Annotated in this window: 100 protein-coding genes; 46 read left to right on the forward strand and 54 right to left on the reverse strand. The window is 42.4% G+C overall.

Translation table 11 applies throughout. The features are described 5' to 3' along the window. Nucleotides 1-232: 232 nt before the first annotated feature. On the forward strand, nt 233-745 hold the full coding sequence (locus tag ACFQZS_RS09615) for a hypothetical protein (RefSeq protein ID WP_377099635.1): 513 nt from the start codon (nt 233-235) through the stop codon (nt 743-745). A 54-nt stretch (nt 746-799) separates the two neighbouring features. Here the strand turns inward: ACFQZS_RS09615 and ACFQZS_RS09620 are convergent, their stop codons facing one another. Together ACFQZS_RS09620 and ACFQZS_RS09625 are read right to left on the reverse strand one after the other, a co-directional pair. Next, nucleotides 800-1,588, reverse strand: a complete 789-nt coding sequence (locus ACFQZS_RS09620; protein ID WP_377099637.1) for a hypothetical protein — start codon at nt 1,586-1,588, stop codon at nt 800-802. 34 nt (nt 1,589-1,622) lie between these two features. After that, nucleotides 1,623-2,309: a MarC family protein gene (locus tag ACFQZS_RS09625; RefSeq protein ID WP_377099639.1), complete on the reverse strand. Its 687-nt coding sequence runs from the start codon at nt 2,307-2,309 to the stop codon at nt 1,623-1,625. 319 nt (nt 2,310-2,628) lie between these two features. Here ACFQZS_RS09625 and ACFQZS_RS09630 point away from each other — a divergent pair, with 319 nt between their 5' ends. From ACFQZS_RS09630 to ACFQZS_RS09645, 4 genes are read left to right on the forward strand one after another with little or no spacing between them, the layout of a single operon-like run. Then, nucleotides 2,629-3,909: a replication-associated recombination protein A gene (locus ACFQZS_RS09630; protein WP_377099642.1), complete on the forward strand. Its 1,281-nt coding sequence runs from the start codon at nt 2,629-2,631 to the stop codon at nt 3,907-3,909. Between the two features lie 29 nt (nt 3,910-3,938). Then, nucleotides 3,939-5,417, forward strand: coding sequence for a DUF5687 family protein (locus ACFQZS_RS09635; protein ID WP_377099644.1), 1,479 nt, complete (start codon nt 3,939-3,941; stop codon nt 5,415-5,417). 1 nt (nt 5,418) lies between these two features. Further along, the gene (locus tag ACFQZS_RS09640; RefSeq protein WP_377099646.1) at nt 5,419-6,165 is read left to right on the forward strand and encodes an ABC transporter ATP-binding protein; all 747 of its coding nucleotides are present in this window, start codon (nt 5,419-5,421) and stop codon (nt 6,163-6,165) included. 29 nt (nt 6,166-6,194) lie between these two features. After that, complete coding sequence (locus ACFQZS_RS09645) at nt 6,195-6,689, forward strand: GNAT family N-acetyltransferase (protein WP_377099647.1); 495 nt, start codon at nt 6,195-6,197, stop codon at nt 6,687-6,689. A 174-nt stretch (nt 6,690-6,863) separates the two neighbouring features. On the opposite strand, the gene ACFQZS_RS09650 is transcribed toward ACFQZS_RS09645, so the two are convergent. Next, a complete protein-coding gene (locus tag ACFQZS_RS09650) occupies nt 6,864-7,739 on the reverse strand; it encodes an AraC family transcriptional regulator (RefSeq protein ID WP_377099648.1) in 876 nt (291 codons plus the stop codon). Between the two features lie 143 nt (nt 7,740-7,882). Between ACFQZS_RS09650 and ACFQZS_RS09655 the strand changes: the two genes are divergently transcribed. From ACFQZS_RS09655 to ACFQZS_RS09690, 8 genes are all read left to right on the forward strand, one after another. Further along, the gene (locus ACFQZS_RS09655; RefSeq protein WP_377099649.1) at nt 7,883-10,852 is read left to right on the forward strand and encodes a PVC-type heme-binding CxxCH protein; all 2,970 of its coding nucleotides are present in this window, start codon (nt 7,883-7,885) and stop codon (nt 10,850-10,852) included. Nucleotides 10,853-10,928: 76 nt separating this feature from the next. After that, complete coding sequence (locus ACFQZS_RS09660) at nt 10,929-12,485, forward strand: MFS transporter (RefSeq protein ID WP_377099651.1); 1,557 nt, start codon at nt 10,929-10,931, stop codon at nt 12,483-12,485. Nucleotides 12,486-12,490: 5 nt separating this feature from the next. Beyond that, nucleotides 12,491-13,381 (forward strand): sugar phosphate isomerase/epimerase family protein, encoded by an 891-nt coding sequence (locus tag ACFQZS_RS09665; protein ID WP_377099653.1) that lies wholly within the window; start codon nt 12,491-12,493, stop codon nt 13,379-13,381. Nucleotides 13,382-13,386: 5 nt separating this feature from the next. Continuing rightward, entirely contained in the window at nt 13,387-14,502 is a 1,116-nt protein-coding gene (locus ACFQZS_RS09670; protein WP_377099655.1) for a Gfo/Idh/MocA family protein, read from the forward strand. Nucleotides 14,503-14,840: 338 nt separating this feature from the next. Further along, nucleotides 14,841-15,431, forward strand: coding sequence for an RNA polymerase sigma-70 factor (locus tag ACFQZS_RS09675; protein ID WP_377099657.1), 591 nt, complete (start codon nt 14,841-14,843; stop codon nt 15,429-15,431). Nucleotides 15,432-15,547: 116 nt separating this feature from the next. Then, a complete protein-coding gene (locus tag ACFQZS_RS09680; protein WP_377099658.1) occupies nt 15,548-16,630 on the forward strand; it encodes a FecR family protein in 1,083 nt (360 codons plus the stop codon). A gap of 252 nt (nt 16,631-16,882) precedes the next feature. Further along, nucleotides 16,883-20,260 carry a TonB-dependent receptor gene (locus tag ACFQZS_RS09685; protein WP_377099660.1) on the forward strand — a complete coding sequence of 1,126 codons (3,378 nt, stop codon included), beginning with the start codon at nt 16,883-16,885 and terminating at the stop codon, nt 20,258-20,260. Nucleotides 20,261-20,286: 26 nt separating this feature from the next. Then, on the forward strand, nt 20,287-22,113 hold the full coding sequence (locus tag ACFQZS_RS09690) for a RagB/SusD family nutrient uptake outer membrane protein (RefSeq protein ID WP_377099662.1): 1,827 nt from the start codon (nt 20,287-20,289) through the stop codon (nt 22,111-22,113). A 292-nt stretch (nt 22,114-22,405) separates the two neighbouring features. On the opposite strand, the gene ACFQZS_RS09695 is transcribed toward ACFQZS_RS09690, so the two are convergent. The 3 genes from ACFQZS_RS09695 to ACFQZS_RS09705 form a co-directional block, all read right to left on the reverse strand. Next, a complete protein-coding gene (locus tag ACFQZS_RS09695; protein ID WP_377099664.1) occupies nt 22,406-23,101 on the reverse strand; it encodes a GNAT family N-acetyltransferase in 696 nt (231 codons plus the stop codon). Beyond that, a complete protein-coding gene (locus tag ACFQZS_RS09700; RefSeq protein ID WP_377099665.1) occupies nt 23,085-23,807 on the reverse strand; it encodes a DUF2490 domain-containing protein in 723 nt (240 codons plus the stop codon). The genes ACFQZS_RS09695 and ACFQZS_RS09700 overlap by 17 nt, the downstream gene beginning before the upstream one ends. An 84-nt stretch (nt 23,808-23,891) precedes the next feature. Next, a complete protein-coding gene (locus ACFQZS_RS09705; protein WP_377099667.1) occupies nt 23,892-24,989 on the reverse strand; it encodes an AI-2E family transporter in 1,098 nt (365 codons plus the stop codon). 119 nt (nt 24,990-25,108) lie between these two features. Here ACFQZS_RS09705 and ACFQZS_RS09710 point away from each other — a divergent pair, with 119 nt between their 5' ends. Continuing rightward, complete coding sequence (locus tag ACFQZS_RS09710) at nt 25,109-25,594, forward strand: hypothetical protein (protein WP_377099669.1); 486 nt, start codon at nt 25,109-25,111, stop codon at nt 25,592-25,594. A 216-nt stretch (nt 25,595-25,810) separates the two neighbouring features. On the opposite strand, the gene ACFQZS_RS09715 is transcribed toward ACFQZS_RS09710, so the two are convergent. Further along, complete coding sequence (locus ACFQZS_RS09715; RefSeq protein ID WP_377099671.1) at nt 25,811-25,984, reverse strand: hypothetical protein; 174 nt, start codon at nt 25,982-25,984, stop codon at nt 25,811-25,813. A 198-nt stretch (nt 25,985-26,182) separates the two neighbouring features. Between ACFQZS_RS09715 and ACFQZS_RS09720 the strand changes: the two genes are divergently transcribed. Then, entirely contained in the window at nt 26,183-26,602 is a 420-nt protein-coding gene (locus tag ACFQZS_RS09720; protein WP_377099673.1) for a PH domain-containing protein, read from the forward strand. Between the two features lie 95 nt (nt 26,603-26,697). Continuing rightward, the gene (locus ACFQZS_RS09725; protein WP_377099675.1) at nt 26,698-30,072 is read left to right on the forward strand and encodes a carboxypeptidase-like regulatory domain-containing protein; all 3,375 of its coding nucleotides are present in this window, start codon (nt 26,698-26,700) and stop codon (nt 30,070-30,072) included. An 85-nt stretch (nt 30,073-30,157) separates the two neighbouring features. Here ACFQZS_RS09725 and ACFQZS_RS09730 read toward each other — a convergent pair whose 3' ends face one another. Continuing rightward, nucleotides 30,158-30,577 carry a helix-turn-helix domain-containing protein gene (locus ACFQZS_RS09730; protein WP_377099677.1) on the reverse strand — a complete coding sequence of 140 codons (420 nt, stop codon included), beginning with the start codon at nt 30,575-30,577 and terminating at the stop codon, nt 30,158-30,160. A 96-nt stretch (nt 30,578-30,673) separates the two neighbouring features. Here ACFQZS_RS09730 and ACFQZS_RS09735 point away from each other — a divergent pair, with 96 nt between their 5' ends. Next, nucleotides 30,674-31,381 (forward strand): CPBP family intramembrane glutamic endopeptidase, encoded by a 708-nt coding sequence (locus ACFQZS_RS09735; RefSeq protein ID WP_377099679.1) that lies wholly within the window; start codon nt 30,674-30,676, stop codon nt 31,379-31,381. A gap of 52 nt (nt 31,382-31,433) precedes the next feature. Here ACFQZS_RS09735 and ACFQZS_RS09740 read toward each other — a convergent pair whose 3' ends face one another. The 8 genes from ACFQZS_RS09740 to ACFQZS_RS09775 all read right to left on the reverse strand — a co-directional run bounded on the left by ACFQZS_RS09740 (nt 31,434) and on the right by ACFQZS_RS09775 (nt 39,586). Further along, nucleotides 31,434-32,690 carry a pyridoxal phosphate-dependent aminotransferase gene (locus ACFQZS_RS09740; protein WP_377099681.1) on the reverse strand — a complete coding sequence of 419 codons (1,257 nt, stop codon included), beginning with the start codon at nt 32,688-32,690 and terminating at the stop codon, nt 31,434-31,436. Nucleotides 32,691-33,063: 373 nt separating this feature from the next. Continuing rightward, nucleotides 33,064-33,801, reverse strand: coding sequence for an acyl-CoA desaturase (locus ACFQZS_RS09745; protein ID WP_377099682.1), 738 nt, complete (start codon nt 33,799-33,801; stop codon nt 33,064-33,066). Between the two features lie 89 nt (nt 33,802-33,890). After that, a complete protein-coding gene (locus ACFQZS_RS09750) occupies nt 33,891-34,913 on the reverse strand; it encodes an LLM class flavin-dependent oxidoreductase (protein ID WP_377099684.1) in 1,023 nt (340 codons plus the stop codon). A gap of 83 nt (nt 34,914-34,996) precedes the next feature. Further along, a complete protein-coding gene (locus ACFQZS_RS09755; protein ID WP_377099685.1) occupies nt 34,997-35,638 on the reverse strand; it encodes a hypothetical protein in 642 nt (213 codons plus the stop codon). A gap of 30 nt (nt 35,639-35,668) precedes the next feature. Further along, nucleotides 35,669-36,130 carry a MaoC family dehydratase gene (locus ACFQZS_RS09760; RefSeq protein ID WP_377099686.1) on the reverse strand — a complete coding sequence of 154 codons (462 nt, stop codon included), beginning with the start codon at nt 36,128-36,130 and terminating at the stop codon, nt 35,669-35,671. A gap of 29 nt (nt 36,131-36,159) precedes the next feature. Then, a complete protein-coding gene (locus ACFQZS_RS09765; protein ID WP_377100561.1) occupies nt 36,160-37,908 on the reverse strand; it encodes an ABC transporter ATP-binding protein in 1,749 nt (582 codons plus the stop codon). A gap of 175 nt (nt 37,909-38,083) precedes the next feature. Then, on the reverse strand, nt 38,084-38,836 hold the full coding sequence (gene truA, locus ACFQZS_RS09770) for a tRNA pseudouridine(38-40) synthase TruA (protein WP_377099688.1): 753 nt from the start codon (nt 38,834-38,836) through the stop codon (nt 38,084-38,086). A gap of 231 nt (nt 38,837-39,067) precedes the next feature. Continuing rightward, nucleotides 39,068-39,586 (reverse strand): DUF892 family protein, encoded by a 519-nt coding sequence (locus ACFQZS_RS09775; RefSeq protein WP_377099689.1) that lies wholly within the window; start codon nt 39,584-39,586, stop codon nt 39,068-39,070. A gap of 123 nt (nt 39,587-39,709) precedes the next feature. On the opposite strand from ACFQZS_RS09775, the gene ACFQZS_RS09780 reads away from it, so the two are divergent. Both ACFQZS_RS09780 and lspA read left to right on the forward strand, forming a co-directional pair. Next, nucleotides 39,710-40,177, forward strand: a complete 468-nt coding sequence (locus tag ACFQZS_RS09780; protein ID WP_377099691.1) for a DUF4293 domain-containing protein — start codon at nt 39,710-39,712, stop codon at nt 40,175-40,177. 61 nt (nt 40,178-40,238) lie between these two features. Then, nucleotides 40,239-40,766: a signal peptidase II gene (gene lspA / locus ACFQZS_RS09785; protein WP_377099693.1), complete on the forward strand. Its 528-nt coding sequence runs from the start codon at nt 40,239-40,241 to the stop codon at nt 40,764-40,766. Here the strand turns inward: lspA and ACFQZS_RS09790 are convergent. The 3 genes from ACFQZS_RS09790 to ACFQZS_RS09800 are packed head-to-tail and all read right to left on the reverse strand — an operon-like array spanning nt 40,758 to nt 42,166. Continuing rightward, nucleotides 40,758-41,048 (reverse strand): type II toxin-antitoxin system RelE/ParE family toxin, encoded by a 291-nt coding sequence (locus ACFQZS_RS09790; protein WP_377099695.1) that lies wholly within the window; start codon nt 41,046-41,048, stop codon nt 40,758-40,760. The two genes, lspA and ACFQZS_RS09790, sit on opposite strands and share 9 nt — an antisense overlap. Further along, nucleotides 41,033-41,266, reverse strand: coding sequence for a hypothetical protein (locus ACFQZS_RS09795; RefSeq protein ID WP_377099696.1), 234 nt, complete (start codon nt 41,264-41,266; stop codon nt 41,033-41,035). Before ACFQZS_RS09795 ends, ACFQZS_RS09790 begins: the two co-directional genes overlap by 16 nt. A gap of 45 nt (nt 41,267-41,311) precedes the next feature. Next, complete coding sequence (locus tag ACFQZS_RS09800; protein WP_377099697.1) at nt 41,312-42,166, reverse strand: alpha/beta fold hydrolase; 855 nt, start codon at nt 42,164-42,166, stop codon at nt 41,312-41,314. Between the two features lie 129 nt (nt 42,167-42,295). Between ACFQZS_RS09800 and ACFQZS_RS09805 the strand changes: the two genes are divergently transcribed. Continuing rightward, nucleotides 42,296-44,173 (forward strand): DEAD/DEAH box helicase, encoded by a 1,878-nt coding sequence (locus tag ACFQZS_RS09805; RefSeq protein WP_377099699.1) that lies wholly within the window; start codon nt 42,296-42,298, stop codon nt 44,171-44,173. A 155-nt stretch (nt 44,174-44,328) separates the two neighbouring features. On the opposite strand, the gene ACFQZS_RS09810 is transcribed toward ACFQZS_RS09805, so the two are convergent. The 6 genes from ACFQZS_RS09810 to ACFQZS_RS09835 form a co-directional block, all read right to left on the reverse strand. Continuing rightward, nucleotides 44,329-44,703 carry a hypothetical protein gene (locus ACFQZS_RS09810; RefSeq protein WP_377099701.1) on the reverse strand — a complete coding sequence of 125 codons (375 nt, stop codon included), beginning with the start codon at nt 44,701-44,703 and terminating at the stop codon, nt 44,329-44,331. Nucleotides 44,704-44,724: 21 nt separating this feature from the next. Beyond that, nucleotides 44,725-45,729: an NAD(P)H-dependent glycerol-3-phosphate dehydrogenase gene (locus ACFQZS_RS09815; protein ID WP_377099703.1), complete on the reverse strand. Its 1,005-nt coding sequence runs from the start codon at nt 45,727-45,729 to the stop codon at nt 44,725-44,727. Between the two features lie 85 nt (nt 45,730-45,814). Continuing rightward, entirely contained in the window at nt 45,815-47,059 is a 1,245-nt protein-coding gene (locus ACFQZS_RS09820; protein ID WP_377099704.1) for an RNA polymerase sigma factor, read from the reverse strand. Between the two features lie 14 nt (nt 47,060-47,073). Continuing rightward, on the reverse strand, nt 47,074-47,421 hold the full coding sequence (locus ACFQZS_RS09825) for a YciI family protein (RefSeq protein WP_377099706.1): 348 nt from the start codon (nt 47,419-47,421) through the stop codon (nt 47,074-47,076). Nucleotides 47,422-47,539: 118 nt separating this feature from the next. After that, complete coding sequence (locus tag ACFQZS_RS09830) at nt 47,540-47,968, reverse strand: SRPBCC family protein (protein WP_377099708.1); 429 nt, start codon at nt 47,966-47,968, stop codon at nt 47,540-47,542. Between the two features lie 27 nt (nt 47,969-47,995). Next, a complete protein-coding gene (locus ACFQZS_RS09835) occupies nt 47,996-48,319 on the reverse strand; it encodes an ArsR/SmtB family transcription factor (RefSeq protein WP_377099710.1) in 324 nt (107 codons plus the stop codon). A 341-nt stretch (nt 48,320-48,660) separates the two neighbouring features. On the opposite strand from ACFQZS_RS09835, the gene ACFQZS_RS09840 reads away from it, so the two are divergent. After that, the gene (locus tag ACFQZS_RS09840) at nt 48,661-49,785 is read left to right on the forward strand and encodes a bile acid:sodium symporter family protein (protein ID WP_377099712.1); all 1,125 of its coding nucleotides are present in this window, start codon (nt 48,661-48,663) and stop codon (nt 49,783-49,785) included. 46 nt (nt 49,786-49,831) lie between these two features. Here the strand turns inward: ACFQZS_RS09840 and ACFQZS_RS09845 are convergent, their stop codons facing one another. After that, nucleotides 49,832-50,185: a winged helix-turn-helix transcriptional regulator gene (locus tag ACFQZS_RS09845; protein WP_377099714.1), complete on the reverse strand. Its 354-nt coding sequence runs from the start codon at nt 50,183-50,185 to the stop codon at nt 49,832-49,834. Nucleotides 50,186-50,412: 227 nt separating this feature from the next. On the opposite strand from ACFQZS_RS09845, the gene ACFQZS_RS09850 reads away from it, so the two are divergent. Beyond that, nucleotides 50,413-51,663: a PQQ-dependent sugar dehydrogenase gene (locus ACFQZS_RS09850; protein WP_377099716.1), complete on the forward strand. Its 1,251-nt coding sequence runs from the start codon at nt 50,413-50,415 to the stop codon at nt 51,661-51,663. 3 nt (nt 51,664-51,666) lie between these two features. Next, complete coding sequence (locus ACFQZS_RS09855) at nt 51,667-52,107, forward strand: c-type cytochrome (protein WP_377099718.1); 441 nt, start codon at nt 51,667-51,669, stop codon at nt 52,105-52,107. A gap of 42 nt (nt 52,108-52,149) precedes the next feature. Here ACFQZS_RS09855 and nth read toward each other — a convergent pair whose 3' ends face one another. Continuing rightward, complete coding sequence (gene nth / locus ACFQZS_RS09860; RefSeq protein WP_377099720.1) at nt 52,150-52,902, reverse strand: endonuclease III; 753 nt, start codon at nt 52,900-52,902, stop codon at nt 52,150-52,152. A gap of 87 nt (nt 52,903-52,989) precedes the next feature. Further along, nucleotides 52,990-53,184, reverse strand: coding sequence for a hypothetical protein (locus ACFQZS_RS09865; protein WP_377099722.1), 195 nt, complete (start codon nt 53,182-53,184; stop codon nt 52,990-52,992). Between the two features lie 304 nt (nt 53,185-53,488). Between ACFQZS_RS09865 and ACFQZS_RS09870 the strand changes: the two genes are divergently transcribed. Both ACFQZS_RS09870 and ACFQZS_RS09875 read left to right on the forward strand, forming a co-directional pair. After that, the gene (locus tag ACFQZS_RS09870; protein WP_377099724.1) at nt 53,489-53,815 is read left to right on the forward strand and encodes a hypothetical protein; all 327 of its coding nucleotides are present in this window, start codon (nt 53,489-53,491) and stop codon (nt 53,813-53,815) included. A gap of 76 nt (nt 53,816-53,891) precedes the next feature. Then, nucleotides 53,892-54,329 carry a tail fiber domain-containing protein gene (locus ACFQZS_RS09875; protein WP_377099726.1) on the forward strand — a complete coding sequence of 146 codons (438 nt, stop codon included), beginning with the start codon at nt 53,892-53,894 and terminating at the stop codon, nt 54,327-54,329. Nucleotides 54,330-54,472: 143 nt separating this feature from the next. Here ACFQZS_RS09875 and ACFQZS_RS09880 read toward each other — a convergent pair whose 3' ends face one another. After that, a complete protein-coding gene (locus ACFQZS_RS09880; RefSeq protein WP_377099728.1) occupies nt 54,473-55,057 on the reverse strand; it encodes an RNA polymerase sigma factor in 585 nt (194 codons plus the stop codon). A gap of 301 nt (nt 55,058-55,358) precedes the next feature. Here ACFQZS_RS09880 and uvrA point away from each other — a divergent pair, with 301 nt between their 5' ends. Together uvrA and rlmF are read left to right on the forward strand one after the other, a co-directional pair. Continuing rightward, nucleotides 55,359-58,181 (forward strand): excinuclease ABC subunit UvrA, encoded by a 2,823-nt coding sequence (gene uvrA, locus ACFQZS_RS09885; protein ID WP_377099730.1) that lies wholly within the window; start codon nt 55,359-55,361, stop codon nt 58,179-58,181. Nucleotides 58,182-58,227: 46 nt separating this feature from the next. After that, nucleotides 58,228-59,190, forward strand: a complete 963-nt coding sequence (rlmF, locus tag ACFQZS_RS09890; protein ID WP_377099732.1) for a 23S rRNA (adenine(1618)-N(6))-methyltransferase RlmF — start codon at nt 58,228-58,230, stop codon at nt 59,188-59,190. A gap of 57 nt (nt 59,191-59,247) precedes the next feature. On the opposite strand, the gene ACFQZS_RS09895 is transcribed toward rlmF, so the two are convergent. Beyond that, a complete protein-coding gene (locus tag ACFQZS_RS09895) occupies nt 59,248-60,372 on the reverse strand; it encodes a toxin-antitoxin system YwqK family antitoxin (RefSeq protein ID WP_377099733.1) in 1,125 nt (374 codons plus the stop codon). A 190-nt stretch (nt 60,373-60,562) separates the two neighbouring features. Between ACFQZS_RS09895 and ACFQZS_RS09900 the strand changes: the two genes are divergently transcribed. Next, nucleotides 60,563-62,200, forward strand: coding sequence for an ABC transporter substrate-binding protein (locus ACFQZS_RS09900; protein WP_377099735.1), 1,638 nt, complete (start codon nt 60,563-60,565; stop codon nt 62,198-62,200). 5 nt (nt 62,201-62,205) lie between these two features. On the opposite strand, the gene ACFQZS_RS09905 is transcribed toward ACFQZS_RS09900, so the two are convergent. Then, on the reverse strand, nt 62,206-63,558 hold the full coding sequence (locus ACFQZS_RS09905; RefSeq protein ID WP_377099736.1) for a sensor histidine kinase: 1,353 nt from the start codon (nt 63,556-63,558) through the stop codon (nt 62,206-62,208). A 361-nt stretch (nt 63,559-63,919) separates the two neighbouring features. On the opposite strand from ACFQZS_RS09905, the gene ACFQZS_RS09910 reads away from it, so the two are divergent. Next, nucleotides 63,920-65,344: a Gfo/Idh/MocA family protein gene (locus tag ACFQZS_RS09910; protein ID WP_377099738.1), complete on the forward strand. Its 1,425-nt coding sequence runs from the start codon at nt 63,920-63,922 to the stop codon at nt 65,342-65,344. A 173-nt stretch (nt 65,345-65,517) separates the two neighbouring features. Here the strand turns inward: ACFQZS_RS09910 and ACFQZS_RS09915 are convergent, their stop codons facing one another. The 7 genes from ACFQZS_RS09915 to ACFQZS_RS09945 form a co-directional block, all read right to left on the reverse strand. Then, complete coding sequence (locus ACFQZS_RS09915) at nt 65,518-66,885, reverse strand: putative oxidoreductase C-terminal domain-containing protein (protein WP_377099740.1); 1,368 nt, start codon at nt 66,883-66,885, stop codon at nt 65,518-65,520. Nucleotides 66,886-67,029: 144 nt separating this feature from the next. Further along, nucleotides 67,030-69,513, reverse strand: a complete 2,484-nt coding sequence (locus ACFQZS_RS09920) for a YfhO family protein (RefSeq protein WP_377099742.1) — start codon at nt 69,511-69,513, stop codon at nt 67,030-67,032. 89 nt (nt 69,514-69,602) lie between these two features. After that, complete coding sequence (locus tag ACFQZS_RS09925) at nt 69,603-69,878, reverse strand: hypothetical protein (RefSeq protein ID WP_377099744.1); 276 nt, start codon at nt 69,876-69,878, stop codon at nt 69,603-69,605. Then, entirely contained in the window at nt 69,875-70,135 is a 261-nt protein-coding gene (locus ACFQZS_RS09930; protein ID WP_377099746.1) for a DUF4834 family protein, read from the reverse strand. The genes ACFQZS_RS09925 and ACFQZS_RS09930 overlap by 4 nt, the downstream gene beginning before the upstream one ends. A 186-nt stretch (nt 70,136-70,321) precedes the next feature. Next, complete coding sequence (gene uvrB / locus ACFQZS_RS09935; protein ID WP_377099748.1) at nt 70,322-72,349, reverse strand: excinuclease ABC subunit UvrB; 2,028 nt, start codon at nt 72,347-72,349, stop codon at nt 70,322-70,324. Nucleotides 72,350-72,996: 647 nt separating this feature from the next. Then, nucleotides 72,997-74,931, reverse strand: a complete 1,935-nt coding sequence (locus ACFQZS_RS09940) for an NACHT domain-containing protein (RefSeq protein ID WP_377099750.1) — start codon at nt 74,929-74,931, stop codon at nt 72,997-72,999. Nucleotides 74,932-75,194: 263 nt separating this feature from the next. Further along, on the reverse strand, nt 75,195-76,094 hold the full coding sequence (locus tag ACFQZS_RS09945) for an EamA family transporter (protein ID WP_377099751.1): 900 nt from the start codon (nt 76,092-76,094) through the stop codon (nt 75,195-75,197). A 122-nt stretch (nt 76,095-76,216) separates the two neighbouring features. Between ACFQZS_RS09945 and ACFQZS_RS09950 the strand changes: the two genes are divergently transcribed. Next, nucleotides 76,217-76,693 (forward strand): hypothetical protein, encoded by a 477-nt coding sequence (locus ACFQZS_RS09950; RefSeq protein WP_377099753.1) that lies wholly within the window; start codon nt 76,217-76,219, stop codon nt 76,691-76,693. Nucleotides 76,694-76,927: 234 nt separating this feature from the next. On the opposite strand, the gene ACFQZS_RS09955 is transcribed toward ACFQZS_RS09950, so the two are convergent. Then, complete coding sequence (locus ACFQZS_RS09955; RefSeq protein WP_377099755.1) at nt 76,928-78,337, reverse strand: DUF1593 domain-containing protein; 1,410 nt, start codon at nt 78,335-78,337, stop codon at nt 76,928-76,930. Between the two features lie 77 nt (nt 78,338-78,414). On the opposite strand from ACFQZS_RS09955, the gene ACFQZS_RS09960 reads away from it, so the two are divergent. Together ACFQZS_RS09960 and ACFQZS_RS09965 are read left to right on the forward strand one after the other, a co-directional pair. Continuing rightward, a complete protein-coding gene (locus ACFQZS_RS09960) occupies nt 78,415-78,669 on the forward strand; it encodes a 4a-hydroxytetrahydrobiopterin dehydratase (RefSeq protein ID WP_377099757.1) in 255 nt (84 codons plus the stop codon). 163 nt (nt 78,670-78,832) lie between these two features. Continuing rightward, nucleotides 78,833-80,305 (forward strand): gliding motility-associated C-terminal domain-containing protein, encoded by a 1,473-nt coding sequence (locus tag ACFQZS_RS09965; RefSeq protein WP_377099758.1) that lies wholly within the window; start codon nt 78,833-78,835, stop codon nt 80,303-80,305. On the opposite strand, the gene ACFQZS_RS09970 is transcribed toward ACFQZS_RS09965, so the two are convergent. Together ACFQZS_RS09970 and ACFQZS_RS09975 are read right to left on the reverse strand one after the other, a co-directional pair. After that, nucleotides 80,306-81,907, reverse strand: coding sequence for an FAD-dependent monooxygenase (locus tag ACFQZS_RS09970; protein WP_377099760.1), 1,602 nt, complete (start codon nt 81,905-81,907; stop codon nt 80,306-80,308). Next, nucleotides 81,908-82,618, reverse strand: coding sequence for an SAM-dependent methyltransferase (locus tag ACFQZS_RS09975; RefSeq protein ID WP_377099762.1), 711 nt, complete (start codon nt 82,616-82,618; stop codon nt 81,908-81,910). It abuts the gene before it with no gap. A gap of 438 nt (nt 82,619-83,056) precedes the next feature. Between ACFQZS_RS09975 and ACFQZS_RS09980 the strand changes: the two genes are divergently transcribed. From ACFQZS_RS09980 to ACFQZS_RS09990, 3 genes are all read left to right on the forward strand, one after another. Next, the gene (locus tag ACFQZS_RS09980; RefSeq protein WP_377099764.1) at nt 83,057-85,864 is read left to right on the forward strand and encodes a TonB-dependent receptor; all 2,808 of its coding nucleotides are present in this window, start codon (nt 83,057-83,059) and stop codon (nt 85,862-85,864) included. A 4-nt stretch (nt 85,865-85,868) separates the two neighbouring features. Beyond that, nucleotides 85,869-86,645 carry a GLPGLI family protein gene (locus ACFQZS_RS09985; protein ID WP_377099766.1) on the forward strand — a complete coding sequence of 259 codons (777 nt, stop codon included), beginning with the start codon at nt 85,869-85,871 and terminating at the stop codon, nt 86,643-86,645. A 192-nt stretch (nt 86,646-86,837) separates the two neighbouring features. After that, nucleotides 86,838-87,245: a hypothetical protein gene (locus ACFQZS_RS09990; protein ID WP_377099768.1), complete on the forward strand. Its 408-nt coding sequence runs from the start codon at nt 86,838-86,840 to the stop codon at nt 87,243-87,245. A gap of 37 nt (nt 87,246-87,282) precedes the next feature. Here ACFQZS_RS09990 and ACFQZS_RS09995 read toward each other — a convergent pair whose 3' ends face one another. Together ACFQZS_RS09995 and ACFQZS_RS10000 are read right to left on the reverse strand one after the other, a co-directional pair. Beyond that, entirely contained in the window at nt 87,283-88,353 is a 1,071-nt protein-coding gene (locus tag ACFQZS_RS09995; RefSeq protein ID WP_377099770.1) for an alpha/beta hydrolase family protein, read from the reverse strand. A 269-nt stretch (nt 88,354-88,622) separates the two neighbouring features. Beyond that, complete coding sequence (locus ACFQZS_RS10000) at nt 88,623-91,919, reverse strand: leucine--tRNA ligase (RefSeq protein WP_377099772.1); 3,297 nt, start codon at nt 91,917-91,919, stop codon at nt 88,623-88,625. 163 nt (nt 91,920-92,082) lie between these two features. Here ACFQZS_RS10000 and ACFQZS_RS10005 point away from each other — a divergent pair, with 163 nt between their 5' ends. Both ACFQZS_RS10005 and ACFQZS_RS10010 read left to right on the forward strand, forming a co-directional pair. Beyond that, nucleotides 92,083-92,706 carry a porin family protein gene (locus ACFQZS_RS10005; RefSeq protein WP_377099774.1) on the forward strand — a complete coding sequence of 208 codons (624 nt, stop codon included), beginning with the start codon at nt 92,083-92,085 and terminating at the stop codon, nt 92,704-92,706. A 184-nt stretch (nt 92,707-92,890) separates the two neighbouring features. After that, nucleotides 92,891-94,072 (forward strand): asparagine synthetase B, encoded by a 1,182-nt coding sequence (locus ACFQZS_RS10010; protein ID WP_377100563.1) that lies wholly within the window; start codon nt 92,891-92,893, stop codon nt 94,070-94,072. A 12-nt stretch (nt 94,073-94,084) separates the two neighbouring features. Here the strand turns inward: ACFQZS_RS10010 and ACFQZS_RS10015 are convergent, their stop codons facing one another. From ACFQZS_RS10015 to ACFQZS_RS10025, 3 genes are all read right to left on the reverse strand, one after another. After that, nucleotides 94,085-94,777 (reverse strand): LytR/AlgR family response regulator transcription factor, encoded by a 693-nt coding sequence (locus tag ACFQZS_RS10015; protein WP_377099776.1) that lies wholly within the window; start codon nt 94,775-94,777, stop codon nt 94,085-94,087. A gap of 221 nt (nt 94,778-94,998) precedes the next feature. After that, a complete protein-coding gene (locus tag ACFQZS_RS10020) occupies nt 94,999-96,501 on the reverse strand; it encodes a sensor histidine kinase (protein ID WP_377099777.1) in 1,503 nt (500 codons plus the stop codon). A 258-nt stretch (nt 96,502-96,759) separates the two neighbouring features. Further along, complete coding sequence (locus ACFQZS_RS10025) at nt 96,760-98,553, reverse strand: hypothetical protein (RefSeq protein WP_377099780.1); 1,794 nt, start codon at nt 98,551-98,553, stop codon at nt 96,760-96,762. A gap of 175 nt (nt 98,554-98,728) precedes the next feature. On the opposite strand from ACFQZS_RS10025, the gene miaB reads away from it, so the two are divergent. The 8 genes from miaB (at nt 98,729) to ACFQZS_RS10065 (ending at nt 107,606) form a co-directional block, all read left to right on the forward strand. Continuing rightward, entirely contained in the window at nt 98,729-100,195 is a 1,467-nt protein-coding gene (miaB, locus tag ACFQZS_RS10030; protein WP_377099782.1) for a tRNA (N6-isopentenyl adenosine(37)-C2)-methylthiotransferase MiaB, read from the forward strand. Between the two features lie 81 nt (nt 100,196-100,276). Continuing rightward, nucleotides 100,277-101,524, forward strand: coding sequence for a sigma-54 interaction domain-containing protein (locus ACFQZS_RS10035; protein WP_377099784.1), 1,248 nt, complete (start codon nt 100,277-100,279; stop codon nt 101,522-101,524). Between the two features lie 4 nt (nt 101,525-101,528). Continuing rightward, nucleotides 101,529-102,044 (forward strand): LPS assembly lipoprotein LptE, encoded by a 516-nt coding sequence (gene lptE, locus ACFQZS_RS10040; protein ID WP_377099786.1) that lies wholly within the window; start codon nt 101,529-101,531, stop codon nt 102,042-102,044. Nucleotides 102,045-102,065: 21 nt separating this feature from the next. Then, complete coding sequence (locus tag ACFQZS_RS10045) at nt 102,066-103,817, forward strand: hypothetical protein (protein WP_377099788.1); 1,752 nt, start codon at nt 102,066-102,068, stop codon at nt 103,815-103,817. A 7-nt stretch (nt 103,818-103,824) separates the two neighbouring features. Then, nucleotides 103,825-104,190, forward strand: a complete 366-nt coding sequence (gene secG, locus ACFQZS_RS10050) for a preprotein translocase subunit SecG (protein ID WP_377099790.1) — start codon at nt 103,825-103,827, stop codon at nt 104,188-104,190. A gap of 239 nt (nt 104,191-104,429) precedes the next feature. Then, the gene (locus tag ACFQZS_RS10055; RefSeq protein WP_377099792.1) at nt 104,430-104,723 is read left to right on the forward strand and encodes a co-chaperone GroES; all 294 of its coding nucleotides are present in this window, start codon (nt 104,430-104,432) and stop codon (nt 104,721-104,723) included. Between the two features lie 93 nt (nt 104,724-104,816). Then, complete coding sequence (gene groL, locus ACFQZS_RS10060; RefSeq protein WP_377099794.1) at nt 104,817-106,454, forward strand: chaperonin GroEL; 1,638 nt, start codon at nt 104,817-104,819, stop codon at nt 106,452-106,454. 351 nt (nt 106,455-106,805) lie between these two features. Then, the gene (locus ACFQZS_RS10065) at nt 106,806-107,606 is read left to right on the forward strand and encodes a mechanosensitive ion channel family protein (RefSeq protein ID WP_377099796.1); all 801 of its coding nucleotides are present in this window, start codon (nt 106,806-106,808) and stop codon (nt 107,604-107,606) included. On the opposite strand, the gene ACFQZS_RS10070 is transcribed toward ACFQZS_RS10065, so the two are convergent. From ACFQZS_RS10070 to ACFQZS_RS10095, 6 genes are read right to left on the reverse strand one after another with little or no spacing between them, the layout of a single operon-like run. After that, nucleotides 107,607-108,953 (reverse strand): DUF58 domain-containing protein, encoded by a 1,347-nt coding sequence (locus tag ACFQZS_RS10070; protein WP_377099797.1) that lies wholly within the window; start codon nt 108,951-108,953, stop codon nt 107,607-107,609. 8 nt (nt 108,954-108,961) lie between these two features. Beyond that, on the reverse strand, nt 108,962-109,939 hold the full coding sequence (locus ACFQZS_RS10075) for an AAA family ATPase (RefSeq protein ID WP_377100565.1): 978 nt from the start codon (nt 109,937-109,939) through the stop codon (nt 108,962-108,964). Between the two features lie 5 nt (nt 109,940-109,944). Continuing rightward, nucleotides 109,945-111,111, reverse strand: a complete 1,167-nt coding sequence (locus tag ACFQZS_RS10080; RefSeq protein WP_377099799.1) for a DUF4350 domain-containing protein — start codon at nt 111,109-111,111, stop codon at nt 109,945-109,947. Continuing rightward, on the reverse strand, nt 111,111-111,833 hold the full coding sequence (locus tag ACFQZS_RS10085) for a DUF4129 domain-containing protein (protein WP_377099801.1): 723 nt from the start codon (nt 111,831-111,833) through the stop codon (nt 111,111-111,113). Before ACFQZS_RS10085 ends, ACFQZS_RS10080 begins: the two co-directional genes overlap by 1 nt. Continuing rightward, on the reverse strand, nt 111,833-112,723 hold the full coding sequence (locus ACFQZS_RS10090) for a hypothetical protein (RefSeq protein ID WP_377099803.1): 891 nt from the start codon (nt 112,721-112,723) through the stop codon (nt 111,833-111,835). The genes ACFQZS_RS10085 and ACFQZS_RS10090 overlap by 1 nt, the downstream gene beginning before the upstream one ends. Further along, a complete protein-coding gene (locus ACFQZS_RS10095) occupies nt 112,710-113,672 on the reverse strand; it encodes a stage II sporulation protein M (protein ID WP_377099805.1) in 963 nt (320 codons plus the stop codon). The genes ACFQZS_RS10090 and ACFQZS_RS10095 overlap by 14 nt, the downstream gene beginning before the upstream one ends. 86 nt (nt 113,673-113,758) lie before the next feature. On the opposite strand from ACFQZS_RS10095, the gene ACFQZS_RS10100 reads away from it, so the two are divergent. Continuing rightward, nucleotides 113,759-114,496 carry an RDD family protein gene (locus ACFQZS_RS10100; RefSeq protein WP_377099806.1) on the forward strand — a complete coding sequence of 246 codons (738 nt, stop codon included), beginning with the start codon at nt 113,759-113,761 and terminating at the stop codon, nt 114,494-114,496. Here ACFQZS_RS10100 and ACFQZS_RS10105 read toward each other — a convergent pair. Both ACFQZS_RS10105 and ACFQZS_RS10110 read right to left on the reverse strand, forming a co-directional pair. Next, nucleotides 114,457-114,837, reverse strand: a complete 381-nt coding sequence (locus tag ACFQZS_RS10105; protein WP_377099808.1) for a DUF2752 domain-containing protein — start codon at nt 114,835-114,837, stop codon at nt 114,457-114,459. The two genes, ACFQZS_RS10100 and ACFQZS_RS10105, sit on opposite strands and share 40 nt — an antisense overlap. Continuing rightward, a complete protein-coding gene (locus tag ACFQZS_RS10110) occupies nt 114,837-115,292 on the reverse strand; it encodes a DUF5684 domain-containing protein (RefSeq protein WP_377099810.1) in 456 nt (151 codons plus the stop codon). The genes ACFQZS_RS10105 and ACFQZS_RS10110 overlap by 1 nt, the downstream gene beginning before the upstream one ends. Between the last annotated feature and the right edge of the window lie 51 nt (nt 115,293-115,343).

Genomic DNA, 115,343 nt, shown 5'->3' on the forward strand with positions numbered 1-115,343 from the left:
GCATAACTCTTAGCTTTGGTTTGTAAAGCTAATCTGTTACCGAATTATCTGACCTTTACAATTGCGAGGTACGAAGCAATCGCAAGTAGAAAAGCCCGCATGCAAATTTCGCGATTGCTTCGTACCTCGCAATGACAACTATTTACAGTCTCTTTCTTAACATAAACATAACATTGCCCCCTGTAGCGATAGCAATCACCTTCCTCGTTTCATCAGCAAAACTAAAACGCAAATGAAAACTTTTATCTATCGCATTACGCTATTATTTGCAGGCATGGCCTTGTTTACCGCCTGTAACGACAAGAACAACAACCCCCAGCCCGAGCTGACCAACTGCACCGGCTGCCAGTTTCTGTTTACAGAAAGCGCAGACCTGGTGATTCCCGGTTATAATTTTACAAGCGGCGCTTATCGCATTTTTTGGAGCGAAGTTAAAAAAGGGCCTGTTACACAGAAAATGTTTTTAAAAGCGCCAATGCAAGGCAATAGTTTTGAACTGAACACCGCCGATATAGAGGCAGGTAAAATAAAAGTGCTTGACTTATGCGCCAATTGCAATTTGATTGAAATGATGCCCATTGGTGGTAAAGTAACGGGCGTAAATACCACCCCCGGTGTAGCAGCAGACAAAGCAAAATGGCTGATTGAAGCTAAGATTATCCGCCTGCCTGCCTTTGCATTTTCCAATATAAGGGATACGGTGTATGTTAAGCAGTACTTTACGGCAAACTTTGTGCTTAATTAGCATTTGATACAGCAATTAATTTCACTATCAAGCTAGCAGACAAAGGCTAACAAGTTAGTCGCCGCCACCACCACAGCCGCTGCAACCTGATCCGGAACAACCGCTGCAACCGCTATTGCAGCCGCTACTGTCACCATCGCCATGGTGGCCGTCTGAGTGGTGTGAACTATCGTTATAATTGTTGCTGCAGCCCGATCCGGTGCCGCAGCCGCTGTTACCATTGTTGTCCTTTAATTGGGAAAAAATAAAAAAAGCTGCTATTCCCGTTATAATATATATTATATAATCTGTTGACGACGCTTGAATAAACAATGCTGACGAAAACACAACTAATGCAAGCACCGCGATCTTAAGCGAAAATTTTGGTTTAGGGAGCAGCCAGTACCTACTTAAGTTAACACGCTTAAAATTAATATCGCTAAAACGCGTGTGGTTATCCTGCCAAATATCCGAAGGAGGGTTGTTACCGAATTTTTCTGTATAAAACTGATGTGAGAAAGTGTAGTATCCGTCAAATTTTTTCGCCTCGGTTTCACCTCCTTTAGTTGGATTGTGATGAATATCTTTTTGCAGCGTATTTTTGCAAAGATCTATCCAATACGATCGGGTAAAAGTAAGGTGCAGGTGCCAGGCCTGGTCAACAGGGTCAGAAGGTGTAACGCCACGGTCGCTAACACAACATAAAAAAATGAACCGTTTATACTCCTCAATAACCCGTTTGGCATAAACCAAACTCCAGCCGTTTTCGCGCGCTAAACGGTCTGAAAATTTAAATGCGGTGCCAGGTTCATCCAGTTGAAAGTGTTGTATGCGCTGCCACAGCATTTCTTCTTGTCCGGTCATTATATAGGATTAATAAGGTTTACTAAATGTAAAACTAGTTAAAATGCGCTTTTACCAAATTTATAATCCCTCCTGAAGCTATCTGCAAGCCCACACAAAATATTAAAAAGGCCATTAAACGGTTAATGATCTTCTCGTTGCTGGAGCCTATGTAGTTGATGAGCCGTTTGGTGTTAGCGAAAAATATAAATATCAGTATGCAGATCCCAATTACAGATATCAGCAATGCGCCAATATTAAGCATGTAATTATTGAATGATTTGTCGGCACCGTTAGCACTTAAGGTAAACAGCACGGCAATAGTACCCGCGCCGGTGGTCATGGGGAAGGTTATTGGGAAAAATAACTTTCCCTCTATGGCGCTAAAGTGTTCAACGTTAACATCGTTGGTTTGTGTTGTGGGTGTTTTCTTTACATCGTCACCATCAGATGCCAGCGACTCCCAGCCTATTTTACACATCATAATACCGCCCGCAAGTTGAATAATGGGGATAGAGATGCCAAACATTTCCAGTATCCAATGCCCGATCAGTAAAGTAATGGTGCAAATTAAAAAGGCGTAAAAGGTTATCATTTTTACCGCGTTAAGGCGCTCTTTGCGCGAAAGCGAGGTGAAATAAGGATTAACAATAAACGCCGTACCAACCGGGTTAACCACCGGGAACAGCGCCACAAAGCCAATAAATACCAGGTGAATAAAGGAGTTTAGATATTCAGGCATACAGGAGTGTTTAATAGAACTAACCTACAAAATAAATTCGGTTATGTTTAAAAAGTGTTGCAGGCACTACGTCAAAATTGGCAATTTATAAATTATTGTATATCAATTATTTAATGAATTTCTATAGCTAAATTCCCATACGAATATGTCTGTTGCAAAGTGTTGCATGTTTAAACTTACAATAGTTGTAAAACATTACATTTCAAATACTTGCAAAAAATGCTGTTGCAAGTGTTGCAAAGTGTTGCCTGTTTTTCTGCAACACGTTATCTGCTAACTTTTTTAGGATTTGGTAATAACATCTGCTAATTTTACCAATATGAACAATCTGCCGCCATTAGCCGAACGCATGCGCCCCAAAACCCTTGATGACTATGTTGGTCAGCAACATTTGGTGGGGCAGGGCGCGGTTTTACGTAAAGCCATTGAGAGTGGTGTGCTGCCTTCCATGCTGTTTTGGGGGCCGCCGGGCGTGGGTAAAACCACGCTGGCTTACATTATTTCTCAAACGCAGGACCGGCCATTCTTCTCGCTTAGTGCTATCAACTCGGGCGTTAAAGACATCCGCGAGGTGATTGAAACGGCCACGCGGCTACGAGATGAGGGCCATACGTTACCCGTGCTGTTCATTGATGAGATCCACCGCTTCTCCAAATCGCAGCAAGACTCGTTGCTGGGCGCGGTTGAGCGGGGTATAGTTACGCTGATAGGCGCTACTACAGAGAACCCTTCGTTTGAAGTGATCTCCGCTTTGCTGTCGCGATGCCAGGTTTACATTTTACAGCATCTGGAGGAGGATGACCTGATGGGCCTGCTGGACAAAGCCATGCGCGAAGACGAGGTGTTGAAAAAGAAGAAGATCAGCATAAAAGAGAATGAGGCCCTGCTGCGCCTCTCCGGCGGCGATGCCCGCAAGCTGCTCAATATATTTGAACTGCTGGTAAATGCCATATCCGGCAAAAGCATAGAGATAAATAATAAAGTGGTGCTAGACCATGTGCAGCAAAACATGGCGCTGTATGATAAGGCCGGCGAGCAGCATTATGATATCATTTCGGCCTTCATAAAATCAATGCGGGGCAGCGACCCCAACGGTGCTGTTTACTGGCTGGCCCGTATGATAGCTGGAGGCGAAGACCCGCTGTTTATAGCCCGCCGCATGCTGATATTGTCATCCGAGGATATTGGCAATGCTAACCCCAACGCCTTGCTGCTGGCACAGGCCTGCTTTAATTCGGTGAATGTAATTGGCATGCCCGAGTCGCAATTGATATTGTCGCAAACGGCTATTTACCTGGCTACATCGGCAAAAAGCAATTCGGCCACTACCGCTATAGGCACCGCGCTTAGTTTGGTAAAACAAACCGGCGATCTGCCCGTGCCGCTGCACCTGCGTAATGCGCCAACCAAATTGATGAAGAACATTGGCTACGGCAAGGATTACAAATACGCCCATAGCTATGAGGGTAATTTTGTGAACCTTGACTTTCTGCCTGATGCCATTAAGGGAACAAAAATTTACGAACCCGGTAACAATTCGCGCGAAATGGAATCGAAAGAAAAGTTAAAGAAACTGTGGGGAGACAGGTATAAATATTAGTACCTTAAGCCCATATAAACTGATCCCTCATGATATCAATTTTCCTCAGGCATGAACTAAAGGCCTTCTGGCGGTCAAAAAATACAGGTAAAAGTATAGGTGTGCGCATATTTATGGGCGTAATTATATTTTTGCTTCTTGGTGAAATATCCGCTATAGGTATATTCATGGATAAGTTTTTAGCTTGGAAATTTCCTAACAGCGATATCATTGTCAGCTTTTGCGGAATAATCCTGCTTTACCTCATTTTTGACCTCATATCACGTATGCAATTGCAAGAACTGCCTACGTTGCGGGTGCAGCCCTATCTCCACCTGCCGGTAAGGAAAAATGTTATAGTAGGATATCTGGCTTTTACTGCATTATTTTCGTTTTTTAACTTTTGGCCCTTTATACTTTTCTTTCCATTTATAATTAAGATCATTGGACCCAATGCTGGGTGGGGCGCTGCTTCGGCATTTATGATAGCTGTTGTAAGCATTGCCATTTTTAATAATTACCTGGCTTTGTATATTAAACGAAAGGCCAATTTGAACGGCTGGGTATTTCTCATTTCAACCGCTGTTTTAGCCTTATTGACTGCCGGCGATTTTGCTTGGCACCTATATGATATCCGCGGAATTTCCTATTCATTTTTTGGTAACCTGTTAAAATATCCGGTATTGGCTGTGGTGCCGGTAGCGATGGCTGCAGCCATGTATACGCTCAACTTTATTTACCTGAAGCAAAACCTTTACCTTGAAGAGCTGTCGCGCAAAAAGGCATCCTACAAAACCAGTACTGAGTATCCAATACTCAATCGTTTCGGGGCCCTTGGCGATCAGGTAGCTAACGAGATAAAACTCATTCTGCGTAACAAGAGGCCACGATCAGCCTTTATTATGTCGTCGGTGTTTTTGTTTTACGGCTTGATATTTTATAAAAACCCTGCTTTTACACATTTTGAATGGCCTAAAGTATTTGTAGGTATGTTTATGACGGGTTTTTTCATCATTAGCTATGGGCAGTTTCTATACAGCTGGCAGGCAGCTCATTTTGATGGGTTGATGGTAAGCAAAGTGAGCTTTAAAGATTTTTTAAAGGCTAAGTTCCTGCTTTTTACCGCGGTGGCTACATGTGCCTTGCTGCTTACAACTCCGTATGCCTATTTTGGATGGCGTACGGTACTTGTCCACTTTATAATGTACCTGTGGAACCTGGGGGTAAACATTTACATAGTACTATACTTTGCCAACCGCAACGCACGACGTATTGATCTGAGCAAAGGCGCGTCTTTTAACTGGGAAGGGGTGGGAGCCACGCAGATGTTACTTTCTTTCCCACTGATGTTTGCGCCGTATTTAATTTATATTCCATTTAGCCTGTTGCATCTAGCAAACGTAGGGCTGGCTGTTATGGCCCTTATAGGCATCGCGGGTATTTTATCCAGGAATTTCTGGATCGAAAAGCTGGTGCAGGACTTTTATAACAGAAAATATACCATAACCGAGGGTTTTAGAAATAAATAATATGATACAGGTAAAAGATATTAAGAAAGTTTATAATGGCGTTATTGTGGTTAACGTGCCGCAGTTGCAGATAAATAAAGGCGAAAGTATTGGCCTGGTAGGTAACAACGGCGCGGGTAAAACCACCTTGTTCCGCATGATGCTTGATTTAATAAGGCCCGAAGCAGGCGAGGTATTATCAGAAGGGAAACCCGTTGCCGGCAATGAGCATTGGAAGGAATACACCGCATCTTACCTGGATGAAGGGTTTTTGATTGATTACCTTACACCCGAAGAGTATTTTTACTTTATTGGTGGATTGCATGATCAAAGCCGTCCACAGGTAGATGAGTATATCGCCAGGTTCGGCGAGTTTTTTAACGGCGAAATACTTAACAAAGGCAAGTACATCCGCGATCTTTCAAAAGGTAATCAAACCAAAGTTGGTATTATATCATGCCTGTTGCAAAAGCCGCAGTTTTTAATGCTGGATGAGCCTTTTGCTAATATTGATCCTACCACCCAGTACAGGTTAAAGGAATTGCTTAAAGACATTAACAAAAGCCAGGGCGTAACTACCCTTGTATCCAGCCATGACCTTAACCACGTTACTGATGTGTGCGACCGTATACTGCTGATGGAAAAAGGCCGCATTATAAAAGATATGGCCACCAATGCATCAACTTTGGCCGAACTGGAAGAGTATTTTGCTATTGGCCAGTCTGCTCATCATACTACATTACCGGTTGACGAGGAAGAGAATCATTAATATTTAGTTGATTAGAGATTAGTTTATTTATGCCTGATATCCGCGCAGCAACTGTTGATGATGTAGAAACTATTCGCCAATTGGCTGATGCTATCTGGCGGCCAACCTACTCACCAATTTTGTCGCCGGAGCAACTTGATTATATGCTGGCGGAGATCTACTCGACAGAAAAAATTACAACGCAAATAACACAAGGCCAACAAACTTATTTATTGCTGATAGAAGATGGTGTTCCCGTTGCGTTTGCAGGCTATTCGCCCCGCGAAGAAGATGCTGATATTTATAAATTGCATAAACTGTATTGCCTGCCATCAACACAGGGTAAAGGTTACGGAAAGTTGTTAATAGACAAAGTTTGCGCCGATGTAATAGCTGCCGGCAAAAACATTCTTGATTTGAACGTTAACCGTTACAACCGGGCAAAGTCTTTTTATGAAAAGCTGGGCTTTGTAGTAGTTTACGGAGAGGACATACCCATTGGCCCGTATTGGATGAACGATTATGTAATGCGCAAGCAGTTATAATGTCTCCTGCAAGGGGATAGATTAAGATACGAAACAACTAATGTCATCTCGAACGCAGTGAGAGATCTATACACAAGCCAGTCCTGTGGCTCAACGCGTGTATAGATTTCTCGCTATTGCTCGAAATGACAAACTCTTTTAACTTGCTGATATTGGTGGAGATATAGGGATTTCTTAACTCAATATCTGCAAAAACTCCTTTTTATAATCTGTCGGCTTCTTCTTCATTTCATCCCTAAAATGTTTGTTAAAGTTAGATAACGTTTTAAAGCCTGTTCGTTCGGCTATTGCGGCCACACTCAATTCTGTTTCGGTTAACAGCTTACAGGCATGTTTAACCCGCAGCTCAGTAATAAATTTTGAAAAACCCTTATTATTTGCAGCTGCAAAGTACCGGCTAAATGAGGTCGGCGTCATACATACCAGATCTGCCAACTCATTAAGGTGTATTTTTTTGCGATAGTTCTTCAATATATACTCATAAACACTGCTCATTCTATCCGCTTCATCCTTTTTAAAAGGATCAATATATTCGTTATGCGATATAAAGCTATGTTCTTTGGTAGTGGCAAGCGTATTCAATATTTTTAATAAATGTATAAAGGCGGGTAAGCCGCTAAGGGTTAAAAGTTCCTTCATCATTTCAATTACCATGGTGCGCACCTTACCATGAAACTCTAATCCCCGCGATGATTTTTTGAAGAAGCTCCTCAGCTGCACCATTTCGTCCTTATCCATTAAATGTTCACCCAAAAAGCTCTCCTGCAGGTAAATTACAATACCGCTTACTTTTAAAGGCGTGTTTTTTTCAAAGTAAGTTTCGTCGCTTCGCCACAAATGCGGAAGGTTTGATCCGATGAGAATCAACTCGTTGGGTGTAAAATTTTTGATACTATCCCCTATAAACCGGGTTCCGGTGCCTTCAAGGGGTACAAATAACTGATATTCTGAATGCGAATGCCAAACCGGGTCAAAGTAATGCTCCTCCAGATATTTCACCGTAAATATCTGTGAATCAGGTATTGAGTGCTTATGTATGGCGGTCCTCATGTGCTATTATTGCATTTATGTGCACTAAAATAGTATATCAATGACAAAATACAGTCGGTTTTGGATAAAAAAAGAACGGATTAGATGTCCATATTTGTTCTATAGCTATATAATTATTAGCATAAGCCAATTTTAACCATTTCATGAAAAAATACATTGCAATCGCTGTGATCTGCCTGGTGGCAGTTGTCAGCTTTAAAGGTACATTCATTAAAAGCGAGGGGCCGCACAGGTTGGAGCTTTTGTTTTTAGGCCACACCCCTAAAAATCACGACTCAGAAAAACTTGCGGAGATCCTTTCTAAAGAGTATTTTAAAAGTGGTATTAACATCACCTATACAACTGATGTTAACGACCTGAACAATAACACGCTGTCTAAATATGACGGACTTATTGTGTACGCTAATTACGATAGGATCACAGATTCGCAAGCCGAAGCACTGCTATCCTTTGTAAAAAGTGGTAAAGGCTTTATTCCATTGCACTCAGCGTCGTTCTGCTTCCGCAATAATGATGAAGTGGTTAAATTAATTGGTGGTCAGTTCCAAACACACAAAACGGGCGAATTCCCGATGACCGTTGTTGATGCTAAGCACGAAATTATGAAAGGCTTAACGCCTTTTACTACCTGGGATGAAACCTATGTGCATACCAAGATCAACCCGGCTATACATGTAATAACAGAACGTGTTGAAGGCGATCATCACGAGCCTTACACCTGGACAAATACTTATGGCAAGGGCCGTGTTTTTTACACAGCTTATGGTCATGATGAGAGAACTTTTAATAATCCTGGCTTTAAGCAATTGGTTTACAATGGTATTTTATGGGCAGTAGGTAAAGACGCGGCTAAGCAATTGGCCAAGTTGAAAAAACCACAACCAGCCTATAGCGATGCAGCTATCCCTAACTATGAGAAACGTGACCCTGCCCCAAAACTGCAGGCCATCATGTCTCCTGAAGAATCTCAATTGTTGACACAATTGCCCGTAGGGTTTAAAATGCAGCTATTTGCACAGGAGCCTCAAATTGAAAAACCTATCGCTATGGCGTGGGATGAAAGAGGGCGCTTATGGATAGTTGAAACAGTTGATTATCCTAACACCGTATTAGAGAATAAAGATCAGGGTGCCGACCGCATTAAAATTTGTGAGGATACCAACGGCGACGGCAAGGCTGATAAGTTTACCATTTTTGCTGATCATTTTAACTTACCTACAAGTATAGTGTTTGCCAATGGCGGTGTAATAGTGGCCCAGGCACCTCATACCATATTCTTAAAAGATACCAACGGTGATGATAAGGCTGATATAAGACAAACCATTATAACCGGATGGGGCTTTAATGATACCCACGCTGTTGCTTCAAGCTTACATTATGGTTTTGACAACAACATTTGGGGTACTGTAGGTTACTCTGGCTTTAACGGCACTGTAGGGGGTAAACAAATGAGGATCAGCAATGCTGCTTACCGCTTTGCACCTGATGGTAAATGGATGGAGCATATGGGTAACCTGAGCAACAACACCTGGGGCGTTGGCTTCTCAGAAAATAATGATGTGTTTTATTCAACTGCTAACAACTCACACAGTGATTACCTGGGCATACCGCAGCGCTATTTAGCCACCACAGGGCTGCCTGCTGCTACCTCTATATTAAAAATTGATGGGCACTATGGCGTACACGCAGTTACTAAAAACCTGCGCCAGGTTGACGTGTTTGACGGATTTACCGCCGGTGCCGGGCATAACTTGTACACCGCACGTAACTTCCCTAAAGAGTACTGGAACCGTATAGCGTTTGTTAACGAGCCTACTGCACGGGTTATTCACCGTTCAATACTTGAAAAAGATGGATCGGGCTTTAAAGAGAAAGACGGCTGGAGCCTGCTGGCAAGTGCCGATGAATGGATGGCACCTGTACACTCAGAAGTTGGCCCAGATGGCGCTGTTTGGGTGGCCGACTGGTATAACTACATCATACAGCATAATCCGGTGCCTAAAGGTTTTGAGAACGGTAAGGGTAACGCCTACGTAAACCCACTGCGCGACCGTACCCACGGCCGTATCTACCGTATAGTTTGGGAGGGCGCAAAACCATCAGACATTAAAAAATTAGACAAGAACAATCCTGCCGACCTGATAAAAGGTTTGCAAAGCGATAACATGTTTTGGCGTATGACTGCTCAGCGTTTAATTGTTGAGTCGGGCAACAAAGCTATCGCACCTCAGCTTTACGGATTGATACGTGATACTAAAACTGACGAGATAGGCCTAAACCCAACTGCTATACACGCGCTTTGGACCCTGCATGGCCTAGGTTTGTTAGATGGTTCAAATGCTGAAGCGTTAGGGGTAGCCGAAGCCGCTTTGAAACACCCTGTAGCCGGTGTGCGTAAAGCTGCTGCAGCAGTATTACCTTCAACAGAAAGAACATCAAAAGCCTTATTAGGCGCAAACGTAATAACAGACAGTGATTTGAACGCACGCAGAGATATGATATTAGCTTTAGTTGATGTGCCGCAGTCTGACCAGATAGGCGCGTTGCTGCTGGCCGCTCAAAAAGATCCTGTAAATGCTAAAGACAAATGGATAAGCCTGGCAATAGAAGCCGGAATTGTAAAACATGTAAAAGGTGCAGCAGAGGGTATTCTTGCCAAAAACAAGGAAAATACAGAGATGGAAGCACTTGCCCGTATCCCTGCAAATAGGGTTCAGGCTGTGAAAATTGGTGTTATACAGAACGAAATGAAGTTTGACACCAAGGCAATTACTGCAAGGGCGGGTGCTATTATAGAAATAGAATTCACCAATCCGGATTTTATGCAGCATAATTTGTTGATACTGCAAAAAGGCACGCTTGAAAAGGTAGGTGCAGCAGCTGATAAACTGGCGCAGGATCCGAAAGGAATTGAACAAAATTACATTCCAAAAATGCCTGAGGTATTGTTCTCTACCAAGCTGATCAACCCTAACGAGACTGTGAAAGTAAGATTCAGAGTTCCGACGGAACCTGGTGATTATCCTTTCATTTGTTCCTTCCCTGGTCACTGGCGAATAATGAACGGTGTGTTGACAGTAACAGCCGCTCAGGGCCCTCCGGGACAAAGATAATTTCTGAACCTTATTACACTCAGACCTGTCAATTGAGCAAAACTCAGTTGACAGGTTTTAAACTTTAAAAACATAAATGGCAGCTCAAAGCAATACTTCGGCAACCACCGCAACGGCGGTTAAACCCGATTTGAAAGTATTTTACGCATGTTTCATCGCCCTGGTAACCACCGCCTTTGGCTTTGTGTTACGCGCAATTGTATTACCTACCTGGGGGCATCAATTCAATTTAACCCAAACGCAGCTTGGCGAAATATCAGGCGTAGGTTTATGGCCCTTTGCAATCAGCATTGTACTATTCAGTTTAATAATTGATAAAATTGGTTATAAAACCGCCATGATATTTGGGGTAATTTGCCACTTCACCTCTACTATAATAACCATTTTTGCTACCGGGTACTGGTCGCTTTACATAGGCACATTTATTGGCGCCCTTAGTGCGGGCACGGTAGAGGCTGTAGCAAACCCGGTAACGGCAACTATGTTTCCTAATGATAAGGTAAAATGGCTTAGCCGCTTGCATGCAGGCTGGGCAGGTGGCCTGGTTTTAGGCGGAATTATGGGTTTGTTGCTGGGAGAAAGTACAGGCTGGGAATACAAAATAGCCCTGATATTTATACCTACAATAGTTTACGCGGTGATAACATTTTTCTGCAAATTTCCTATTAATGAGCGGGTGCAGGCTGGTGTATCATACAAAGAAATGCTGCAGGAAGTTGGTGGATTGGGAGCCCTTATTATTACTGCATTAATTGTATTTCAGTTGGGTGCTGTAATTGGATGGTCGCCCACTGTAAGCGTTATAGCAACCCTTGTAATTGCCGCGGGCTTTGGTTGGTATACACGTAGTTTGGGGCAACCCTTGTTTGTGTTGTTTCTTTTAATAATGATTCCGCTGGCTATTACCGAGTTAGGTACTGATAGCTGGATAAGCGATCTGATGACCCCGGAAACGCAGAAGATAGGTTTACAGGCAGGCTGGGTATTAGTTTATACCTCGTTAATAATGCTTGTTTTAAGATTTTTTGCAGGGCCAATATCACACAAGTTTTCATCGCCGGGTTTGCTGGCCGTATGTTCTGCAATAGCCATAATCGGGTTATACTTACTATCCGGTTCATCAGGAGTAATGGTACTGGTAGCGGCATCCATTTACGGTATTGCCAAAACCTTCTTCTGGCCAACAATGCTGGGCATGGTGTCTGAGCGGTTTCCAAAAGGCGGTGCCTTAACATTGAATATTACAGGTGGTTTGGGTATGATAGCAGCAGGAGTTATCGGAGCGGGTATTTTGGGCTTTTTTCAGGATAAATCAATTGATCAGAATATCGCTAAATACGATGCCGCAAACAATACTGCCATACATAGTACCTATGTAACCGAGAAAAAAACAAGTGTTTTTGGCGATTATGCAGGAATAGATCAAACTAAACTTTCGGTAGCAGGTAAAGGAGATCAGGAGGTAGTAAAAACCATTCAGGATGGCGCCCGCAAGGAAGCGCTTAAAAGTGTACTGGTGTTCCCTATAATTATGTTTGTGAGTTTTGTGGGGCTGATAATATATTTCCGCACTAAAGGGGGATATAAAGCAATTACTTTGAAAAGACAGGAAGAGGATATTATTAAGATTTAAAACGAATGCCTTTAGATATAAAATTTGGTGTAAGTACCTGGTTATGGACATCGCCGTTTCAAACCTCATCTATTGATGAGCTATTCTCAAAAATAGCCGGAATGGGGTATGACATGGTTGAAATAGCGTTGGAAGATCCTGAATTGGTGGATGGTAATGCGGTAAAAGCCGCGCTTGATCATTACGGCCTTAAAGCCCTGGTTTGTGGTGCCTTTGGCCCAACCCGCGATTTAACGAACGAGGATCCGGCCATACATGAAAACTGCTTTAAATACATTGCGGCCTGCATGGATCTTTGCGTTTTATGGGATGTTAAGTTTTTCGCCGGGCCAATGTATTCTGCTGTGGGTAAGGCACGCATGCTGCCCCCCGAACAGCGGCAACAGGAATGGGACCTCGCGGTAAAAAACCTGCGCATTGTATGCGATATGGCTACAGAAAGAGGCCTGGAGATTGCCATCGAGCCGCTTAATCGCTTTGAGTCTGATCTGGTAAATACTTGTGAAGATGTGGTTAGGCTGATAGCGGATATCGATAATCCGGCAGCTAAAGTATTATTAGACGGTTTCCACATGAATATTGAGGAGCCAAGCCTGGAAGCTGCTATAAAATTGGCCGGCGACAAGTTATTACATGTGCAGGTGGCCGATAACTACCGCGGCACGCCGGGTACAGGCCAAACCAACTACAACGCGTATAGAACGGCGCTTGAAGAAATTGGTTATACGGGAGCCATATCAATAGAGAGTTTTACGCCAAATAATAAAGAATTAGCGCAGGCGGTTTGCATATGGCATCCTTTGGCCGAAAGCCAGGATAAGTTTGCCATTGATGGGCTTGCTTTTTTAAAGAAATGGGCGGCAGAGCCTGTAAGAATTCAACAATATAGTTTATAAAATTTATGCAAAAAAATACGATCAACGTTGCAATAGTGGGCCTGGGTTTCGGGGCCGAGTTTATACCAATTTACCAGCGCCATAAAAACGCTAATATGTACGCCATTTGCCAGCGCGATGAGAAAAAGCTGAACGAGGTGGGCGATGCGTTCGGTATTGAAAAACGTTATACTAACTACGACGAGTTGTTGCTTGACCCGGAAATTGACGCGGTTCATATTAATACCCCCATTCAAAACCACGCCGAGCAATCTATTAAAGCTTTACGCGCGGGTAAACATGTGGCATGTACCGTACCAATGGCTACAACGGTTGAAGAGTGCCGCCAGATAGTTGAGGCGGTTGAAGAAACCGGCCTTACTTACATGATGATGGAAACCGTGGTTTACAGCCGCGAGTTTTTATTTGTAAAAGAACTTTATGAAAAGGGCGAGTTGGGCAAGCTGCAGTTTTTGCGCGCCTCGCACCAGCAGGAAATGGCCGGATGGCCTGGCTACTGGGAAGGCCTGCCGCCTATGCATTATGCAACGCATTGTGTTGGTCCGGTAGTAGCGTTAGCGGGAGCCGATGCTGAATACGTATCATGCTATGGTTCCGGAACAATTGACGCGCATTTGATACCTAAATACGGATCGCCGTTTGCTATTGAAAGCTGCCATATTAAGTTTAAAGACTCTGATCTGGCTGCAGAAGTAACACGCTCATTATTTAATACTGCGCGCCAGTACCGCGAAAGCTTTGATGTATATGGCTCAAAAAAATCATTTGAGTGGACGTTGATCGAGCACCAGCCATCAGTAATTCATACCGGTGAAACGCCTGAGACGGTAACCATTCCTGACTACGCGCATTTATTGCCTGAAGAAATACAGGCTTTTACCACAGGCGGCGTTTATGATGGCGATAGCAATCAGCACCTTTCTTTCTTGCAGGGATCAGGTCATGGCGGTTCGCATCCCCACTTGGTGAATGAATTTCTATCGGCACTGGTTAATACCCGCCAACCTTTCCCTAACGCCAGGCAATCGGCCAATATTACATGCGTAGGTATACTGGCGCACGAGTCGGCAATGGACGGGGGTAAAAAAATTAACCTGCCTGAATTTACTTTGGCAAAATAAAATCTGAGGTTGGCCCGGGCATCTCCATGCTACGGGTCCATTTTAGTATAATCGGGTGTAAAGGGGCTTTCGGGCCCCTTTGCTATTAACTGATAATCCTGTTTTTCAATTAATTAGTATTATTTATTAAGCCTTTTTACCATAAATCATTAAGCTATTTTATAGTTGGTTACAAACATTTTACAAACTATTTTTAATGGGTGTTAAAAAAAATAAAAAAAAAGTTTATCGTTTGTAAGATATTATTACCTAATTTCGAATTATAACCAATTATAAAATACCCTTTAAGCTTAATTCGTGACACTGCTCACGTAGTTTGTCTTAAGTTTTGTTTGAATATGATAATTCAGGATATAGACGAAGCTATTAAAAAAGTTGTCTTTGAAGACGATCAGGTTGCCTTTGAAAAAATTTACAAAGGTTACTATACTCGTTTATTCAGGCTGGCATTATCTGTTGTAAAATCTGAAGATCTGGCAAATGAAGTGTATGATGATGTAATGCTTAACGTTTGGCAAAAAAGAAAAAACCTTGCGGACGTTAATAACTTCACGGTTTACCTGTATGTATCTGTAAAAAACGCCTCGTTGCGGCAGTTAAGTAAACTTGGCAAAATAAGTTATATCCGTATAGATGAGGATTTTGATATTCAGGACACTACCCCAACAATGCAGGAGGAAATGATGTCGCTAGAGTTGCTGGCTATAATAAATCAATCGATTGCAGAGTTGTCGCCACAATGTAAACAGGTTTTCAAGTTGGTTAAAGAAGATGGTTTGAAATATAGAGAAGTAGCCGAAATTTTAAACGTAAGCGTTAAAAATGTAGAATACCATATGGGTAATGCCCTGAGAAAGATCAGTGAAAACATATCTAACAGCAAGAAACCGGTAGCTCAGAACGCGTTTAAATCAATTATGTTCAATTGATTTATTACTATATCGTTGTAGTGTGTTTTTTACACATCCTTAAACGATATTCAACAAAAAAATATAAAATCTTTTTTTTACTAGGGTAAGGCCCATAAAAATGACTCCTAACAACAATGGTTGCTAATCGCATTTGGATATTGATAGGTAAAAAGGTTTCTGGTGAAGCCACTTTGCAAGAGTTGGAGGAGCTGCAGAGCCTTATAGCCAGTAGTGGAGATAGCGGTCATACCATTGATGAACTTGAGCAAACGCTGCTTACCGTTAACATCGAATCGCCCCATAAATCTGACGAAGAGATTGAAGAAAGGTGGAGCCAGTTTAAGAAGAAAATAGCCCCTGAGCCCGAAGTTATTCCATTGCAGCGCAATGGTAAGCGCAGATTTTTTTGGCTGGCGGCCGCTTCTATTTTGGTCCTATTTGCAATTACAATAACGCTGGTTAAAAATAATACTTTTAAAAGCGGCCTATTCGCAGATAACGTAGTTAAACCAGCCGAATCACCCAAAAAAATTGTCCTTCCCGATGGTTCAACAGTGTGGCTTAATGCCAAAAGCAAGATTACGCTGTCTAAGAAATTTGGTGTTAAAGAAAGAGGGGTTAGCCTTGTTGGCGAGGCCTTTTTTGATGTTGTGAGAGACGCTAAACATCCGTTTGTAGTTACAACCGCTTCAATGCATTTAAGGGTACTTGGTACTAGATTTAATGTGCGGGCTTTTACTAATGAGAAAAAATCAGAAGCAGCGTTAGTAAAGGGATCTATTGAAGTTACTTTGGTTAATAATCCCGACAAAAAATATATTTTAAAGCCTAGCGAGAAGATAACTGTGCGCAACAGCAATCTGCAAGCAGCAACAGCTTCCGGCGCTTTGGCTCAAAATGGTAGAATTATACCTATACCACTTATCATATTAAGTAATATTCATTATAAAGATCAGGATCCGCTGCCTGTAGAAGCGCAATGGATAGAAAAGAAGCTGGCGTTTGAGTCAGAAACGTTTGATGATATTGCAACGCGCATGGAGCGTTTTTATAACGTTTCTATCAATTTTCAGGACGAGTCTGTAAAATCATTGGTATTAACCGGGGTTTTTAAAGACGAAACGCTAAACGATGCTATGAAAGGTTTGCAGTATGCAAGCGGCGGGCAGTTTAAATACAGTTTTGAACGCAACAACCAAATAACGATTTACAGATAGAAATAACCAATTATACTAAACTTAAACCAGAAAAATAAGGAGAGATATATGAGATAAAAAAGCTTACCTACCCCTCAAAAGATAGTGCAAAAAAAAGCGGAAGGTGTTGGCGCACCCCCCGCACAATGGCTGCTGTCTTAACTACTTATAGTAAAAGAGAACATAGTTAAAAACCAACCAATCAAAATTATGAAAAAAAATATTTCTGACGCCCTACGGGTGCGAAATAAACGCATATTAAAGTTTCTCATTATGTCAAAATGTATCTTGCTGCTTGTCATAATCTCATCACTTCAGGGCTTTTCAAAGGGTTACAGCCAGGATAAGATAAGCGTCAAATTGCGTAATGTATCCCTTCAAAATGCTTTAAAAGAAATTTCAAAGCAATCAGAATATCGTTTCCTCTATAGTGATGCCGTACTTAATGGGTTTGGCAGTAAAGTTAACCTTGAGGCTACCGATGCGTCTATCAATCAAATTGTATCGCAGGTGCTTGCTAATAGCGACCTTAGCTTTAAAGTGAACGCAAACCTGGTTATAATTACTAAACCTGTTGCAATGGCAATTCCTATTAAGGGTAAGGTTACAGATAGTAAAGGCGTGGCAATGGCCGGCGTTACTGTATTTGAAAAAGCCAACCCGGTTAACGCAGTTGTTACTGATGGCGATGGTAATTATATCATCAACGTTGCCGACAGGACATCAGTTGTAGTTATACGTTATGTAGGTTTCATTACACAAGAAATAACTGCAGGTACTCAAACTACAATTAATGCTTCATTGGTAGAAGAAAATGCTACTTTAAATGAGGTTGTTGTTGTGGGTTACGGCACGCAAAAACGTGCATCTGTAACCGGTGCCATCAGCAGTGTTAAAGGTGCGGAATTGATCCAGGCACCTGTTCCAAACATTAGCAACTCAATTTTAGGTAGGGTTTCAGGTGTAACCGGTCGCCAGTCTAATGGTGGTCAGCCTGGTAGCGCTGGTAATACTACGTTTTCAATACGTGGCCAGAATACCACCGGCACTAACAACCCGCTGATTATTGTGGATAACGTTAGGCGTGATAACATTAACCAGGTTGACCCTAACGCTATAGAAACGGTGAGTGTATTGAAAGATGCGGCTGCTACTGCTCCTTATGGTTTAGGTGGTGCTAACGGTGTTATTTTAATTACCACTAAGCAAGGTAAAACCGGTGCCCCAACAATATCATTGAATGCATGGTATGGCATACAGAATCCTACTTATCTGCCTAACGTGTTAACTGCAGAAGATTATATGCGTTTAGTTAACGAAGGCTTGACCAACAATGGAGCCGCAGCTATCCACTCTCAGGATAAGATCAATACCTGGGATGCGAAGAGCAAGACAGATCCTGACCATTTTCCGCGTAACAACCCTACAGATATCATTAAAAAGAACGCGCCTCAGCAAAGTTACTCTTTACAGTTGTCAGGCGGTAGTGACAGGGTTAAGTACTATACCAATCTGGGCTTTTTTAACCAGCAAGGTATGTTCCCGCAGATTGATTACACCCGTTACAATTATACTGTGAACATAGAAGCTAAGGTTACTAATACTACAACCTTTTCATTAGGTATAAACGGATCAAATGAAGTAGACCGTGGTTTAGACCCGCAACACAATGCAGGTAACCTTTTGCGTTCAACGTACAAGTACATCCCGACTGATGTTTATAAATTCAGCAACGGATTATGGGGAGCTTCTAACGGCTTAAGCCCTTACGCTACATTGGCATCGGGTGGATATACCCGTGGTTACTATAACCAACAGCTGTTAAGCGCCAGCCTTGAGCAAAAGCTTCCGATAAAAGGTTTAAGTGTTAAAGCCGTTGTGAGTTATGACCCTACCAGCTGGAATCGTAAACAGTATCACAAACCGTTTTATTACTATAGCATAAGCGGCTCAGCTGCACCTTATACCTTTACTAAGGCACCATCAACATCAGAAGGTTTGGTGGCTTATACTTACTTGCAGGAGTTTTTTAACAAAGACCAAAGGTTTAACTACCAGGGTTATTTAAATTACCACGATACTTTTGGAAAGCATGATATAACCGGCTTGGTTGTAGCAGAAGCCAGAAATACCAGGTCTAATGATTTTAATGCCCGTATCAACAACTATTCGATAGATGTGGATGAACTTAACTTTGGTAGCTCAAACAGAAATGATTACATCATAGGTGGTACCTCAAGCACAACAAGCCAGTTAGGTTATGTTTACCGTTTGAGCGATACTTACGATAACAAGTACACCATTGAGGCAACCGGCCGTTATGATGCTCACTTCGCCTTTGCACCAGGTAAACGTTATGCCTATTTCCCGGCATTCTCTGCAGGCTGGATATTAAGCAATGAGGATTTCATGAAAAACGTTAGCTGGATAAATTACTTCAAGCTAAAAGGATCATGGGGTAGAACCGGAAACCTTGCCAATCCTCAGCAAAACTTCCAGTATGTTGACTCATACAACTTGGCTGCTGCTTATGCCTTTAATGGCACTGTAGTGCAAGGTACAACGCCAAATAATCAGGCTAACCCTTTGATTACCTGGGAAATTGCAGAAAAAACTGATATTGGTTTCGAATCGGTATTATTTAACGGAAAATTGAATTTAGACGTGGGTGTTTTCAAACAAAAACGTTCTAACATGTTGTTTACTCCGTCAAACACTGTTTCGCAAGAGTACGGTACCGGCTTGTCACAAATTAATGTGGGCAAGATGGAAAACTATGGTATTGAGATCACCGCAGGTACACAGCATAAGTTTGCCAATGGCTTGCAGTTAAGTTTAAACGGTAACTTTACCTATGCTAATAACAAAACTATAGAGATATTCGAGCAGTTGTCAACTTACAACAATCTTAACCGCCGCAGAACAGGACGCCAGCTTAACGCTCAGTTCGGTTACAAGTCATTAGGTTTGTTCCACTTATCTGACGACAAAAACGGCGACGGTGTTATCAATGCAGCAGATGGTTACAACGTAACGCAGTTTGGTACTTTAAAACCGGGTAACGTAAAATACGCGGATCTTTCTGGCCCGAATGGTGTACCTGATGGTAAAATAGATTCTAACGATGAAACCTTTATCGGTTATAATCCGCAGCCATTAATTACCTACGGTGCTACATTAGCCGCCAGCTGGAAAGGTGTTGATCTTAGCTTGTTCTTCCAGGGAGCTGCAAAATCATCTATCGGTACACAAGGTTTCTTAACCGTTCCGTTTAGCAATAACAGCAGTAATACCGGTTACGAGTTTTTTAACAACCGTTGGACACCGGCTACAGATATGACAGCCAAATATCCACGCACAGCTTCGTCTCCTTTTTCAAATGATACCCAAGGATCTGATTTCTGGGTTAGAGACGCAAGTTATTTGAGGTTAAGAACAGCTACTTTAGGTTATACCATTCCTTCATCTGTTGTTAAAGCGTTAAAAATCAAATCGGTTAGATTTTATGTAACAGGCCAAAACTTGTTGACTTTCAGCAAGCTTAATTTTATCGATCCTGAACTGGCTAGCAATACTGGCTCTTCTCCAGGTTCAGATACTGCAACGCCTATCCTAAGATCTTGGACGTTTGGTTTAAATGCAACTTTTTAATAAACATTTATTTAATTAATAAAGAAATGAGAAGTACAAAAATTTTGTTAAAAATAGCGTTAGTGACCGTGCTAACTACTACGTTTTCATGTAAGAAGTATCTTAATGAAAACCTGAATAAAGGCGCTGTTTCTGAGGAAGTTCAGTGGGAGTCCGAGAACAATGCTGATATTTTCTTAAACGGTGTTTACGGGCAGCTTGCCCCGATGCACAACACGCCTGATTATCTGGACAGTTTTACCGACGATAATGACGGCGGTAATTACTGGCGCTCATATCCGTGGAGACAGGGTACTAACGACGCGTCTTTTAACGGTGGATCGCCACAAGGTGATGGCCAGGGGGCTCCTCCGGGACAAACTAACGGTTCTTATGCTGTATGGTCTAACGCATACCAGCGTATCAGAAGATGTAATCAGTTTATGGAGCAAGTGACTGCGAATAAAAAAGGTGTTTTTAGCGCCGCTTGGTCTGCGAAAAGAATTGATGAAGCTAGATTTTTAAGAGCTTACTGGTATGCCATGTTATGGCAACATGTTGGTGGTTTACCAATTATTACCAAAACGCTTAACAATCAAGACGGATCTGAGATTTACTACGCACGCAGTACTTTTGAAGAAACCTTAAACTTTATTGTGAGCGAAATGGACGCCATTATTGCCAACAATAAATTAGTTGTTAAGTATAGTGCAGGTAATGCTGATGCAGGCCGCGCTACCTTAGGCGCAGCATTGATGATTAAAGGATGGGTGCAACTATACGCTGCCAGCCCGTTATTCAACTCTGGTGCTTACGTATTAGCTGATCCGAATAACTTTGTGCACTTTGCAACGGCTAGCCCTGCGCGTTGGGCAACAGCTGCAGCTACCTTCAAAAAGTTTATGGATACTTATACACAGTATAGCTTATTTAATAAAATGAGTGAGTTCTGGTGGGTAAATAATGAATATAACTCTGAAGTAGTTTGGGACAGGCAACAAGTATCAGGCGCAGGTGGCCAGATACAAAACAACGTTGACCAGTACGGCGGCCCGGTTTATATTTTAGGTGTATACCATACCTGGGGTAACTATAACCCAACTCAGGAGCTGGTTGATACTTACAGAATGGCAAATGGTAAACGTATAACAGACCCAACCTCTGGTTACGATCCGCAAAAACCATATGTAGGTCGCGAAAAACGTTTTTACGACTTTATAGTGTATGACGGTGCTTCGTACAAACAGGATTGGATGCCTACTACTGATATTATCTACACACGTATTGATAAAGTTAATCCTTCAAAGAACGAGATCGACTTTGGATCAACTGACGTTACAAATACCGGTTACTATTTCCGTAAGAAATTGAACAACCTGGCACCTGAAGGTGGTAACCAAAGTGGTCAAAACTATGTATACTATCGTTATGCAGAAGTACTTTTAGGTTATGCTGAAGCGCAAAACGAATCTGTGGCTACGCCTGATGCTAGCGTATATGCAGCAGTAAATGCTATCAGAACTCGTCCTGGAACTGATCTTCCTGCTCTTGTAGTTGGTACTTTAGATCAAGACCAAATGCGCCAGGAGATCAGAGATCAGCGTCGTATTGAATTCGCTTTTGAAGCAAAACGTTTCTATGACATTATGCGCTGGAAAATTGCTAAAACAGTTTTGAATGCTGAACTGCATGGTATGAAAATTACCAATACTGTTCCTGCTGATAACAGTGGTGTTTGGAAATATGAGTATGTTGACCTTGGTACTAATGCTCAGCCGCACGTATTTTCTGATAAAATGTACATGAATCCTGTACCTCAATCAGTTATCGATGCGAATCCAAAACTGAAAACACAACAAAATCCCGGTTACTAATAATTTATTTAACTGATCCACTGGGCGGGGCTGCTTTAAAAAAGCAGCCCCTTTTTTTTTGCTCTAATTTTTTGTCGTTATTGTTGATGTTATAACCTTATAAATGCAGGAAAGGCGTATACAACCAGGGGTTGTATTGGCGGTTTTTTAACTTATTTATATAATTAGAGAATAGGTTAAATATTGTAAATAGCTGGTTTGTAACGATTTAAATAATGCCCTGTATACAACAGATAGTGAATGGGTGCCCGTATACGGCTACACCACTAATTAGTAAAAGGACGCGGGGGAATTATTTTTTCAGGATATAGAAGTACATATTACCCCTAACAGAAAACCCAAGCGATTGATATAGATCAACCGCACGTTTATTATCATGTTTTACGTGCAGGTAGGGGATATCAGATGCTGCAAGGATGCGATTGATTTGATTTGTAACTAATTGCCGGGCATAACCTTTACCCGTATACTCCGGATGCGTGCAAACTGCGCTAATTTCGGCATAATTAAAAGCATGCATGCGTTGCCCCGCCATTGCTACCAGTTTATTATTATCAAAAACACCCTGGTAATGGCCAAAGTCAATTGTGCGCATGCCAAAGGGGCCGGGATTAGTTAACTTAGCCAGGTTTACCATCTCTGTACAATGGCTGGTTAGCAAAGTACTTACGCTGTGAGTGTGATCGTTTTTTACCGGAATGGTATTATGAATCATTTGAAGGCCATGTACACAGGCTACAATTTTCCATGGCGCGGGTATATTAAGCTGTATGGGAGTAGCAAATAAACTTATAGGCGTGCCTGCTAACATATGGTATAACTCCATAAAGTTTTGATCCGTACTTTCCCGAAGCGCTACAAAAGGAGAAACCTCACCGTTAAAATATTTTACCCTCTCATTTCCCTGTCCAAGATGATGATTGCCCGAATTAAGCGCATGCCAAACGGGGTTATTCAGCACAGCATCTATGTTACTTGCTGCTGCCAAACCGGGTATACAGGGTTACTTGCATAACATTGTTAATAGTATACGCTTTAGCCTGTTGCGAGTACTGGTTAAGGTAGCCGGCTTCCACGTCAACCTGTTTACTAAAGCGGTGCCCTATTCCAATAAATGCCCTGTTTTGATCAAAAAAGTGGTTATTTACCTTTTCTTTATTTTGCACATTAACAAATATTTCATTAGCCAAAGCCAGATAGGCACCATTGGTAAAAGGAGCGGTCTTGCCGTTAAATGGAACTACGGCTCTGATAAAATATCTGAAACGTTGAGAAAAAACGCTTTGCTGTGTAGCTGTTTCGCCTAAAAAGCGCTGTTCAAGCCTGAAGCGATGTGTTATTTGTGTATTGACACCGGCAGGTTGCGAAATTATTAATTGTTCAAATAAACGACTTTCCGGCCTAAAGGTCTTCACATCGCCGGAACGCCCGTTGGTGCCAATATAAGCATACCCTAAGGCAACATTCTTGTTGCCAAAGTAATAATTGATAGACGGTCTTAATAGTACCGTTTTAAGATAGTCGACATGATCGGCAGAGCGAAAATGTCCATCAAACGATGCCCCCCAATGCTTGTTGAACCGTTGCGTATGGAACCAGGACGACCAGGCAGAATGCTCAATGGTTTGCGCGGAGGCCGTACCAATAGCGGCTAATTGTATAAAGGCGATCCCTAATAGTATCCTGAATTTCATAAATGGAGGTTAATTGGATTAAAACAATGCGCAAGTATAGCAAACATCCTAAAAACACGCGCACTCATTAAAGTAAAAGTGTTTTTACTTGCTATTAAATATACCAAGCAGCTTTTCCAGCATTCCATTTGGCGCATCCTTTTTATCGCCGCAACCAAGTAAAAAACCATAGGGTTTAAGAGCCTCAAAATGATCACAGAATATTTTTATCATGCCGAAGATCGGCACTGCCAACACCATGCCCGGTAGGCCCCACACGGCCTCGCCTATAACAATCCCAACTATGGTGAATAAAGGATTTAAGTTTACGCCTTTGCCTACTACCAGGGGTTCTAACAAGTACGATTGTATAAATTGTACAAACCCATAAGTAATAAGAATGCCTGCTATCAGCCTAAAATCGCCACCTTGTACAACGCCTGCCATAACTGTAATGGCCGTACCCGTTAAATTACCTACAAAGGGTATTATCTCTAAGGTGCCGCAAAGAATTGCAAAGAAAATAGCGTATTTAACGCCAACTATTGAAAAGCCAATGGAATACATTATCCAAAGGGTTACGATCATTTGCGATAGCCCGATGAGGTACTGTTGCGACACTTCTCCGGCGCACTGCACCATATCGGCAACATTACCACGCTGAGTTGCCGGTACAGCTCTTTTAATAAACGTCATTAAATGATTGCGGAAGTACATTAACAGAAAAATATATACCAGCACCAATACTACGTTAACCAACCCACCGGTAATAATGCTTGTCACTTCGTTTAACAGCGTTGCCGAGCCTTCTTTGTTTACCTGTTCTACTATTTCCTTTTGCTGGTTTTTGTTAATGCCCGTACGTGCACTGATAAATTGCTGAACTCTCCGCATCATGCCGGCGAGCCGCTGCTCCATGTTATCCATGTCCTCCATTAACGACGATAACTGCCACGACAGCAGGCCTATTATTATTGTTATGCTTAGCAGCAGCAACAAAATGCATACTAAAACTGCAACAGCGCGGTTAATGCCTGCCCGTTCCATGCGCTTGCATAATGGTATTAGTAACATGGCCAATACCAGCGCAAAGGCCAGTGGCACCAACACCGGCTTAGCTATGTAGAGCACCGCGGTACCTGCAATAACAATAAACAGCACGTGGCTGATGCGGGGCAGATAGGTTAGTTGCGTTTGTGGCATTGCCGGGGTTTAAGATGCAGTTTTACTTAACGGTAGATCATTTTAATAAACATTATTATGCCAAACATGTTTGATACATGATAAAGCGTAAATTAATACGCTATTGAAAGTAACACCATATGAAAGTAAGCAATGTTATAATACCCGCTATTGTTGCCCTTGCGCTGGCAGCCTGCACATCAACCGGAAATGAAAACGGTAATGCCGACACAATGGCTAATAGCGATACAGTTAGCAAACCTACCGAGGTTGAGGCCGCCTCTATGTGTTTTTTGCGCACTGAGGGAAAAGACAATAAAGACACCACCAGCACTGAGCTTGTTATAAAAGATAACAAGGTAACAGGGCAAATGTACTGGCACCCGTTTGAGAAGGATAGCCGTAAGGGCGCATTAAACGGTACATTGAAAGGCGATACTGTTAATGCGGTATGGAGCTTTATGCAGGAAGGCATGCAGGATACCCTGGCTCTTCAGTTTTTGATAGCGGGCGATAATTTGATGCAAAAGCCACTTAAATTAAATACGCAAACAGGCAGGCAACAAACAGATAACGCGGCAGGGTTTACACTATTGCACCATCCGAGTGTTAGTTTGAAAAAGTAGGTGATTGCGCGTTTTGTCCCGCGTGGATGTGAGACAAAGTGGGACAAGTTGGGACAATATTTTTAGTAAGTAGCTGGAAATTATTGGTTTGCATTTTTTGCTTGGGACAAAGTGAGACTACTTATTCGTCAGGAAAATTAGCTGTAAAAATGAGTTAAATGGCTGAACTACAGGCATACTGCGAATTCTGGCTTTTTTGTCTCACCAAAAAATGATCTACGAAGCGTCGCCATCGTCATCAATGTGTTTGCGGCGCTTTATTTCAGACCGGTTTAACTCTTTTTCAAAATCTTTTTCGTCGGTAATATTCCGCCTTATAATCCATCCTACAAGGATCAATAAAAGTATCAGAATGGGCATTACCCACCAGTAATTTATAGCTGTTTCCATCGGTACATTTAATAGCGTCAAAATAGATAGCCGCTTTAAATATAAAATTACGCAAATGTTAATTTTTTACGAGTTAACAAACCAAGGTTTAAATTACGGGTTTAATTGAAAAGGTTTTGCGACATATTGGGATGAAAATGTATAAAAATCAGATATTAGAATGGATTATTAAATCTTCTTAAAACACATTCTTACCTCATGCAAACAACCAAAACCTATAACTCAGGAATTGATAACTGGCTCATCGCTGTTGCGGGCATTCCATTCGTGTTAGTTACAGGGTTGCTTTTGTATAAAGGGGATTGGGTTGGACTACTGGTAATCATTCCTATTATCGCCTTCCTTGTACATATCCTCACGGGCACTAAATACACTATTAATGGCACAACATTAACAGTTAAGGCCGGGTTTGTTGTTAATGTCTCCATTGATATCAATACCATTAAAAGTATTACCGAAACTAATAGCGTATTAAGCGCCCCGGCCAATTCATTAGACAGGATTGAAATTGCGTATAATAAATACGACAGCGTGGTTATATCACCTAAAAACAAGGCCGAGTTTATTAGTGATATATTGTCTGTTAATGATAAGATAACAGTTACCTATAGATCGTAGAGATTTAAAAAGGCGCTTAGGGCTGTACATAATTAAAAACTTAGTTAGTATATTGCGTTTGCAATTAGTTGATAAGCCTAAACTGTTTGCGCCCAATGCCGGTTACGCTCAGATCATATAAGTTTTACTGTTGCCTGTTGCTGCTATTTATGGTATGCGGCAGTTTATCGTTCGCGCAAGTTGTTCGCGGCAGGGTAATCGACTCGGCAAGCAGCACACCCATCCCTAACGCAAGCGTTTATTTAAACGGATCTTCAACCGGTACTACAACCAATGAGCAGGGTGAGTTTACACTGCGCGCCAAAGCAGGGAATGTTCCCTTAATAGTTAGCTGTATAGGTTATGAGTCTGAAACGATAACAAAATACGGCAGTGAGACTTTTACCGTGCGGTTAGTGCCCCGGGCTTTAATGCTAAATGAGGTGACGATAAATGTAGGCGGTATGTCGCGCGAGAAACAATTGGCGCTGTTTCTAAAGGAATTTATAGGCAGCCCGGCCGACGGCTGTACAATAACTAATGCGGACGAATTAAAATTTAGCTTTAGCAAAAAAGCCAACAAGTTAAGTGCAACTGCCGACAAGCCACTGCAGATAGTTAATAAACGAACGGGTTATAAGATCACGTACTTTTTAAAAACCTTTACGCATAACGACACAACGACACGCATATTAGGCAACTATTTTTTTTCGGAGGACACAGCAGGCTTAAAACAGGCAGAACTGCGAAAGATCTATAAAAATCGCGAAAAGTATTATTATGGTTCAAAAATGCACTTTATCCGTTCGCTTTGGGAGGATAACCTGAAGAAGAACAAATTTGAACTATACAATAACTTATATTACGGAGGCGTGTCCATCCCTGCCAGCCTTGTTGTTGCTAAGGTTCAGGGCCAAAAATATTTCAACTACAGCAACACTATATACATTGTATATCGCAATAACGTACGCAATGCAACGGCATTAAGGCTGGCACCGGCGGCGACGGAAGGTATTATAGACAGCGATGGTTATTACGACCCGGACTTTACCTGGGGTGGGGAAATGGCCGATCAGCGAATGGCGCAGCTACTGCCTTTTGAATACCATCCGGATGGGGAAAGCCCGCCCGAGAGCATGGATAACCCAGCGGTTAAACAACCTATGTTTGATTCGTTGCTTAACTTATATGCCGCTAAACACCGGTCGCCTTTGTTATTTATGCATTTTGATAAGAACGTATATTCTAATAACGAGAATGTGTGGTTTACAGGTTATTTGCTTGACTATATCGGCAATTACAAATACAAAACGCTGGGGCTGGCGCTTATAAAAGACGACGACCGGAGTGTTTTGATGGATGACAGGTTTGTGATAAAAAATGGTTTTTGTTTCGGTAACACAGTTATTCCCGACTCGGTAAGAGCCGGAACTTATACGTTTGTTGCGTACGGTAATTTATTAAAGAACAACCTGCCCGATATTATTTTTAAGCAGCAGGTAACTATTAAAACCGGCAGCCAGCAAACCTTCAACGCGTCATTAAATCCACTGGATACATCAGCCACCGGAGCTAACCAAAAGGTAATGTTGCTGGTCAATTTTAACGAAAAATCGCCGCCTTCATCTGTGCCTGTAAGTTATTACGTTGGCAACCCGGCGCAGCCCGTAACCACCGGTGCTGTTAAAACTTCATCAGGGCAATACATTTTTAGTATTCCGTCTAACTTGTTAACTGCCGGCAATAATAAGCTGCACGTGCAGGTAAAATATAAAACAGAAGTGCAGGACCTTAGTATGGCGCTGCCTGTACCGCCGCAACCTGCGCAGATAAATTTTTATCCCGAGGGGGGTAACCTGCTAAGCAATGTTGTTAACATAGTTGGTATAGAGGCAAAGACGGCTGCAGGTGCGCCGCTTAGTACGGAAGCCGCATTGTATGAAGATGAGCAGATCATCAGCGCCATTAATACCAATGGCAATGGCATGGGGAGATTTGCTGTAATACCCCAACCCGGAAAGAAGTACCGGGTACAGCTTAACGCAGGTAATAGCAAGAGTTATTATTTGCCCGGCGCTGTAAGTGGCGCGGGCTTATCAATAAAACGCGCTGTTGTTAACGATACACTGCTGGTTGATGTATACAGCGACGACCCATTGAGAAAGCTTTATTTGGTAGGCCACAATTACCGGCAAACTTTTTTTGAAACGCCTGTTGAACGGTTCCCCAACCAAAGGGTAAAAATATTATTGAATGGCATGCCGCGGGGTGTTATGCAGTTAACCCTGGTTGATAGCCTTGGTCGCCCGTATGCAGAGCGGATGGTATTTGCGCATTATACCGGCAAAGATAAGTTAGCCATAAGTGCGGACAATGCGGATTATGGTAAACGGAACAAGGTTAAACTCAGGATAAAACTTACCGGAGAGTCTACTAACGGAGCAGTTTCTGTGGCGGTTGTTCAGGAAAACCGCCTGGAACTAAAGAATAAAACCGACATTGAGAATTATATTTATTTAAACAATGAGATAAGTGACATACCTGTAAAGGACAGCTATTTTACCAATGCGGACCTGGACAGGCGCGACCTGGAAAATGTATTACTGATTAGAGGATGGAGCAGGTATAAATGGACCGATGTGTTGAAGATAAGGCCGGAGGACACATTATATGCCTCAAGGGAAATGGTTTTTAGTGGTAAGGTATCAAAGTATGCCGGTAAGTTTAAAAACGCGGTACCGTTAGTTACGTTTGCGCCTGCCAGTACTTATAGTACCGACATAAATGGCTTGTTTGAGCTACCTGATAGTAACTTAGTTACCGAGCCCGGCAAAAAAGTAGTTTTAATGGTTGCCGGCGGCACGCCTTCAGACTATAAGATCCAATTGCTGAATCCCTATGATAGCGTCAGCAGGCATCTCAGTACAATGATCAATCCGGTTCCATACCTCACTCCGGCGCAAGAGAATTCAAACCTTTTTAAATTAGCCTCAACAGAGCATGCCATTCAACTTAAAGAGGCCGTTATTAAAGCAAAAAAAGACGATTTTTTTAACCAAAGCTCCGCAATTGGACAATTTGGAACAAATAGCTGCGGCGATTATGTGTGTAGGTTTCATGTATTTAACTGTCCTAACCACCGAAACGAAAGTGATAACAGGCCTGCAATAGTTGGGGAAGTATATAATGGCAGAGTTTATATGGGTTGCAAGAATAGCTACCCGCTTATAAAGCAACCTAACTCGCTAACATTTAAAGGCATATATGCGGCCCAGGAGTTTTATCCTGCAGATTATTCTGAGATAAACCCAAGCCAGCCGGAATACGTATCAACACTATATTGGAAAGGCCAGTTAATGTTAAAAAAAGACGAAGCGCAGGAGCTATCGTTTTATACAAGTGATATAACAGGGGCTTATAAAGTGATTGTTCAGGGTATAACCGATAATGATGTTATCTACGGTGAAACCTTATTCAATGTAAATAAATGATAAGCCCGTATTAAAGCATCAGCGTGTGGTGTTTTGAGTGCCCCTTCTGTAAAAAATGGCGCTAACTACATAGGTTAGCGGCGTTTTATCGCCATAATTTCCACACAAAAACCAAATAGGCAGTGGTAACCCCTGCCCACAAAAGGAAGGCTTCAAAATGAGTTTCAGGAAAGCCCCGGGATTGGGATATAAATGCACCGGTGAGCAAGATCAATAAAATGGCTAAACCACAAGTCAATATTAACTTCCGGGCCTTATTCAATGGTTGAGGGGTTATAACAGCATGGGTTGTTGATACGGGTAATTCATCCGCAATAACTACCGGTGTAAATTCCAGTTGATTGGCCAATGCATCTAATGAATATTGCCGTGGCATTACCTCGCCCTTTTCAATGCGCTGCACCGACCGCAAACTTAGCTGGGTCATATCTGCCACCTGTTGCTGGGTATAGCCTTTTTTAATACGGCTTTGCTTAATTAAGCTGCCAATTTGCTGCGTATTCACCTTATCCAATTATGCCAATTACGTCATTTTACGCCATTGCCAAAAGGCGCAAATGGTGCACACTAAATATAAATACTTTTAGCAAAACTTATTTAAATGGCAGGCTTAATAGTTGAACTTATAATATCATGGGTATTACTCAAGTTTATTCTTCATCAAAATCTTTTGGTGCTTGGCTTTAAGATCAATAGCAAACAACTTATAGCCATAATAATAGGGTTATTTATACCGGTAGTTTTCCTGGTTATCTATTTGGTCGGTATATCCTTATGGGTAAAAAGCACTTATCGCTTAAACCCGCTTTATACTTTCGCTGCATTTAAAAATGCTTCGTCTTACGTATTAATATCGGTTATTTATGAAGAGTTGATTTTCCGCGGAGCGCTATTATACATATTGATAAAAAAGATAGGCACTCAAAAAGCTCTGCTCGTATCTGCAATAAGTTTTGGTATCTATCATTGGTTTACTATGGGGGTATTGGGCCAGGTAGTACCTATGCTGTTTGTTTTTACTATTACTGCTATTATGGGATATATTTTTGCATTATCCTTTAGCATAAGCAGAACCATCTTTTTGCCCATGGCTATACATTTGGGTTACAATTTTACTTTTATGATCGTTTTTTCGCGAAGTAACATGGGCGAGCAACTATTGATTCCGATGTTTAAAAATGACCCGGTAAAAACGGGAGTTGTGTTTCAAACAGTTACTACGGTAATACATTATATCATTTTCCCTTTTATTGTGTGGTTGTATTTGAATTATTTGAAAAAGAGAACGGCCAGTATACAACCAACATAAAAAAAGCCGCTGACGGATCAGCGGCTTTTTTTTAAATTTAAGTCTTAAATTATTACCGCAACTTAGCCAATGCCTCACGTACGCGTGGCATGGCATCTGCAATATCCTGGTAACTGCATGCACCAACAGATGCCCTGAACCAGGTAACTTCGTCGGCGGTGCCAAAGGCGGCAAAGGGCACAAAGGCTATTTTGGCTTCTTTAATAAGATAGAAGTTAATATCTGCTGATGTTTTTAGCAGTTGCCCGTCGGGTGTAGTTTTACCGGTGTAATCAATTTTGATAGTAAGGTAGATGGCCCCCATTGGTGCTATGGAATCAACGCTAAAGCCATCAGCTTTTAACTGTTGAAAACCTTCGTGCAACGTAGCCAGGCTTTTTTGAACGCGCTCTTTTATGGTATCCAGATAGGTGTTTACGGCCGCGTCGTCCATTATATACTTAGCCATGGCAACTTGTTCTGCCTTGGGCGACCATGCGCCCATATGGCCTACAATGGCCTTCATGTTATTAATAACATCCTCGGGCCCAAAGCCCCAGCCCACGCGCACACCTGTAGCGGCAAAGCATTTTGATGCGCCGTCAATAAATATTACGTAGTCTTTTAACTCGGGCCTTAATGTAACAGGGTCAAAATGCTGGTTATCGCCAAAGGTTAATTGCGAGTAGATCTGATCATATAAAAAATACAGCGGTTTTTCCCCGGCCGCGCGGCTCTTGTTTTCGGCGATTACCAGGTCGCAGATTTCTTCCAGGTCTTTTTTGCCAAACATGGTGCCCGTTGGGTTAAGCGGCGAACAAAGGGCCAGCAATGCAGCGCCTTTTATATGCGGGCGCAATTCATCAGCGGTAGGCATAAAATTGTTTTCGGCACGTGTTTGTACCATAATACCCTCTGCCTTTAACAGATCGCAATAATGGTTATTGTTCCATGATGGTGCCGGGAAAACCACTTTATCGCCGGGATCAACCACGGCCAGATAAGTTGAATAGATCAACGGCCTTGATCCGCCCGAAATTAAGACCTGGTTAGCTTTATAATCTAAACCCAGGCGATTCTTTAAAAACACCGATACACTTTCGCGCAGCGCCAAAACACCGTCGGCAGGCGGATAGTTGGTTTGATTGGCAGAGTAAGCCTCAACAATACCTTGTTTTAACTCATCAGGAATGGGATAGATGTTAGAATCGTAATCGCCGATGGTAAGGTTAGCAATATTCTGGCCCTGCCGTTTTAATTCGTTTATTTCGCCGGCTATTTTAATTATTTCAGAACCGCGCAGGTTCTCCGCTAAGGCAGATACTTTCATTTATTTAAGCTCAAAGGATAAAGCACAAAGCTAAAAGCTTTTTTTTAAGGTGAAAGGATAAAAGCGGAAAGACCAGGGAAATCGCTTTTAAACCAGGAGGCTCCGATGGAGCCATAAAACAAAATGCAATTGAGCTATAAACAGGAAGTTCCTCCGGAACTATGTTGTTTATATAACGGACTCCTTCGGAGTCGCCTGTTTGTAGAATAAATAAAGAAGGATACAGGGCTCCGTAGGTGCCTCCATAATACTCCGTGAAGTTTAAAAGCGATTTCCCTTGCTGAAAGACCAAAGCAAAAAGCCTCTCTAAAATGGGTATAAACAAAAAAGCTGAAAGGGACAATCTTTCAGCTTTAAACTCTTAGTGTTTCACCTAAGAAATATAAGGCTTGCGCAATTTAATAAGACGCACCCAGTGCATTAATTTCATCACGGGGTAAACAGGGTCAACCTCGTACCATTTAGCGGCGAAGTTGGAATTATTAGGGCGCTTATGATGATTGTTTTGAAACAACTCGCCAAGCATTAAAAAGTCAAGCGGTATGGAATTTTTTGATTTATCGCCATTGTCAAAATTAGAATAGCCGTATTTATGGCCGCACCAGTTTACAATAGCGCCATGTATAGGCCCCATCATAAAATGAATGGGTAATAATAAGAACATCCACCAATGCGTAGCAAAGGCAATGTAAAAGGCAATATAACCCAGGCCAAACAATATACGCGACAGGTAGGTAGAACCCCAGTAATCAAGCATGCGCCACTCGGGGTAGCTGCCTTTAAACTGTGCTTCGGGCTCTTTAAGGCGTTTTTCATACAGCTTATAGCTTTGCGCGGTGCGCCACATCATCTGGAAAACGTCTGTAAAAAAATAAGGCGAGTGCGGATCTTTTTCAGTATCGCTGTAAGCGTGGTGCTCCCGGTGCATTATAGCATAGGCGCGTGGATTTAAATAAGATGATCCCTGGCAAATAAACGTAAGCAAATGGAACATGCGCTCGTTAAACTTGGAGGTGCTGAACATTTTATGAGACGCGTACCGGTGCAGAAAAAACGTTTGGAAAAACAGGGATAGGAACCAATGCCCTATGAAAAATAAAAGAATAGCCACTAATTATTTGTATTGTTAGTATTATAATTAACGGCAAAGATACGATTATAGTTTTACCGATATTGAAGTAAATCAAATAATGATGATTATCATTTAATTAACTCCAAATCAAATAACCCGGCCAAATGCTTGTAAGACTGTAGCCTGTCATCAAAGTCTTCGGCAATGGTAACGGCTATAATTTCGTCAACATTGTAGTTTTCTGCCAGTATGGTAAGGCGTTCTTTTACCATTTTAGGTGTGCCTGCAACCACCCGCTGGCGGTTGTAACGTATGCGGTCCTGCTCGTTCAGAGTATATTGCGCGTCCTTCACATCTTCGTAGCCTAATGATGTTATCCCCGCGCCGCGTTCCAGTTGGATAAAGCGGTGGTCCATAATGGCTTTGTGCTGCGCGATCTTTTCTTCGTCTTCAGAGCAGAAAACAAATATGGCCATGTTAACCTGCGGTTGGTCAAGATCAAGCGAGGGCTGAAAACGCTCCCTGTACTGCTGAACCGCAGCGGGCCCGCCAACCGGGTTAATAAAATGCGCGAAGGAAAAGCCCATGCCAAAGTGCGCGGCAAACAAGCCACTTTGCCCGCTCGAGCTAAGCAGCCACATATCGGGCACGGTTTTTACCTGCGGGATAGCGCGAACGCGTCCCTGCGGTGTGCCGGGTTCGCCGGTATCGTGAAAGTAATTTTGAAGATCATTCAGCTGCTCCATAAAATCCTGCTCGCTGAAATGATTGGAAGGATTAAGCAGCGATGCTGTAAGCCGGTCTGTACCCGGCGCGCGGCCCATGCCCAGGTCAACCCGCCCCGGTGCCAATGCCTCCAGCATCCTGAAGTTTTCAGCAACCTTTAAGGCGCTGTGGTTCGGCATCATTACCCCGCCCGAACCAATTCTGATGGTTTTGGTCTGCGATGCCAGGTAGGCTATTAAAACCTCGGGCGTAGAGCCTGCCAGGCTACCGGTATTATGATGTTCTGATACCCAAAAGCGGGTAAAGCCCAACTCTTCGGTGTATTTTGCTAAAGCGATGGTTTCCTGAACAGCTTGCGCCGCAGTAACCCCTTTGCGCACCGGCGACTGATCTAAAACGCTTAGCTTTAATTTTTTTGCTTCCATATTATTAATGAACGCAAAGTTAAGCGTAGCGTTTGCTGATGGGTACCCGTGAACGTTTTATGGCATTAGGGTTACAGACCACTTTACTTAATAGAATATTCTGTTAACTCTGAATAGTCAGACCCCCGGGTAGACATATTACGAATCTCGATAAGGCCTATTCCTTTAGCTATATAAAAATCGGAAGTTTGAAAATCAACGTAAGGGCCCCCTGATACACTTTGCGTTATATTTAACTGTGAGTGGATCACGTTTGTATATTGCTTTCCTGATACAGTTCTATTTATCCCTTTTTCAATAATTTTTCCAACAATTTTTATTGGATAACCATAAGTTACGCCTGAGTCTTCCCATGTTTGTCCAACTTGAAGGTCGTCTTTTAGATATCGGCTCTTCTCAATTACCCCTGTTAAGGCACCCATCATTAAATAGTCGCCATTATCATGGTAAAAATAGTTACCATAGTCGTGTGTGCCTTTAATTGCGGTGGCCTTATAATATAATAATGAATTTGCTGTCAAAGTTTCACCTGTCATTGTAATGGTCATCGTAGCAGTTACACCAACATTGGTAGAATTGCTTTGATTATATTTCCAATAAGAGCCAGTAGCAACGGGTTGGTAGCTGTCTTGTTTTTCGTCGTTAGCCGGCGGGTTAGTGCCTGATTTCTTGCACGATGTAATTATAAGGGCTACAACAGCTATAAGTGATAAGGTTCTTTTCACGAAGTAAATAATTAGGTTGGCTTTAAAAAATCAATCCTTAAAGTGATATAAAAATACCACCTCGCCTGTATAAGCGGGTTTCTTTTCGCCCTCAATCTCCATAGTAACACCTATGGCAGCTTTGGTTATGCCACGCAGGTTTACAATAGAAGCTAATTTAGCTATGAGCCTTACCTGGCTGTTTACTTTAACGGGTTGCGCAAATTTTATATTATCAATAGAATAATTGATCTCCATTTTAAGGTTCTGTACATCTGCAATCTGATGCCAGAAAAAAGGCAGTAATGATACTGTTAAATAGCCGTGCGCTATGGTAGCGCCAAATGGTCCTTCATTTTTAGCGCGTTCTTCATCCACATGTATCCATTGGTGGTCCAAGGTGGCCTCGGCAAATTGGTTTATTTGCTGCTGGGTGATGGTGTGCCAGGCTGATGTGCCTATTTCTTTGCCCAAAAGAGCTTCAAACTCGCTGTAGTTATTAATGATTACCATGAGGTTTTTCAGGTTTATAATATGGTTTGTTACCGTGTTATACCGGCAGAATTAAATTGAAGATCGTATAATTTACGGTAATAACCATTTTCTATGCGTAAAAGTTCTTGATGGGTGCCTTCTTCTTTTATTTCGCCATGATCAAGCACTATAATCTTATCAGCATTTTGTATGGTTGATAAACGGTGGGCAATAACAATAGCTGTGCGCCCCTCCATCAGTTTATCAATCGCTTTTTGTATCAGTATTTCCGTCTCGGTATCAACAGATGAGGTAGCTTCATCCAAAACCAGTATAGCCGGATCATAAACCAGCGCGCGGATAAAGGATATTAGCTGTGCCTGCCCGGCAGATAACGTTGCCCCACGCTCCATTACGTTATAATCATAGCCCCCGGGCAGGCGCATAATAAAATCATGCGCGCCTACATCTTTTGCTGCCGCGATGATCTGTTCGCGGGTAATGGCCTGGTTGTTAAGGTTGATATTATTGGCTATGGTATCACTAAATAAAAACACATCCTGTATAACAGTAGCTATCTGCGATCGTAGATAATTAACCTCGTATTCATTGATGTTGTGCCCGTCAATCGTCACCTCGCCTTTGCCAATTTCGTAAAAGCGGTTCAGTATATTTATGGTTGATGATTTGCCTGCGCCCGTGGCCCCCACCAAAGCCAGTTTTTCGCCTGGATTAACTTTAAAGCTGATGTTTTTTAGCACCCAGTTATCATCGTTATAGGCAAACCAAACGTCTTTAAATTCAATTTGGCCGCTTAGTCTGCCGCTTTGTAGTTGCCCGTTGTTAACTGCCACTTCATCAGTATCTAAAACCTTAAATATCCTGTCGGCACCTACCATGCCCATTTGCAGGGTGTTAAATTTATCAGCCAGTTGGCGTATGGGCCTGAACAACAAGTTGAGCAGTATAATAAACTCCAATATAACCCCTGCTGTTACCGGCTGACCAGAAGATGAGATGGCGGTTAGCTGCTGATCTGTAAGAATGCGTTTACAGCCGTACCAAACCAACAAACCCATACATATGGCAAACAAAATTTCAACCACCGGGAAGAAAATGGAGTAATACCAGTTAGAGCGAATATTGGCATCGCGATATTTTAAGTTAACTGCCCTGAACTTGCGCATCTCCTGCTCTTCGCGGGCGAAGTTTTGTATAATGCTGATGCCCGAAATATGCTCTGCTAAAAAAGTGTTTAAACGCGCTACCTGCGTACGCACTTCCTGGAACGACGATTTTATAGCCTCTTTAAATATATAAGTAGATGCAAAAAGCAAGGGCATAGGTATAAGGGTGATCAGCGCCAGTTTCCAGTCTTTTACCAGCATAGCCACCACAATTGCTACGACCAGTAAAAGATCGCCGATAATGGAAATAAGTCCCTCGGCAAAAATATCTGCTATTGTTTCCAGGTCTGATACAGTACGGGTTATGAGCATGCCAATTGGCGTACGGTCAAAATACTTTAACCGCAGGCTGGTAATATGGTTAAATACATTTATCCGCAGGTCGCGGATAACAGACTGCCCCAAAGTATTGGTAAGGTACGTTTGATAATATTGAGCGGCGGTTTGTATAACTAATAAAGCCAGCATGATCTCTACCATCAGCAGCAGGCCGTCATAATTGTTCACCATTATATAATCATCCAACGTTTTTTGAATGAGTAATGGCAGCGCCAGTGCGCTTACCGCCAAAAAGATGGTAAGGAAAGCCGAAACAATAAACGTGACACGATACGGCCCCACGTATTGCATAATACGCTTAAGCAATTTCCAATCGAAAGCTTTGCCGGTAATACCCCCTCCGCCCCCTGAAGGGGAAACTTTTGAGGTGTCTTTTGCTTTTTCGTCACTCACATCCCAAATGTAGGTTATTGTTTAACTAATATAAAATATCCCACTTTAGTTCCCCCTTTAGGGGGTTAGGGGGCTAATACTTCACCTCCGTTAAATACAACCCACAGGCAAGTACAGAAGTACCGGCGTTACTGCGGTTCTTGCTGTTAATAATTTCGCGTACACCTTCGGGTTCAATTTCCTTACGGCCAACCATCAGCAGCGTACCAACAATTGCGCGCACCATATTGCGTAAAAACCTGTCGGCAGAGATATGGAATACAATTCCGCCCTCTGTTTCCACCCATTCCGCACGCGTTATTTTGCAGTTGTTAGTTTTTACCTGCGTATTTGATTTACTGAAGCAACTAAAATCGGTATACTCCCTTATAATGTCAGCGGCTTTATTCATCAACAAAATATCCGGCTTGTCGCGTATTAAATAGGAATATCCGGCTTTAAATGGGTCTTTCAGAAAATGGATGTGATATTCATAAGAGCGTAATGTTGCATCAAACCGGGCATTGGCATCTGCCGCTACAGGGAAAATTTGTTTTATCGCGATATCCGTCGGAAGAAAATAATTAATGCTCCGTAGCACTTTTGCGTAGTCTATGGTAAATGGTCCATCGTCAACAGATTTTACATCAAAATGCGCAAAAAACTGACTGGCATGAACCCCTGCATCTGTACGGCCGCACCCTGTGGTATAAACAGGTTGCCTTAAAATAGTTGAAAATGCTTTATTCAAAACCTCCTGAACACTTACAGCATTCGGCTGCAACTGCCAGCCATGGTAATGGGTACCATCGTAACATAGTTCAATAAAATAGCGCTGGGTATTCACGCTGCGAAGTTAGCTATTAAAGATTAGTGATTAAAGATTGAAGATTAGTGTTTTGATGCGGCGAATTTTAGCTATTAAAGATTAGTGATTAAAGATTGAAGATTAGTGTTTGATGCGGCGAATTTTAGTATAAAAGATTAGTGTGTTTATAGGCCCAATCTTTATTAATTAACTAAGATTAGACAACAGACAGGCCCAATCTTTAATCTTCAATCACCAATCTTCATCACATCAACTAATATACTCCTTATAAATAGCGTCAAACAATACCTTGTTTTCTACAGCCAGGTCAAAAGGGTGGTCAAAAAAGGTATTGCTGTAACCAAGTGATTTAGCTAAATTTTTCAACACCTTAAAATACGTTATTTCAATACCCTCAATTATCTGCAAATAAAACAGAATAAATACGTCTCGCTCTATTGGAGTTTTACCCGATTTAATTACAGAAATATAGGCTTCCAATGTCATCCCCTTCATGCCCAGTATGCTTATTTTAGAAGGCTGCTCATTGATCATATTATAAACAGAATCCAGTTGCATCATTTGCGTTACGGTGTCGTCCTGGCATTCGCGCAGTGCAAGCTTAAGCTGATTTAAAGATGCTATTTCTACTACCTCTGCTAAAAAATCAAGCAGATGTTTTTTTCCAAAGTAAATGTTATTTAAATGCTCCAAAAAAATACGTTTCAAGTGGGCATCGGCTAAAACAACGTCTTTAGGTGTTTGCGGGTCATTAGGGCTTTCTGGCATGACAATAATTGTGAACGCATAAATTTAATATTATTGTATATTATAATGCACACTTGCCAATAATAAATATCAAAGATGCTATGGCAAATAATTTATATTTGCCATACGATAAATTAACCCACTATGTTGCAAAGAATACAAAGTATATATCTTCTGTTTGCCGCGCTGGTAATTGCAGCGCTGTTTGTTTTTCCGCTGGTGCATGATGTATATGTTGACGGGCAATCTGTTACCATAAAAGTTACCGGCATTTACAATTCTGTAAATGGCCAGAGCACGCAATTGCAGGCTTTTACGCCGCTAACCATTGCAACGGTTGTTGTGGCGCTTATACCCATAGCAATTATATTTATGTACGGCGATCGCAAAAGGCAAATTATGCTGTGCTACGGTGCCATGGGTGTTATTTTAGCCTATAGCTATTGGGTATCAACAACTGTAAAAAATGCTATTGGCGGGGCCAACTTAGAAATGTCTAACTACGGGATAGGGATAATTCTGCTTTCGCTGGCCATATTCTTAATTGTGTTTGCGCAAAAAGCAATTCAGAAAGATGAGAAGCTGGTGCGTTCTGCTGATAGATTGAGGTAGGGGATTTCGAATTTCGAATGTTCGATTTCGGATTTATTGTTTAGCTGCTTAGACCGACTATATGAAAACCTGGATAAGAGTATTGTTTTTTTGTGTTGGCTGTACGGCTTTTATAGGCTGCGACAGGGTGACCAAGCAGCTGGCTAAAGAACACCTGATGTACCAGGAACCGCGGTCCTACCTTCACGATACTTTCAGGTTTGAATATGCCGAAAATACAGGTGCTGCCCTGGGCCTGGGCGATAGCTTACCAAAAGTGCTTAGTTTTTGGTTATTAAGCATGGTGCCGCTGGCCATATTAATAGTGTTGTTTGTGTATGTAGTAAGGCAGTTAAATAAACTCGGGTTTCTTAAATTATTTTCCTTCTGCCTCATCCTAGCCGGCGGATTAGGCAATATAATTGACCGTATTGTTTACGACCGCCACGTTACTGATTTTATGAATATGGGCGTAAGTAATATCCGCACGGGCATTTTTAACGTTGCCGATATTTGTGTAACGGCCGGTGTTATTGGGTTGTTTATTGCTTACAATAAAAAGGATAGCGGGTTGTTGAAGCCGGATTTGGCAGGTGAGGAGCTAACGTAAGGGTTTTTGACGAGCACCTCGTATATTGATTAGCTCTATTTGTTTTTTACGAAACTGTACGCGATAAGTAAGAATTGTTAATTTATTTATCGGACCGCGATATAAATTTTTTTGATTAGATTTTTGCAGTATCTCGGGATGTGATGAAAGTGTTGCAAAAAAACTTTCTGTGTCAGAAATAAAGTTTTTGATTTCTCTGTCAGACCAGTTATCCTGAAGGTATCTGACGATGTTATGATAGCCTTTTTCAGCTCGTTTAGTCCAGACTATTTTGAACGCCATTGCTGATACTTAGCCATAACTTCCTCATGCGAAAATACATCACCTCTGTCAGCTTCTGCTATGCCTTCTTCTATCTCAGCTTTTTCTTCCTCATTAATCTGATCCCACCAGTCTTTAGTTTGATCGTTTTTTAGCGCTATAAATTTGGTTAGCACCGAAGGCTCGTTCATGTCTACAAGCCATTTTATGAGACTTAATTTTTCTGCCTGAATGTCCATACTCAAAAATACAGAATAAAACATAAAAAAATCAACTAACCCGTCCTAATAATACCGGGCCTTCCCTTCAATCTTAACATATGGTTCAGTAAAAAAGCCATCTATAAGTGCATTGAACCAATCCTTTTGATAAACAGGCGTTGAATGGCCCGATGCTGGAATTATCCATAAATAGGAGTTAGGGATGGCTTCGGCAATCAATGCTGTATGTTGTACCGGGATGGCTTCATGATCGCCGCCTATTATCAATACCGGAACAGTTATTTTATGTAATTGCTCCGGCTTTATATGCGGGTGCACAAGCAGCATATGGTTAACCTTATAGGCGTTCCTAACCCCCGGCGCTTTGCGGCTTTTTTTCATCGAATCAAGCAGTTGTTTATCTGTTTGCAAAATATCGTTATAAACAAAGGGGTGTAAGGCGGTTGTATCAGGCCATAAATTGGCGCCGGTTGCCGCCAGCTTTTTAACTTTATCAGGATGGCGCATTGCTAACAAAAGGCCGTTGATGCCACCATCGCTCCAACCCACCACGTAAGCTTGTTTAAGTTTTAAATAGTCAAGCAAAGCGTTAAAATCATCGGCCATCATTTCATAGCTTAGTGAGTCCTTGGTATCTGTAGACTTTCCTTGCGCGCGGCTATCTGCCAGTATCACTTTGTGCTTTTTAGAAAAATAGGCTACCTGGTTCTCAAATGATTTCATTGAGCCGCCATTGCCATGTATAAATAGCAAAGGCTCGCCGCTGCCGTAAATTTCATAGTACATGTTAAAGCCCTTGATGGGCGCATAATTGCCCGCGAGCCCATTATCACCATATTTTACAACCGGGTTTTGAGCAAATATTGTTAACGACAGCAACATTGCAAGGGCAATTAAAGGGAGTGATTTAACAGGCATGGTCTTTCTTTTTGTAAATATACTTAATGTCATACTAAACACACATTGCCGCGCCCCTTTGAAATACGGAATAATAACCCTACCTTTGCGCCCGATTTGGCGATGTAGCCAGATACGTTATTTTAAATCATGAACCCATTTATTAATCTGGGAATCCGTCATGATATTGTTAATGCCATCTCTGAGTTAGGCTTTGAAAACCCTACTCCAATCCAGGAACAGTCAATCCCGGTATTGCTTACAGGCAGCAACGATTTTGTCGGATTAGCCCAAACCGGGACCGGTAAAACTGCTGCCTTTGGCCTTCCACTTTTGGAACTGTTGGATTTCGAAGAAAATCATCCCCAGGCGCTTATTCTGTGCCCAACGCGCGAACTTTGTTTGCAAATTACTAACGACATTAAAAACTACGCCAAAAACATGAACAACGTACACGTTGTTGCCGTGTATGGTGGTGCAAGCATTTCTGATCAGTTACGTCAAATTAGACGCGGCGTGCAGATTGTTGTAGCCACACCGGGCCGTATGTTAGATATTATTAACCGTAAAGCGGTTGATTTTTCGCAGGTGCAGTATGTAGTATTGGATGAAGCTGATGAAATGCTCAATATGGGCTTTCAGGAAGATATAGACAATATCCTGTCAACTACGCCAGACGAGAAAAAAACCTGGCTGTTCTCGGCCACCATGCCTTCTGAAGTAAGGCGCATCGCCAAAAAATACATGGATAACCCTTTTGAGTTAACCATGGGCGAAAAAAATACAGGCAACGCCAATATTGAACACGAGTATTACGTAGTGCGTGCCCGGGATAAATACGCAGCATTTAAGCGTATTGTTGATTTTAACCCTGAGATCTTCGGTATAGTATTTTGCCGTACCAAAATTGAAACGCAGGAAATTGCTGAGGCGCTGATAAAAGACGGCTACAATGCCGACTCTTTACACGGCGACCTATCACAACAACAACGTGATAAAGTAATGAAACGCTACCGCGAGCGCAGCCTGCAATTATTAATTGCTACTGACGTTGCCGCGCGTGGTATTGATGTTAACGACGTAACGCACGTTATTAATTACTCCTTGCCTGATGAGATTGAGAATTATACCCACCGTAGCGGCCGTACAGCCCGTGCTGGTAAAACAGGTATCTCTATCGCTATCATTAACTCTAAAGAGTTAGGCAAGATTCGTCAGATTGAGCGTGTTATAGGTAAGAAGTTTGTTAAAGCAGAGATCCCAACAGGATTTGATGTTTGCGAAAAACAACTATTCGCGCTGATACACAAAGTGCATAATGTTGAAGTGAACGAACAGCAGATAGAGCAATACATTCCGCGTATTATGAATGAGTTTGCTGATCTGAGCAAGGAAGATATCATAAAACGTTTTGCTTCATTAGAGTTTAACAGTTTCCTGGAGTATTACAAGAATGCACCGGATCTGAATGCACCTGCTGACGACCGTATCGGCCGTGATAGGCCTGAGCGCGGCGAACGTGGTGAGCGATTTGCCCGTGAAGGAGCTCGTGGTGAGTTTACCCGTTTGTTTATTAACCTGGGTTCTGTTGACGGCTTTAGCCGCGGCGACCTATTAGGTTATATCTGCAATACTGCTAAAATAAGCGGCAAAACTGTAGGTAAGATAGATGTTAAAGGTGTATACTCTTTCTTTGAAGTACCGCATGATGATGTTGCCAAAACGCAGGAAGGCTTTAAAGGCGCTGATTTTCAGGGTCGCGAAGTTAGGATAGAAATATCTGGCGAAGGCACCAGCAGTACCCGTAGCGGCGGCGATCGTCGTGAAGGCGGCTACCGTGGCGGAAATCGCGAAGGTGGTTTCAGAGGCGGCGACAGACGCGAAGGCGGATACCGTGGCGGTGAACAACGGGAAGGCAATGCCGGCGGTGGTTACCGTGGCGGTGAAAGACGTGAAGGTAGCGGCGGTTTCCGCGACTTCTCCGGCAAACGCCGCGAAGACAGACCGGAACGCAGAAGACGTTTTTAAGTTTAGTTTTTTTTATAATGAAAAGCCCGCTGATAATTATTGGCGGGCTTTTTCATTTTATAACTGACTACATCCAGCTCACTAAAAGAACTGCTGTAATTATGTGAATGGCTATTAAAGCGTAGGTTTTCATGGTGATAAAGGTTTTAAACCTGTTATGGCTTAGTTGTCCTCATTTGCGCTTTGGTAATAAACTGGCGATGGCCTTTCTTGTCGACATAAAAGTACCTGCCATACTCGTCGCTGTAAACCAACTCCCCGGTTAGTGCCCAATGGCCCTCGTAGCGATTGTTAGCAACGGCGGCTGCACCTTTAGATGCAACTTCAGAAGTTTTTTGGCCAACAGCCTTAGCGCCGGTAGCGGTTGCATTGCCTACATCTTTGGCCGCAGTTGCGGTTGCATTGCCCACATCTTTAGCGGCCTTTCCAATTTGTTTGGTTACGGGTTTTTTCTCCTGGGCAAAAGTGGTGCTTTCTGCAGCAACAAAAACGGCTGCCGACAGTAAAGCTATTTTAAAAGCATTTTTCATGGTAGTGTTATTTATAACACACTAACACAATTTCTCTGCCAATTGCTTCATTTCAAAAACAGGGGAGCGTTTTTCGTATAAAATAGCATAAACAGCCTCGCAAATGGGCATGTTAACCTTGTATTGTTTGTTGATCTGGTGTAGGCAATTTACTGCATAATAACCTTCAGCTATCATGTTCATTTCCAGCTGGGCCGATTTAACCGTATAGCCCTTGCCTATCATATTACCAAAAGTGCGGTTACGGCTAAACTGCGAATAAGCGGTAACCAGTAGGTCACCCAGGTAAGCAGATTCTTTTATATCACGATCAATAGGGTGAACAACATCCACAAAACGCAATATTTCGCGTATGGCATTAGATATTAATACGGATTGAAAGTTGTCCCCATAACCCACCGCATGGCAAATGCCGCTGGCAATAGCATATATGTTTTTTAACACCGCGGCATACTCGGTGCCCCATATATCGTCAGACGTAATGGTTTTAATATAGCGGGTGTTTATCATCCCCGCAAATTCCGCTGCAAAATCAGCATCACCAGAGGCTACGGTAAGATAAGATAGTTTCTCTAAAGCTACTTCTTCCGCATGGCAGGGGCCGCTCAAAACGGCAAAGTTTTCTGTTGTTATGCCGTAGGCTTTTTTAAGATACTCAAATATAATAAGGTTCTCATCAGGCACTATACCCTTAATTGCCGATATGATCTTTTTGCCTTTCAGATCTTCGGCCGTTATATCTGCCAGCGCTTCCTTTAAAAACGCCGCCGGCACATTGAGTAATACCAGGTCGACACCTGTAATAAGGTCGCGTAAATTGCCCGAAATGTTTTGGGGAGCAACTTTTATTTCAACAGAACTTAAGTAATTAGGGTTATGGCCAAATTTATGAATATGCTCAACAGCTTCGGCATTACGCATCCACCAAAAAATTTCTTTGGGGGTAATGTTATCAGTTAGCATTTTAACGTTGGCCGTAGCCCAGCTACCTCCGCCAACAACCAGTATTTTATTTTGCTTTTGCATTAATATGTCCCGGGCAAAGTAACAAAAAATTGTGCATATGTATTGCGGACGTATGTTAAGCACTATGCCTGCGCCTGCAACCTTATTAATGCATAAGTTGCTTTAAAGCGATTATGTTTTTCTCTATCCGGTTTTTTTCTGACCGAACCTTTGTAAGCTTCAATGCGGAGTTGAGGTGTAGCAAAGCCTGCGCGTTATCAATCTCTTTGTAAAGGTGGCCCAAAAGCGAGTGGTAAAGCGGATTGCCTGTCAGTTGCGTAAGTTTTTCGGCTTCAATAATGGCAGCAGCGTTGCCTTTTGCTTTGGCCAGTGCATACGTGCGGTTAAGGGCCGCCATTGGCGAGTACTCCATTATCAGCAACTTATTATACAACTGTAATATGCTCTCCCATTTTTCGGGCGATGGTGTTTTGCGGGTATGCCAGTAAGCAATTGCCGCTTCAATGTGATAACGGCTCAGTTGGTCGCCATGAGCGGCCCGTACCAGGTAATTGGTGCCCCGGGTTATCAATTCATCATTCCATAAGCTACTGTCCTGGTCGTCATATAAAATGATCTCGCCTTGCTGATCCGTCCGCGCATCAAAGCGCGACGCGTGCAGGCACATCAACGAGAATAAGGCATTCACTGCCGGTACATCTGTTTGACTGTTTTCTATTAAAAGATAATTAAGCCGCATAGCTTCCAGGCACAGTTCCTTGCGCAAATTAGTATTGCCGTTATTAGAATAATAGCCCTCATTAAACAGCAAATACAGGGTGAGCAAAACCGTTTCAAGTCTTTTGTCTATCTCGTTACCTGCGGGGAAAGCAATTTTTACTTTAAGCGTTCTTAGTTTTTCTTTGGCCCGGTGCAGGCGCTTGTTAATGGTTTCTTTGTTGGTTAGAAAGGCGTCTGCAATTTCATCAATACTAAAACCGCAAAGTATGCGTAAAGCCAAACCTATCTGTGCTTCAGTGGGTATAACAGGCTGACAAATGGCAAACATCATTTGCAGCTGACTATCGTTGATGTTTTTTTCTGATAGATCTATTTCCCGTTCGTCATTAAAATGTTGCTCGTTTTGAAGAGCAGGCTGAACTTTCTGATTGAAAATTGCATCCCTTTTTAAATGGTCTTTGGCCTTGTTTTTTGCAACAGTGTACAGCCACGCAGCGGGGTTTTCTGGCGGGCCCTTTATTCTCCAGTTTTCTGATGCTGATAAAAACGTTTCACTAACAATGTCTTCCGCGGTTTCAATGTGCTCAAAGCCAAAATAACGCACAAGCACCGCGGTGATCTTGCGGTGCTCGGTGCGAAATAAGCCGGATAGAATTGCTTCGTGATCCATAAGTAGTTTGATGCTTAGCGTTGCATCGGCATAATTTGCCTAACCTCAACGCAGCCACCGGTGGCTATAATAGGGCAGCCCTTTGAAAGCTCCACTGCCTCGTCTAAAGACGACGCGCGAATAATAGTATAGCCACCAATAGTTTCCTTAACCTCAACATAAGGGCCATTGGTAATTATATTATCCGGTCTTAATACTTTGCCATCCGGGTTAAGGCGGTTGCCCGGGTTAGCTAGTTTGTCCTGGGCGGCAAGGCCACCCATCCAGTCCATCCAGGGTTGTGTAATGGCTTGTAACTGTTCCGGGGTCATTTGCGCGTCGAAGTTCGCGTCGCGGTGAAAGATCAATAAGAATTCATTCATGTTTTTAGAGTTTTAAAGGTTAATAACCCAATGACGCTTTACACCGACTAAATTGGACAACACCATCAAAATTTTTATATACCAAGATACAATTATAAAGTCTCCCCTTAAGGAAGATCTAGTGGGCTTGCAAATAATCCTTTAAACTCGTTCCCAGAATATAGGTCCATCCTTTAGCAAAACTATCTCTCGCGAATGATGAATTATCCTGCGGAAAGCTCTCTATGCCTGAGTGCGTTAGTTTTACCTTAGTTTGATGCCCTTCGTCAAAGAGCTCGATGCTTACCAGCGAATTTCCCGGATAATCCGGGTAGCGCCAGCTGTAGGCAATTTTGCGTTCAAAAACTGCCTCAGTAACCTCGCATTCGTGTTCAAAACGTACACCTTTGTCCTCACCCCAAAAATGAAAGGTAAAGCCTAGCTCCGGCTTAAAATCATCAACATCAAAATACCAGGCTTTCATTTTTACCTTATCAGTAAGGGCCTGCCAAACTGCATTTACCGGCGCATCGTAAGTGCGTTCAATTATAAAAGGTTCTGTTTTCATAACTGTAGTGTTTATTTTAATAGCTTGTTATTGATTTTTGTTTTCCTGTTCCTTAGCCAAAAAGTCACCTAAAGCGTCTAATTTTTCGTTCCAGAATTTTTGGTATTTCGCTGTCCAGTCGGCAACTTGTTTCAACTGTTTAAGTTCCGCATGGCAGTAGCGCTCGCGGCCCTGCTTTGTAACGGTAATAAGCCCGCACTCTGTTAAAATTTTAATATGCTTTGATATGGCGGGGCGGCTTATCTTAAACTGATCGGCCACGTTGTTAAGGTTAAGCGTTTGCTGCGATAACATGCCTATTATCTCGCGCCGCGTAGGGTCGGCAATGGCCTGGAATACGTCTCGTCTCATGAGTGTTTAAATTAGTAACTGATCGGTTACAAATATATATGTAATCACTCGGTTACGCAAAATATTATTTAAAATAAATAATCGTCAGTTTTAAATGTAATTGCAGCAGGGGCAATACAGCATTGTAACATTTCTATAAGGCACATATTTAGTGCCGCTTTTATTATGATTTAAGCGATAAAATTTGTTTTTTTGGCAACGACAAATTCCGTGTTAACTGCGGGATAAACCAATTGTATTAATTTGCGATAGTTTGTATGTACTATTTTAGGGCGCGTAACGTTACTTAAACCCTGATACCCGCAAACGATTGCACCAATTTTTAACCAAATTAATTTAAATTGAAAAATAACTCTATTTACAAAGCGGCTTTGGGCGCAGCAGCAATAGCCCTTATAACAGGTGTTGTTATGGCCTTTGGCGGAAACGGCGCAAATGCCGGTCCGGCATTTATTGCATTTTTTCTGTTATTGGCAATAGGTGTAAAGGTGAACGCCGCACTCGGAAGATTCACTTATACCATATTAATATTCGCATCAACCGTGGCCGCGCTTTACTACCCGGCGTTTTTTACTAACTGGGGCGATTTTAAATTATCCCTGTTATTGATACCACTAATTCAGGTAATTATGTTTGGTATGGGTACATCCATGGGGGTTAAAGATTTTGTAGGCGTTGTTAAAAATCCACGGGGCGTACTTATAGGTGTTGTAAGTCACTTTATTATTATGCCGGGCGTTGGTTTTCTATTGGCAAAAGTTAGTGGCCTGCCGGTAGAAATAGCTGCAGGTATTGTTTTAATAGGATGCTCACCCAATGGTATGGCTTCCAACGTAATATCATACCTGGCAAAAGCCAATCTTGCATTATCTATCACCATTACCGCTGTTTCTACTTTATTATCGCCATTTGTAACTCCGTTATTAATGGGTTGGTTGGCAGGAGCCTTTGTTAAAATAGAGGTTACAAAAATGATGTGGGAAATTGTTAAAATGGTGATACTGCCAATTGGTGCAGGTTTGATCTTTAACGCCATCTTTAAAAAGCAGCAAAAAATTATCGACGTTATTATGCCAATCATATCAATGGCTGGTATTGTAGTAATTATTACCATTATAGTAGCAGCAGGTAATAAAAACCTGTTAACTATAGGCCCGTTATTGCTGTTATTGGTACTTGTACATAATCTTTGCGGTTATACCTTCGGTTATTGGTCTGGCAAACTGTTCAAAATGAATGAGCGCGACTGCCGCACTATGGCTATTGAGGTGGGTATGCAAAATGGTGGTCTGGCAACAGGTATTGCTCAAAGCATGGGCAAAATGGCAACAGTGGGTTTAGCGCCTGCTATATTCAGCCCATTAATGAATATTACCGGTTCCATACTGGCCTCGTACTGGCACGGTAAAAAGCTGGACGATGCTTCTGTTGAGGCAGCAAAGCATGATACCGTTACCAAGCACTAAGAAGAAATAGAAATATTAAAAAAAGAGTTTGCCGGACTAAAATGCTTTAAAAACGCATTTTATGTTCGGCAAATTTGCATATAGAATCCAGCAACTCACTTAGTTCTGTACCTTTTTCGGTAAGCGTATATTCAGTTTTTGGCGGCGGGCCTGATAAATGATGCTTGTGGATAAGCTCATGCTGCTCTAATACTTTCAGCCTGTCGGCTAAAATGTGGTCGCTAATAAACTCCAGGTCTTCCTTTAAGCTGGTAAAACGGTTATGTCCCTCCTCAATACTGAATAAAACCTCGGTCATCCAGCGCTTGCTCAGCAAATAAAGCAACTCGTTAAGGGCGCATTTTTCTTCCAGAAAAGTTTGATTCTGGAAATTGGTGGAACTTAATTTTCTCTCAGACATACAACACTATTTAATAAAAATGAATCAATCGGTTTAATGGCAAACAAGGCTAAAATCCTTTATTTTTGCGATGGCGATAAAGCTATAAAACATAATGCTTTAGAAAGTTTGCGTATCGTAAAAATTTCGTATCAATAGTCCTGTTATTCAAAGCTAACTTATTTATTAGCAAAGGGCAATTTTTTATCAGTTGCTTTATGGCTAATTTTACCTACCAATCAACTTATATGAACAAGAATATTTTCTGGGGATGCTGCGTCTCTGTTTTAGCCATCGGCGGTTTATTATCATTCAAAATATTAGGCACAGGCGCGGCTGATAATGCGGGCCTTACCCTGCCACAAGGTTTTAAAGCTACTGCCATTGCAGAAAATATTGGCAGCGCAAGGCACATAGCTGTTACCCCACAAAATGATATTTACGTCCATTTGGCACGCCCGCAAAACGGCAAAGGTATAGTTGTATTGCATGATAACGGAACAGCTAAGGCTGATGTTAAAACCAGTTTTGGCAATTTTGGCGGTACAGGTTTACGCATAAACAATGGCTACCTGTATGCTTCCTCCAACACCACAGTTTACCGTTATAAACTGAATGCTAATAGCGAAGTAACCAACCCCGATGCCCCCGAAGTGGTGGTTAGCGGCCTGGTATCAAAAAGAACGCATGAGGATAAAGCTATGGCTTTTGATAACGCGGGTAACATGTATGTAAACATAGGCGCTTATTCAAATATATGTTCAGAGCTTGATCCCGATAAAAAAGGCTGCCCTATCTTAGACTCGGCAGGGGCTATTTGGCGGTTCAGAACAGACAAGCTTAATCAGAAACAATCTAACGGTGTTAAATTCGCTTCGGGCTTACGTAACGTTGTAGGGCTTGACTGGAATCAGCAAGCCAATCAACTGTTTGTTATGCAGCATGGGCGCGACTTGCTTACCGTTTTGTTCCCCAAACTTTATACAGCCAAGCAATCGGCCGAACTGCCATCAGAAGCTATGTTTGCTTTAAAAGAAGGCGATAATGCAGGCTGGCCGTATGTTTATTATGATCATCAGAAACAAAAGAACATGATGGGCCCCGAGTATGGAGGCGATGGGCAAAAGGAAGCTGATCCTAAATACCTTAAACCGGTAGTAGGTTATCCGGGCCACTTAGCGCCTGTTGGCTTAATGTTTTATACAGGCAACCAGTTTCCTGCTAAATATAAAAATGGTGCTTTTATAGCATTCCACGGATCATGGAACCGGGCGCCAGAGCCTCAAGAAGGATTTTTTGTTGTTTTTCAGCCATTTAAAAATGGAAGGCCTGACGGACAATGGGAAATTTTTGCTAACGGTTTTGCAGGAACTGCGGAGCAAAAAGCAGCAGGCAGGGCAGAGCATCGCCCGGTTGGCCTGGCACAGGCAAATGATGGCTCCATCTATGTAAGCGATGACAGCAAAGGATTCATTTACAAGATCAGCTACCAGAAATAAATAATGAATACAAGAATAGCCGGAGTATTGCTGGTGATAATTTTTTCGGTTTGGGCCGGCAATAGTAAAGCGCAGGTTAAAAAGCCTGCGCCCACCCGGCCTCCTGCGGCCGCAACGCTAAATAAGGGTAAAGAGGTTTATACCAATACCTGCCTGCCCTGCCATATGGCCGATGGCGGAGGAGTGCCAAAGATGAATCCTCCATTAGTTAAAACTTCCTTTATATTAGGCGACAAAAGCAGATTAATAGGCATTGTATTAAATGGTTTTAGCGAAGACATTGAAATAAACGGTGAGCGGTATTCTAATATCATGCCGCCACAAGTGCAACTAACAGATGTACAGGTTGCCGATGTATTAACCTACGTGCGCAATAGCTTTGGTAATAAGGCAAGTGCTGTTACCGCGGCTGAAGTAAAGGCGGTAAGGGCAGGCAAAAAGTAACTTCGAATTTCAAACAATACTTCATTATTCATAATTCGATATTTAAGGATTGCTCCTTTTTATCAGCTCTTTCTCAATTGCCTTGAGCGCTTTCTGCTTTTTGGCAACGGCGGCTTTCTTTTGCTTTAAAGCTTCAGCCTTTAACAAAGCTTTTTCTGTATGTGTACGCTCGTAATAGCGGCAAAACCAGGTTAAAGGGCATATTTCGCATTTGGGGCTGCGGGCCACACAAATGTAGCGCCCATGCAAAATAAGCCAGTGGTGTGCTATGGCAAGGGTGTCACCGGGGAGATATTTTACTAACTGTTTTTCTACGGCAAGCGGCGTGCGCGCGTTGGTGGTAAGGCCAATACGGTCAGCCACCCTAAACACGTGGGTATCTACCGCAATAGCAGGAGCATTATAAACAACTGAAGCGATAACATTGGCGGTTTTGCGACCAACACCGGGCATTTTTTGCAGGTCGTCAATTTCAGAGGGCACTTCGCCGTTAAAATCATTTAGTAAAACTTTGGCCATGCCCAACAAGTGTTTGGCCTTGTTGTTAGGATAGCTTACGCTGCGTATGTACGAGAAGATCTCCTCCACGCTGGATGCCGCCAGGCTCTCGGGCGTGGGGAAGCGTTCAAATAGCGCCGGCGTTATTTGGTTAATACGTTTATCAGTACATTGGGCAGAAAGAATAACTGCTATAAGCAGTTGAAAGGGATTGCCATAATGCAGTTCGGTTTCGGCATCGGGCTGATTTTTTGAGAAGTATTCAATAAAATGGCGGTAACGTTCTGAGCGTAGCATAATCGCGGATTAAACCGGAGCGCTAAAATAAAAAAAGTCCGGACATGAATGCACCATCTCCGGACCCAATGCTATCTTTTGACCTTCTTACCTAAGACTTCTTGAATAATCAAGCAGGTAATGGATGGTTTGCAGCTTTGGCTTTTTAGCTAAAAGTTCAAGATCTGCACGAAGCGAATGATAAAAGAGCAGGTCATCAGCATTTAAACTTTCTGTAGTACTCATTTTTTCCTCCTCGCTTTGGTTGTCGATAGTTTTTAAAAAAGTAAAGGTTTCACCCATAAGCATTTATTTGATCAGTTAAGTAATTATACGATTTATAACGGTGTGGTGTTTCAATTATTTTACGCAAGATGAAATTTTAATGAAATTTCTGAAGTTTTTTTTTCAGCTCTGCCAATGCTGTAAAACAGGCTGTTTTTGGCTGTAAAAAATATGCCTCAACAATAGGAGGATACAATAAGAGGGTGACGCCCCTAGTAGTATGATTTTTTTAATAAAAAAGAACAATATATATAGGTAATTTGTTGTTTAAGTATGATGTTAGTAGTGGTATTTTGTTAAATTTGCAGCATCAATTATAAGCATGAAGCTTTCAAAAGTTAAGTACTTATTTGTTTTTTTATGCCTGTTTTGTCTGATGGAGAAAACAGGTATTTCTGCTATTTCTTTGTGTTCGCATATAAAAGTGATGATTAGCGCGCCGCAGGCAGAAAAGCAAGCAAGCGAAAACAGCGAAAGCAGCGAGGCTAAACAGGTTGAAGTAAAAGAGTATTGGGCCACCCATCATGAAAATGCTTTTATGCCGGTGCCTGTATTTGCCAAAGTAACACTTTATCCCCGCGAAACATCTCAGCGCCATTATAACTGGTGCCCACCCGTGCCAACGCCCCCGCCCAACTTTAGTGTTTAATAAATAGCATTTGTTAAACTAAATCATGCACCCTATAGCTGCATGATCAATTTTTATTATTAAACATTAAAGACACATGAATTCATATATCAAATCAGGCTTTGTTATGCCTGTAATAGCCGCATTATTTTTAGTAATTAATACCTCAGCAAGCAACGCGCAGCAGGTATCTGATAAAGACATCAAGAAAAACGCCACGCCGGTAAGCAACTCTTTAGCGGCCTTGTCGCGCCTGGAGCCGGTTACTTACCAGTTTAACCGCGAAGAGTTTAAGCAGTTAAACCTGCCCGCCGGAACCCAATATGGTTTTATAGCCGAAGATGTTAAGCAGGTGTTGCCAAGCGCCGTTAGCACTGATGCAAAATGGTATACCGCCGGTAAAAACAACCAGCGTGCCGTCACTGTAAGCACGGTTGATCTGGAAAAGATAGTGCCCCTGTTGGTAGGCGCGGTTAAAGAGCAGCAGGCCGAAATTGAAAAGCTGCGCGCCGAGATACAGGCCCTTAAAAAGTAAGTTTTTAGTTTTGTTTTAGTAGCCCCGGGAAACCGGGGTTTTTTGTTGGCCTGGTTTCAAAAACAACCAAGCACGGCTAAAAACGAGAAAGCAACCTCGTTTACCGGGGTTGCTCATATCTCGCAAATCACAATGTATTAATCTTAGTTCTTAAGGCTCAACTCTTTTGTAAGCATCATTTTGCGCAGGTTGTTCAAAGCGTAACGCATACGGCCAAGTGCTGTGTTGATGCTAACATCAGTAATGTCGGCTATTTCTTTAAAGCTCATATCGCCAAAGTGGCGCATAATTAAAACTTCTTTTTGTTCTGACGGAAGCAACTGTATTAACGATTTAAGGTCCTTATGCGTTTGCTGGCGCACCATGCGGTCTTCCATGCTTTCATCATAGTTGCCTAACACTTCAAAAATATCAAAGTCATCGCCGTTGCTCACCATAGGCGCACGTTTTTCGCGACGGAAATGGTCAATAACCAGGTTATGCGCAATGCGGGTTACCCACGGTAAAAACTTACCTTCCTCGTTATACTTCCCGGCTTTTAAGGTGTTAATAACCTTGATGAAGGTATCCTGAAAAATATCTTCAGCCAAAAAATCATCCTTAACAAGGAGATAGATGGAAGTGTAAATTTTGGTTTGATAACGGCGGATAAGCTCAACAAGTCCTCCCTCTTCGCCGTTTATGTACAGATGGATTAGATCCTGGTCACTTTGCAATTGAAAATCCATAGAAATTACTACTACTTTAAATTAATTAGCTTAAATTTTGTTAGTATAGTTTATTCTATAGACTGATCTCCTCTCAATTAGTTAATTACGTACATCAAATAAAACAAATTTCACTTTAAAAAACAAATAATTTTTTTGTGTCATAATAAAATCTATAGTAGTTTGTTATTTGGATACTGCTAAAAATTTTAGGATTTTTGCGTTTTGAAATTCGACCATGGTCAACAGACCATAGACCATGGCACAGTCGTTGTTAGCACTCCATCGACTATGGACCATGGTCTATCCACTAAAAACAAACATGACCGAAGCAGATAAAGATCCTAAAAAGCATATCATAATAAAGGGTACCCGCGTACACAACCTTAAAAACATTGATGTTGCCATCCCCAAAAACAAGCTGGTGGTGGTAACTGGTATGTCGGGTTCGGGTAAGTCGTCGCTGGCTTTTGATACCTTGTATGCAGAGGGGCAGCGCCGCTATGTAGAAAGCTTATCAGCTTACGCACGGCAGTTTATGGGCCGCATGAATAAGCCCGATGTAGACTACATCCGTGGTATTGCGCCTGCTATAGCCATTGAGCAGAAAGTTATTACATCTAACCCGCGTTCAACTGTGGGTACCTCTACAGAGATATATGACTATTTAAAGCTGCTTTTTTCGCGCATTGGGCAAACCTTTTCGCCGGTATCCGGCGAGGTGGTTAAAAAAGATTCGGTTACTGATGTGATCAACTTTATTATGGCTCTGCCGGATGATACGCAGGTTACCCTGCTTTGCCCCCTGCATCCGCATAATAACCGCAGCATAAAAGAGGAATTGGCTGTTTTAATGCAAAAGGGTTTTGTAAGGGTTGAGCTGGATGGAAGTATACAAAGAATTGAAAGTTTGCTGGAAGATGCCGCCATGGACCATGGACCATTGACCATAGACCATAGCCTCCGCATTGTTATAGACCGTGTTACCAAAGATGCAAGCGATGAAACTATAAGCCGCTTAGGCGACTCGGTACAAACCGCTTTTTTTGAAGGGAAAGGCGATTGCTATGTGCGCTTTAAACAGCCGGATGCTGACGAGGAAACAGAACGATTTTTCTGCGACCGCTTTGAGCTGGACGACATCCGCTTTGAAGAACCTACCCCCAATTTCTTCAGCTTTAACAATCCATACGGTGCCTGTAAGCGCTGTGAGGGCTATGGTAAGGTGATTGGCATAGATGAGGATTTGGTTATCCCCGATAAAAGTAAAACCGTTTACGAGGGCGCTATAGCTCCCTGGCGAGGCGAGAAGATGCGCGAGTGGAATGATCAGTTAATAAAACACGCGCTAAAATTTGATTTCCCTATCCATCGCCAATACAACCAGCTAACCGAAGCGCAGCAACAATTGCTTTGGACAGGCAACCAATATTTCCGCGGGCTTGATGAGTTCTTCAAGGAAATGGAAGCGCAGACTTACAAGATCCAATATAGGGTTATGCTATCCCGCTATCGCGGTAAAACCACTTGCCCGGATTGTAAGGGAAGTCGTTTGCGTAAGGATGCTACCTATGTTAAGATAGACGGCAAATCTATAACCGATATAGTTTTAATGCCTTTGGATAAGGCGCATGCTTTTTTTACCGGCCTGCAACTAAACGATACGCAGACCAAAATAGCCAAACGCCTGCTGGTAGAAATTACCAATCGCTTAGGCTTTTTAAACGACGTGGGTTTAAGTTATTTAACGCTTAACCGTTTATCAAACACACTATCAGGCGGCGAGTCGCAACGGATTAACCTGGCGACCTCCTTAGGCAGTAGTTTGGTGGGTTCTGTTTATGTTTTGGATGAACCCAGCATTGGTCTGCATCCGCGCGATACACAGCGGTTAATAACCGTTTTAAAATCGCTGCGCGATGTAGGGAATACCGTTTTGGTAGTTGAGCACGAAGAAGAGATAATGAAAGCCGCCGACCATATTATTGATATTGGCCCCGAAGCCGGCACACATGGCGGCGAGCTGATATTTACCGGCACTTATGATGAAATTATAAGCGACGAAAAGAGTTTAACCGGCAAATATTTAAGCGGCAAAGAAGAAATAGCTATACCAACCCGCCGCCGTAAATGGAATGATTTTATTGAGATAAAAGGCGCACGCGAGAATAATCTTAAAAATGTTTCGGCTAAGTTCCCCTTGGGGGTGTTTACGGCTGTAACAGGGGTGTCGGGTTCGGGTAAAACAAGTTTGGTTAAGCGCATTTTTGCACCTGCCTTACAAAAAACGCTGGGCAACTATACCGGCGAGCAAACCGGCAGTTATGACGCTATTGAAGGCGATTATAATAAAATTGAACAGGTTGAACTGGTAGATCAAAACCCGATAGGCCGTTCATCCCGGTCTAACCCCGTTACTTATGTAAAGGCTTGGGACGATATACGCAACCTGTTTGCCGCGCAACCCAAAGCAAAGGCGGCAGGATTAAAACCATCGGCATTCTCTTTTAATGTTGAGGGCGGTCGCTGTGATGTTTGCCAGGGCGAAGGCGAGGTGAAGATAGAGATGCAGTTTATGGCTGATATTTTCTTGACCTGCGAAACCTGCGGCGGCCAGCGATTTAAACAGCACGTATTAGATGTTACTTATAATGAAAAGAATGTTAGCGAAGTGCTGAACATGACCATTGAAGATGGACTGGAATTCTTCGCTAAAGAAACCAAGATACTGGCTAAACTTAAACCACTGTTTGATGTAGGTTTGGGTTATGTACAGTTGGGGCAATCGTCAAATACCTTATCAGGCGGCGAGGCGCAGCGTATTAAGCTGGCGTCCTTCCTGGTTAAGGGCAACAACCCGCATAAAACACTCTTTATTTTTGATGAGCCTACTACCGGGCTGCACTTTGCCGATATAAAAAAACTCCTCAAATCATTCGATGCGCTGTTGGAGCACGGCAACACCATTATTGTTATAGAGCACAACATGGACGTTATTAAATGCGCCGACTGGGTAATAGATATTGGCCCGGAAGGTGGCGACAGGGGCGGTAGTGTTGTATTTGAAGGCTTGCCTGAGGATTTGATAAAGGTAGAAGGTAGTTATACCGGGGAGTTTTTGAAGGAGCGGTTTGCTGTTAGTTGATAGAGATTACTCAAGAATACCGACCTTCGCAAAAGATCTAAAAAAAATGTCGTCAGAGCTGAACAACAAAATTACCGAAAAGGAAAATCTTCATCCGCGCAACAGCCACAGGGCAGGGTATGATTTTAAACAACTTTGCAAAAGCAGCCCGCGGTTAAAAGCGTTTGTATTACTAAATCAGTATAATGATGAAACGATAGATTTTAGTGATCCGGAGGCAGTTAAGGCTTTAAACAAAGCCTTGTTAAAACATTTTTATGGTGTTAGCCATTGGGATATCCCGGAAGGCTACCTCTGCCCGCCAATACCTGGGCGCGCTGATTATCTACATTATGTTGCCGATATATTAGCCGAACTTAACAACGGTAAAATACCCACAGGCCATAAAATACAGGTTTTAGACATTGGCATGGGTGCCAATTGCGTTTACCCATTAATTGGCAGCCATGTTTACGACTGGCAATTTGTTGGTACCGATATTGACCCTGTTGCTATTAGTTCGGCACAAAACATTGTAACGTTAAATCCGGAGTTTAAGGATAAGATAGAATTTAGGTTGCAAGCCAACAGGTCGCACATATTTGCCGGCATGATCAAAAAGCACGAGGGTTTTGACCTAACCATGTGTAACCCGCCCTTTCATGCGTCCATGCAGGAAGCACAGATCTCTACCGCCACCAAATGGAAAAAATTAGGTTTTAGCAAACAGGCAACGGCTTTAAATTTTGGTGGCCAAAAAGCTGAGCTTTGGTGTTACGGCGGCGAGGCAGGCTTCATCCGGCGTATGGTTGAGCAAAGTACCGTGGTTGGGCAGCAATGTTTATGGTTTACAACCCTGGTATCAAAAAAAACTACGCTGCCCATTATTTACAAAGCTTTAAAAAACGTTAACGCCTTAGATGTTAAAACCATTACCATGGCACATGGCCAAAAAGTAAGCCGTATTGTGGTCTGGACATTTTTAACCCCGGCAGAACAAACTACCTGGAGAAATAAATTTTGGCAATAACCGCTAAAGAATAACGTAGGCAGGCAGGACGTAAAGGAACCTCCACCCGCCTAACCCTCACTTCACCTCTACAGGTAAAAACGAATAGTTATAACGATATACGCCGTCGTTAAAGGTAAACGTAATGATAAATTTTTCTGTTACCGGTTTGCCATCAACGGTTGCGGGCTCCAGCAAAGGCAGTTTTTGTAGTTGCCGTGACAGGGCTCTAACAAACACATCGTTCTGATAGCTTTGCGGAATCAGATTAATGATCTTGCCAATGGTTGATATTTCGCCTTTAAATACCAACTCATTAAAGCCAAGTCGCCTTATGTCCACGTTTTTAAAAGCTTCGGGCATTAATTGCTCAATCTCGGTGTTAAAGCTGTTAAAACCGTTATAATACTTGGCGGTTATCACCTTTTTAAACATTGACGTGCCGTTGCAGTTGGTCAAAGATATACGCATAGTTTCGGCATGTGTAAACGGAAGCAGATCTGGCGCAACTAAAACTATACGAGAGGAATCCTTGTACGCGCCTATAACCCCGTTGCCTTTTTGAAAAGCGCCGTTTTTATAGGTCTCGGTTAACAGTGTTGTTTCTTCGCCGGCATTGGTGTTTATCGCTTTCCATGTACCGTCTGGTTTACCATTGAGCAATTTTCCTTTCCAATGCAGATCACCAAGCTCTGCCCGGTAATTGCCGGTGCCGTTATCAACGGTTTTGTTGCCTTTTTCATCCCATGCATCAGTTATTTTAATATTAGGGCCGTTAGCTTCAAATGTTAGCCGGGGCTTATTATTGTCATAAAATATCTCCCACTTACCGTCATAAACGCCATTTTTAAAATTGCCGCGCGCCTGCAGGTTGCCGCTTAAAAAGCGGGCTGTAAGCGGGCCTTCTTTTAACCCATTTTCGTTATAAACAACTTCGGTTAAAACCAAACCGGGGTTGGTTTTGCTAACATCTTTTACTTTCCCCTTAAATTTACGCTGAGGCATCTCTAAACGTGCGTAGCGTACAACACTTGCGCAACTGTCTTCAATAAGCTCAAATTTGTCGCTTAATGATAAGTTTACACTATCTCTGTTAATAAATTTAAAGTTTATGTTGCGCATAACAGTGTTGGTTTTAACAAACTGCGCGTTTACCAGGTTAGCGCAAAACAGCAAGCCGGCAAGTACAATAAAGGGTCTCATAACAATTGGTTGGTTAGGTTGATTTTGAGGCAAATTAATAATAAATATTATTCGCAGCAATAGGGGTTACGCCTGCATAAATATTGCGTAGTGCTTGCATCCTGATAAATGCTTTGGAAACTACGCAACCTTATTGTCAATATAAAAAGTAATATAGCGGCAGGCAACATTTATACCTATATTAGCTTTGATGAATAGGCTTAGCGATTACCTGTATGTGTTTATGCTGTGTGTTGCCTTATCATCTTGCAGGTCAAACGATGAAAAGCATACCAAAACGGTATTCAATCTCAACCTTGATGAGGGCCTTACCTCTTTAGATCCCGCCTTTTGCCGTAACCGCAATACTATCTGGATGGATAACCAGTTGTACAACGGTTTGGTGCAGCTGGACGATAGCCTGCAAACCATCCCCGCTATAGCTAAAAATTGGGAAACATCTGCCGATGGTTCCATCTACACCTTCCACCTGCGTAATGATGTTTTTTTTCATGATGACGCGCATTTTAGGGGAGGTAAGGGCAGGAAGGTAACAGCTGCCGATTTTACCTATAGTTTTTCAAGGCTGATAGACCCTAAGGTAGCATCATCAGGCTCATGGATCTTTAGTGATAAGGTTACCGGCAAGGAAGCTTTTGAAGCCGTGAATGATTCTACCTTCCGTATTACATTAAAGCAGCCCTTCGCGCCTTTTTTAAGTATGCTAACTGCACAATATTGCTCTGTGGTGCCGCATGAGGTGGTGGAGTTTTATGGAAAAGATTTCCGCAGTCACCCGGTTGGTACGGGGCCATTCAGGTTTAAATACTGGAAGGAAGGCGAAACGCTTGTTCTGCTAAAAAACGAACAGTATTGGGAACGCGATGCAAGCGGCAAGCACCTGCCTTATCTGGATGCTGTACAGGCAGGCTTTATCGACGATAAGCAGACCTCCTTTCTGGAGTTTCTGAAAAAGAAGCTCGACTTTTTAAATGATATTGATGGCAGCTACCGCGACGATATCCTTACCAAAACGGGCAACATCACCAAAAAATACGAAGATAAATTTCAACTAAGCACCGGTCCGTTTTTAAATACCGTGTACCTGGGGATGCTTGTGGATACCAATTTGGCCATTGTTAAAAACTCGCCCTTACGTAAGTTGAAAGTAAGGCAGGCAATTAATTGCGCTATAGACAAGCGTAACCTGATTAAATACCTGCGCAACGGACTGGCAAGCCCCGGCCAGGCAGGGTTTATACCCACCGGTATGCCCGGCTTTGATGCCCAAAAAGCGCATGGTTACAACTATAACCCTGCCAAATGCCGCCGTTTGCTGGCGGAGGCCGGTTATCCTAACGGCAAAAACATGCCCGTTATAACCCTTAACAGCACAGTAGCCTACCATAACTTAATTGAGTATGTGCAAGGGGAGTTGGACCGCGTAGGCATTAAAACCAATGTTGAAGTGGTGCATGGCGCAAGCCTGCGCGAAATGATAGCCAAAAATGGTATCAACTTTTTTTATGGTAACTGGATAGCAGATTATCCGGATGGCGAAAACTACCTGTCGGTGTTTTACTCAAAAAACAAGATCCCCTTTGGCCCCAATTACACCGGATTTAATAACAGGAATTTAGACAGGCTATACGAATCATCATACCATATAAAAGATGATGCACAACGCCACGCCGTATACCGGCAAATGGATAACCTTATAATGGACCAGGCACCCGTTGTCGTTTTATATTATGATAAGCGTGTTAACTTGTATCAGAATAATATATCGGGCTATAGTGCCAACGCGCAAAATCAACTCACCTTAAAGCGGATCAAGAAGATCAATTAAAGCGGCTAAGCCATCCGCATAAATATAAAAAAGCTGGAGCCTTCATTAGGGCTGCTTTCAAAGCCTATTCGTCCGCCCTGGCGCTCAGTAAACTCTTTGCATAACAAAAGGCCAAGGCCCGCGCCGCGTTCATTGCCCGTGCCAAAGGTGGGCTCTGCTTTCAGCGTAAATATGCTTTTCATTTTTTCGGCAGGAATGCCGGTGCCATTATCCTTAACGCTTATTTTGCATTCGGTTAATTCTACGTGCGCCTCAATATTAATAATACCGCCCGCAGGTGTAAATTTAATGGCATTATTAGCCAGGTTGCGCACTACCAGCTGCAGCATATCAGCATCGGCAATAACATTAACCTGAGCCGGAATTTTGTAGTTAAGCGATATGTTTTTTGACAGGGCCAGCATCTTTTCCATCTCCATCGTGCTTTGCAAGGCTGTTAGCAAATTAACAACTGTTAAATTAACGGTTGCGCCCTCCATTTGCGTTTTAGACCAAAACAACATGTTTGATAACATATCCATAGTGATACGCGTTGAGGTAAGCAGGCTTTTCTCTAACAACACGCGCTGATCAGCATCCACACTATTATCATTAAGCAGTTCAAGATAGTTCTGAATATTTACCAGCGGCGCACGCAGGTCATGTGATATGATGGACATCAGCTTGCTTTTCTCGGCGTTACTTTGCTCTAACTGGGTAGATTGAAGTAGTATCTGTTCGTTACGCACCTCAATAGCCGCGGCTTTTTCTATTACAAGCTGGCGCTCTCTTTCGTAACTTCTGCGGATGAACTTTATAATGATATAGATGGCAATAGCCGGAATAGGGAAGGCGGTAACCCTGTCTATAAACTGCCCTTTGCCTGCTTTAAAAGGGTATTGCACCCATTCTGGATAGTAGTACTCTAACACATGCAGGGTAAGGAAACAGGCTATATAGATAGTTAGCCACAAGCTTTGCTGGCGGTACGGAACCACGGCAAATACCAGTAAAAGGTAAGCCGGCCATATCAGATCGGTTGATCCGTTAATGCCTGCGTTGGTAAAATAGTTTACAGAAAAAATAATGATCCCGGTAAAGCCAAATATTACACTGCTATGCTCTTTGCCCTTAAACCGCGAAATATAGAATTGCCAGGTAAAAACAGCTACAAAGATGATACCTGATAAGGAAGCTATATGCAGGCCCGCAAAAAAATTATAAGGCACATAAAAAGCGCACAGTATAATTATGCAAATAGTAATAGAGTGAAAAATACGGCTCTCCAGCGAAAAAGCTGCTGGGCTACCTATAAGCTCTACCCATAGCTCATTCGCTTTCTTAAAAACAGGAATGCTATGTGTAACCTTTGCTGGCATATAATGGCCCCGGGATGTTAGCTTAAAAATAAGTAGTAGATGTGTTGTTAACGCAGCAAATTATTTATTAGCGTGCCGCGTAGCCATAAACTTACAAAATATTAGTCAATACGATAAATATATAAGGCTTGTTACCATCAGAAGTAATAGGGCGATAATTTCGGCATGTAAAAAAAAAGATACGAATGCGATTTCGTTACAAATTTTGCTATTAAAACCCGCGATTACGTACCAATCAACACACATTTTACGCATCCATAAGGTTATATTAGCACTACCAATAAGCTGTAAAGCTACCTGCCAATTTACACCAACAGTACTGATATTATTTACCGTAAAACTATACTATATACATAACGCTATGGAAAAAGAAGTTAAAAAAGAGCCTGAAGGAATTTCGCGCCGTAAGTTTTTGGAGTCGACAGGTAAAGTCGCGGCAGGTACAATATTGTTAGGGGGCTTTCCTGCAATTGTGCCTTCATCAGTGTTTGGTAAAAGCGCGCCGAGCAACAAAATTAACGTTGCCCAGATAGGGTGCGGCCGTATAGCACGTGTACATGATCTGCCATCTACCTTAAAAATTGCCGATGCCCGTATTATGGCCGTTTGCGATCTTGACAGCAAACGGGTGGATAGTACTAAAAAGTTTATTCAGGATGAATATGCCAAAAGCACCAATAAGGATAATTACATGGATGTTAAAACCTATAGTAATTACCGCGACCTGTTAGCCAATAAGGATATTGATGCGGTTATAATAAGTACACCCGACCATTGGCATGCGCAGTTGGCTGTAGAAGCTGCTTTGGCCGGAAAGCATATTTATTGTCAGAAACCTACATCGCTAACCATTGAGGAAGGGCGCCAGATGAGCGATTTTATCCGCAAAACAGGCGTAGTGTTTCAATTAGGCAGCCAGCAACGCTCTAACGACCCATGGCCGCAGTTTAAACGGGGCTGCGAGTTGGTGCGCAATGGTTTTATTGGCAAACTGCACACAATTAAGGTGGGCTTGCCCGGCGACCCCGCAGGTGGCATAGCAACAGAAATGCCTATCCCCGCTAACTTTAACTATGATATTTGGTTAGGCTCAACTCCTTATACTTACTACACACAGGACAGGGCGCATCCGCAGAACTCCGTTACCGCCAGGCCGGGTTGGTTACGCTGCGAGCAGTTTGGCGCGGGGATGATTACCGGATGGGGTGTGCATCACCTGGATATTGCGCATTGGGCAATGGATACAGAATACTCGGGTCCGTTATCAGCAGAAGCTACTGCCGAGTTCCCTACGAAAGGTTTCTGGAACGTGCATGGCGACTTTGAAGTTACTATGAAATACAAGAACGACGTTAACGTTGTGGTTAGCGGCAAGTTCCCCAATGGTTTGCGTTTTGAGGGTACCGAAGGATGGGTGTTTGTATCGCGCGGCGATACACAGGTAAGCGCGTCTGACCCCTCATCGCCTAAAGTACCTGCCTTTGAAGCCAGCAGCGCGGCTATAACCAACGCGGTTATTAAACCCAACGGCATAAAGTTATATGATAGCCCTGAACAGCACAGAAACTGGATAGAAAGTATCCAAACCAAAAAGCCTAACATTAGTCCGGTAGAGGTGGCGCACCGCTCATGCAGTGCCTGCTTAGTTGCACATGCGGCTATGAAACTGCCACGCAAACTGATTTTTGATCCGAAGAAAGAATTGTTTGTTAACGATCATGAAGCCAACAAGCTGTTATCACGCCCGCAGCGTTATCCTTACGGAACAAGTTTTATAAAGGCGTAGGGTTATTAAGTTTTAGATAAAAATTGGAAGCCCTATGATGATGAATCATGGGGCTTCCAATTTAAAAAATATGCTGTCATTTCGAGCAACAGCGAGAAATCTATACACGTGCTAAGCAGCCAGGACTATCATTGTATAGATCTCTCACTATCGTTCGAGATGACATTGCTTAATTACTTCCCTGCCTTAGCCATTTCCAAAGCAGCAGTAGTAGTGTAATACTTAGCTATCATATTCGGCACCTCCCAGGCGGGCATGTTCTTGTTTTTAAAATATTCTAAAAACTTCTCCATTACACGTGCAAAATGCGCTTCGTGTCCTTCTTTAAAGCTTTCAGGGATGGTTACCCACCAGCCGTTTTTTACTTTTTTAAGTGCGATGCCCGGATACTTAGCCTGCAATTTCTCAATCTGCTGCTGTAATACCTGCTCCGTTAACGGCGATTGCCCTGCAGCTTGCTCAATGTAGAGCTCAGGTTTGTATTGTTGTTCTGCGCCTTGTTTAATTACCAGATTAGCCTTTGTGCCGCGCATAACCGAGTTGTGGGTGTCGCTAGTACCTTCAGGGGCTTTATAGTTCCATCTTACTGACACCCGCGCGTGTACACCGTTTATGGTATAACTCATTTCGCCGTTTGCGAATATCTTAAGCACGCTGTCCTGCACCACATCCTTTTTTAAATAACCCGGAAAGCCGTTAATACCGGTAATAGTTTTAAACTGGCTCAAGGTCATATCGGTTGGCCATCTTTTAGCAGCAAGCATATTAATATTCTTTATATCGATAGCTTTTTCCGGAAAGCACTCCCACTGCACCAGGTCAACCAGGTGAGTTGTAACATCAACAATACCTTCGCCCTGCTGTGCTACATCCATAAACCAGGGCGGTCTTACCAGCACCTTACCCGATACATATTTGTAGAAATAATGCACACTCTCTTTAGTCACCGCAGGGTTTTCGGCAGTGCCTTGTTCTAATTTGCCAAACACTTCGGGCAGCATAGAAAGTTCGCGCTGTAAAATGGTGGTTATTTCATAACGCTCAGTCATTATATCATACAGCAGCACATTGTTCTTTTTAGCACTCTCAAAGGCGCTTTTTAAAGTTTCAAAGCCTGCGCGGTCAATAGCCATAGGCTTATCGGCCAGTACATTAAAACCAGAGTCTACTGCTGTTTTTATATAACTTGTTTTCTTCCCGTTGTTGCCCGCCAGCACCACCACATTGCCTTTTTTCTGGCTTATCATTTCATTAAAAAAAGAGGAGCCGATAAAGATCTTCTCTTTCCAGTTAGTAGGATTATCAGCGCGGTGGTTATAGGCTGATATTCTATCCATGTGCTGTTGCAGATCATCACCTTCAGGCGCGTAAACCTGCACTACGCTGTCTACGTCAGGATACATGGATTTTTGTACTAAAGCCGCGTGAAAGTGCCCCGGATCAACGGTGATCAAATGTACGCTGAACGATGTTTTTCCATCTTTTTCAGACGAGCACGCCGCAAATAATGCAGCAAGTAATAAAACAGATATTTTCTTCATTTATTGGGTATAATTGGTTTATACTACGTCAATACGATGCTTGACAACTTCAAATTTAAAGTATTTTTCTGCAAGCGGTGCAGCAAGTTTACTAACAAAAAAGGATGGCCGTTTTGACCATCCTTTTTTGTTAGTAAAACTTGCTTACGCCTTTTTAGCGGCTTTCTTTCTTGTTTCGATGTACCCGGCTGCGCCTATGGCCAATACCAGCAATACTGAACCGGCTAATGAGATGCTCTCGCCGGTGTAGTAAGAAGCCGGGTGGAAAACAAACTCAATGTTGTGGTTGCCCACAGGGATCTTAGCGGCACGCAGCAGATAATCGGCGCGGAAGTATGGAGACTCTTTGCCATCAATGTACATGGTCCATCCGTTGTCATAATATATTTCAGAAAAAACCGCTATCTGTTCAACTGTTGAGCCGCTTTGATACTTTAAAGTATCGGGGCTATAATGCACCAGCTTGATAGTAGCAAGGGGATCAACCATGGTTTTGTCGCCCACCTGATTTTTATATTGGTCATTCACTATGGCCTCCTGCTTCGGATCAAAGCTACTGATGGCCTGCATCTCCTGATCGGCAGTTTTAGCATATTTTACGCTTTTAACAAACCATGCATTGCCGCATGCGGTTGAGTTAACCTGCATTTTTAGGGATTGATTACCTGGATCTGTAGATAAGATGTATTTAACATTCAACATATCCAAAACATCCTGGTTAACAGTTTTGGTAAACTGATTATCCAGTAACTCTTCAAATCGCTTTAAGCGCGCTGCCGAGTAACCACCAAATGATTTATAGTAAAAAGGGTTAAACGTATCGAATTTTACATTGGCAGTAGCATCAAATACTCTGAAATTAGGGTCGGTATCGCGTGACATAAAAGTATCAACTTCCCTTGGTTCCGGTTTGTTAGATGCTTGTTTTGGCGCAAAGTTCTCATCTTTCAGATAACGTTTATCAACCTGCCAAAGGTCAACCAACACCAGTACTAAAAATGCAAGCGACAATACGGTAACATTGATCTTTTGCTTAATATAAAGGAAAACTACGCCGAACGCCAGTGCTACAAATACCAGTGTACGGATTGCGTCCATACGGGCAAAGCTTATTCTATCCTGTACAATTCCATTAGCTATTGCTGATGCAAAACTGTTATCGCCCTTTAAGTATTGGGTAAGCATGTTAACCCCCTCTGTTTGGTCTGAAGGGCGGAAACTCAGAACTACCTCAGGTAGTACAGCCAATATTAATGCAATACCGCCAGTTATGTATAACGATAGCAAAGCCTTTTTTTGCAGAGCTTTTTTGTCAGTATTATCAATAAGTTCTTTTACGGCCAGTATAGCCAACAGCGGAAAGCAAAGCATGGTAACGGCCAAAATAGATTCAACCGCTCTGAACTTATTATATAAAGGGAAATAGTTAAAGAAAAGATCTGAAACAAATGGGAAGTTGCCACCAAAAGAAAGCAGCATAGTTAGTATCACAGTAAATAGTATCCACCATTTAAGGCGATCCTTCACAATGATCAATCCGAATACGAACAGAAAGCATACAACAGCGCCAAAATACCATGGCCCGCTGGTGGATGATTTGTTACCCCAATAGGTACCCAGGCCTTTAATAGCGCCCGCCCCAATCTGCCCCGCGTTTCTGGCTGCGTCCTCCACAGAAGCGCCTTTTGCTATAAATGCCTTAGCTGTAGCTGATTTCTCATCCAGTTCCAGCTTACCTGTTTCGCCACCGTAAGCGTTAGGCACTAAAAATGTAAGGCATTCGCCTACGCCCTGGCTCCATTGGTAGGCGTAATCTTTGGCCAGGCCGGTACTTGGTTCATCAGCTGATGATTTTAAGTTAGACTGGCCACGGATGGTATATTTTGCGTACTCTGCATTGCTCCATAACATAGATGCGTTTACCGCAACAGCAATACCCAAACCAATTGCCAAAAAGCCAATAGATTTTGCCAACTGCGGCATTGTTTTATTTTTTACGGCATGGTATACTTCTATAATAACCAGGATCAATATCGCCAGCATAAGGTAATACGTCATCTGAAGGTGATTGGCGCGTATTTCCATTGCCAAAAAGAAAGCAGTTAATGTGCCGCCTAATATGTGTTTTCCGCGTAGCGTTAAAATTATACTGGCTACTATTGGCGCAAAAAAAGCGATGGCAAACGTTTGGTTGGAGTGCCCCGCTACAATGTAAATAATATTGTAGGACGAGAAGGTAAATGCCACCGCGCCGGCTGCCGCCAGCCAGGGGTTTATTCTTAGCACTATGAACAAAAAGTAGGCCCCCGCTAAAAGGATCATAACCGTATCAATTGGGTTAGGGAAAATTGCTTTTAGCGCTATTATTACATGGCTGGTAATGTTATTGGTGTAAGGCACCCATATTTGAAAAGCGGGCATGCCGCCGAAGATCTGGTTGGTCCACAATATGGTTTGGCCTTTTTCTTTATAGGCATTTATCTCCGTTTGGGTTGATTGCGCACCGGTTACGTCGCCTTGCCCTAAGATCTTACCCTGAAATGCAGGCGTAAAATAAATAAAGCACATTATAAAAAATATGCCGATAATGGCAAAGTGAATGCCATTGCGCTTGAACCAGTTATTCATCTGATTGATTTAAATTGGAATTAATGTAACGCCCAAAAATAGAAATTTAAGCGACAATTGAAACTGCAAAGCTAAAAAGGATTTTTGCTTTAAATATTGCGTGTAAGAAAAAACAGACCAACAATACCCACCCAGGCAACTATATACACTATTATGTTAACCCGGGTATACTCTTCGCGGTTGCGGCGGATAATATAAACATTGTACCAAATTAACCCCGCCATTACTACAGCAAAAAACCAGCTGGTGGCACTTACGGATGTAAAAAGCACACTTGTTACAACGTAATTGGCAATGATCAGAAGGATAGATTCAGGCGTATTGTTATGCCTGCGCCTGCGTTTATATATTTCTTCGGGGATCATTTAACTTTAATTTCTTCGTATTCTACAAAGTCGCCTTCCGTATCCGGCACTTTGCTTTTGGTAGCTTCCTGGGGTATATAGTCTATATTGATCTTTCCGGTTGGCTTTTGCCCGTTAGGGCGACTGTTATTTTGCTGCCCTTGCTGCGCTTTATTTACCAGACTTTGAAAAAGCATGGGTAACAAGTAACGCAACAACGCGCGTATGATATATAAAATAACGATGGCTACTAACAGAAAACGCAGAAGTACTGACATGCGGGTATGCTTTAAATTACAAATATAGAATATAACGTGTAAAATACTTGCTTATGATTTTACACCTTATTTTGATGCCAGGCTGAGGGGATATGTTACATCAGCGGAATGTAAATATGCATATGTGAGGATGTGCAGATGTGCAAATGAAATCGTTTCTCTATCTGCGCAGTCAACATCTGCACATCAACCAAACTTCTCCTCCATCATTTTCTCTAAAGCAAACATTTCATCGCGCAGTTTGGCGGCACGTAAAAAGTCCATGTCTTTGGCTGCCGCAAGCATATCCTTTTTGGTGTTGTCGATGGATTTTTTCAGATCGGCTTTGCTCATGTATTGAACAATCGGGTCGGCTGCAAGAGTAAGGGTATCCGTTTCAACATACGCTTTTTGTACGCCGCCCTGGAAGTCCATAACCGATGTTTGCTCCATAATTTCGGCTTTGGTTTTGCCTACGGTCATTGGTGTAATACCATGCTCTGTATTATAGATGATCTGCTTTTCGCGGCGTCGGTTGGTCTCGTCTATTGTTATCTGCATCGAATCAGTTATCTTATCGGCATACATAATAACCCGTCCACGATCATTCCGCGCGGCGCGGCCAATGGTTTGTATCAACGATCTTTCAGACCGCAGGAAGCCTTCCTTATCAGCATCCAAAATACAAACTAACGATACTTCCGGAAGGTCCAAGCCTTCACGCAGTAAGTTGATGCCTATCAGCACATCAAAAACACCCAAACGCAGATCTCGCAGTATTTCTACCCTTTGCAGGGTCTTTACTTCAGAGTGGATGTAGCGGCATTTAATATTCAGGCGGTCCATGTATTTGGCAAGTTCCTCGGCCATGCGTTTGGTAAGGGTGGTTACCAGCACTCTGTCACCCATTTTAATGGTTTTATCTACCTCATCCAGCAGGTCATCCACCTGGTTAATGGCGGGGCGAACATCAATAAGCGGGTCAAGCAACCCGGTAGGGCGTATCACCTGCTCTACCACAACCCCGCCCGATTTTTCCAGCTCAAAATCTGCCGGGGTAGCGCTTACATACAGGGTTTGCGGTGCCAGGCGCTCAAACTCCTGGAAGTTGAGCGGACGGTTATCCAACGCCGCCGGCAGGCGGAAACCGTAATCAACCAATGAGATCTTACGCGATCTGTCGCCGCCATACATGGCACGGATCTGCGGTACGGTTACGTGGCTCTCGTCAATCACCATCAGGTAGTCATCCGGGAAATAATCTAACAAACAGAACGGCCTTGCGCCGGGCGCGCGGCCATCAAAAAAGCGGGAGTAGTTTTCAATACCCGAGCAGTAGCCTAATTCGCGTATCATTTCCAGATCGTAGTTAACCCTTTCTTCCAGGCGCTTGGCTTCTAAAAAGCGGCCATCGCCAATAAATTGTTTCTTGCGGCTCTCCAACTCTTCCTGTATGGCCCAGATAGATTGCTGGAATCGTTCGCGCGGGGCAACATACAGGTTGGCGGGATAGAGCACCATGTGGGTCATCTTCTCCACCGTTTTGCCGGTGCCTATATCAAAGGTGCTTAACTCCTCAATGTCATCGCCAAAAAACGAAATGCGGTAGGCGTGGTCCATGTAAGCGGGGAAAATATCAACAGTATCACCCTTTACGCGGAATGTGCCACGTTTAAAGTCGGCGGTGGTGCGGGCGTATAGTATCTCCACCAAACGGTGCAAAAAGGCATTACGGCTGATACGTGTACCTACCGCGAACTTAAATACCGAAGCCGCAAAATCCTCCGGGTTACCCATACCGTATATGCAGGAGATGGACGACACCACAATAACATCCCGCCGCCCGCTCATTAAGGCTGATGTGGTGCGCAGGCGAAGTTTTTCTATCTCCTCGTTTATTTGAAGGTCTTTTTCTATGTAGGTATTGGTAGTGGGGATGAAAGCCTCGGGCTGGTAGTAGTCGTAGTAGGATACAAAGTAGTTCACCGCGTTCTCCGGGAAAAACTGCTTAAACTCGCCGTAAAGCTGCGCGGCCAGTGTTTTGTTATGGCTTAAAACCAGCGTAGGCTTTTGCGTTTGTGCAATAACATTGGCAACGGTAAACGTTTTACCCGAACCGGTTACCCCCAAAAGGGTTTGGTAGTTTTCGCCGCCGTTAACACCTTCTACCAGTTGTTTAATAGCGCCGGGCTGATCGCCGGTGGGTTGATATTGCGAGGTGAGTTTAAAATCCATGTGTTATTTACAAAGATAAGTATTGATTTGCCTTTAGTTGTAAGTTGCAAGTTGTGAGTTGTATGTTTTGACAGGTGGCTTACAACTTTCAACTTATAACATACAACTTAACCGCTTGTTCAAAGAAACGACAGGGTAATGACAACGGTATGTCAGCAGGATAAATAATTAGCGTTTTGTCCCGCGTGTGTGTGAGACAAAGTGAGACAACCTGGGACAAAATTTTTGCTAAGTATTTGTAAGTAAGTAGCTTGCAATTTTATGGTGGGACAAAGTGAGACTACTTATTCGTCAGGAAAATTAACTGTAAAATGAATTTAACTTATTGATTATCAGTTATACTGTGAAAATGGCAAATTTTGTCCCACTTTTTTGTAAACCTATTGCAGGATTAAACAAAGTGCTAATCAGATAAAGCCAACGGCTTCTTCCTTTTCCCACCCCATATCTGCCCCGCATTAAACACCACCACCGCTCAGTTAGTCCGGATTTTCAAATCCAGAGATACTAGGATTTGAAGTCCTCGTAAACAGGATATAAATGCAATATACATGCGGATTGCAAATCCGCCGTGCTTCGGTCCAGGATGGAACATCCGGACCAACTGTATTACAAATAAATAATATCGATAATAAATTATATTAATTTTAATATCGAAATCTTGTGTTAGGTAATTGAAGTGTTAATTTTTTAATTTCTTTTATTTTATTGAAGGCATTGTAAAGCAACGCTCTTTCTGATTGCCCGGAAAGTACTAATGCCTGTAAATTTACCAATTGCTGTAAAGACGTTTCATTATCACGTGCGTAATAAACTAAATAGTTGAAATAGCTATTAAAACTTGCTCTCAGACTTTTTTCCATTTCGCAGTTCTCTATGAGAACAATAGCATAATCAATATTCATCGAAGGTATCATTATATTGATTTCATCTATTATGTCTTTGTATTCTTCCCATGGAAATTTGAGAATTCCTTGTTGGATAGCCAATAGATTCATATCTAAAGATTTTCGAAAACAGATGTACATATAAAATACATACATAACCAAGAAAGAGTTATCTACAAAAGTTATCTCATGCAACCCTCTTAAACTTCCAAAGTTTTTTAGATTAACATTGCCAGCGTCTTTTATAAGTATACGTGTAATATGCTTAATTTTCTCTGACGATATTGAAGATAAATTTTGAGACCTGTCACTGTTTCCTAAAAAAAATTTGCCGCCTAGCTTAGTAAGAAGATTTGCTTGCATTTCAGTATAGAATTTATAAGTCGCATCCATTCCCCTAAAATCGAAGTCTTTCAAAAATCTTGGATTATCGAAAACCTCGGCTGCTAAAAAATATTCTAAAATCGATTTATGAGAAAATTTAAACTGCCCGTTACTATTTCTGTTTAACAGCGACCGACCAGTCTTATCATCGATCGATAGAAATTCAAAGTCTAAAATTTTTCTTGATAACTCTCTTAGGTCCTCAATAGAAATGTAATAGCCTTGCCTTTTATCTCTTTCTCTATATAAATTAATAGCTAAGGAATTTGAAAACTGCCTCAATGCATCAGAGTAGTTAAAATTTGAGTGGCGATTTAATATTGCTGGTTTTTGTGCTTCCCTATTAATCCATTTATCTATTAAAACTTCATACATTTCATATGAAAAACGATAAACATGTTGCCCTGCGAGTAAATCGTCCACATATGTTAAAAGCATTGGCCTAAACATCAAACTTGGGCTCTTTTTAATTAGAGAATAAGCTCTCAAAAATTTAAAGATGTTCAAACCATACTTTTTGAAAAGATATTTTGTTATGTCTCTATTATCAAAGGCACTTAAATATAGTTTTTGTATTTTGTGCTGTATGTTTTCACCAAAAGTAATATCGTTGGTGTCGGTCGGTTCTTCATCCTTATGGGGGAAAAACTGAGTCCTGCAAGTAAAAACTACCTTCCTGAAGTCTTTTACGACGTCCAATATCTCTACCATTCTTGATTTGTAATCACGAATAGCCTTGATATCTTCATCAAATGCATCTAAAAGCAATATTGTGTTATTTTTGTCAGGTATTTTCGTTATTCTGTCAAGGGAGGTCTGAGAACCTAAAGGGAATAGAAATATATTGTATTTAACTTCATTGAATCTGTTTCTGCGCAATTTGTATTTTCTATAAAGATTCAACAAAAAAGCCGTCTTACCCATTCCCGTATCAGCCAGGATTATAAAATACTTCACCGGAGAATGATCCAATAATCCTTTTTTTAAAAATTCTGGCATTAGCTTAGATCTAGCAGCAGCGGCGTGTATTTTTCCCAATTCCTCACCTTCAGATGGTGTAATATTTTGAAAATACTGTGGAATGTAATAACGGGTGTATTTTTTTATCTCAGCGTAAGTAAAATCAGGATGCAGGTCTTTACTAACTAATTTGTTTATTCCCTTTTTTTTGAAATATTTGAAGCCAGTTATAATTGTGTTAACTACTAAGGCAATCATCGTCGCTGTGTAAACAGCAATCATGATACGGCTGGCGAATATGGCGGGAAATCCATAATCTTTCACCAATAAATCAAAAAAATCTTTCATCATAAGATTTGAGGTCTTATAAATTTAGCAAAAGAAGTTGAATTTCAAAAACTATTTAATTCTATCAGCAATTGATAAGGGATAGATAGCTATAAGAATATTATAAAACTAAACTAACTGAATTTCTCCCCGTCGCGTAAGTTTAATATGCGGATAAAAGAACGTATACATTTTCTGAATAAGTTAACACAAGCAATGTTTTACATTGGTCAGAATTTTAAATTATTGACTTTGATAATTTGAGATTCGCAATTCTCCTACATATCTTATTCCACAATCTTCCTTTTCCCACCCCATATCTGTCCAGCATTAAACACCACCACTGCAATAAACACCATCGAGTAACATACAATCTGCACTCCGCTGATATGCTCGTGATAAATAAAGGCTGCCAGTGTAAAACCAATAATAGGGTTAATGTTCAGCAGCATTCCTAATGTAGAAGAACCAAGGCCTTTAAGCCCGTACAAATTTAAAAGCAGCGGAATGATGGTAAACAGCACTGCTATTATCAGAATGTATATATAAAACTTTTCTGCTGTAGGCATGGGTCCGCCAAAAGCGGGGTAAAAGGGTAATAAAAAGATAGCCGAAAGCGTAATATGGAAAGTAAGCACCAAAAACCTGTCAAACCCAACATTGCGGCGTTGGCTAACCAAGTAGGCGGCATAGCTCAATCCAACTACACTGCTGTAAACCATGTCAATTATGTTGGCGTATGATAGCAGCACGCAGCTTAACAAACTTATGCCAACCGCCCCCCATTGCAGTTTGGTCAGCTTTTCGCGCAAAATAGACCAGGCAAGCAACGTTGTTAATACGGGGCAAACCAAATAAGCCAGCGCGGCTGCCTTTACACTTATGTGGTTCATTACATAAATAAAGCTGAACCAATTAAAGCTTAAAAGCACACTACCGCCTATATTGAGCCATAACGCTTTACGTTTTCCGTTAGCGGGCAATCCTTTATAAGTAGCAACGGCATCGTTAAATGCCTGCCTTTTAAACAGCGCCACAATAAGCAGCATTAAAAAAGCGCAGCTAAACACCCGGTAAAATAAAATGTCAACAGAGGGGTAAATAGCCAGCGGTTTTAACACCAGACTAAAAAAGCCCCATATTACATAAGCAACAATTGCCGATAGATAGTATTTACTGTTATTCAAGACCCTTGTGATGAATGTTTAAGCGGGCAAATATCTATAAATAGATCGGGTGTATTGACAGGGGTTTGTTAAAATTCGTTTGCCAAACTGAATAGTGTATGTACAAAAGCTTATATTTAACTATGCTTAAATATCTACTTCTATTAACTATCGCATTTTGTTCAAGTGTCGCAATTGGTCAAAGCTTAACAAACGTGCTAAAAATAGATAAAATGGCGCAATCAATAGATTCAGCAAAAAATCTGGGTCAGACAGTTCTTGATGGAACCATTGCGCAAAAAAGTAAAAGTCTTTTTATAAAGAAACTATCTGGTTATTTCTCAGAAACCTACTATTACAATAAGTACTCAAAGAGACTTCTTAGAGTTTCATATTATAGTTATTTAAAAAAGCATGAATATGAAGACTATTACTTCTTAAACGACAGCCTAATATTGGTAACCACTCAAATAGGCACAGGGACTAATAACAAGTATTATTTTAAAGAAGACACTATTTTTAAAAAAATGGGGTACGATACCTTAATAACGCCGCAATATTTTATAAAAAAAGCAATAAGATATTTGAAAGATTTTAAGGAGTTACCATTTAGCAAATAATCAAATGTTAGTAATCAAATGTTAGTCCGGATGTTCCATCCCGGACTAAAGAGACGAGGATTTGCCATCCTCGTAAACCGTTTAAAGCGTAAAATTAATGTGCGGCTGCGGGGGTGTGTTAATCAGCTTTCACAACACACCCCTACACCCCTCTCAAGAGGGGAATCGCACCGCCCTCCGCTTCTTTTAAATCATCCGAACACTGCTAAGGGAGCATGCGGACCAACATATGTTTTATTTAGATACTACACTAACAATAACCCTCCTGTAAGACGTCAGCGGCCTCATACCACTATCCGTCACCTCACAAATAACGTGAAAGCTTTTACCCGCAGCATCGGCCGGAATGGTTAAGCTTATTTTTGATGCCGTGTTGTTTTCTATGTTAACAGTTTGCTGGTACGTTCCAGCTTCGGTAAGTACCCACCAATTGTAGTTCAGCTTATCACCATCCTGATCGGTAGACGCTGATGCATCAAGCACAATAGTGTTGTTAGCTTTTGGCGATAACCGGATAGGAGCCATGCCCTTATCCTTATTAATCACCACAACCGGGTTGCGGTTGCCTTTGCCATCGCGTGCCCAATCCATCCGTGCTGCAAAGTTGTTATAGAGGGCGGGGTAAAATTTCTCCTCGTATTTTTTTGAGATAGCATTGGCAGGGGTATTCTTTTGGTTAACCCAGGCCGTAGTAACGCTATCCGCGCTAATGCCTCTCTGAAAAAAGCCGCCCCAGCCACCGCCCGATGGGTTTTCAGGATCATTCAACCCATTTGGCCATACATATAAAAACGAAGGGGTATCGCCCTCTACACCCCATTTAAACTTAGGATAGATGGTGCCTAACGCGCCGTGTCCCTGTATATCTTTAGCGTATTGATCCCAGTTTTTCTTGCCGTTATTGTTTTGAAAAAGCCAGGCAGACTCATCCCAAACAAAAAACAGATCATCAGCAAATTCCTTACGCATCCAGTAGTGCGAACTGGCATTGGCCTTAAAGCGGAACTGCACATGGTCCTGATCTGTAATGGTATAGATGCGCAGCTTATGTAAAAACTTTTTCAGTTCTGCCGGCGAGCGCTCTTTTTGTACTTTCCAGATTGCCTGTGCAACAGTATTCCCGCCACCCCATGCCAGCACCCATAACGGGCGGTCATCTTTTTCGTCGGCCATTTTAATGATCAGGTCGCTACCTGCCGAGTTGTTGGAATCACCGAGCGCTGTTACGCCCATTTTAGTACTGCCCAACACCGTGCGTGCACGCAGGTAGGCAGCGCTGGGCCAATAGCCCATTTGCTGCCGCGACTCGTCGGCTTTAAATGCTTTTTGCGCTGAGCGCTTTTGCAGGTTAGGCAGGTCCTTTTCGTACGCGTTTATCACGTCATGAATGATCTCGGGATGCTCCTTATCGCCGTAATCGCTCCAGCCTGTGCCGGATATTAGTCCCTCTATCTCGAACAGGTCGGCATGTGCAAGCAGGCGGATCATGGATTCCATATCGTCCGGCTCAATATCTATTGGCGCAATGTCTGTTAAAACAATAACGCGCGGTTTAAGGTTATTAATTGCGTTTACGGGTGCCTGGGCTAATGCTAAATTTCCGAAAAAAATGAGCAGGGCTATTAAACGTAATGAAGTTTTCATATTATCAATTTACATCCGCGGGTTAAATTATAAACGCCGGGTATTCCTTTAACAATGCTAATAAAAATTAAATTATTATGTGGCAGGAACTAAACAACAAACTTTACCGCTCCTTTACTTTTTCGGATTTTAAGCACGCGTTTAATTTTATAGAAAACGTAGCCGATCTGGCGCAGCAACATAACCACCATCCCACCTGGACAAATACCTACAACAAGGTAGAGATATGGCTGAGCACGCATGAGGCAGGCGATGTTATAACCGCTAAAGACCGCGCGCTGGCCGCAGCTATTGATGATATGGTGCTGGAAATGGAAGGTAAAAAAGAATAGCCATTACATAAGTACGCTCCATACATATACCAGAATGCTTGTTTTTTTACTAATATGTTGATTTTATGGGCTTAAAAGTAAAAAATCATTAAACGTATAGTTAAAAAAGCATAAAAATTGCAAGAGCTTGTGTATTTTAGCACGGTAAAATCCGGCGCGCAAAATGTATAAGAGATACATCTTAACTTTAATAGTGGTTTTTGTTGCTGTTAAAGCGTTTGCGCAAAACGGTTTGGGCGATCCGGTAATCTATAGAAATTTTATCTCGGGCAATTCTCTACATGGTGCTGAGATCCCCGGCTTCGTAGGTGGCACCGCCCCTTATAGTTTTTCAACAGCTGATATGCCGCCCGAAGGCTCATATACACTAATAAATAATACAAACACAGTATCGGCCTGGTGGCCCACGCTGGACCATACTCCCGGCGATGGCAACAACGGCTACATGCTGATAGTGAAAACAAGATCCGTCGGTTTCCAGGTATTATTTGAACAGGGTGTAGACAATTTATGTGCCGGTACTAACTACGAGTTTGGCGCTTTTATTGCAAATATATCGCGCAACCCGGGTGCGGTTACCCCAAGGATAAGGCTGCGGGTTGAAACTAATACAACTCCACGGGTACAAATAGTACCGGATCTGGCCATACCTATTAATTATAGTGCAACCGGAGCGGTATGGGCCAATCCAATTATGAATTTTTCGCCTATGGCGAACGGTTCGGTTATTGTCTCCATTATAAGCGAGACACCGGGAGGCGCGTCAACAGATGACTTAGCTATTGATGATATTACCGTTAATGCCGAAGGCCAGAAAATAGACGCCGCTTTTGATAATGGAGGCGATTATAGGCCCGTTTGTGCTGACAGTCCCACGTCTTTTTCGGCCACAGCAACAACGCCCACAAGTGGTAACGTTATAAAATGGCAGCGTAAATTAGACGACGGTGCCTGGGTAGACATTCCCGGCGAAACATCAACTAAAATAACATTTCTATCTGCAACGGTACCCGGCACCTACCGGTACCGGGCAGCATCTGCATCGCCGGATAAAATAGCCAAGTTTTCCTGTAGCGTAGTGACCAACGAGCTTACCGTGTGGGTGAAACCCCTGGTAACTGCGAGTGCCGGCTCGCAAAAGTTTTACCTGCGCGGCGGCACGCCTGTAATGCTTCAGGGAAGCAGTAACTCCGGCAGTTTTTTCTGGACGGTCGAGTCGGGTGCTGATATAAGTTCATTAAGCAGTTCAACGGAATTAACGCCTTTTGCATCGCCTAACCAAACTACCGTTTATGTTTTGCATGCAAGCGGCGATGCTAACACTTGCGGCCCGGATATTATAAGCAAGGTTACAGTAGCTGTTGCAGACGATATAATGCTGCCCAATACATTTACACCTAATGGCGATGGCATTAATGACAAATGGGTTATAGGGGGAATTAACAGCTATCAAAACCCGCTTGTGCAGGTGTACGACAGGAACGGGCAGCTTGTTTACCGGAGCGCCGGAGCTAACACATCCGCATGGGACGGTACTTATAAAGGCAAAAACGTACCTACGGGCAATTACTATTATATTGTTGATCTGAACACCAACGGAATTAAACTGACCGGTTCGGTAACGGTGCTACGCTGATCAGGCTTTTATCCCTAAGATATTCCGCAGGTAATTATCCATCATATCAATATCCACTACATCGTTTATAAAGCCAATATGCATATCGGGCCGTACTATAAGCGCTTTTTTATGGCCATCGCCAATCTCAAAAGTGCTTAAAACTTCCGCGTTTTTTGCAGATGGCGGCAGGTAGTAGAAATTAAGCCCGGGGTAGTTTTGGGTTATCCATTTAGCTAAGGTAAACAGGTCTATTTCTTTCAATTTACCAAATACCATTAAAGTAAAGCCGGGCTTAAGGCACCATTGGTGCAGGTCGGTCTCTTCCTGTTTTTTCTCATCAAATACCTTTAGGTAAGGCAGCCTGTCGCCGGCTTTTATGTTTTTGGCGGTACTTAGGTTCAGGTTTATTTTGCTGTCGCGATAACTTATATCCAGTTGTGCCAAACGCTTAAAAAACCATTCGCGAAATCCGGCTTTCTGCCAGGCAAAATTTATAATACGCGGCATAACCCATTTGCGGAAGAATGCAGTTAACCAGTTAACAGACATAATTATTTTAAAAAGCTTGTCGGTAGTATTAAGCAATGTTTTGGCAACCGGCATACGCTCGGCAGCGTAGCTGTTAAGTACATCTTCATTAAATTGTCCGTTTATTACACCTGCCAGTTTCCAACCCAGGTTATAGGCATCCTGCAAACCGGTATTCATGCCTTGCCCACCCACCGGCGAGTGGATATGAGCGGCATCGCCAATTAAAAAGCAACGTTGCTGTCTAAAACTTTCGGCCATACGGTGGTGCAGGCGATAGGTAGTGAACCAGTGTACCCTGGTAACATCAAAATTTACACCCGCGGTATCTTTTAAACCGGGCAATACATCATTAAGCGTTACCTCGCCGGTAAAGGTCATTTTTGGAGTAATGTTACCAATTACCCTATATCTGTTAGCCTCGGGCAAAGGGAAGAAGCCCGCCATTTTGTTTTGTGTTAGGTATAACGATACCTTTTCTGCATCAAGCGTTTTACTGTCTATCTCAATATCCGCCAAAAAATACGCGTTGGCGTAAACATCACCCTTAAATGGTATTTGCAATTGCTTGCGTACGGTGCTGTGGGCACCATCGGCACCTATAACCCAATCGCACAATAATTGGGTTTCTGTGTCGTCGCTGGTTATAAGGGTTACTTCTACGCCATTGCCCGTTTGCGTTAAACCGGCAAGGCTGGTGTCCCAGTAAACCGGGCAGCAATTTTGTGTAAGCACATCAAGCAGCATACGCTCGTTTTTGCTTTGCTGATATAAAAAAACAAAGGGAAAAGGCGTTTGCGAAGCCCCGATATTGGCAAATGAAAGGTCAATAAGCGTTTGGCCGTTTAAAGTGTAGGTTACACCGCCCGCCTGTTTACCGCCCGGCAGCACTTTATCAATAATGCCCATCTGCCGGTAGATCTCTAAAGACCGCGCCTGAACGGCCAGCGCCTTTGATTGATCTGTAGGCCCATGTTTACTATCAATAATAATAGGCTGAACACCGTACCTGAGCAATTGCGCAGCCATCATCAGGCCCGAAGGCCCGGCACCTACAATTAATACACTGGTTTTTTGCTCAGTTATTGGCATTTATACAGAACGCGCTATTATAAAAATGGTTGGTTTTTTATGCAGATCAGGTACCTGTTTCTGCCAGTCGGCAATGGTTTTGGTTTGCACCATTTCATCATCAGCGGTAAGGTTGCAGGCAATACACAAGCGTGTTTTAGGCTGAGCCGTTTTTAAAATATCATCTAAAAGATTATTGTTTCTAAATGGTGTTTCAATAAATAATTGCGTTTGGTCAAACCGCGCAGCAAAACTCTCTAACTCTTTTATCTTTTTTGACCGTTGTGCCTTATCAATAGGCAGGTATCCCAGAAAAGCAAAACTCTGGCCGTTAAATCCCGAGGCCATCAGCGCCAGTAATATAGAGCTTGGCCCAACCAGAGGCACTACTTTAATGCCACGTTGGTGTGCCGCAGCTACAATATCAGCTCCGGGGTCGGCAATACCGGGGCAGCCGGCTTCGCTCATCAGGCCAACATCCCTGCCGGCAAGCAAGCCTCTAAAAAAGGCTGCAATGTTATCGCGGTTGTGTTTGCCATAATCATGGATCAACAATTCGCTCTGCGGAGTTTTAAGGCCAGCCTCCTTTAAAAAACGACGGGCGGTTTTCTCATTTTCTACTATGTATTCTTTTATACTGTTTACGGTATCAACCAGGTAAGGAGTAAAGGTTTTGGCCGCAGCGTTTTCGGCAAGCGGCACGGGGATAAGAAACAGCGTTCCATTGGGCATATTGCAAAGTTGCGCTTTTTTTAAATAAAGTAACAGTTGCGCAATATTTACTTGCAGTATTTCACCGAGCGGTTATTATTAAGGTTAGCCCGCAATTAGGCAAATTATGCCAGATACTAGCGCCCATGGCCCGTTTACTATTTATGCGTTGTCAAAGCCTGCGCGATAATACATTTTTGGGCTACTAATCACAAAAAGCCAAAAGCCATGACACCGCAATGCAATCAACCCATCATCAATTATTTTCCCGCCATGCCGCTTCGTCCCTTTTTACGATGGTTTCGTAACACTTATTTAAATACACCGTCTTATCGCGGTACTTTAGCAGCTCATCAATGTAAAAAATCTATTATATATGTTAATTAATGTTAAAAATCATACCCGGCATACTAATTTACTAAAACCTTAGTTATATCTTTGTTCAACCAATAACCTAATATGAAATTTATACTTTACACAATTTTTTCTTTTTTACTATTGCTATCCTTTTCGTCAAAAGCGCAAAATGCTTTTTCAATAAAAGGTAGTGTGGCCGATACAATTGCGGCAAGTAAACTACACAACGCCTCTATACTTGCTTTGCGGGCCAAAGACTCCATAATGGTCAGGTATACCCGGGCAGATCAACAGGGTAATTTCGCAATAAACAATTTGCCCGAGGGTAAATACCTGTTACTTGTTACCTATCCGGAGTATGCAGATTACTCTGAGCCATTTACACTCGGCGCAGCCAGCCCGGCGCATGATTTTAAAAGGATCAGCATGTTGCTTAAATCAAGGCTATTGGCAGACATTATTATTAAGGCAACACCAACCGCCATTAAAATTAAAGGCGATACCACGGTTTTTAATGCTTCTGCCTACGTAGTGCAGCCCAACGCCAAGGTAGAGGACCTGATAAAACAGTTCCCGGGAATACAGGTGGACAAAGACGGCAAAGTAACCGCTAACGGGCAAACGGTAAGCAAGTTTTTAGTGGGGGGCGAAGAGTTTTTTGGCGATGACCCCACACTGGTTACCAAAAACATACGTGCCGACATGGTAAAGGAGATCCAGATGTTTGATAAAAAAAGCGATCAGGCGGCATTTACCGGGGTTGATGATGGAAAGAAAACCCTTACCATGAACGTGGTTTTAAAGGAAGATAAAAAGAACGGCTATTTTGGAAAGGTTGATGCGGGCGCTGGTACGCAGGGATTTTATTCGGGCCAGTTGATGTACAATAAGTTTCAGAATAAAGAAAAGTTTTCTGTAAACGCCACGCTATCCAACAACGGCCGTACAGGCTTAAGTTTTCAGGACGAGCAAAAGTTTGGCGATGCCGGTACCGTTACCGTTATGGACGGTGGTGGTATAATGATAACCACCAGCGGCAATGATCTGTATTATGATGGCAGAGGCCTGCCTATTGCGCGGTCAGGCGGTGTGCATTATGATAATAAATGGGGACCTAAAGACAAGAATATCATCAACACCAATTACAAAATAGGCCAGATGGAGGTAGAGGGAACATCAAACAGTATTAACCAAAACAATTTGGGTACGCAGGTGAATACTACCACTTCTGATCAAAAATTCAATACCAACGCCTTCAGGCAAAAGCTGGATGTTGCTTATACCATCAATATAGACTCTATAAGCAATTTAAAAGTAACAATGGATGCATCGCTCAGAGACTTAAGTTCTAATACAGACAGAGTTGACGTGATTGATGTGGATGGTAAACTGCAAAACAAAACAAACGCTACAAGTAGTTCAAAAACAGACCAGCGCGTTATAAATGCAAGTGCCTTTTATACCAGGAAATTTAAAAAGAAAGGCAGAACATTATCATTCCTTTTAAGTACCAATATAGACAGGGCTACCAAAGACGACTATCAACTTCAAATTGCGGAAACCTATAACCCGGTTACCGGCTTACTTGAAAGTACCCAAACGGTTAATCAATATAAACCTGCAAAAAGCAACACTACGGCATTTAACTCCAATTTTACCTATTCAGAGCCGCTAAGCAAGGCATTATCTTTGGTATTTAATTATGGTGTTAACGTAAATAACGGGGAGTCTGAAAGGTTGGCTTACAATCGTTCGGGGAGTGGACAGTATGATCTTTTCGATCCCAACTTCAGTAACGATTTTACTTTAAGTCAGCTTGCCCACCAAGGCGGTGCCATATTTAACTATATAAAGGGCAAAACAACATTAAACTTTGGTACCCGGGCCACTGACGTGCAGTATAAACAAACCAATGAGTTTACCGGTGGTGTGTTTGAAAGACACTTTATTAACTGGATGCCGCAGGTTACTTATCAGTACCGCATGGGTACACAGGCCACTTTATACGCAAGCTATAATGGCCGCACCCAGCAACCAAGCATTAGCCAGTTACAGCCAATACGCGATAACAGCAATCTTTTTGCGCAAACAATAGGTAACCCTGATTTGAAGCCGTCGTTCTCTAATAATTTTACTGCATATTATAACGTGTCTAAAGCGTTAACCGGTCAGCGCTTTTACATATCAGGTGGTTATGGGTTTACTACCAATGGATTTGTACCTAACCAAACAACTATTTTAGAGGGTGTTGATCGTGGTAAAACCACTACGCAAACAGTTAACATGCCTGATAAAACACCTTATAATTATAACCTGAGCGTAACATTTGGCCGCAAAATATGGGGAGATGTACAGGCTCAGTTAAGTGCATCAACCAACAACAACGTTGGTTACAATATGGTTACCAAGGTTTCGCAAAACGTGCCAACTACCCAACTTAATGAGTCTAAAAACGGTAGTTACTCGTTGAACTTTTCGCTTTCAAAATATGCTGCTAATAAGTACGACTTATATCTTTCAGGCGGACCCCGTTATAATATAGCAGAGTCATCATTACAAAAACAGAATAGTAACTCAAGAGGGTTTGGCGGAAACGCGTATTTTGGTTATTACCTGCCGGCAAAGTTCCAGGTGGTATCAGAAGCTACCTATACCTACACCGGTGCCGCGCAAGGTCTTGATCCCTTGTCAAGAACTATTTTAACCGCGTCAATATCTAAAATGTTTCTTAAAGACAATACGCTTAAGTTGACAGCATCAGCTAATGACCTGCTTAACCAGAACACGGGCTTTAACAGATCCATCAACGGAAGCATCATAAGTCAAAGTTCAAATACAACCATCAGAAGATACTTTATGCTAACCGTAGTTTGGGATTTTAACAAAATGGGTGGAGCTACAAAAAAATAATAAAATGAAAACACTTATAAATAGTTTAACACTACTTTTAATTGCGGTTTGCAATTTTAGTTACGCGCAGAACGCGCGCTTTACCACATCGGGTACCATTCAATTTGAGAAAAGCTCTAATACACATGCCATAGTACCGCGCATGATAACAAAAGACAACGAAGCGTTTTATAAACCCGCGTTTGAGCAGCAAAAAGCAACCCAGCCACAGTTTAGGGTGCTTAAGAGCGAATTTAAATTTGCCGATAACAAAACGTTGTTTACGCCTATTGCTCCTGAAACCAGGTATTCGGGAATATCGGTACCCATAATGGAGCAATACAGCACCGTTTATACAGATCTGGGAACGAATATAGCCACCAGCCAAAAGGAAATTTATGGCGATGTGGTATTGCTTACAGATACTGCCCGTAAAATTAACTGGAAAATTACAGACGAGACACGTGATATAGCCGGGTATCCATGCAGAAGGGCCAACGCGCTAATTATGGATTCTATTTATGTTGTAGCTTTTTATACCGACAAAATACCCGTTTCGGGCGGGCCCGAATCATTCAATGGTTTGCCGGGGATGATACTGCAGGTTGCATTACCGCATGAAAACATTAGCTGGGTTGCAACCAAAGTTACAGACATGGCAGTGCCGGCCAAAGAAATTGTAGCCCCTAAAAAAGGTAAGGTAACCAGCAATAAGGACTACAGAGCGCTGTTGGATAAAGTGTTAAAAGGGCAGGGCAATGCTGCCATTATGCAATTATATTACAAAGCTTTTTTACTGTAAAAACTCAACCCAAACCCTATAAGTAAAGCGCCCTGATGCAGATCGGGGCGCTTTTTTTTTAAAAGACACGTTATTAATTGATAGGAAGACCATCAGAACGTTGCCATTTTGATAAAACGACAAATAGCGGAAACCATCTCTCTGATAAAATGTTAAATATTAAGTTAAAATATTTAAACGAGGAGAAACTTTATGAAAAAGATCAGTGCAATAGCAGCAATAATAACGGTATCAGCCATGCTTGGAGCAGGGGCGATATCAGCCAGCCCAATGGTAAAGTTTAAAAAGCAAAATAGTGTTATGGTAACAGACACTTTGCCCGGAGACATTAAAAAACCGAGGCCCGGACAGGTAAATCCCTTGCCGCCGCAGGTAACGCCTAATCCGGTACCTTACCCCAATACGGTACCAACGCCACTGCCGGGGGTAACGCCAAACAACGTAACACCGGGCGTAACACCAACCCCGATGCCAGGAGTAAATCCAAATCCGGTAACACCCGGAGTAACGCCGGTACCAGCACCTATGCCGGTTACGCCTAATCCGGTTTCGCCCGGCGTAACGCCAACAGCAACACCTGGTGGAACGCCAAGACCATAAAACAAATAAGGCCCCGAAATTCGGGGCCTTATTTGTTTTATTTTAAAAGCCATCGCGCAAACCACTCTACGCTGAGCCAGGTATCCTCGGCATTAAAAACATGCCCCAAATTGGGTTGCACAACAATATTAATATTATTGCCTGCTTTTTGTTGTTTATAGGCATCGGTTGCTGCTGCAAAGGCTATTTGCGCGCCACCGTACGGATTATTGGCGTCTTTATCTTTGCTGAGTATTAACAGCGGGCGCGGGGCAATAAGGCGTAATAACGATGGGCAGTCAAACTCACCGGTAACGCCGGGCAGTATTTTGTTCCAAACTGCTGTAACATTAGCTGTGTTTAAGCCGGTATCGCCCAGATCGGCAGCTGCTTTTTTATGCGCATCGCTTATGGTACCGGCACGGCCCTGCCATTGATTATTGTCTAATACCCACTTAAAACTTTGCGCGGCAATGCCAACCACCACCACCTTTATGCGTGGGTCAACAGCAGCCGCCATATAGGTTTCCATGCCGCCCATTGATATGCCGCCCATGCCAATCCGGTCGGCATTTACATCAGGCCGGGTAACCAGATAATCAACCAGTTGCAGCAGGTCGTACGATGTATCATACAAAAACGGGTAAGCATGATGTGTTGCATCATTGGTTTTCCATGCCTGGTACGCAGCGGTAACATATTCCCTGCTTCCGTGCGCGCCGCCTTCTACGCGTTCGCCATGATAACGGGCATCAATTGATACGGCCATAATACCACGTTTAACCAAGGGCAATAACACAGCTTTAACTTCTCCGGCATCTTTACTCCCACCTGTGCCATGCAAAAAAATTACCACCGGAAATTTGGTTTGCCCCTTTATAACGGGCTTATAAATAACAACCGGCATTTTCTCGGTAGCCTCTGTGTAGATGCTGCCTTTTTCTATGTCCATACTATCGGTATGGGTAACAGTAAAGGATGGTTTAGCCTCAACAATTGGGCGTTGCAGCAGCGCTTTGAAATCCACAGCTACCTGTGCGGTGGGCGGGTAGGTGGGGGTTTGAGCCAGCACTACGCTTGTTTGCAGTAGCAGTGCGGCAATTATATATTTTAATCTTAATTGGTTCACAATGTTTTTGAGATTAAACTGGTGCGACTAAAAGTAAAAATACCGCATCAATTTTTTGCTTGATGCGGTACTAACTTTATGAATAGTAAAATTCGAATCCTCACGGTCATGCCGAATTTATTTCGGCATCCCACGGGACATACCCACCAGATGAGTCGTCCCTTGCATTTTATAACCCGTCGCTCGTTTACCTGAATAATGGGATGCCGAAATAAATTCGGCATGACGAACGGTTTTTTTTAACAGTTAATTATTCGTTAATCAACAGTTCAGACAACCATATTAACAATCCTGCCCTTCACTACAATCACCTTTTTAGGCTGTTTGCCATCCAGGTAACGCTGTACATCGGCGTTAGCTAACACAAATGCTTCAACATCCTTTGGCTCCATGCTTAACGGAATGTTCAAATTCATTTTGGTTTTTCCGTTGATGGATATCGGGTAAGCAAATTCATCTTCTACCAAATAAGCCGGGTTAAATTTAGGGTATTCAGCATAGGATAATGTGCCGGGAGCGTTACCTAACAGCACCCACAGCTCCTCGCAAATGTGCGGCGCGTAAGATGATAGCACAATTACTAAGTCTTGCAATATCGCACGTTTATTGCACTTCAGATCTGTCAGCTCGTTCACCGCTATCATAAAGCTGGATACGGAGGTATTAAACGAGAAACGCTCAATGTCTTCCTCCACCTTGCGGATGATCTTATGGAGTGATTTTAACTCGGCTTTAGTAGGTTCAGCATCTGATACTGTGAATTCCCATGCATCGTTATGGAACAAACGCCAGAATTTACGCAGGAACTTGAACACGCCCTCAATACCGTTGGTGTTCCACGGCTTGCTCTGCTCCAGCGGACCTAAAAACATTTCGTACATGCGCAAGGTATCGGCACCGTAACGTTGGCATAAGTCGTCAGGGTTAACCACATTGTAGTAACGTTTTGACATCTTTTCAACCTCTACTCCGCACAAATATTTGCCACCCTCTAAAATAAATTCAGCGTCGGCAAATTCAGGTCTCCACGCTTTGAATTTTTCAAGATTCAAGGTGTCGTTCTCTACAATATTTACATCAACGTGGATAGGAGATGTGTTGTATTCCTTTATTAAACCATGCGATACAAAAGTATTTGTGCCACGGCCTTCCTCATCTATTAAACGGTACACAAAGTTACTCCGACCCTGTATCATGCCTTGATTGATCAGTTTTTTGAAAGGCTCTTCTTCGCCAACTTTGCCAATATCCTTTAAAAACTTGTTCCAAAAGCGGCTGTACAATAGGTGGCCGGTGGCGTGTTCGCTGCCGCCAATGTATAGGTCAACCGCTTTCCAATAATCTATTGCTTCTGCGGAGGCAAAGTCTTTACCGTTCTGCGCGTCCATGTAACGGTACCAATACCAGCTGCTGCCAGCCCAGCCGGGCATGGTGCTTAGCTCATAAGCATACCCAGCCCCCTCTAAATCTCCCCCGGTAGGGGAGACTTTTGATTCCCCTGTAAAATGAGATTTGTCTCTATTTGGTAATGAGTCTAATTTGCTTTTTACTGTATCAAAAACCCTTTGTGGATCGCGCAATACTTCGTCGTTATTAAATCGTATGACTTCAAATCCAAAATGATTTAATACGGCTGTTCTATCGTCATCGGCTTCTTTATTTAGTTTGTGATGATGACCATCCAATTCTACGATGAGACCTTTTTCAAGAGAAACAAAGTCGGCGATGAACTGATCAATAGCATGTTGGCGTCTAAATTTATAGCCTGTTTGTTCCTTTCTTAGGAACTGCCAAAGTATATTTTCTGCTTCTGTGGGCTGATTACGATTTTCGCGACTGTAATCTTTTAACTGCTCGTAATAAACAGGATCGGCGGTTTGACGGTAACTGCCTGCCTCGTGCGCTGGCGAAGTCTCCCCTTCCGGGGGAGATTTAGAGGGGGCAGACTGCGGTTTATAACTCCAGCCGTCAGCTCTTGCCAATGGCGGTTCACCTGTTTCAGTAGGCAGATATTTATCAATTTCGGGGAGTATTAATGGCAACTCGCTTTCGTTTATCAAATGCGGCAAACCATCTTTAAAATAAACAGGAACCGGCTCGCCCCAGTAACGCTGGCGGCCAAAAATGGCGTCCCGCATCCTGAAGTTTACTTTTGCTTTGCCCGCACCCAGTTCTTCCAACTTGGCAACAGTTGCTGCGGTAGCTTCCTTGTAAGCTAAACCATTTATAAAATCAGAATTGATGTATTTTCCCTCTTTGGTTGGGTCGGCTTCATCAACTATATTTTGTGTGTCCAGTATCGGGATGATAGGCAAGTTGAAATGTTTTGCAAACAGGTAGTCCCGCTGATCTCCTGATGGTACAGCCATCACCGCGCCCGTACCATATCCTGCCAAAACATAATCAGCAATGTAAATAGGCACGCGGTCGCCGTTAAGCGGGTTAAGTACGTAACTGCCGGTAAACGCGCCCGATACCGTTTTGGCATCGGCCATACGGTCCAGTTCTGATTTCTTTTTAGTTTGGATGATGTAAGCTTCAATTTCGGCTTTCTGCTCAGGCGTGGTTAACTCTGCTACTAACTCATGCTCAGGCGCAATCACCAAAAAAGTAACCCCAAAAATGGTATCAACCCGGGTAGTAAAAACCTCAATGTTGTGAGTTGCGAGTTGTGAGTTGGGAGTGATTTCTATAGCAAATTTTACCGAAGCCCCTGTGCTCTTACCAATCCAGTTGCGCTGCATTTCTTTTAGCGGTTCGGGCCAGTCAATAGTATCCAGTCCTTGCAACAGGCGGTCGGCATAGGCGGTAATGCGCATACTCCACTGCATCATTTTCTTTTGCTCAACAGGGTAACCGCCGCGCTCGCTAAAGCCGTCTTTTACCTCATCGTTGGCTAACACGGTACCTAAGGCGGCACACCAGTTAACGGTGCTTTCCCGCAGGTAGGTAAGGCGATATTTTAACAGTTCTTCCTGTTTTGTACGGTCGTTAAAGGCTTTCCATTCATCGGCGGTAAAGCTCAACACTTCATCATCACAAACAGCATCAACACCTGCCGAACCGTTCTTATCAAAATGAGCAACCAGGGTATCAATCGCTTCAGCTTTATCGGCAGCTTTGTTGTACCAACTGTTAAATAGCTGCATAAATATCCACTGCGTCCACTTATAATAATCGGGCGAACTGGTGCGCACTTCGCGACTCCAGTCGTACGAGAAGCCGATCTGGTCCAGTTGGCGGCGATAAGTAGCGATGTTAGCCTCGGTAGTTACAGCCGGATGCTGCCCGGTTTGTATAGCGTATTGCTCGGCAGGTAAACCAAACGAATCGTAACCCATTGGGTGCAAAACGTTAAAGCCGCGTAGGCGTTTGTATCTCGAAAAAATGTCTGACGCGATATAGCCCAGCGGGTGCCCAACATGCAAGCCCGCCCCGGATGGGTACGGAAACATATCCAATACATAATACTTAGGCTTGTTGCTGTTATTTTCAGCTTTAAAGGTTCCGTTATCGGCCCAAAATTGCTGCCACTTTTGCTCTATATCCTTAAATTGATAATCCATGGGGTTGAATTCGCTGGTAATAAGTGGCGAAATTAAGAAAATCTGCTTTAGTATTTAGTTTAAATGGTATTGGAGCCTACTTGCGGCTGTTATTCACACACGCTTAATATTCAGTTATTAAAAGTCTGTTAATTTCCCGCCGAATTATAGCTATCATAAAAACATGAAAAAACTTCTGATTACTCTTATCGCGGTGTTAGGCATTTGCTCATTCGCACAGGCACAAAAATCAAAAGGCGTTGAGTTTGGCGCGGGCATTGGTTACAACGGTTCTACCATTTTGAGCGAACACAATGATAGGGCTGAAATCAGGTCGGGCTTCAATGCAGCACTATCCATAGACAAGTACTTTTCTGATAAATGGAGCCTTAAAGTAAAAGCAATTTATGACCAAAAAGGGAGCAATAAAAGCGAAGTAATAGATGACGATATAGTGGGATTCGCTGATATATCTGCTCATTACATTAGTGTACCGGTAATGGCTAACTGGCATTTCGGCAAAACCCGCAACTGGTATCTTAATGTTGGTCCTTACGCTGGGTTTTTGTTAGATGCCGAACGGTCAATTACCTATTTGGGCGTAAAGTACCCCCGGTCAATGACAAGTCAGTTTAATAAAGTTGATGCCGGCCTGGCTTATGGTGTAGGCGTTAAATTACCACTTTCCAAAAAACTAAAATTTTATGTTGAGTTAGATGGCCAAAACGGAGTGACAAACATTTTTGGATACAGAACAGACAACAGTTTTAACTCAAGGGGTAGCTTTAACGTTGGGTTAAACTATTAGGCTGCCGCGTTAGGACAAGAACATCAATAAGGACCGTAACGCAGGCTTATATTTGCCTCAACTATTACAATACCCTCAAAATTTATTCGTTAATTTGAGCATGAGGGTTTGTTTTAAGTACCTGGTATTGATATGCTGCGCGTTGCTGCCTTTATTAGGCAGAGCGTCCTCCATATTGATACCGATGGACGAAACGCAGAAAAACCACCTCAAATCATACGGCATAGCTTTCTGGATGCTGAAGAACGGCGGCGAGGTTAACTGGCTGCTTAACTACCGGGGCGGTAGCTTTATGGCGCAATACACCAGCACCATAGAAACCGAATGCAAAATACGCGGTGTTAGCTATGAGTTAGTGGGCGATGCCCAGGCCAGCGCCATTATAACCGAGGTAAGCGACCCATCCGTTAACATGGACCTGGTGAAGCTGGAGAAAGCGCCTAAAATTGCCGTGTATTCGCCTAAAAGCAAAATGCCCTGGGACGACGCCGTTACCCTGGTGCTTAAATATGCCGAAATACCCTTTGTTGTAGTTTACGATGAGGAAGTTATAGGCGGCGAGCTGCCCAAATATGATTGGCTGCACATGCATCATGAAGACTTTACCGGGCAATACAGTAAGTTTTACGCGGGCTATAGTACCGCAAGCTGGTACATTGAAGATCAACGTACGCAGGAGGCCATGGCTAAAAAGCTGGGCTTTAAAAAGGTATCAAAAATGAAATTGGCGGTGGCTGAGCATATCCGCGATTTTTGTTCGGGAGGGGGATTTTTGTTTGCCATGTGTGCCGGTGCGGAAACGTTTGACATAGCGCTTTCTGCTGCCGAAACTGATATATGCTCAACCATGTTTGACGGCGACCCCGCCGACCCAGCTGCGCAATCTAAACTGGATTTTACACAGACCTTCGCTTTTCAAAATTTCAGGCTGGATATTGATCCCTATTCGCATACGTTCAGCAATATTGATGTTAACCTCACCCGTACGGTTGAGCGCGCGGAGGATTATTTTACCCTGTTTGATTTTTCGGCCAAGTGGGATGTGGTACCCAGCATGCTCACGCAAAACCACGATAAAGTAGTTAAAGGCTTTAAAGGGCTTACCACTGCCTTTAACAAAAGCGTACTAAAGCCCGGCGTTATTATAATGGGCGAGATGAAAACCGCCGGCGAGGTGCGTTATATTCACGGCGAATATGGCAAAGGGCAATGGACATTCTACGGTGGGCACGATCCTGAAGATTACCAACACGCGGTGAATGATCCGCCGACTGACCTTAATTTGCATCCCGCATCAGCAGGTTACCGGCTTATTTTAAACAATGTGCTTTTCCCCGCTGCTAAAAAGAAGAAGCAAAAAACCTGATTTAAAGAATATTTACTTAGTACGGTTACTTATCAGATCAACATTCTGCATGTACGAACTGCCTACCGGCAACACCGCGCCGTTTACATTGATCTGGTGCCGCTCAATTTTTTGGACCTTGTTATGAGCCGCAATAAACGACCGGTGTACACGTATAAATTGATCAGTGGGCAGCAGGGCCTCTGCTTCAGTTATCGTCATGCGCGAAAGGATGGTGCTATCCCTTAAAACAAAAGTGACATAATTGCCCGTAGCCTCCAGATAGCAGATATCCTCAAAATTTACGCGCACCTGCTCATACCCGGTTTTAATAAACAGGTAGTTCTTCTTATCATTTACATTTTCGCGCAGCAAAAACAGCTCGTTAGCTTTATTGCATGCTTTGGTAAAGCGCACCAGCGAGAAGGGCTTAAGCAGATAATCTACCGCGTCCAGTTCAAAACTTTCCACTGCATGTTCAGAGTAAGCGGTGGTAAATATTACCATTGGTTTTTTATTAAGGCAGCGCATCAGCTCCATGCCGCTTATGTCCGGCATCTTTATGTCCAAAAAAAGCAGATCAACCGGTTCCTGCTGCAAATAAGCCATCGCCTTAAAGGCATCCGCAAAGCTGGCCTTAAGGTCAATAAACGGCACTTTTGAAGCATGCGATTGCACTACTTCTAACGCTAAGGGTTCATCATCAATGGCTATTGCGGTAAGCATATTCGTATTTTACAGGTCATGCTTGGCAATGACACCTTTTTTATTCCGTCATGCTGAACTTGTTTCAGCACCCCACATGCCAGGCACACGTTTATGTTTAATGGGCTGCCGAAACAAGTTCGGCATGACCGTTTGTTTATAATTGTACGTTTAAATATATAAATTACTTATTTAAAGCCATTGTGATACATCAAGACAAGTTAAAGAGATGGGAAAACCCGCTACAGCTTTAAGGTAAGGTGTACAAAAAACTCCTTTGTTGTTTCGCGTATCATCAGTTCGTGCCTGTCCGGATAAAGCAATTGCAGACGCTGTTTTACATTGAGCAACCCTATGCCGTTGTTGTTCTTTTCAGGGTCGGTACCAATTTTGGGGTGAACACTGTTATACACGTCAAAAAACAAATTAAGCCCTTCGGTATGCAGCGCTATTTTTATGTGGGATGCCTCGCGCAGGCTAATGCCGTGTTTAAAAGCGTTCTCTACAAACGGAATAAGCAGCATGGGGGCAATTTGTAGTCCGTTTACTGACTCCTCAATTTCTGTTTGTATTACAATTTGCGGCGATGTATGTGTGCGTAGTTTTTGCAGGGAGATGTAATTGTTCAAATAATCAACCTCGCGCATCAGCGATATTTTTTCCTGCATGTTCTCGTGCAGCATAAAGCGCATCATATCGCCCAGCTTTTGAATGCCTTCGCCGGTTCGCTCGGCATTTTCTTGTATGGATGTGCCATAAAGCGTGTTTAACGCGTTGAATAAAAAGTGCGGATTGATCTGCGAGCGTAAAAAATCAAGATTGGCTGATGATTGGCCTAACGCGGTTTTAAGGCCCGTTATTTCTGTACGGCCCATACGGTGGTGATAAATGAACCAGGTTACAGGCGCTACTATAAATGCATAACAGCCGGCAATAAGTAATACGATAAGCGCGAATGTGTTTACTCTATGAGAGTTATGTAAGGAGTACAAAAATATTACCAGACCCGAAATAGCAAGAGCCATTAATGTAACACGCGATAGATAGTTGCTTAAGCCCTTGTTTTGACTTTTTACCAGGGGGATGAGTCTTAACGACAAATAGATATACACCGGTATTACAGGCAGGAATAAAAATGCCTGTCCCTTAATAATTAATAATAGAAATAACCAGATGCCAAGCGCCCAATAGCTATCACGCCAAACCTTGTTTGAGTCTTTAATTTTTTCGGTAATTAAACTAACTACAAAAGCGCTGTATTTAGCATAGTTGTAAAGGGCATAAGCAACAAAAAACCACCATACGGTTATTAAACTTCTTCCCAAAAGCCTAACCATAATTTCATTCCGGTAGATATGTTTATTGTAGGGAGTTGGTACCAGCAAATAGCGTTTTAACCAAAGGTCTGACCACGCCCAGATAACAACCGTTGCCATAAATATTAAAATGCTAAACATTACATGTTTGCTAACAGAAGTATTAGTAATAAACTGACGGATGATAATAAAATGCCCAAGCAGATAAATGCCGTACAGCGTTGAATAGCGAAAGAACAAAGGCAGAAAGTAGTTTTCAAGGTATGAAATTTGGATGTGTGCATTTTCAAACGACCAATGCTCCTCAACCTCCCAAAAATTTTGGTTAATGGCTACGCTTACCAGGTTTAAAACAGAAAAGATAAATATCGCGGTAACTACCTTAAACTCTATTTTATTGTACTTATCTACATCAAAAGTATTTTCCATTGTTTACGGTTTAATATGCTGCAAGGTAAGCAGCCGCCTAATAGTTGGTAAACAGTTGGGATGAAAATGCTAAACTGTGGGATGAATTAATTTTGCGCAATTTATACACTAAGGGTGTATACAACCACAGGTTGTTTTAGCCTGTTTGTGTGCAAAATTTCATTTATAAAAAAATGCCTTTTAAGTTATATAATTGGTATACAATAACTTATATAATACGTGTATACAGCCCTGATATGGTGTATACAGCGTATACAGCTACGCCCCGAAGGGGTATTTTTTGTTTTTCTTCTTCTCCGCCTTATCTTTTTTCTTTTGTGCCCTGTCCTTTTTCTTTTGGTTCATATCGTCCATACGTTTATTTACCGAGCTTTCAGTTTTCTCGTCTAGACCCATAGTGGGTTTAAGCCCCTTTAGCATGGTTGTCCATACCGTTTTAAAGAAAGGAGAATCCTTAGGGCGGGAATACACCACGTTGAACGTGCGGGGTGTTTCGCCGGGTTTATCCGGGTTGTTATGTTTGATGATGAACAGATTGGCAAATAAGGTAGGGATCAGCTTACGCGAGTATAACAGATTATCTTCGTTAACCCTAAGCAGCCTAACCTTAACGTCGTTATATAAAAGCGCGATGTGGCCATGGGATATTTTGGCGTTTCCATATATATCAAAATCGTAGCTTTTTAGGGTACCCTCGGTAATTTTTACCATAGACAAAGGCATGGTTATTTTGTTAACGGCCTGCAGTGACATGGGCCCCAAATGGCCTTTAATGCTGTACGGCGCGCTACTGGCCCGCAAATTAAAGCGGAAGGAAATATTCAGCTTCCCTTTACCCATAAACCAGGTATTGATCTTTGCTGTGGCTATGCTGTCTTTGTTTAAAGCGTTTGGGTTGGTTGTAACATTACGAATGTGAGCGCTGGTGCCGGCAAAAACAATCGTTCCTGTTTTATGAGATTTTTTGCCCAATTCGCTGTAAGCAATGTTCAGTTTTTTAATGTCGATGGTATCTATCTTCAGATCGGTGTTAAGCTTGTAAAGCGCCACATTAGGAAAAGTTTCCAGCTTTTCTTTATAAATTTTGATCTTATTAGGGTTGTTATACAGATCAAGCACGCCGCTATTAATAACAATGCTTCCGGCTGCAAAACTGCGGTATTTGTGGTAGGATAAAAAGTCGAAATTATTGAGCTGCACCGAGTCAAGCCTCACCTCAAACTTATCCTTACGGCTTTTGGAGAAGAAAACATCGGCTTCTACAGGGTCAAACTTAAAACCGGTAATAATAACCTTTGCCGTTGCGGTAGATAGTTTTAGCCGTTTTAGCGAGTAGGTATAAAGCCCGTTTGCTGTTCTTCCGGAGTAATTCTCCACATCACCGGATACATCTTTGCAATATAACAAACGCGTGCGGTCTGTTTGCGTGGCCGAGTCGATAAGCAGGTCGTGCGCGTGCAGATTCATCTGTTTGATCTCAGATACTGCAACTTTATTGCCCGAATGATCATCGTATTTAAAGGAAATATTGTCCAGGAAAATATCGCCAACATGGGCAGATTTAAAGCTTTTTGATAGCTTTTGCCATGCGGTACGATGGTCTTTTTCGGTAGTGTCCTTTGTGTGATTAAGCGCGTAGCTTACCTGTATATGCGGCGAATTAATGGCAATACGACCAATGTCTATTACTTTATTAAAATACAGCTTAAACGGATGGATCTCTGACACCACAATGCGGCGGGCATTCAGTCTTATCAAATTATTAGGTGCAGTGCCCAGTTTCATCTTACGCCGGTACACCGCCGTGTCGGGTATCAGCGATACATTATACAGCATTACTTTGCCCTGCAGAATGTGTAGCTGAGCATCAGAAAAATCGGCACGGTATAAACTATCGCTGCCTTTTATTACGGCATTTCTTACTTTTCGCGCCAATACGGGCGACAGCAGCGTGTTTATTAATAAAGCCGCAACTAACAATAAAACAACCGGGATAATTATGGCTGCAGCAATTATCCGGCTGCGTTTGGTCTTTAAAAAGCTAATGGGCATAAATAGTTCCCGGATAGTTTGCTATATATTGTTTGTTAGTGCTCTTGCGTTTCAATTTACAATTTTCCTTCAACTTAATCATCTATAACAACTAAAATACGATTTTGTTAATTCTGCCAATCTGTCACGCTGTATATAAAATTTATGTATTTTTGCAGCTCAATTTTTATAAGCAATGATAGATTTGGTTCTTGCGGACAAAACACATGATGAGGGCAGACAGGGCGAGGCTTTAGTATTAGAGCCGGTTGAAGGTAAGAATGCCGGACGCAAACTTTATATAGAAAGTTATGGCTGCGCCATGAATTTTTCTGACAGCGAGATAGTTGCGTCAATTTTATCAGAACAGGGGTTTGAAACCACCGGCGATTTTAATAATGCCGATGTTGTATTTATAAATACATGCTCAATACGAGAGAATGCCGAAACCCGCGTACGTAACCGTTTAAAGGAGTTTAAAACTGCAAAAGCTAAAAACCCGGGAATGGTTGTAGGTGTGCTGGGTTGCATGGCCGAACGTTTAAAAGCTAAATTTTTAGAAGAAGAAAAACTGGTTGACGTTGTTGTGGGCCCTGATGCCTACCGCGACCTGCCGAATTTAATAGACCAGGTAGATGGTGGCCAAAAAGCGGTAAACGTTTTGTTATCCCGCGAGGAAACTTATGCGGATATCAGTCCGGTACGGTTGAATAGTAACGGCATTAACGCCTTTGTATCTATTATGCGCGGTTGCGATAATATGTGTTCATTCTGCGTAGTGCCCTTTACCCGTGGCCGCGAGCGTAGCCGCGACCCGCATTCAATTGTGAAAGAATGTACAGATCTGTTTAATGAAGGCTACCGCGAGGTTACCTTGCTTGGGCAAAATGTTGATTCGTATAAGTGGAACGGGCAGTTATCAGTTGACGGTGAGCAGTTAGCAGAGGACAATACCGCTACTGCAACTACCAACTTTGCTAACTTGTTAGAAATGGTAGCGCAGGTAAGTCCTGAGTTGCGCATAAGGTTTTCTACCTCGCATCCAAAAGATATTACAGATGAGGTTTTATATACTATGGCTAAGCACGACAATATCTGCAAGTATATTCACTTGCCGGTGCAATCAGGCAATAGCCGTGTACTTGACCTGATGAACCGCACCTACGACAGAGACTGGTATATTAACCGTATTGATGCAATTAGGCGTATTATGCCTGAATGTGCTATTTCAACCGATGTTATAACCGGGTTTTGTACAGAGACGGATGAAGAACATAAAGAAACCGTAAGCATGATGGAGTACGTAAAGTACGATTTTGCTTATATGTTTATGTATTCTGAACGCCCGGGCACCTTAGCGGCAAAACGTTATGCCGACGATATACCCGAGCCCGTTAAAGCAGCGCGATTAACAGAAATTGTGGCGTTGCAGCAGCAGCATTCGCATCATCGTTTACAGGCGCAGATAGGTAAGGTACAAAAGGTTTTGATTGAGGGTTTCTCTAAAAAATCAAAGAACGATTACGCGGGCAGAACAGATCAGAATGCCATGATGGTATTCCCAGTTGATGAAAGATTTAAACCGGGCCAGTACGTTAACGTAATAGCAGAAAGATGCACTACAGCTACGTTGATGGGGAGAATTGTCCCCCAAACCCCCTAAAGGGGAGTTACGGCTTGAGGATCACTATTAAACTATATAGATACATCTAACTATTATTCCCCCTTTAGGGGGTTAGGGCGCATGGAAATACAGGAAATAAAACAACGCTTCGGTATTATAGGCAACTCGCCGTTGCTTAACCGGGCTATAAATATTGCTAACCAGGTTGCACCTACTGATATTTCGGTATTAATTACCGGCGAAAGCGGTAGCGGTAAAGAGGTATTCTCGCATATAATACACCACATGAGCCAGCGCAAGCATGGGCCGTTCATAGCGGTAAACTGCGGCGCTATCCCGGAGGGTACTATTGATTCAGAACTGTTCGGTCACGAAAAGGGTGCCTACACAGGCGCCGTAGGCGAACGTAAAGGCTACTTTGAAACAGTTAACGGAGGCACCATTTTTTTAGATGAGATTGCCGAAATGCCGTTGGGTACCCAGGCAAGGTTGCTGCGTGTGCTGGAGTCGGGTCAATATATTCGTGTGGGTTCATCAAAGGTTGAAAAAACAAACGTGCGCGTAATAGCGGCTACCAATGTTGACGTTTATGATGCGGTAAAGAACGGAAAGTTTAGGGAGGACCTTTACTATCGTTTAAATACTGTTCCGTTGCGCATACCCTCGTTGCGCGAAAGGAAAGAAGATATTTACCTGTTGTTCCGCAAATTTACTTCAGATTTTACTGATAAATACCGCACGCCACCCATACAACTGGACGAAGAAGCGCAGCAGATCCTGATAAATTATGGATGGCCCGGAAACGTAAGGCAGCTTAAAAATATGGCTGAGCAATTGGCCGTGTTAGAAAGGGATCATCTTATTACGGGGCAAACGCTGCTTACCTATATTCCATCTGATGGCAACAACCGTAATTTGCCCATGCGCCTGGATCATCAGCCAAAGGAAGACTTTTCTGAACGCGACATATTATACAAAGTGCTGTTTGATATGAAGCGCGACATGGTGGAGCTGAAAAAATTAGTGGTTGATATGATAGAGCATGGCGGGGCATCAGCTAATTATGCTAACCACTCGCAAACGCTTACGCAACTTTACCGCGATATTGAGTTGCCTGTTGCAAACGAGCAACAATTTACTATCCAGCAACCCGTTAATACCATTAGTAAGATTACTAACGATGATGATGGTTTTAATATAACGCATCATGCCGAAGAGGTTGAAGAATCGTTATCGTTGGTAGAGAAGGAGTCGGACCTGATACGCAAGGCACTTAAAAAGCATAAGGGTAAGCGTAAGCTTGCTGCTAATGAGCTTGGAATATCTGAGCGTACGTTGTATCGTAAAATTAAAGAACTGAATTTGTAAGCTCATGAGCAAAAAGATATTATTGTTGTTAACAGTGTTGCCTGCGTTTTTTTTACTGCCGGGCTGTGCTTATAAATTAAATAGCAATGCTATTCCTGCCGAAATGAAAACGGTGAACGTGGCATTTTTTGAAAACAACGCGCCTTTAGTTGTGAGTAATTTAAGCTTAATGTTTACCGAAGCGCTTAAAGCACGCGTACGTACAACCACGCGCTTAAGCATTGTTAACGGCGAAGGCGACGCCAATTTTAGCGGTGCTATAACAGAGTACAGGAGTACACCTGTTTCAATACAGGCACCCAATACCAACGCGCCGCCTGTAGCAGGGGCGCAGGCGCTTACTTTAACAATCCGCGTTAAATTTGATTATCCGCCTAGTAAAGAGATCTCCTTTGATCAGCCTTTTAGCAAAAGCCTCAATTACTCGGGTAACCTGGCAGCGCAGGAGCAGGCACTTCTGCAAAAACTCACCAGCCAGATTATTGATGATATTTTTAACAAAGCCTTTAATAATTGGTAACAATTTTATAGCTTCAGCGGCGTGAACGAAAATACAGGAAATAGCAAGTATGGGGTTTTTTATGATCTGTTGGATAATCCGGCTGATCTGGCCCAATCAGATGCTTTTAATTTGCAACAGCTTATTAATGAATTTCCGCAAAGCGGCTTATTACGGTCAATGCTGGCTGTTAAGCGCGACGAAGAAGCCCTGCAAAGCGCCAGCGCTTACGTTAACCCCAAATTGCTTTATGTAATTTCAAATGCTTTTGGGTCACTTCGTGCCGTATCTGCCGAACAAATAGTAGTTCGCCAGGCGCTGGGAGAAGCCCAGCCGGTATTGCCATTACCAGAGAGTGTTGATCTGCCCAACCTGGATATAGACGAAACCAACTATTTCCATATTCCTATTGATGCTGACCTTGTTTTTATTGAGGATGAAAAAGCAGAGGATGTAACATCTTTTGATGAAAATCAGGAAAATGAAAATACAGGTGCTGAAACGGAAGGGGTGGAAAGCCCGGCCGCAGTAACCGATCAAAGTGACGAAGTTGATACCGAAGTGGTAGCCGAAAGCGAAAATGAAGAGGCAGCTGAAAATGAAACGGAAGCTGCGCCACCATCAGAAATTGATAGCGAAGTAGCGGAGGAAAACGAAACGGATGCTGCGCCATCGTCAGAAAATGATGCTGAGGTTAGTGATAACGAAGCAACTAACGAAAATGATGAGGAAGCGGGATCAGGTGCCCCGGCAGAAATAACAGATCAGCCGGAATCATCTGCAGAGCGTCTTACTGAAGAAGCAGAAAGCCCTGAGGGATTAGAACAAGAGGCTGAACAAGCGGAGGAGGAATCAGATGTAGCGCAATCTTTTGTGCAGGCAAATGAAAGCGATGCAAATAGCGATGCCGTCAATGATCACCATGACGCACCGCCTGCTGAACAAACTGACAACGCTGAAGTGGAAGCGGAAGATGCCGGAACAGGCAGCTCGCCAACACCGGCCGATCAGGAAATAGACGACGAAGTATTTGAAGAGATTGTAAGTATTGAAGATATAGGCCTTGAACAGTTAGCCGTAATAGATAAGGCCGCTGTTGAAGAAGAAGCGGAGCAGGAAGCTACACATGATCTCCAAAAAACTGAAGAAACAGCTGCCGGAGATAGTTATTTTGTATTTGAGCCTGCGCTTCCTGAAGATAGCGAAACCCATGCACCTGCGAATGTGACCACGCAGAGCGAGCCGGTTGGCAAAACCCATCAGAATGTATCAAGGTACAATGATGAGAAGATGCCTTACAGCTTTATGTGGTGGTTAGATAAAACGCGTAAGGAGCACGCGGCCATCTACCAGCCTTTTGCAACAGAAGGTAAGTTTCATACCGAAACTGTTGCCGCTGTAGAAAAACCGCAGCCTGCTGCAGACCATCTGCAGCAGCAATATGTTGAAAATATATTCGCGGTAAGCGCTGTTGTTAACGATTTGAACGTTATCCCGCCAAAAACCGATGCGCCGCCTGTTGAAACAAAAGCGGATAAGATAATTGAGAAATTTATTCACGAAGAGCCGCAGATAAAACATCCGAGCACGGTTAAGTTGGATAGCGAAAATAAGGCAAAGAAAAGCTCTGAAGACCGCGATGAATTGGTAACCGAGACGCTTGCCAAAATATATACCGAGCAAATGCTGTATCACAAGGCTATTTTAACATACAAAAAATTGATGTTGAAATTCCCGGAAAAAAGCCTTTACTTTGCAGGCCAAATTGAACAATTAGAAAATAAAATAAATTAATAAAGATATGTTAATAGTATTAGTGATCCTGGTGGTGTTTGTATGCGCTTTGCTGGGTCTTATCGTGTTGATACAAAACCCTAAAGGTGGTGGCCTTTCATCAAATTTTTCAAGCTCATCACAGTTAATGGGTGTGCAAAAAACAGGCGATTTTTTAGAGAAGGGTACCTGGATACTGGCTATAACTTTAATGGTACTGTCATTAGGTATAAATGTAGTAGCAAAAAATGGCCCTGCGGCTGGTGCTACTAACAAATACCAGGAGCAGATAAACAAGTCGCTTGATGCAAAACCAACAACAGCTGCGCCAAGTGCCGCACCGGCTTTCCCGTCGGTTACTCCACCTGCAACAACAGACACATCAAAAAAATAATATTTTTGAATACATAATTAAAAGGCTTTGGAAACCCCAAAGCCTTTTTTGTGTTATACATTACTGTCATGATGACACGCGGGGCGAAAACTTTTCAGCCTTAAAAAAAGCAACTTGCATAAAACTGACAATTAAACAGCTATTAATGCCAATTTTTGTTGTTTTTACTGCTTGGCATAATTGATGTGTAAAAGCAAGCACATAGAAAAACTTATATAAACTAAAAAATAGTATACATTATGTCATTAAACATTAAACCTCTCGGAGACAGGGTGGTAGTTGAAGCTGCTCCGGCCGAAACCAAAACAGCATCAGGTATTTATATTCCTGAAACTGCTCAGGAGAAACCACAGCATGGTACAGTTGTATCTACCGGTCCGGGTAAATATGCTGAACAAACCGGTAATTTAATTCCCTTGTCAGTTAAGGCAGGCGATAAGGTGCTTTATGGCAAATTTGCAGGTCAGGAAATTACCATTGACGGTAAAGATTACCTGATAATGAGAGAATCTGATATCTACGTAGTATTATAATTATTGAATTATTGAAGGATGAATTAGTGAATTCCAATCCTCAATGCAAAAATCAATAATTCTATAAATCATTAATTCAAAATTAAAACATAAATGACAAAGCAAGTTAAATATAACGTTGAAGCAAGAGACGCGCTGAAAAGAGGTGTAGACATTCTGGCTAATGCAGTAAAGGTTACTTTAGGCCCTAAAGGCCGTAACGTAATTATTGATAAAAAATTCGGTTCTCCTTCTGTAACTAAAGACGGTGTTACCGTAGCTAAAGAAATTGAGCTGAAAGACACCATTGAAAATATGGGTGCACAGATGCTTAAAGAAGTAGCATCAAAAACTGCTGATCAGGCTGGTGATGGTACTACTACTGCAACAGTGTTGGCACAAGCCATTGTAACTGCGGGTATTAAAAACGTAGCTGCGGGTGCAAATCCAATGGATTTAAAACGTGGTATTGACAAAGCTGTTAAAGTTGTTGTTGCCGATTTGAAAAAGCAAAAACAAGATGTTGGTGATGATTTCAGCAAGATCAAACAAGTAGCATCTATCTCTGCAAATAACGATGAAGTGATCGGTGAAATGATTGCTGACGCGATGAAAAAAGTAGGTACTGCAGGCGTTATAACTGTTGAAGAAGCAAAAGGTACTGAAACCGAAGTTAAAACTGTAGAAGGTATGCAGTTTGACCGTGGTTACCTATCAGCCTATTTTGTTACCAATACCGACAAAATGGAAGCAGAATTAGAGAATCCGTACATCCTTATCTGCGACAAGAAGATCTCTTCAATGAAGGAGATCCTTCCTATCCTTGAAAAACAAGTACAAACAGGCAAGCCATTGTTAATTATAGCTGAAGATCTGGAAGGCGAAGCGCTTTCTACTTTAGTAGTTAACAAGATCCGCGGCTCACTGAAAGTAGCGGCTGTTAAAGCTCCTGGTTTTGGCGATCGTCGTAAAGCTATTTTAGAGGATATCGCCGTTTTAACAGGTGGTACTGTAATATCTGAAGAAAAAGGTATCAAATTAGAATCAGCTGAACTAAGCGATTTGGGTCAGGCTGAAAAAATAACTATTGATAAAGATAATACTACTGTTATTAACGGTAAGGGTGATGCTGCAGCTATAAAAGGCCGTATCAATGAGATCTCTGTATCAATGGAAGCTACTACTTCTGATTACGACAAAGAAAAACTGCAAGAGCGTTTAGCTAAATTATCAGGCGGTGTTGCTGTATTGTATGTTGGTGCAGCTACCGAAGTTGAAATGAAAGAGAAAAAAGACCGTGTTGATGATGCATTGCACGCAACCCGTGCCGCTGTTGAAGAAGGCATTGTTGCAGGTGGTGGTGTAGCTTTCATCCGTGCTGTAGCAGCTTTAGCTGATGTTAAAGGTGATAACGAAGACGAGAACACCGGTATCCAGATCATCCGTCGTGCTATTGAAGAGCCGTTACGTCAGATCTGCGAGAACGCGGGAATTGAAGGTTCTATCATTGTACAAAAAGTAAAAGAAGGCACTGCTGATTTTGGTTACAACGCACGTACTGATAAGTTTGAAAACTTAATTGGTGCTGGTGTAATTGATCCAACTAAAGTAAGCCGTATAGCTTTAGAGAACGCGGCTTCTATTGCAGCTATGTTGTTAACAACAGAGTGTGTATTGGCCGACGATGCTGAAGAACAATTTAACGGTGCGCCAATGAATGGTGGCGGCGGCGGTATGGGCGGCATGATGTAATTAGATCAGGCTGTACAGTAAGCTGTATACAATAAAAACCCCTGTATGTTTTTACGTACAGGGGTTTTGTTATTTTATACCAAGCTAAAGTCATTGCTGCGTAAACAGACGGTCATCTGTTAATCAAATGATTAATTTTCGGCAAAAACGGCCTTAATCGTACTTATTTTTGTATCAGTATCTAAAACAAATAAAAGAGGCACAAGAATTGCCTGCATTTAAACATGAAACGATTAGTAGCAACAACAAAGCACGTACACTCAACGCTGGTTGATCTGGTACTTTTTAAAGTGCCTGAGTTGTTTGTAACTATTTACGGAAGGTAATTAATTACTTAACTTCGTGCCAGCAATGGAAAAACAGAAGTTAAGCTTACAATACCTTTACGATAAAAGCCTGGAATGGGCTATTAATCACGGCCCAAGTTTCACATTCGGAATCATTTTATTAATAGTAGGGCTTTGGCTCATTAGGGTGATAAGCACCCGCCTTCGCGACCGCATGACGCGGCAGGAGATACACTCTTCACTACAGCCGTTTTTTCTAAGTGTAAGCATAACCACTTTATATGTTTTGCTGATAATATTGGTGATGAATGTTATCGGTTTTCCGCTAACCATATTCACAACCATTATTGGTGGCTTTACTGTAGCGGTGGGCCTGGCGCTGTCTGGTACGTTTCAAAACTTTGCAGGCGGTATATTAATACTGCTTTTAAAACCATTTGAGTTAGACGACAGTATAAGCGCACAGGGGCAGGATGGCAGAGTAACATCTATACAGATATTTTATACCGTACTACTTACTGCCGATAACAAGACAGTGATCATCCCCAACGGAAAGCTGTTTAACGAGGTAATTGTGAATGTTACCCGCGAAGGCAAACGCCGGCTTGATTTTGAAGTGAAGGTGGGGTACGTGGTAGACGTTGACCAGGTTAAGGAGGTAATACTTGATACAGTTAAGCTACATAAATCCATCCTGACCAATCCTGCTATAAGGGTGGGAATTATATCGCTCGAGGTTGATTGCATACGGTTCGCCGTGAATGTTTGGGTAAAGCCATCAGATTTCCTCACTACCAAAATGGAACTTCAGGAAAACATAATTAAAACGCTAAAAGCTGCCGGAGTAAAGCTGCTCGGCACCTGATCATAATTTCTGGCGGGCTTTTATCTCCAGGTACTTGTTTATGGTATTTACGTTCAGGTTTTGCGGAGCGCTTAATATAGATTGTATGCCATGTTTGGCAAGTTCCTTCACAATAAGTTTTTTATCGAAGGCCATTTTTTCGGCAATGGTTTTTATGTAAATGGCCTCCAGGTCTTCCGCGTGTTCTTCGCTTAGTTTTTTCAACTCGGTGTTTTCAAAAAATACTACCAGCAATAAATGGAATTTGGCTATTCTTTTTAAATAAGGCAGCTGCCGGTTAAGGGCTGACATGCTTTCAAAGTTTGTAAAGAAAACCACCAGGCTGCGTTGTTTTAACACGCTGCGGATAGTTGTATAAAGCAAGCTCATATCCGTTTCCAGGTACCTGGTCTTCTCTTTATATAAAGCCTCCATTATTTTATTCAGTTGGGTGGCCCTTCTGTCGGCAGGCACAACTGTTCCCTTTTTTTCTGATATGGTTATCAGTCCTGCTTTGTCCTGTTTAAGCATGGCCACATTTAACAGGATAAGGCTGGCATTAATGGCATAATCAAGCAGGCTCAAACCCCCGAATGGCATCTTCATTACCCTCGATTTATCAATAACACAATACACATGCTGAGATTTTTCGTCGGTATAGGAATTGGTCATCAGGCTACCCTGTCTTGCAGTTGCTTTCCAGTTAATGGCCCGGTAATCATCGCCCGGCACATAATTTTTTACCTGCTCAAACTCAAGGCTATGGCCCAGGCGGCGTATTTTTTTAATGCCAAACTCATCCAATCGGTTGGATATAGCCATCAACTCGTACTTGCGCATTTGCAAAAACGACGGATAAACCGGCAGCGTTTGCGCCTGCTCAAAATTGTATCGCCGGTTAAGCAATCCCAGTGGCGAGCTAACATAGATCCTTACAGCGCCAAAATCATATTCGCCTCGTTTTTGCGGTTTTAAAATATAGTTTAACACTTTATTTTCGCGCGGTTGCAAGTGGGTTTTAAACCACACGTCGCGCTTTTGAAATTGAAAGGGTATCTCATCAATAACACCCACATTAATGGCAAACGGATAGTTATTCTCTATATAAACCCCAAGCAAATTATCGTCATTGTTGCTCAGTCGCTCGGGCGTATGGCGGCGTGAGAAGATGCCTTTGGACGTGCCGTACAGCATAATAATATCAACTAGAAGCACCACAACAAACGCCCAAAAGAACAGTTGCGGCACCACGCCCAACCACGGAAAAAAGAACGACAGCATAAACAGCACCACCGCGCATGCTATAACGATGAATAACCTGTTGGTTAAAAACAGGTTTGTATAGAACTTGCTGATGAACTTTTTCACGCCCGCATTTATCTTGGTACCTCTATTTTTTTGATTATTTGATGGATAACATCATCCGGTGTAAGGCCTTCCATTTCTTTCTCCGGTGTTAACATAATGCGGTGCCTTAATACCGGCACGGCTGTAGCAATAATATCATCCGGTGTAATAAAATCGCGGCCTTTTATAGAAGCCAGCGCTTTTGCCGAATTTATTACAGCCAACGATGCCCGTGGCGATCCGCCCAGGTAAACAGATTTATTGTTGCGTGTTTCGTGGATAATTTTGGCTGCAAATTCAAGGAGTTTTGGCTCAACATGCAGGCCCTTAACCTTTTTACGCAACTCCACAATATCATCAATAGAAAGCACTGGCTGTATGTTGCTTAACTGATCATTAGGTGTTTGCTGGTGCTGTTGCGTAAGTATAGTTATCTCATCTTCAAGCGATGGATATTTAACCTCTATTTTAAACAGAAAACGGTCAAGCTGTGCTTCGGGCAAGCGGTAGGTGCCTTCCTGCTCAATCGGGTTTTGCGTGGCCAGCACTATAAAGGGTTCCTGCATTTTATACGTTTGCCCGTCAATGGTTACCTGCCGCTCCTCCATCACCTCAAACAATGCCGACTGCGTTTTGGCCGGCGACCGGTTGATCTCATCTATCAGAATGATGTTGCCAAAAATGGGCCCGCGTTTAAACTCAAACGCATTGCTTTTTGGGCTGAAGATAGATGTCCCCAACACGTCCGAAGGCATCAGATCAGGCGTAAACTGAATGCGCGAGTATTGCGCGTTAATGGTTTTGGCTACAAGCTTGGCAGTTAAAGTTTTGGCTACGCCCGGCACACCCTCAATAAGCAGGTGTCCATCAGCTAAAATACCTGCAATAATAAGTTCTATAGTATCATGCTGCCCAACTATAATTTGCGCTATAGCGGCCTTAATTTGCTCAACAGCCTTGCTTAGTTGGCTAAGGTCTGTTCTTTGTTCAAATATTTCATCGTCCATGTTGCTCATATTTTTTGATAAAATTTTTCGATAAGGAGGTTCAATTCAATTAGTTCTTTGTCGGTAACCTTGCTTTGCTGGCCTATGTAATTAATATAACCAACAAGGTCTTGTATAAAAGCGGTGTCAATGCCGGTTTTCCATACCATACTCTCAATAAATTCGGCGTCAAGCCGCGTAGTTTTTAGCTGGTATTGTTCGCGCAGAAAGCTTAGCAGGTATAATATTTTTTTAAGCGCGATGTTGCTGTTGTCGCGCTTCTCGTAATAAACTTTTCCAACAACCTCAACAAAATCAACTGTTGCATTTTTTAGAGGATCAATTATCGGGATAATGCGTTGTCGCCTTTTTATCTCAAAAAAAACAAATAAAGCTAAGCCCCAAAAACTTATATAAAATGCCCATTGTAAGCTTGAACTGGCAAAGAAAGCTCTGAGTGGCGATCTGTCTATAACAATATCCCGGTTTTGAAATTGGTCCCAATAAATATTGTTGTTAGCCGGTAGGTAAGATAAAGCTGCCGATGCATATTCGGCCCCATTCCGGGTTAATAAACTGTAATTGGTAAATAGCTCGGGGTTAGCACAAAGCAGTAAGCTGCCCTTGCCAAAACGATAGCGCAGGTAGTTGGCGTTCCCCGCTTTGTTAAGGCTGATGATGGTTGCCCTTGCTGTATCATAGCTGTTAAAATATTGGGCGCTTATTTCTTTATCAAACTTATAGTACCGCGATTGCCTTAGTTGTTTATTAGTGAAATTAATTGCGGTTTTTGCATCGTCATCTTCAATGTCATTATTAAATTTTAGTCTGTCTGCTATTACACCGTTCCAACTGAAGGTGGTGATAAACACGTTATTTCCGGCCCTTATGCCTTTAAGCATTTGCTCAAAATCGGCTTTAGTAATGGTAACTGTTTTAGCAATAATGATGTAGTTGCCCGGCTTTGTACGTCCACGAAAAAAGTTGTACAAAGACTGATTAGTATTCTTAACCTGCGCACCCGGAAAAATATCCGTTAAACGCTCGCGAAGCGCATAGGTGCCAAACGGAATTTTATCGGCGGCGGCTAAAGTAGGTTGCCAGTTAACCGGCGCAGGTTTATTGTACTGAATAACCAGGTAAATGATCAGCAACGCGCTGCCTATGGCTAAATAGATCTTAAAGTCTTTCATCAGCGCTTAACTTTAAAATCTGTAAACAAATTATTTATCCGCCCAAAGGCATCGGCATCAATATTAAATTCGCCATACCAGATGTATTCAAACTGCCGGGTTAGCAGGTTAAATGCCAGCCGCTGGTCAAAGTCCCGCAATTCATTACTGTATTGACTATTAGTTTTGTTGATCTCCCAGCGTATCAGCCCCGCATCATTTAACTGCTTAAGGCTTTTTAAATATAATAGCCTTACCGCAAGACGATAGTTGCGTACGTTAATGGCTTTCTCCAGTTCATCGTCCATGTTAATTTCATGGATATTCTCGGTAAGCTCGCTATACGGTAATCCAGCCGAAGCGGCTTTGCCGCGTATAACTTTAAAGGGATCTACCCCAGCCAGTTTCATGATAAGGAAAACAATGCCTACGACGCCTAACGCCATAAGTAAATAGGTTATCCCTCTGGCTACTAAACTTTTATTTGTATTATCAAATAAACTCCAGAACCATCTTTCCAAACGGTCCCAAAACGATTCGCCCACATATCCCTCGTCGTATTGAAATTCCTTTTGATGCCGGTATTTTTCTAAGGCAGGTTGGTTGAATATCCTTTTATTGATATCTACACTGTCATGCTGTGCTACCAGTGGCTTTTTTACCTCCTTAACAGGCTTCGCGCAAAAAGCCACGCCCGCTTGCATACCAATAAAAAATACTATTAAATAAAGATAGCGCAGCATTAGTAGTCTTCGGCGGGTAAGTTGTTTTGGTCTTTATTATCGCCTATCTGGTTTATGCGCGCCATTAAGCCGGTGCCTTCTTTTTCCTCGTTAAGGCTAAAGTAACATAGTGCCAGTGTTATAATGGGCAAAATATACAATACCATAGCTAAATGGGTTAAAACGGCAGTTAGAATGGCCGCTATATTACCGCCCGGCCAGTGCAGAAGCTTAGCGAATTCGGTCCATAACGCGCCGGGTAATGAAAATATGGCTGCAGTTATGCCTACAATCACCCCCATAATAAATAGCGCGCCAAAGGTGGTCCACCAGTTGTCTTTTATCAACCTGAAACTTTGATTAAAGGCATAACCATAACTGCTGTTTTCCATTATCATAATAGGAAACATAAGGCCAAGTATAGGATAGAGCCATACACCTGGTATTAAACAAAACACCATACCTATTATCAATAGAATAGTGTTAAGTATAGTGCTTCCGAATATTTTAAAATAATAATATTTAAGATAGCCCCATACCTCCTCATTTGTTGCAGGAGTATTGCCTTTCTCTTTGTAAATAGTCATGTAAGACAATACGGTTACTACAATAGCGGTATAGGTAAGCAAAGTAAAAAAGAGCGTAATAAGAGCGGTTACACCTACCTGCGTAAACTGACTTACCCTACTTATAGGTCCCTCATATTGCCCTCCCTGAATGCTGCCCGTCAAATCGAGCATTTTTATTTGTTGCATGGCGCTTGCAACAATTGTGGCTACAATAAAGAAACCACAAAAGGTGAAATAACTCCGCAACAGCGGCTTAAAATTTTGCCGTAAAAACAAAAATGAATCGTTGATGATAGCGCTAAAATCGCGCACCTTGGCCAATTCAATATTAGGTTGTTTCATTATGGTGATATTTAGGTTTATATAGTTTTTTAGGATATAAAATTACGTACCAGATAATAAAAATTAACGAGGCGGTAAGAATAGATGCACTTAACCAAATTGGCATTTCGGTACGGCGCGTTATAAAGCTTTCTAAAAAAGCGGCAACAATAAATATGGGTACCAGCCCAATGGCTATTTTCATGCCGTCTTTAGCGCCCCGCTTTAATGACTCCATGCGCGAGAAAGTTTTAGGGAAAAGTATTGAATTGCCCAATATCAACCCAGCCGCGCCGGCAATAACAATAGACGAGATCTCAAGCGTGCCATGCACCCATATAACCAGTACAGATGCCAACCCCAGGTTTTTACTGAAGAAGAAATACTGGAATGAACCCAGCATAATGCCATTTACAAACAGCATATACACCGTACCTACTGATGCAAATATGCCGCATACAAAGGTTCTTAGTGCAACAAAAATGTTGTTTCCACCAATAGTCAGCCACATAAAAAACTCATTTTGCTGTTTGTATACTGCAAAAGGGTCGTTTTTTGCAATATTGGCCTCAGTCATATCCACATAGGCATCCCCCAAAATAATGCGCACAAAACTTTGGTCGTATTTAGCAGAGAGGGCACCCATCAGCGAAAAAGTAAGGAAGAACAAAAACGCGTAAAGCAACTGCCTGCGATAAGTATAAAATATCAACGGCAACTCATATTGCCAAAATGAAATAAACCTGTTGCTCTTTTCGGTTTTGTTTTTGTAGATGGATTGGTGCAAACCTGCCGCCAGTGAATTTAGGTAAGCGGTAGTTTTTGAGTCGGGATAAAACGTTTTGGCAAAGGCAAGGTCGTCTGTTATCTGAATAAAGCGGTCGGCCAATACATCGGGATCGTTGGAGGGCTCGTTTTCAAAGCTTTTCCATTTAGCCGTGTTTTGTTTAACAAATAGGGGTTCGCGCATTTATAATTAGTTTGCAGGGTTAAATTAGATACAAAATTTGTATCATTCAACTATTTATTGAATATTCAGCTAATAAATTTATCGCAATGCCAACTATCCGTATCACAACCTCACAGAATATAGACATTGACTATGAAGTAGCCGGCGTTGGGCCGCGCATAATAGCCCGCATACTTGATGGCCTGTTGTTTTTTGTAATTATTATGGCGGCTGTTATTGCCGGTATAATGAGCCATTTGGAAGATGTAGGGGCTATAATAGCTATTGTGATTTTCCTTGTGCTTTATGTTTTTTATGATCTGCTCTGCGAGATCTTTATGAACGGACAAAGCATTGGCAAAAAGATCATGAAGATCAAAGTTATAAGTCTTGACGGCGGAAGGCCATCTGTTGGGCAATATATGTTGCGATGGTTATTCAGGATTGTCGATTTTTCGCTTACAGCAAGCCTTTGCGGACTAATATCAGCCGCGGTAAGCGAAAAAAATCAACGCGTAGGCGACATGGTAGCGGGCACTACTTTGATAAGTACCCGCCAGGGTACTAAAATGCGTGATATTGCATTTACACCGCCCGAAGATGAAAATTATACGCCGGTTTTTGCAGAGGCAGTACAGCTAACCGATAAAGATGTAGCTTTGATACACGAGGTATTGGCCAGCTACATACAATCAGGCAATAGCGTTATTTTATATAACACCGCCACCAAGCTAAAGCAGGTATTGAATGTTGAGACCAATATGGACGACATGCGGTTTTTACAAACGCTTATTAAAGACTATAATCATATTGTAGCTACCGCAAGCGCTGCCGATTTATCGTAAGCAATATGCCATAGCTTAAACCCGTAGCTTATCAGTACCAGCCAACCAACTATTACAAAAAAACTTTTTTTGAGCAGGCCTTTTTCGGTATCCAGCTTAAAAAATCTGTCGGCCAGGGTATAGATGATGAAGAGAAGCAAGGGAATGGTTGCCGGATAAAGGCGGAAACTTTCGCTTAAATTGCCCTGCATTAGTGCCAGCACAGATCGCTGAAAGCCGCAGCCCGGGCAATCTAAACCGGTGAAATATTTGAATGGACAGGGAAGTAAATGATCCCGCAGCCAGCTAATAAAAAGCGGTTGACTGCGGGATATATTTATAATGGCAGAAACTATAACCATTAAACCTGTGGCGGGTTGGGATTAAAAGAATCATGCGGAGGCATACCGGCAAATTTTGCTTCGCTTGCTGATGGTCCTAAATAAGGATAATTACCAAAACCCAGTATCGGATAAAATATCATCGGTAGTATCAAAAGGCCAATTGTAAATCCTTCGCTTTGACCAAAACTTTTAGCCAATAAGTTAACCAGCCAGATAAGAATTACAATGTTTACGCATGGAACCAGCAATAAAATTATCCACCAAACTGGTTTGCCAACAATCTCCAGTAACACTATATAGTTGTAGATGGGAATAATTGCCGCCCAGCCTGGTTTACCGGCCTTTTCGTATATTTTCCATTTTCCTATTACAGAAATTATCCAAATGATAAGAAAAGGAATAAAGATAACGCCAAAAATTGCGGCTAACACACCTGGGTTCGCGGCACTTGAAGAATAATCGTAGTCGTTCATAAAATGATAAGATAGAAAGGGTTATGGGTTTAAATTAATTAAATGCAATAT

Source organism: Mucilaginibacter calamicampi (genome assembly GCF_042676765.1).
GTDB classification, from domain to species: Bacteria; Bacteroidota; Bacteroidia; order Sphingobacteriales; family Sphingobacteriaceae; genus Mucilaginibacter; species Mucilaginibacter calamicampi.

Excerpts from the sequence above, each read along its gene's own strand:
- ACFQZS_RS09640 (WP_377099646.1), top strand. The coding sequence starts at position 5,419 with ATGATACAGGTAAAAGATATTAAGAAAGTTTATAATGGCGTTATTGTG.
- ACFQZS_RS09810 (WP_377099701.1), bottom strand. The coding sequence starts at position 44,703 with ATGAAAAATGCTTTTAAAATAGCTTTACTGTCGGCAGCCGTTTTTGTT.
- ACFQZS_RS09990 (WP_377099768.1), top strand. The coding sequence starts at position 86,838 with ATGAAAAAGATCAGTGCAATAGCAGCAATAATAACGGTATCAGCCATG.
- ACFQZS_RS09805 (WP_377099699.1), top strand. The coding sequence starts at position 42,296 with ATGAACCCATTTATTAATCTGGGAATCCGTCATGATATTGTTAATGCC.
- ACFQZS_RS09620 (WP_377099637.1), bottom strand. The coding sequence starts at position 1,588 with ATGACCGGACAAGAAGAAATGCTGTGGCAGCGCATACAACACTTTCAA.
- ACFQZS_RS09985 (WP_377099766.1), top strand. The coding sequence starts at position 85,869 with ATGAAAACACTTATAAATAGTTTAACACTACTTTTAATTGCGGTTTGC.
- ACFQZS_RS09700 (WP_377099665.1), bottom strand. The coding sequence starts at position 23,807 with ATGAAATTCAGGATACTATTAGGGATCGCCTTTATACAATTAGCCGCT.
- ACFQZS_RS09855 (WP_377099718.1), top strand. The coding sequence starts at position 51,667 with ATGAATACAAGAATAGCCGGAGTATTGCTGGTGATAATTTTTTCGGTT.
- ACFQZS_RS10035 (WP_377099784.1), top strand. The coding sequence starts at position 100,277 with ATGGAAATACAGGAAATAAAACAACGCTTCGGTATTATAGGCAACTCG.
- ACFQZS_RS09930 (WP_377099746.1), bottom strand. The coding sequence starts at position 70,135 with ATGTCAGTACTTCTGCGTTTTCTGTTAGTAGCCATCGTTATTTTATAT.
- ACFQZS_RS09870 (WP_377099724.1), top strand. The coding sequence starts at position 53,489 with ATGAAGCTTTCAAAAGTTAAGTACTTATTTGTTTTTTTATGCCTGTTT.
- ACFQZS_RS09925 (WP_377099744.1), bottom strand. The coding sequence starts at position 69,878 with ATGATCCCCGAAGAAATATATAAACGCAGGCGCAGGCATAACAATACG.
- ACFQZS_RS09820 (WP_377099704.1), bottom strand. The coding sequence starts at position 47,059 with ATGGATCACGAAGCAATTCTATCCGGCTTATTTCGCACCGAGCACCGC.
- ACFQZS_RS09655 (WP_377099649.1), top strand. The coding sequence starts at position 7,883 with ATGAAAAAATACATTGCAATCGCTGTGATCTGCCTGGTGGCAGTTGTC.
- ACFQZS_RS09975 (WP_377099762.1), bottom strand. The coding sequence starts at position 82,618 with ATGCCCAATGGAACGCTGTTTCTTATCCCCGTGCCGCTTGCCGAAAAC.
- miaB (WP_377099782.1), top strand. The coding sequence starts at position 98,729 with ATGATAGATTTGGTTCTTGCGGACAAAACACATGATGAGGGCAGACAG.
- ACFQZS_RS10000 (WP_377099772.1), bottom strand. The coding sequence starts at position 91,919 with ATGGATTATCAATTTAAGGATATAGAGCAAAAGTGGCAGCAATTTTGG.
- ACFQZS_RS09750 (WP_377099684.1), bottom strand. The coding sequence starts at position 34,913 with ATGGAAGCAAAAAAATTAAAGCTAAGCGTTTTAGATCAGTCGCCGGTG.
- ACFQZS_RS09635 (WP_377099644.1), top strand. The coding sequence starts at position 3,939 with ATGATATCAATTTTCCTCAGGCATGAACTAAAGGCCTTCTGGCGGTCA.
- ACFQZS_RS09650 (WP_377099648.1), bottom strand. The coding sequence starts at position 7,739 with ATGAGGACCGCCATACATAAGCACTCAATACCTGATTCACAGATATTT.
- ACFQZS_RS10015 (WP_377099776.1), bottom strand. The coding sequence starts at position 94,777 with ATGCTTACCGCAATAGCCATTGATGATGAACCCTTAGCGTTAGAAGTA.
- ACFQZS_RS09665 (WP_377099653.1), top strand. The coding sequence starts at position 12,491 with ATGCCTTTAGATATAAAATTTGGTGTAAGTACCTGGTTATGGACATCG.
- groL (WP_377099794.1), top strand. The coding sequence starts at position 104,817 with ATGACAAAGCAAGTTAAATATAACGTTGAAGCAAGAGACGCGCTGAAA.
- ACFQZS_RS09710 (WP_377099669.1), top strand. The coding sequence starts at position 25,109 with ATGAAAGTAAGCAATGTTATAATACCCGCTATTGTTGCCCTTGCGCTG.
- ACFQZS_RS09970 (WP_377099760.1), bottom strand. The coding sequence starts at position 81,907 with ATGCCAATAACTGAGCAAAAAACCAGTGTATTAATTGTAGGTGCCGGG.
- ACFQZS_RS10090 (WP_377099803.1), bottom strand. The coding sequence starts at position 112,723 with ATGAAACAACCTAATATTGAATTGGCCAAGGTGCGCGATTTTAGCGCT.
- ACFQZS_RS09900 (WP_377099735.1), top strand. The coding sequence starts at position 60,563 with ATGAATAGGCTTAGCGATTACCTGTATGTGTTTATGCTGTGTGTTGCC.
- ACFQZS_RS10085 (WP_377099801.1), bottom strand. The coding sequence starts at position 111,833 with ATGCTGCGCTATCTTTATTTAATAGTATTTTTTATTGGTATGCAAGCG.
- ACFQZS_RS10055 (WP_377099792.1), top strand. The coding sequence starts at position 104,430 with ATGTCATTAAACATTAAACCTCTCGGAGACAGGGTGGTAGTTGAAGCT.
- ACFQZS_RS10095 (WP_377099805.1), bottom strand. The coding sequence starts at position 113,672 with ATGCGCGAACCCCTATTTGTTAAACAAAACACGGCTAAATGGAAAAGC.
- ACFQZS_RS09790 (WP_377099695.1), bottom strand. The coding sequence starts at position 41,048 with ATGGCGTTCAAAATAGTCTGGACTAAACGAGCTGAAAAAGGCTATCAT.
- ACFQZS_RS10025 (WP_377099780.1), bottom strand. The coding sequence starts at position 98,553 with ATGCCCATTAGCTTTTTAAAGACCAAACGCAGCCGGATAATTGCTGCA.
- nth (WP_377099720.1), bottom strand. The coding sequence starts at position 52,902 with ATGCTACGCTCAGAACGTTACCGCCATTTTATTGAATACTTCTCAAAA.
- ACFQZS_RS10080 (WP_377099799.1), bottom strand. The coding sequence starts at position 111,111 with ATGAAAGACTTTAAGATCTATTTAGCCATAGGCAGCGCGTTGCTGATC.
- ACFQZS_RS09895 (WP_377099733.1), bottom strand. The coding sequence starts at position 60,372 with ATGAGACCCTTTATTGTACTTGCCGGCTTGCTGTTTTGCGCTAACCTG.
- ACFQZS_RS09720 (WP_377099673.1), top strand. The coding sequence starts at position 26,183 with ATGCAAACAACCAAAACCTATAACTCAGGAATTGATAACTGGCTCATC.
- ACFQZS_RS09850 (WP_377099716.1), top strand. The coding sequence starts at position 50,413 with ATGAACAAGAATATTTTCTGGGGATGCTGCGTCTCTGTTTTAGCCATC.
- ACFQZS_RS10105 (WP_377099808.1), bottom strand. The coding sequence starts at position 114,837 with ATGGTTATAGTTTCTGCCATTATAAATATATCCCGCAGTCAACCGCTT.
- ACFQZS_RS10005 (WP_377099774.1), top strand. The coding sequence starts at position 92,083 with ATGAAAAAACTTCTGATTACTCTTATCGCGGTGTTAGGCATTTGCTCA.
- ACFQZS_RS09815 (WP_377099703.1), bottom strand. The coding sequence starts at position 45,729 with ATGCAAAAGCAAAATAAAATACTGGTTGTTGGCGGAGGTAGCTGGGCT.
- ACFQZS_RS09705 (WP_377099667.1), bottom strand. The coding sequence starts at position 24,989 with ATGCCACAAACGCAACTAACCTATCTGCCCCGCATCAGCCACGTGCTG.
- uvrA (WP_377099730.1), top strand. The coding sequence starts at position 55,359 with ATGACCGAAGCAGATAAAGATCCTAAAAAGCATATCATAATAAAGGGT.
- ACFQZS_RS09685 (WP_377099660.1), top strand. The coding sequence starts at position 16,883 with ATGTCAAAATGTATCTTGCTGCTTGTCATAATCTCATCACTTCAGGGC.
- ACFQZS_RS09835 (WP_377099710.1), bottom strand. The coding sequence starts at position 48,319 with ATGAGACGAGACGTATTCCAGGCCATTGCCGACCCTACGCGGCGCGAG.
- ACFQZS_RS09980 (WP_377099764.1), top strand. The coding sequence starts at position 83,057 with ATGAAATTTATACTTTACACAATTTTTTCTTTTTTACTATTGCTATCC.
- ACFQZS_RS09880 (WP_377099728.1), bottom strand. The coding sequence starts at position 55,057 with ATGGATTTTCAATTGCAAAGTGACCAGGATCTAATCCATCTGTACATA.
- ACFQZS_RS10100 (WP_377099806.1), top strand. The coding sequence starts at position 113,759 with ATGCCAACTATCCGTATCACAACCTCACAGAATATAGACATTGACTAT.
- ACFQZS_RS09955 (WP_377099755.1), bottom strand. The coding sequence starts at position 78,337 with ATGAAAACTTCATTACGTTTAATAGCCCTGCTCATTTTTTTCGGAAAT.
- ACFQZS_RS09875 (WP_377099726.1), top strand. The coding sequence starts at position 53,892 with ATGAATTCATATATCAAATCAGGCTTTGTTATGCCTGTAATAGCCGCA.
- ACFQZS_RS09645 (WP_377099647.1), top strand. The coding sequence starts at position 6,195 with ATGCCTGATATCCGCGCAGCAACTGTTGATGATGTAGAAACTATTCGC.
- lptE (WP_377099786.1), top strand. The coding sequence starts at position 101,529 with ATGAGCAAAAAGATATTATTGTTGTTAACAGTGTTGCCTGCGTTTTTT.
- ACFQZS_RS09960 (WP_377099757.1), top strand. The coding sequence starts at position 78,415 with ATGTGGCAGGAACTAAACAACAAACTTTACCGCTCCTTTACTTTTTCG.
- ACFQZS_RS10075 (WP_377100565.1), bottom strand. The coding sequence starts at position 109,939 with ATGGACGATGAAATATTTGAACAAAGAACAGACCTTAGCCAACTAAGC.
- ACFQZS_RS09670 (WP_377099655.1), top strand. The coding sequence starts at position 13,387 with ATGCAAAAAAATACGATCAACGTTGCAATAGTGGGCCTGGGTTTCGGG.
- ACFQZS_RS10065 (WP_377099796.1), top strand. The coding sequence starts at position 106,806 with ATGGAAAAACAGAAGTTAAGCTTACAATACCTTTACGATAAAAGCCTG.
- rlmF (WP_377099732.1), top strand. The coding sequence starts at position 58,228 with ATGTCGTCAGAGCTGAACAACAAAATTACCGAAAAGGAAAATCTTCAT.
- ACFQZS_RS09965 (WP_377099758.1), top strand. The coding sequence starts at position 78,833 with ATGTATAAGAGATACATCTTAACTTTAATAGTGGTTTTTGTTGCTGTT.
- uvrB (WP_377099748.1), bottom strand. The coding sequence starts at position 72,349 with ATGGATTTTAAACTCACCTCGCAATATCAACCCACCGGCGATCAGCCC.
- ACFQZS_RS09775 (WP_377099689.1), bottom strand. The coding sequence starts at position 39,586 with ATGCCAGAAAGCCCTAATGACCCGCAAACACCTAAAGACGTTGTTTTA.
- ACFQZS_RS09760 (WP_377099686.1), bottom strand. The coding sequence starts at position 36,130 with ATGGTAATCATTAATAACTACAGCGAGTTTGAAGCTCTTTTGGGCAAA.
- ACFQZS_RS09680 (WP_377099658.1), top strand. The coding sequence starts at position 15,548 with ATGGTTGCTAATCGCATTTGGATATTGATAGGTAAAAAGGTTTCTGGT.
- ACFQZS_RS09615 (WP_377099635.1), top strand. The coding sequence starts at position 233 with ATGAAAACTTTTATCTATCGCATTACGCTATTATTTGCAGGCATGGCC.
- ACFQZS_RS09950 (WP_377099753.1), top strand. The coding sequence starts at position 76,217 with ATGCTTAAATATCTACTTCTATTAACTATCGCATTTTGTTCAAGTGTC.
- ACFQZS_RS09780 (WP_377099691.1), top strand. The coding sequence starts at position 39,710 with ATGTTGCAAAGAATACAAAGTATATATCTTCTGTTTGCCGCGCTGGTA.
- ACFQZS_RS09920 (WP_377099742.1), bottom strand. The coding sequence starts at position 69,513 with ATGAATAACTGGTTCAAGCGCAATGGCATTCACTTTGCCATTATCGGC.
- ACFQZS_RS09865 (WP_377099722.1), bottom strand. The coding sequence starts at position 53,184 with ATGGGTGAAACCTTTACTTTTTTAAAAACTATCGACAACCAAAGCGAG.
- ACFQZS_RS09675 (WP_377099657.1), top strand. The coding sequence starts at position 14,841 with ATGATAATTCAGGATATAGACGAAGCTATTAAAAAAGTTGTCTTTGAA.
- ACFQZS_RS10020 (WP_377099777.1), bottom strand. The coding sequence starts at position 96,501 with ATGGAAAATACTTTTGATGTAGATAAGTACAATAAAATAGAGTTTAAG.
- ACFQZS_RS09715 (WP_377099671.1), bottom strand. The coding sequence starts at position 25,984 with ATGGAAACAGCTATAAATTACTGGTGGGTAATGCCCATTCTGATACTT.
- ACFQZS_RS09765 (WP_377100561.1), bottom strand. The coding sequence starts at position 37,908 with ATGCAATACGTGGGGCCGTATCGTGTCACGTTTATTGTTTCGGCTTTC.
- ACFQZS_RS09740 (WP_377099681.1), bottom strand. The coding sequence starts at position 32,690 with ATGAAAGTATCTGCCTTAGCGGAGAACCTGCGCGGTTCTGAAATAATT.
- ACFQZS_RS09660 (WP_377099651.1), top strand. The coding sequence starts at position 10,929 with ATGGCAGCTCAAAGCAATACTTCGGCAACCACCGCAACGGCGGTTAAA.
- secG (WP_377099790.1), top strand. The coding sequence starts at position 103,825 with ATGTTAATAGTATTAGTGATCCTGGTGGTGTTTGTATGCGCTTTGCTG.
- ACFQZS_RS09630 (WP_377099642.1), top strand. The coding sequence starts at position 2,629 with ATGAACAATCTGCCGCCATTAGCCGAACGCATGCGCCCCAAAACCCTT.
- ACFQZS_RS09800 (WP_377099697.1), bottom strand. The coding sequence starts at position 42,166 with ATGCCTGTTAAATCACTCCCTTTAATTGCCCTTGCAATGTTGCTGTCG.
- ACFQZS_RS09625 (WP_377099639.1), bottom strand. The coding sequence starts at position 2,309 with ATGCCTGAATATCTAAACTCCTTTATTCACCTGGTATTTATTGGCTTT.
- ACFQZS_RS09940 (WP_377099750.1), bottom strand. The coding sequence starts at position 74,931 with ATGATGAAAGATTTTTTTGATTTATTGGTGAAAGATTATGGATTTCCC.
- ACFQZS_RS09910 (WP_377099738.1), top strand. The coding sequence starts at position 63,920 with ATGGAAAAAGAAGTTAAAAAAGAGCCTGAAGGAATTTCGCGCCGTAAG.
- ACFQZS_RS09795 (WP_377099696.1), bottom strand. The coding sequence starts at position 41,266 with ATGGACATTCAGGCAGAAAAATTAAGTCTCATAAAATGGCTTGTAGAC.
- ACFQZS_RS09725 (WP_377099675.1), top strand. The coding sequence starts at position 26,698 with ATGCCGGTTACGCTCAGATCATATAAGTTTTACTGTTGCCTGTTGCTG.
- ACFQZS_RS09825 (WP_377099706.1), bottom strand. The coding sequence starts at position 47,421 with ATGAATGAATTCTTATTGATCTTTCACCGCGACGCGAACTTCGACGCG.
- ACFQZS_RS09915 (WP_377099740.1), bottom strand. The coding sequence starts at position 66,885 with ATGAAGAAAATATCTGTTTTATTACTTGCTGCATTATTTGCGGCGTGC.
- ACFQZS_RS09830 (WP_377099708.1), bottom strand. The coding sequence starts at position 47,968 with ATGAAAACAGAACCTTTTATAATTGAACGCACTTACGATGCGCCGGTA.
- ACFQZS_RS09845 (WP_377099714.1), bottom strand. The coding sequence starts at position 50,185 with ATGTCTGAGAGAAAATTAAGTTCCACCAATTTCCAGAATCAAACTTTT.
- ACFQZS_RS10010 (WP_377100563.1), top strand. The coding sequence starts at position 92,891 with ATGGACGAAACGCAGAAAAACCACCTCAAATCATACGGCATAGCTTTC.
- lspA (WP_377099693.1), top strand. The coding sequence starts at position 40,239 with ATGAAAACCTGGATAAGAGTATTGTTTTTTTGTGTTGGCTGTACGGCT.
- ACFQZS_RS09905 (WP_377099736.1), bottom strand. The coding sequence starts at position 63,558 with ATGCCAGCAAAGGTTACACATAGCATTCCTGTTTTTAAGAAAGCGAAT.
- ACFQZS_RS09735 (WP_377099679.1), top strand. The coding sequence starts at position 30,674 with ATGGCAGGCTTAATAGTTGAACTTATAATATCATGGGTATTACTCAAG.
- ACFQZS_RS09690 (WP_377099662.1), top strand. The coding sequence starts at position 20,287 with ATGAGAAGTACAAAAATTTTGTTAAAAATAGCGTTAGTGACCGTGCTA.
- ACFQZS_RS10110 (WP_377099810.1), bottom strand. The coding sequence starts at position 115,292 with ATGAACGACTACGATTATTCTTCAAGTGCCGCGAACCCAGGTGTGTTA.